The following is a 113631-nucleotide window of genomic DNA, read 5'->3' on the forward strand; positions in this document are numbered from 1 at the left end:
GCATTCCCGAACACGAGATCCCGAAGATCTTCAACCGCTACTTCCGCGCTTCCACCTCCAGCGGCATACCCGGCACCGGCATCGGACTGCACATGACGGATATGATCGTCTCGGAACATCGCGGAAAGCTGCATGTGGTCAGCGAGGTCGGACGCGGCACGGCGGTCGAGATCCGCCTGCCCCACACGGCCGCCCCCGCCGCCCCCCCGACCGCCAACGAGGCAACCCTATGACCCACAAGGCGACGATCCTGTGCATCGAGGACGAGAAGCTGCTGCTGGAGGACCTCAAGGAGGAGCTTCAGGATGCCGGCTACCAGGTTTTGACGGCCTGCAACGGGCAGGAAGGTTTCGATTGCCTCGGACAGCATGTGCCCGATCTCATCATCTGCGACATGATGATGCCGGTGATGAGCGGGCCGGAGCTGCTGGCCCGCATCCGCAGCGAACTGCCGCGGCTGACCCGCGTGCCCTTCATCTTCCTCACCGCGCTCGCCACGCGCGACGACATCATCCAGGGCAAGAAGCTGGGCGCCGACGACTATCTCACCAAGCCGCTCGACTTCGACATGCTGCTGGCCACCGTCGAGGCGCGGCTGAATGAAGTCCGGCGCATCGACGGCGCCCACCGGGCGCAGCTGCTGCAGATCGAGAAGGCGATCCGCCAGTCGCGGCAGGCACGCGGTCCCTTGCGCATCTCTCTCGTCAGCGGTCTGCCCAAGGTCGTCGAGCCGATCCGCGCCGCGCTGGAGGAACTGGGCTGCGAGATCACCCTCGTTCCGGAGGAAAAGCTGAAGCACAAGAGCTACACGTTCGATCGTCAGGACATCGTCCTGCTCGTCTACAGCAAGTTCGTGCATTATTTCCTGCAATACATGACCCGCGAGGGAATTCGCCCGCCGCAGGGAAAGATGATGCTGCTGGCCCCGCCGAACATGAGCGACGCCGCGCGCGCCGGCCTTCTCGAGACCGGCATCGACGGCTTCCTCGACTATCCCTACCGGCCGGTCGAGGTCTTCAAGTTGCTGATGGACCGCCTGCAGCCGGCCTGAGCGGATAGCGCACCCGCGCTCACGCCCACTCCCGGCGCTCCCGGCCGCAAAAACGAAAAAGGCGCGAGCCTTGCGGCCCGCGCCCTTCCGTTCCTCGATGCCCCCCGTATGCACGGGCGAGCGAGCGGTCCGCGGTGCCCCCCCGACAGCGCGGCCCGCCCCGCCTCAGTGCAGGATCTGGCTGAGGAACAGCTTGGTCCGCTCGTGCTGCGGATTCGTGAAGAAGGGTTCCGGCTCGTTCTGCTCGACGATCTGGCCGGCATCCATGAAGATCACGCGGTTCGCCACCTGGCGCGCGAAGCCCATCTCGTGGGTGACGCAGAGCATGGTCATGCCCTCTTCGGCCAGGCTCACCATCACGTCGAGCACTTCCTTGATCATCTCCGGGTCGAGCGCCGAGGTCGGCTCGTCGAACAGCATGATCTTCGGGCTCATGCACAGCGAGCGGGCGATCGCCACGCGCTGCTGCTGGCCGCCCGACAGCTGGCCCGGATACTTCTTCGCCTGCTCGGGGATCTTGACCCGCTCCAGGTAGTGCATGGCGATTTCCTCGGCCTTGGCCTTGGGCATCTTGCGCACCCAGATCGGCGCCAGCGTGCAATTCTCCAGGATCGTCAGATGCGGGAACAGGTTGAAGTGCTGGAAGCACATGCCGACCTCCCGGCGGATCTCGTCGATCTTCTTCAGATCGTCGGTCAGCTCGATCCCGTCGACGACGATGGAGCCCTTCTGGTGCTCCTCCAGGCGGTTGATGCAGCGGATCATGGTCGACTTGCCGGACCCGGACGGGCCGCAGATGACGATCCGCTCGCCGCGCATCACCTTCAGGTTGATGTCGCGCAGCACGTGGAAGTCGCCGTACCACTTGTTCATGTTGGTGATCTCGATGGCGACGTCGGTCTCCGACACCGTCATCCGGCTGCGGATGGGGGTGATGTCCGCGGCATCGACAGCGTTTTCAGTCATGGCTCAGCTCCAAACGTTGTGTCGGCTTCGAAGGGCGCGCGTCAGCGCGCGTGCCCCCGGTGCAGGCGGCGCTCCATGTAGATGGAGTAGCGCGACATGCCGAAGCAGAAGATCCAGAAGACGAAGGCGGCAAAGACGAAGCCCGTCGCCGGCGTGTTGGGCGAAGCCCAGTTCGCGTCGGAGAAGTTCAGCGAGACGATGCCGAGCAGGTCGAACAGGCCGATGATCAGCACCAGGCTCGTGTCCTTGAACAGGCCGATGAAGGTGTTGACGATGCCCGGAATGACCAGCTTCAGCGCCTGCGGCATGATGATCAGGCCGATGCCCTGCCAGAACGACAGGCCCATGGCGTCGGCCGCCTCGTACTGGCCCTTGGGGATCGCCTGCAACCCGCCGCGCACCACCTCGGCCATATAGGCGGAGGCGAACAGGGCGACGCCGATCAGCGCCCGCAGCAGCTTGTCGAAGTTGACGCCGTCGGGCAGGAACAGCGGCAGCATCACCGAGGACATGAACAGCACGGTGATCAGCGGCACGCCGCGCCAGAACTCGATGAAGATCACCGAGACCAGCTTGACCGCCGGCAGCTTCGACCGCCGTCCCAGCGCCAGCAGGATGCCGAGCGGGAACGAGGCGACGATGCCGACGATGGCGACCACCAGCGTCACCAGCAATCCGCCCCACAGCTGCGTCTCCACCGGCCTCAGGCCGAAGTCGTAGGAGACGACGGCGAAGACCAGCGCCAGCGCCGCGTACATCGCCGCCACGACCTTGAGCGGGGAGAGCGGCTCGATGCCCGCATTCCGGCAGATCAGCGCGGTGATGGCGAGCGAGAGCACGGCCAGGATCGCAAGGCCGATCCAGAAGCTCCCCGACAGGTCCACATCGCCGCCGGTCAGCAGGATGAAGCCGGCGATCGGGAAGACGACGAGCAGGTAGAGCACCGTCTCGCGCTTGAACGGCACCTGCGGGATCGCCGCCGGCACCAGGCCGGCGATCAGCAGCAGGCCGGTGAGGTCCACCCGCCAGCGTTCGGGGTCCGGATAGCGGCCATACATGAACTGGCCGAACTTGGCGTAGACGAAGGCCCAGCAGGCCCCGGCCCCTTCCACGACGCAGGCATCGCGGCTGGTGCCGGTCCACACCGCATCGATGAACAGCCAGTTGATGGTCGGCGGCAGGATCAGGGCCAGCATGGCGATGCCGACCACGGTCATGATGGCATTGCCGACACTGTCGAACAGGTTCTGGCGGATCCAGCCGATCGCGCCGGTCTCGGAGACGGGCGGCGCCATGCGCGGCGCCTCGTCGGTTCGCACATAGGCGATTTTCGACACGGTCATCGCCCTACCTCTCCACCAGCGCCATGCGCGAATTGTACCAGTTCATGAAGCCCGAGGTGAGCAGCGACAGGGTCAGGTAGACCAGCATGGTGATGATGATCACCTCCACCGCCTGGCCGGTCTGGTTCAGCACCGTGCCGGCGAACACCGCGACGAGGTCCGGATAGCCGATGGCGACCGCCAGCGAGGAGTTCTTGGTCAGGTTGAGGAACTGGCTGGTCAGCGGCGGGATGATCACCCGCATCGCCTGCGGGATGATCACCAGCTGCAGCGTCCGCCGGGGCCGCAGACCCAGCGAATAGGCCGCCTCCGTCTGGCCGTGCGAGACGGCGAGGATGCCCGCGCGCACGATCTCGGCGATGAACGCCGCCGTGTAGAGCGCAAGTCCCAGCAGCAGGGCCATGAATTCCGGGATGACGACGACGCCGCCGCGGAAGTTGAACCCGGCAAGCTCCGCATAGGCCAGCTCGACCGGCATGCCGGTAACGAGATAGGCAAGGAGCGGCAGGCCGACGATCAGCCCGAGCCCGGCGATCACGCTGGGGAACTGGCGTCCGGTCTCCTGCTGGCGCTTGCGCGCCCAGCGCGAGATGCCGATCGAGGCGGCAATGGCGGCGAGCAGCGCCCACAGGATCGCGGACGACCCCGGCTGGCCGATCACCTCGGGAAGGATCAGGCCGCGATTGTTGAGAAAGACGCCGGGCACCGGCTCCAGCGACTGGCGCGGCGACGGCAGCACGGACAGCACCGCCTTGTACCAGAACAGCAGTTGCAGCAGCAGCGGGATGTTGCGCAGCAACTCCACATACCAGGTGGCGATCTGGCGGATCAGGAAGTTCTTCGACAGCCGCGCGATGCCGACGATGAAGCCGAGCACCGTGGCGATGACGATGCCGATCGATGCCACCAGCAAGGTGTTCAGCAGGCCCACGATGAAGGCGCGGGAATAGCTGCTGTCGTTGGTGTAGGAAACAAGGGACTGGGAGACGTCGAAGCCGGCGCGCTCGGACAGGAATCCGAGGCCGGAGGCGATTCCCGCCCGTTCCAGGTTGATCTTCGCGTTGTAGGCGAAGAAGGCAAGCATCCCCAGGAGGAAGGCGACGACCAGCACCTGGAAGACAACGCCGCGCACGCGCGGATTGTAGAACCAGGATGTGCCGGATCCGCCGCCCGCTTGCTCGCGCTCGGCAGAGCTTGCAGGTGTCATGTCAGACAGGTTCCCCTCGCCGGTTCGCTGTTTTCAGCGTTACCCGATATCCGCTGCGTTCAGCGTAACCCGTAAGTGACTGGCCCGTTCGGGGCCCGTCCGGTCCGGTTTTCCGGACTCGGTCGTTTGTCGTTTCTGCGTCACTTCGAAAAGACCCGGCGCGGATGCCGCGCCGGGTCCGGTGATGCCGTCTTAGCGGATCGGCGGGGCGTACTGCAGGCCGCCCTTCGACCACAGCGCGTTCACGCCGCGGGCGATGCCCAGCGGGGTGTCCGGACCGACCGTCTTGTCGAAGACTTCGCCGTAGTTGCCGACATGCTTGATGATGCGGGCGGCCCAGTCGTTGCTGAGGCCGATGGACTCGCCGAACGTGCCCTCGACGCCGAGAAGGCGACGGATGTTCGGGTTGTCGGAGCCCTTCATCTCCTCGACATTGGCCGAGGTCACGCCCAGCTCTTCAGCGTTGAGCATGGCGTAGTGGACCCACTTGACCAGGTTGAACCACTGGTCGTCGCCCTGGCGCACTGCGGGGCCGAGCGGCTCCTTGGAGATGATCTCCGGCAGCACGATGTGCTCGGCCGGGTCGGTCAGCTGCAGGCGGATCGAGTACAGGCCCGAGGCGTCGGTCGTGTAGACGTCGCAACGGTTGGCGTCGTAGGCGGCGTTCACCTCCTCGAGCTTCTCGAACACGACCGGCTTGTACTCCATGCCGTTGGCCTTGAAGTAGTCGGTCAGGTTCAGCTCGGTGGTGGTGCCGGTCTGCACGCAGACGGAGGCGCCGGACAGCTCGAGAGCCGAAGAGACGCCGAGCGACTTGCGGACCATGAAGCCCTGGCCGTCATAGTAGTTGACGCCGGTGAAGTTCAGGCCGAGCGTCGTGTCGCGGCTCATCGTCCAGGTGGTGTTGCGCACCAGCACGTCGACTTCGCCGGTCTGCAGCGCGGTGAAGCGCTCCTTGGCGGTCAGCGGGGTGAACTTGACGGCATTGGCATCGTCGAAGATCGCCGCGGCGATGGCGCGGCAGGTGGAGACGTCGAGGCCGGTCCACTCGCCCTTGTCGTCCGGAGCCGCAAAACCGGCCAGGCCGGTGTTGGAGCCGCACTGCAGGAAGCCCTTCGCCTTGACGTCGTCGAGCGTCGCGGCGGAAGCGGCGGTGGCCGTCAGGCCGAGCGCCGCGCCGAGCACGATCGGAAGCAGTTTATGCGTCATGGATATGCAGCCTTCTCTTTTGCCCTGTCTAATCTGGGTTTTTTCGAGATCACGCGTGCGGGAATCAGGATGCGGCCATGATGCGTCTGCGAAAAGCAGTGTCGGCACAGGATAACCCCCTCCCGGCATGTCCGCGGCCCTTCTTGTTTTCTGGCCGTCGGAGATGCCACCGTCATCTCATGGATGCATTCGATGGCATTTATCGCTAAGGGTCAAGTACCCGACGCACCGTAAGGTACGATTTGCGAAAAATTTTTCGCTAACTGAAAATCCAGTCAACACACCGCGAAAGGTCCTTTATGTCCGCCTCCCAGTCGAACCGCGCCCGGGGTCTTGCAACGAGGCTCACCCATGCCGGACGCAAGCCCGAGGACTTCCACGGATTCGTGAACCCGCCCGTGGTTCACGCTTCCACGGTGCTGTTTCCGGACTGCGCGACCATGCTCTCCGGCGGCCAGACCTATCACTACGCCCGCCGCGGCAATCCGACGACCGATGCGCTGGAGGAGGCGCTGGCCGAGCTGGAGGGCGCGGCCGGCGTGCGCCTTGCCGCCTCTGGCCTCAATGCCGTCTCGGTGGCGCTGCTGTCGTGCCTTTCCTCCGGCGACCATGTCCTGATCACCGACAGCGCCTATGGCCCGACGCGCCATTTCGCCGAGACCACCTTGAAGCGGCTCGGCATCGCGGTCGACTATTACGACCCGGCGGTCGGCGCCGGCATCGAGGCGCTGTTCCGGCCCAACACCCGCGCGGTGATGACCGAGGCGCCGGGCTCCCTCACCTTCGAGATGCAGGACATCCCGGCGATCGCCGAGGTCGCCCATGCGCGCGATGCGCTGGTCGTGATGGACAACACCTGGGCGACGCCCTGCTTCTTCGACGCCATCGGCCACGGCGTCGACCTGTCGGTGCAGGCCGGCACCAAGTATCTGATCGGCCATTCCGACGCGATGCTGGGCACGGTGGCGGCCAGCGAGCGGGCCTGGCCGGGCCTGAAGGAGACCCACGGCGCGCTCGGCATGCATGTGGGGCCGGACGACGTCTATCTGGCCTTGCGGGGCCTGCGCACGCTGGAGGTGCGCCTGCGCCGCCACATGGAGAACGCGCTGGAGATCGCCCGCTGGCTGGAGGAGCGGCCCGAGGTCGCCCGCGTGCGCCATCCGGGGCTGGAGAGCGACCCGGGCCACGCCATCTGGAAGCGCGATTTCGCCGGCGCCTGCGGCCTCTTCGCCTTCGACTTCGTCGACAGCGTCAGCGAGGCGCAGAGCCACGCCTTCCTCGATGCGCTGGAACTGTTCGGCCTCGGCTATTCCTGGGGCGGCTTCGAAAGCCTCGCCATTCCCGTCCGGCTCAAGGGCGCGCGCACGGCAACGCCGATGCCGACCGGCGGCCCCAGCGTGCGACTGCATATCGGCCTGGAGGACACGGCCGACATCCGCGCCGACCTTGAAGCCGGCTTCGCCGCGCTGAAGGGCTGAGGAAAACGTGCGTCCGGCGCAGCGTTACTGCGCTGTGCCGGATGCAGCAGGCTCCGAAACGCCAGTCTCCGAACTATCAGTCTCCGAACTATCGGTCTCCGGAACACCAGTCTCCGGAACATCTGGCTGGGACACGACAGGCTCGGCGGCAACCGCCGCCGGAGCCGACGCCGGCGCCAGCGACGCCGCGACTGATGGAAGGGTGAAGGCCCACACGGCGGCGGCCAGCAGGATGCCCGCGCCGAGGGCCGGCATCAGGGCGGCAGCGGCCTCGCCGCGCGCCAGCCGCCGCAGCGCCGAGACCCCCGGCACCAGCGCAAGCAGCGCGATCACCGCGCCCGGCGGCGAGGGCCAGGATCCCGTCAGCGGGCCGGCGACAAGGTTTGCCGCCACCAGCGCGACGAGCGGCACGGCGAAAAGGCCGGCGGCCGCATAGCGCAGGATCCGCCCCGGGCGATGCGGCGCGGCGCCCTCGTCCCCCCGCGACAGCAGCAGCGCGGCCAACCCGGCCAGCGCCGGCACCAAGAGCAGGGCCTGCTGCGGCGCCTTGGCCGGCAGCAGCTCGATCAGCAGCCAGAGCGGCACCAGGCAGCACAGGAAGAACACCACCTGCGGCGAGCGCGTGCTGCGCAAGAGCATCGGCAGGCCGAGCAGCAGGAAGGCCGGCAGCGGCCACATGGCCACCAGCGAAAACAGCAGATGCGCGAGCGGCGGGGCGCCGAAGCCTCGCGCGCCGAGCGAGGACCCGATCCCTGCCCCACTGAGTATCCCGGCAAAGAGCTCCATGCTCCCGCCCGACAGGATCCCGCCCTCGCCGCGCAGCGCGCTCGCGAGCGTCCAGGGCAGCACGATCAGCGCAAGGATCGCCAGGCCGGGCAGCGGCAGCAAGCGGGCGAGCCAGCGCACATTGCGCGCGGCAAGGCACAGCGCCAGCACACTCAGCCCGGCGACCACCGGCCCGCTCAAGCCGGCCATCAGCACCGACGACCCGAGCCCCACCCAGAAGATCGCCGCCAGCCCCCTGGCCGCAAGAGAACCGGGAGAGGACGCGCCGGGCGTTCGGGAGAGCCAGATCCGGGCGAGCGCGCCCTGCATGGCAAGGATCGCGGCCAGCAACAGCGCGTCCGGTTCCCCGAGCCGCGCGGCAGCTCCCAGAGGCAGCGCGGCCGCCGTCAGCGCCCCGGCAAGCAGGGCCGGCGGCGGCGCGACGAAGGCTCTGGCGCACCAGTAGCCCAGCAGCACGGCAAGCACGGCCCCGGCCAGCGAAGGCAGGCGGAAGATCCATAGCGGGGCCTCAGCGCCCTGCCCGCTCGCCGCCGCGCTCAGGGCCTGCAGCAGGGGCAGGCCCGGCGGCACGATGCGCTCGCTGCCGTCGCGCAGCCGCGTGTCGACGAGATCGCCGCTCGTCAGCATGTGCCGCGCGGTCTCGACGATCTGCGTCTCGCCAATCTGAGGTTCGCCAATCTGCGTCTCGCCAATGCCCAGCGGCGGCGCCGACACAAGCCCCGGCAGATAGAGCGCCAGGGCGAGCAGCAGCAGCGCCAGCGGCGCCAGGCCCCGATGTCCCAGCAATCGCAGCCAGCGCGCGCCGGGTCCGGAAAACCGCACCTCGAAGCTGCCTGTGGATTGCCGCGCCTGTGTATCCGTCATGTCACGCTCGCCTGCTACTGCGCTCGCCTTGCCCGTTCCTGCGTTTCCTACAGGAGCGCGGGACAAAGGGGAACCGGAGGCCGCAGCAAAGCCCCTCCTTCCCCTCTCGCGCGAAGCCGGGACATCCGCTAAATCGAACGGATGCGCTTGCCGCAGCCGACCTTTCCAGGGAGACCTTGATGACACTGATCGCCCAGATCACAGACCTGCATGTACGCCCCAGCGGGACGGCCTGCTACCGGGTCAGCGAGACCAACATGCTCGCCCGCCGCGCCGTCGAGGCCCTCAATGCCCTCGACCCGCAGCCCGATGCGGTGATCATCACCGGCGATCTCGCCGACACGCCGGACCCGCGCGAATACGGCGGCGTGCAGCGCCTCGTCTCCCTGATCAAGGCGCCGGTCTATGTGCTTCCGGGCAATCACGATTCGGCGGCGATGATGCGCGAGACGCTGATCGGCGTCGGCCCGATCAACGAGGGCGAGAACGGCAAGATGCACTATGCCGTCGACATCGGCGACGTGCGCCTGATCGCGCTCGACAGCTCGGTGCCCGGCGCGCCCCACGGCACTCTCGGCGAGGCACAGCTCGCCTGGCTGGACGCGACGCTCGCCGCCAGCGCCCGGCCGACGCTGATCGCCCTGCACCATCCCCCGGCGCTGACCGGCATTGCCCACATGGACACGATCGGGCTTGCCGATTCCGCCGCCTTTTCCGCGGTCGTCTCGCGCCATTCCCATGTGCGGCGCGTCATGTGCGGCCATGTCCACCGGGCGATCGTCGCCTCGGTCGGCCACACGGTCATGACCCTGTGCCCCAGCACCGCCCACCAGGTGCATCTCGACTTCGTCGACCGCGGCAGCGGCCATTTCATCATGGAGCCGCCGGCCTTCTTCCTGCACCACTATGCGCCGGAAAGCGACGTGGTCAGCCACCTTGCCTATGTCGAGCGGTTCCCCGGGCCGTTCCCCTTCTTCGCCGACGAAGGCATCAGCTGGTAGGCGAAAGGCCGCCTCAGACCCGGGCGAGATGGCGCACGATCCGCCACTGATGGTGGGCGACGCGTGCAAGCCATCTCTGCCCGTCGAGGCGGGCCAGCGCGGTCTCCGCGTCGATCTCGCGCGCCGCGGCGGCATCGATCGCCCCGGCGCGCAGGCGGTCCCCCTGCTTGCGCAATTCGTGCTGGAAGCGGGCGAGCCGCGCTTCCGGCGGGCGCCGCCCGGCCTCCGCGCCCGTCCCGGCCAGCTGCCCGGCCGCCTGCCGCGACAGGCCCGCCAGCAGATGCACCCGCCGCCCCAGTCTCGCATCGTCGTGCAGGCCGGCAATGCGCGCATCCTGCGCCGCCCGGGCCGACAGCCGCGACAGGTGGTCGAGCGCATGGCGCAGGGACAGGTTGCGGGAGTGCGCCGCCCGGTCGCCGCGGTCGGTGCGCAGCCCGTCGACATAAAGCCGCAAGGAGGAGATCCCGGCCGCGACCTCGTCGAGCCGCCCGTTGCCGGCGCCGGGCTCGTCCTCCTCCAGCTTGTCCGCCACCACCAGGAACAGACGCGCGGCCAGCTCGCGCGCCGTGACCCCGGCCGCATCGAGCGCCGCCGCCGGCTCGGCCAGCAGCGCGGGGTCCAACCGCCCGGCCCCGGCCGGCTGGCGGTCCGGAACCAGCCGCTCGATCAGCCGGGTGAAGCTTCCGGTGAACGGCAGGATCGCCAGCACCCCCAGGACGTTGAAGCCCGTGTGGAAGGCGACAAGCGCAAGCTGCGCATTGCCGGCCCCGCCGCCGACCCGCTCCGCCAGCATCGCGAACGGCGTCAGCAACAGGAAGGCGATCACGGCCGTCATCAGGTTGTAGACCACATGGGCGATGCCCGTGCGCCGCATCGCCACCGATCCGCCGAGAGAGGCGAGCAGCGCCGTTGCCGTCGTGCCGATGTCCATGCCGATCACCAGCGCCGCCGCCTGCGGCAGCGTGATCGACCCGGCGGCCAGCGCCGCCAGCGCCATCACCACGCCGGCGCTGGACGACTGGGTCACCAGCGTCACCGCGATGCCGATGCCGATGAGCTGCAGCCGGCCGAGCAGGCCGTCGCCAGGAAAGCTGTCGGGCGTCACGATGCCCTCGAAGGCGGCCAGCCCGTCTTTCAGCGCATCGACGCCGAGGAACAGCAGGCTGAAGCCGGTCAGCGCCCAGCCGGCCTGCGCCACCCGCCCGCGCGCCAACAGGCGCAGCAGGACACCGGCCAGCAGCAGCGGCAGGGCGACCATGCCGAGATCCAGCTTGAAGCCGACCAGCGCCACGATCCAGCCCTTGGCCGTGGTGCCGATATTGGCCCCGAGCACGATGCCGAGCGCCTGGGGAAAGCTCATCAGGCCGGCCCCGACGAAGCCGACCGCGGTCACGGTGGTGGCGCTCGACGACTGCAGGACGGCGGTGCAGGCCGCCCCTGCCATCACGCCGCTTGCCGGGCTGCCCGTCAGGCGGGCGAGGGTCCGCCGCAGCGAGCCGCCGGCCAGCGTCCGCAGCCCGTCGGTCAGAACCACCATTCCCGTCAGGAAGAGCCCGACCCCGCCGAGCGCCAGAAGTCCGTTCGCGATCATCCGCCGATCATGCGCCGACCCTCGACCCGCGGCAATCGGGACCAGTCCCGAGGCGGAGCCTGCCCCCTGCTTTTGTCCCGTCCCGCAACGGCTATTGCAGTCCGAAACAGGCCGGCGAGCGTAACGCGCCTGTAAACCAAGACTCGAGCCAATGTTGGACGACGGCAGAAATATCAATTTTCATTATACGGAAATTGGACTTACACTCGTAGAACGCGAAAAGGGCGGCCGACGTCCGCAAGGGGCGACGGCCTCCCGGCATTTAGCCGGCAGTCCCGGCACGTGCCAGCAGCAGCCGGAAGAGACCTGTGGCAAGCACATCGGCGAAACCGGAACTGGACGACAGGCGACGTGCCGCGCGAGCGCGAGCGCTCGACACCCCTGCGGCACGACTGATCCTTGCCAATCCCCTTCCCTTCGCCGTCATGCGCGTGTCGCGCGGCGCACACGACAGCCGCTACCGGATCGACTACATCAGCGACACCTGCCAGGCCGTATGGGGCCTCTCGCGCGCTGAAATCGGCGACAATCCCCGCCTGCTGTGGAGCCGGATCGATCCCGACGACCTGACCCATTTCGGCGACCGGCTGCGCGCCGCAGAGCGGGGCCGCCACGAATGGACTGCGACCTTCCGCATCCGCGGCGGCGACAGCGGCCGCGAGAAATGGGCGGTCGCCCGCGGCCTGCCCCGTTCGGACCTGCCGGGCGATGCCTGGAACATCACCGTCACCGACATCACCGCGCAGATACAGGCCTATGCCGACCTGCAGGCCAGCGAGGCGCGGTTCCGCGCCCTGGCGGAGAACATTCCCGGCGCCGTCTTCCGCTACCGCCTGCGCGTCGACGGCACCCACCAGATCTTCGACATGACGCCGGGCAGCGTCGCCATCTGGGAGCTGCCGGCGGAGGAGATCAACAACGACCCCGCCCCCATCTGGCAGATGATCCATCCCGAGGATGTGCCGCCGATGCTGGAATCGGTGCTGGAGTCCGCCCGCACCCTGCAGCCCTGGCATTACATCTGGCGCCTGACGACGCCCTCGGGCCGGTTCAAGTGGTTGGAAGGACGCGGCCTGCCGCGCCGCGAGGAGAACGGCGACACCGTCTGGCACAGCGTCATCATCGACGTCACCGAGCAGCGGAAGAAGGACGAGGATATCCGCCGCCTTGCCGAGCGGGACGAGCTGACCGGCCTTGCCAACCGCAGCCTGTTGCGCCGCCGCCTCGACGAGGCCCTGCGCCAGCGTCTTGCCGATGGCGGCCGCGGCGCGCTGATCCTGCTCGATCTCGACCACTTCAAGGACATCAACGACACGCTCGGCCACGATGCCGGCGACATCTTCCTGCGCGCCACCGCCGAGCGGCTGACCGAGAGCGTCTGCCATCAGGACATCGTCGCGCGGGTCGGCGGCGACGAGTTCGTCGCCGTGCTGCCGCAGATCGCCAGCGAGGACGCGGTGCTGGCCACCATCGGTCGCATCGCCGCGCGCCTCGCCGACGACGTGCATATCGAGGGGCACGTTCTGTCGAGCAGCGTCTCCATGGGCATCGCCTTCTTTCCCCGCGACGGGCAGACCCCGAACACGCTGCTCAAGCATGCGGACATCGCCCTGTTCGAGGCCAAGGCCGCCGGCCGCCAGACCCATGTCTTCTTCTCGCCCGCCCTGCGCGAGACGCGCGAGCGCCGCCGCACCCTTGCCGAGGCGCTGCGCACCGCCATCGCCGCCGATGCGCTGTCCATCGCCTTCCAGCCCATCGTCGAGGCCGGCAGCAGCAACCACAGGGGCTTCGAGGCGCTGGCCCGCTGGACGCTGGACGGCCAGTCGATCTCGCCGGCCGAGTTCATTCCGCTTGCCGAGGAAACGGGCCTTGCCGTACCGCTCGGCAAGGTGCTGCTGGCCCGCGCCCTGCGCCTTGCCGTGAAGCTCGCCGAGACCGGCATCGATCCCGGCACGATCTCGGTGAACGTCTCGGCCGCCCAGCTGCGCGAGCCCGATTTCGCCGCGACCGTCGCCGCCATGCTCGCCGAGCACGGCTTGCCGCCCGAGCGACTGGAGATCGAGGTGACGGAGACGGTGATCTTCGGCCGCTTCGCCGAGCAGATCGCGTTGACCCTGCGCGAGTTTCGCAGGCTCGGGATCCGCATCGCGCTCGACGATTTCGGCACCGGCTATGCCTCGCTCGCCCATCTCAAGCGCATCCAGGTCGACCGACTGAAGATCGACCAGTCCTTCGTGCGCGATATCGAGGCCGATGGCGACGATGCGGTGATCGTGCGCACCGTGATCGGCCTTGCCAAGGCGCTCGGCATGGATGTGGTGGCCGAAGGCATCGAGACGCACGAGCAGCTGGATTTCCTGCGTCGCCACGGCTGCGACCTGGCCCAGGGCTATCTCTTCGGCCGGCCGACCACCAGCGAGGAAGATCTGGTCAGCTACCTGAACGCCGCCGACCGCGAGTGACGCACGGGCTGCAATCGGCGGACCGGCGCAACGCACCGGCCCCTCCGTTCGCCCCCCTGGCGCGCCAGCGCGTTTAGCGGGCGAGAACCGTCGCCGCCTCGCGGGTGCGCTTGAAGGCGCTGTCGATCTGGGTCACGGCCGCACCGATATCGGTGATCGAGCTGGAAATGTCGCCGACCGCACCGGCGACCTCGTGCATGCTCTGCGACATGCCGCAGGTTACGACGCTCTGCTCTTCCACCGCAGAGGCGGCCGCCGCGACCTGCGCGAACAGCGTGTCCACCGCCCCGCGGATATTCTCCAGCGTGCCGGCCACACTGCCCGTGATCGCCTGCACGCCGTCGATCTCGCGCGAGATCTGGTCCGTCGCCTTGGCCGCCTCGCCGGCAAGGTTCTTCACCTCGCTCGCCACCACGGCAAAGCCCCGTCCTGCTTCGCCGGCCCGGGCCGACTCGATGGTCGCGTTCAGCGCCAGCAGGTTGATCTGCCCGGCAATGTCCTGGATCAGGCTGACGATGCCGCCCATCGCGGTCGCCGCGCCGACCAGCTTGCTCGTCGCCGCCTCCGCGTCCCTGGCGTGGGTGGCGGCGCTTTCCGTCGCAATGCGCGAGCGCGACATGTTCTGCGAGATCTCGGCGATGGACGAGGCCAGTTCCTCCGCGCTGGAGGCCAGCATCTGGACGTTCTCGGACGTCTTGCCGACCGCTCCGGCCACGGTCTCGGCCCGCTGGTCGGACTTCGACAGCGCGGTCTCCACCTCGACGAAATTCTCGTCGATCATCTTGCGCAGGTTGGCCAGCAGCTGCATCTGCGCGGTGATGTCGGTGGCGAACTTGACCACCTTGTAGGGTACCCCGTCCGGCGTCAGGATCGGATTGTAGGAGGCCTCGATCCACACTTCCCTGCCGCCCTTGCCGAAGCGGCGGAACTGGCCGGCCTGGAACTCGCCGCGCCGCAGCCGCGCCCAGAACTCGCGATAGTCCGAGCTCTCGGCATAGGCGGGATCGACGAACATGCGGTGATGTTGCCCGCGGATCTCGTCGAGGCCGTAGCCGACCGTCGACAGGAAGTTCTCGTTCGCGTCCAGGATGTTGCCGTCGAGATCGAAGGCGATGACCGCGCTGACCTTGCCGATGGCCTCGACCTGGCCCGTCATCTCCGCATGCTCGCGGGTGCGCTCCGTCACGTCGGAGGCGAACTTGACGATCTTGTAGACCCGGCCCTTGCCGTCGAGGACCGGATTGTACGAAGCCTCGATCCACACTTCGCTGCCGTCCTTAGCGTAGCGCTTGAACCGGCCCGCCTGGAACTCGCCGCGCCGCAGCCGCTCCCAGAAGGCCTTGTAGTCGGGACTGTCCGCCACCGCCTTGCCCACGAACATCGAGTGATGGCGCCCGCGGATCTCCTCGATCGTATAGCCGAGCGCATTGAGGAAGTTGCGGTTGGCATCCTGCACCGTGCCGTCCGGCTTGAACTCGATGCGGGCCTGCGACCTGTCCAGCGCGCTGGCAATGGCGTCGCAATCTGACTGCCGGCGGCGACCTGAAAGAAACATGCATCCTCCTTCCACCTCGAAAGGCGGCCGTGAAATACCTGAATCCCTCCCCATTTTTCGGCCGCGATTTTCTCCAGCCAAGTACAACCCTAAAGAGAAAAATATAAATGCAGAGTTAACCTGAATTTTCCTTCAAGATCAGGGCTTTACTACCTCAATCAGCGCTATTTCGGCAAAGGTCGTGTACGTCTTTCGCCGGATACCCATCTCTTCCCCTTCGGAAAGCCAAAAAAGAAGGGCGCGGGATCTCTCCCGCGCCCTGTCGTTCGCCGTCATTCGCTCATCAGCCGTTGCGGCCGATCAACCGTTGCGGCCGATCAACCGTTACGGCCAATCAACCGTTACGGAACGTGTAGCCGTAGCCGTTCAGCGCCGGCGCACCGCCCAGATGCGCGTAGAGCACCTTCGAGCCTTCCGGGAAGTAGCCCTTCTTGACCAGGTCGATCATGCCCTGCATCGACTTGCCCTCGTAGACCGGGTCGGTGATCATGCCCTCGAGGCGCGCACACAGGCGGATCGCCTCCTTGGTCTCCTCGGACGGCACGCCGTAGATCGGATAGGCGTAGTCTTCCACCAGCACCACGTCGTCCTTCTCGATGGGCCGGCCGAGCTCGACCAGCTCCGCCGTGCGCGAGGCGATCTCGTGCACCTGGTCGCGTGTCTGCTCCGGCGTTGCCGAGGCGTCGATGCCGATGACGTTGCGCGCGCGCCCGTCCTTGGCAAAGCCCACCAGCATGCCGGCATGGGTGGAGCCGGTCACCGTGCACACGACGATGTAGTCGAACTTGTAGCCGAGCGCCTCTTCCTGCGCCCGCACTTCCTCGGCAAAGCCGACATAGCCGAGGCCGCCATACTTGTGCACCGAGGCGCCGGCGGGGATCGGATAGGGCTTGCCGCCGGAGGCCTCGACCTCGGAGATGGCATCTTCCCAGCTGCGGCGGATGCCGATGTCGAAGCCCTCGTCCACCAGGCGCACATCAGCGCCCATGATGCGGCTCAGCATGATGTTGCCGACCCGGTCGTAGACCGCGTCCTCGTGCGGCACCCAGCTTTCCTGCACCAGGCGGCACTTGAAGCCGATCTTCGCTGCGACGGCGGCGATCATGCGCGTGTGGTTGGACTGCACGCCGCCGATGGAGACGAGCGTGTCGGCGCCGCTGGCGATGGCGTCCGGCACGATATATTCCAGCTTGCGCAGCTTGTTGCCGCCGAAGGCGAGACCGGAGTTGCAGTCCTCGCGCTTGGCGTGGATCTCGACCTTGCCGCCCAGATGCTGGCTCAGCCGCTCCAGCTTCTCGATGGGGGTGGGACCGAAGGTCAGCGGATAGCGTTCGAATTTCCCAAGCATGCCTGTCCTCGCCGATGGGGCCCTTGCGAGCCTTGTGGAACCGGCGAAAAAGCTAGCAATCGACGAATGAAATGTGCTCTCTAATTTCGGGCACGAAACTCCTGGATCTGATCATGAGAAACATATCTGTCCTGGATTGCTTCCGATAGTGAGATCAAAAATGAAAGATTCTTCCAGAGAGAGCACGCTCGACCGCATCGACCTCAAGATCCTCAAGCTGCTGCAGGAAGACGGCCGGCTGACCAATGCGGAACTGGCGCAGCGCACCAACACCTCGCCCGCCACCTGCCACCGGCGCACCCAGCGGCTTTTCGCGGAAGGTTATGTCAGCGGCGTGCGGGCGATGGTGGCGCCGGACAAGGTCGGGCGCGGCTCGCTGGTGATGGTCGGCGTGGTGCTGGACCGCTCGACGCCGGAGAGCTTCAGCGAGTTCGAGGCGGCGGTGCGCAAGCTCGCCTTCGTCCTCGACTGCCATCTGGTCGCCGGCGACTTCGACTACATGCTGAAGATCCGCGTGCGCGACATGGCCGACTTCAACCGCCTGCACGGCGACAAGCTGATCGCCCTGCCCGGCACCCGCCAGACCCGCACCTTCTTCGTCATGAAGGAAGTGATCGACAACGCCCTGCTGGAGTTCTGAGCCGCAACGGGCGCGCTGTCAGAGCCGGCCGAGCAGCATCAGGATGACCACGATCAGCAGGATCGTGCCGAGCACCCCCACGCCGGCATGGCCGAAGCCGTAGCCGTACCCTCCGAAGCGCCCGCTGAAACCGCCGAGCAGGAAGATGACGAGTATGATGATGAGGATTGTGCTGAGAGGCATGACATTGTCTCCGGTTCAGTTGCCGTCGATGGTCAGGCCGCGCCTGTCGATGCTGATGTCGACGCCGCTCCGGCGCTCCTCCAGGACGAGATAGGTGGCACCGGCGGCGACCACCCCGATCACCAGAAGGAGGCCTCGCCGGGTCATCGGACGCTCGCCCATGAGGTTTCGGAACGGGCGCATCGGCCGCGACCCCTAAGCGTCACGAAGCGTATCCTTGATGCTGCCGAGGGTGTTCTGGATGCTGCCCTCGACCTTGTCGGCCTCCCCTTCCGAGCGCAGCTTGGCATCGCCGAAGGCCTTCCCGGCGACGACCTTGAGCTTGCCCTTGACGACCTTTGCCGAGCCGATCACGCGATCCTTGTCCATGGTCCTGTTCCCTTCGACCGAAAACGCCCCGAACATCGTTCGGGCAACACCCGTCAGCTAGCCGGTTTTCTGTCCTCTGCGCACTGACGCAGGTTAGTGCGCGCCCCCGCGCGCCGCTCGAAAGCCGAGGGCCGGCAGGCACCTGCGCGCTCCGGCCGCCCCGGCGGAGGCGGCCTGCTCATGGCCGCCGGACGGAGTTGCCGCCGGCAATGATCCGGTTGATCAGTTCGGCGACGGCCAGGTGCGCTTCCCGCTCCGCGTCCGGGGCAACGGCATTCTCGTGCGCCGCAGCGGCATCGCGCAAAATGCCGAGGATCTCCGGCTCCGGGAGGAGGTGGTGATCGTTGAGGGCGAGCAGAAGCGCCTCGCAGATCGACAGGGCGGCCATCCCCGAGTAGTCTGGATGATCAGGCATCGGCAGGCTCCTTTCCGGTGGCGAGTGATCGGTCACGACAGAATTTCGCCGCCACACACGACTCTACCCCCCGGCGCGGATCGCCGGACTGATCGAAAGCAGCTGTCGTTCCGGCTTTCCGTCGATCCTCCAAGGGATCACCGAAGTTCATGAACACGAGGTACGCATCCCCGCTCGCCCGAAAGCTCTCGGCCTTCGTCGCCCTTTCGCAGGCCGAGTTCGAGATGCTGGAACGTCTGCACGAGCGTCGCCGGACCTTCGCCGCGGGGCGCGATCTCGTGCACCAGGGGCAGTCCGGTCAAGCGGCCTACATCCTCTCCTCGGGCTGGGTCTGTTCGTACAAGGTCCAGGCGGACGGAACGCGTCAGATCGTCGATTTCCAGATACCGGGGGATTTCCTGGGGCTGCGCAGCGTCCTGCTGCGCACCTCGGATCACAGCTTCGAGCCGATCGTGGAGATCCAGGCCGCCGAAGTGCTGGTGAGCGACCTTCTGGAGGCCTTCGCCCACACGCCGCGCCTGGCAACGGCCATTCTCTGGGCCGTCTCGCGGGACGAGGCGATGGTGGTCGAGCATCTCGTCGGCGTCGGGCGCCGCGATGCGGAGGCCCGGCTGGCGCATTTCCTGCTCGAACTGCATGCGCGGCTGGCCCTGGTCGGGATGGGCAGCAGGGACGGCTACCCCTGTCCGCTCACCCAGTCTCACCTTGCCGATGCCCTGGGCCTGAGCACGGTCCACGTGAACCGCGTCCTGCGCAAGCTGCGCGACGGCGGGCTCGTCACCTTCCGCAACGGTCATGTCACGTTCGACGATTACGGCGCTCTGGTGGACTTCGCGGAGTTCGACCCGGTGTACATGGACCAGAGCGGCCCGCTGCTGAAATAGACAAGGCCGCCCACCGTCGAACGGCGGGCGACCCGGCAATCACGTCAGCTCAGACAGCACGTGTCACGCAAGGGCGCGGGTCGTCGCGTCGAGTTCCTTCATCGCATCGGCGTGGTTGTTCGCCGTTTGCGCGGTCTCGGCAGCCTTGTAGTGCTTGAAAGCCGCATCCTTCTTCGGGCCTGCCGGGGCCTTGTCCCAGGCAGCCTTGACGGAGGTCATCTTCTCGGTGACGTTGTTGCGGTCGGGTGTCATGGAGTGTCCCTTTCTGGACCATCCGGGAAGCTGAAAGCGCCAGGGCAGCGCGGCCCCTTCGAGGAGCCTCGCCGCAAGTGCTTTCGCGTTTTCCGGAAGTGCGTGCCACCGGTCATCCGGCGGGCACGTCCACACTCAATCGCAATATCGGCTCCCGCGCACTGACGCAGGTTAGCCCGGCCCCGTTTTGCGCGCAGCCATCGACCGGACCCGGATGCGCATGGCATCCCACGCCCCGCATGCGCGGGGAAGGGACAGGCCCGTCGTACAAAGGAAAATGGCGACCAAAGGAAAAATGGCGACCCCGGCAGGACTCGAACCTGCGACCATCGGCTTAGAAGGCCGGTGCTCTATCCAACTGAGCTACGGGGCCGTTCCGGCGCGCGCGGCGCGAGGATCGCAGGTCAATGCGTCCAGGGCATGAAGCGATCGTAGCGGAAATTGTCCGAATAGGCGATCTTCGGCACGCGCCGCTCGCGCGGCTGCTCCACCCGATAGGCGATGCCGTTCTTGCGGGCGTAGGCTTCCGCCTCTTCCTGCGTCTCGAAGCGCAGGCGCAGCTGCTGCTTCATGTCGGCGGAGGACGTGTAGCCCATCAGCGGCTCGATCGTGCGCGCCTGCTCCGGCTCGAATTCCAGCACCCAGTCATGGGTCTTGCCGCGCCCCGACTGCGTTGCCGTCTTCGCCGGGGAATAGATGCGTGCGACCATCGTGCAGTGCCCCTCTTGCGGTTGCCTTGCGTCCTGTTGCGACACTCGGATCGACGCACCTGCAGCCTGGCCGCCGCGCGTTCGCTCCGTGTGCCTTATCCCGTCGGTTATTCATTGGTTCGGCGCGCGAAGTCAACTCGGCAAAATGCCTGCCCGCTCGCCTTTTCCCGCCGTCATCGCCGCCGGGCGGCGCGGCACGGGCATCCGTGCTTCAGCCTTGACGCCCCACCGCAAGCCCGATACACCGCAGAAATTCTCCAAGTCGGGGTATAGCGCAGCCTGGTAGCGCATCTGCTTTGGGAGCAGAGGGTCGCAGGTTCGAATCCTGCTGCCCCGACCATTCTTTCCTTTTCGAGATTCGGATTTCCGCAAGCAATCAGCCCCTTGCGGATCTCTCCTCAAGTCCTGCGCGAACTGAAGGAGCAAGGCGTAGCCTGCCGGCCCGGAACGGCGCAGCGACTCGTTACGCCCGGCGGCTCTCGCGCTTCATGCCGTACATGCCGGCCTCGGCATTGCGCAGCACGCTTTCGAACGACATGTCCGTCTCCTGCACGGTGAACACGCCGATCGAGGCGGATGTCGCCAGCAGGCAGCTGTGGTCCCCTTCCGGCGGGTTCCAGTGCATCGGCTGGCGGATGCGGTCGGAAATCTCGCTCATCCGGTCGGAGATATCGGCAGCCTGCGCATCGGCGAAGCCGATCATGAACTCGTCGCCGCCCATCCGCCCGACGATGTCGCCGCCCCGCACCGCGCGCTTCAGGATACGGGCGATGGCGCGGATGACCATGTCGCCGGCCAGATGGCCGAAGCGGTCGTTGACCTGCTTGAAATTGTCGAGATCGAGATAGGCGAAGGTGACGCAGGACAGGCCGACGCCGATCTCCGCGATCATCCGCCCCGCCTGCAGACGGAATTCCACCGGATTGAGCAGCCCGGTCATGCGGTCCGTGACCGAGAGCTGGCGCAGGCGCTGCGCCTCCTCGTGCAGCCGGCGCTGCTGCTGCAGGCTGTCGGCCAGCCGCTCGCGGTGGTCAGCCGCCTCCTGCGACACGGCCAGAAACCGCGCCGCCAGCGACTTGGTCTGGTCGTATTGCAGCATCGCCAGCGCTTCCCCCTTGGCGCCGGGCACGCCGAGCCGCCATCCGGAAAACGTCAGATGGGTGCCGTCCGCTCCCTGCAGGCCGATAAAGGCCGGCGTGGTCGAGCGGAACGCGCGCCCCACCCGCTCCATCACCTCGTCGCGGGGAAGGTCTGTGAGGGCCGAGATACCGTCCGCCTCCAGCCGCTCGAACTGGCGCAGCGCCTGCCGATTGGCCAGCCGCACCCGGCCGCTTTCGTCGAGCACCAGCGTTGCGCGCGGCATGTTGTCCAGCGCGACGCGAATGCCCTCCATCAGCAGGGCGCTGTCAGGCAAAGAATTCATGACCGTCATTGCCGCCCTCCCCTGGTCTCAAGGCCACCCGCACCCGGCAGCTCCCGTGCCCGGTGGCGATCGATTCCTCGACGCGGACCCGCGCATACCCCTTGGCCTGCGACACGATCCGCCCGAACACGGTCGCGGTCATCATGCAGAGCGACGGCCGGCCGACCACCTTCTCGGCGAAGGGGCAGTCGCCGTTCACCAGCACGATCTCGTCTTCGCTGAGGCTGGAAATCTCGAAACTGGCGCCGATCCGCGTCTTCAGGTCGACAAGGACCGCCGCGACCGCCTCCAACTCGCTCGCCTGGCTGCCGAGCGCGGCCCGGTATTGCCGGGCCAGGTCGTCGCCGATCCGCGTTCCCACCACGCTGACGAAGGCGGAGGCATCCTCGCGGCCGATCACCTCTTCCATGGTGCCGGCCAGCGCGCCGATGACATTGCGGAAAAAGCCGGCCTGATCCAGGTCGACTTCGCAGTTCCCGACAGTGGCCGACACACAGCTCCCAGCCATTCCCCTGCCCCTCGACGCCGCGCCCGTTGCGCACTGGCACGAGCGCCCGCGCGGCGGGGTCATGCCGAAACGAATCATATGTTGATTCGATCAAGGTGATTCGCACCATAAGCGCAAAAAACGAGGAATGCGGCCCCCCGGCCGGGCCGGATTGGCGGAAATCACGCTGCAATAACGGGCAGATGACGCAAGCGCGCCGGACTTGACAGGTCGATTGGCCCCGTCAGGGCGCCGCGGCGCGGATCGTCGGGCTGTCGACGCGGTCGCCCGGCGCGATGCCGAGCGCCGCGCTGGTTCCCGCCGGCACTTCCAGCACGAAGCGCACCACCGCGTTGGACGGCACCAGCGCCTCGGACAGCGGCTCGGTGTTCTCGGCGATGCTGGCGATGCGCCCGTTGCGGGCGATGAAGATCATGTCCAGCGGGATCAGCGTGTTCTTCATCCAGAACACCACCTCCCGGTCGGCGTGATAGTCGAACAGCATGCCGGCGTCAGCGGCCAGGTTCTCGTAGAACATCAGCCCGCGCGCCCGCGAGTCCGCCGTATCGGCGATCTCCACCGTGAAATCGTGGACCTTGCCCGCAGCCGTGGTGATGCTCAGCGCCTCGCTCCTGAGCCCGGTCTGCGGCGCGCCGCGCTCCTGCGCTGCCGCCGGAAAGGCCAGCAGCAGGACCGCCGCCAGCGACAGGCACAGCACGGAAAAGACCGCAAGCGCGTAGAGGGAGCCGGAGCGGGAGGAAGACCGGGAAGGACCTGGGGAGAGCATCATGGAGGGCATCGGTCGGTCCTGCGCGAGCGACGGGTCGGAAAGGCGGTGTCAGGCTAGGTCGTGACGCTTTCGGCCGGGACAGTCTCAAGTCGGGGCGGCGTCGCCCCGCGGGCCAGCCGGAGAACGGGATCCCGCCGAAGCAACACATCCTGCCGGCAAACGTGTCGGGAGAATGTCCGTCCTGTCCGTTGGGTGGAAGGTCCGCTCGGAATGCCTGTTAGTGGGACGACGGAATGTGGACGCCTTCGCCGTCGGGCCGGATCTCGGCCGCCATGCGCCCTTTCGGGCCCTGGCCGAAGCGCACCATCACGGTCTGGCCGGGGCGCAGCTCGGTGATGCCGAAGCGGCGCAGCGTCTCCATATGGACGAAGATGTCTTCCGTGCCCTCGCCCTGGGTCAGGAAGCCGAAGCCCTTGACCCGGTTGAACCACTTGACGACCGCCGGCTCGTAGCCGCCTTCCGGCGTCACCTGCACATGGGTGCGCGAAGGCGGCAGCTGGGACGGGTGAACGGCGGTGGATTCGTCCATCGACAACACGCGGAAGGCCTGCAGCCCCCTTGCGCCCGGCGTCACCTCGCAGACGATGCGCGCGCCCTCATAGGCGGTGCGGAAACCGTCGCGCCTCAGGCAGGTCACATGCAGGAGAATGTCGGGCTGCCCGTCGTCGGGCACGATGAACCCGTAGCCCTTGGCCACGTCGAACCATTTGATCGCTCCCGCGACGACCGTCAGGTCGACCCCGGAATCCTCCGATCCCGCGTCGCGCGAGGCCACAACCGGCTTTGCCCCCAAGTCCTTCATAGTCCCGCCTCTGATACGCCGTAAGCTGGATCCGTGAGTGCACAACCGGAAAACCACCGATTCCGCAGGGCCAAGGATAGCATCCCGCGTCCCCGGAACCAGTGCATTTTGCGAAAAAGTGCCATGGTTACCCTTGAGCAACAGTTTCCCCGGCTCACCGCGATTCGCAAGCCCGGACGAAAGGTGCTTGCAAAAGGCGTTTGCGAAAGATTGCAGACTTCCGTTGAAGTCGCCGCGCCAGGCCATATTCTCTTGCGCGGAACCCGGCGCCGCGCGCGTCGTTTCTTTCTTTTCGCGGGCACGTTCCGGCCGCTGCGCCACGCTGGGGCCGGCCGCCGCGAAGCACCGCACAGCACGAAGGGGTATTCATGCGCTACCTGCACACCATGGTCCGCATCCGCGACATCGACGCATCGCTCGATTTCTACTGCAACAAGATGGGCATGCAGGAGGTGCGCCGCATCGAGAGCGAGGCCGGCCGCTTCACGCTGATCTTCCTCGCCGCCTCCGAGGACGTGGAGGCCGTGAAGAACGGCCAGGCGCCGGCGCTGGAGCTCACCTACAACTGGGACCCGGAGGACTATCAGGGCGGCCGCAATTTCGGCCATCTCGCCTATGAGGTCGACGACATCTACGAGACCTGCGCCAGGCTGCAGGCCGCCGGCGTCACCATCAACCGCCCGCCGCGCGACGGCCGCATGGCCTTCGTCCGCTCGCCCGACAACATCTCCATCGAGCTGCTGCAAAAGGGCGGCGCGCAGGAGCCGCAGGAGCCCTGGGCCTCCATGGGCAACACCGGCAGCTGGTAAGCCCCGCCTTCCGGGAGGGGCGCAACGCGCCTCTCCCTTTCCTCGCAAGCCCCCTTCACGAGCCTGTGGACGATGCGTCACCTACCCCCTTGCCCGGCGCGAGAAAGCTGCTTATAACCCGCGCACATCGACGGACCGGGCGCCCATCGTCTAGCGGTCTAGGACGCCGCCCTTTCACGGCGGAAACACGGGTTCGAGTCCCGTTGGGCGTACCACTCCGTCGTTGAACCCTCCCAAACATCGTTGCTGTACGTGATCGCCGCCTGCGGCGACACTGCGCCCCGGCAAGCCGGCGGCATCACGCCGTCACGCGCCCGCAACACCGCGCGGCTATACGGCGCCGTTCGCGACCACGAGGCAGGAGAGGACGACGTGACGAGGAGTTCCCCCGCCCCGCAGCCGGCCGGCCCCCGCCCCGCGCAACACGCGCGCGGCAGCGCCAGCGAAGTCTTCCGCGCCTTCCTCAAGCTCGGCCTCACCTCCTTCGGCGGCCCGATCGCCCATCTCGGCTATTTCCGCGAGGAGCTGGTGCTGCGCCGCAAGTGGCTGGACGAGGCCGCCTATGCCGATCTCGTCGCCCTGTGCCAGTTCCTGCCCGGTCCCGCCTCCAGCCAGGTCGGCTTCGCGCTCGGGCTGAGGCGCGCCGGCCCGCTCGGCGCGCTTGCCGCCTGGACCGCCTTCACCCTTCCCTCGGCGCTGCTGCTCGTCGCCTTCGCGCTCGGTGCGCCGCTGTTTTCCGGCCCCCTCGGCCAGGGCCTCGTTGCCGGGCTGAAGCTTGTGGCCGTCGCCATCGTCGCCCATGCGGTGCTCGGCATGGCCCGCGCCCTGTGCCCCGACCGGGAGCGCGCGACGCTGGCGCTTGCCGCCGCCGCGCTGGTGCTGCTGGTCGGCGGCCCGATGGCCCAGGTCGGCGCCATCGCCCTTGCCGCCCTCATCGGCCTCATTCTCAAGCTTCCCGGCGCCAGCCCCGCCCCCGGCCATCCGCAGGCCGCCCTCTCCCGCGCGCCCGTGTCCCGCCGCATCGGCTTTGCCTGCCTTGCGCTCTTCGTGCTGCTGCTGGTCGGCCTGCCGCTCGCCCAGCATCTGGCGCCCTCGCAGGCGCTGGCCGTGGTCGATGCCTTCTACCGCGCCGGCGCGCTGGTCTTCGGCGGCGGCCATGTGGTGCTGCCGCTGCTGGAGGCCGAGGTCGTGCGCGGCGGCTGGGTGAGCGCCGAGAGCTTCCTTGCCGGCTATGGCGCGGCACAGGCCGTGCCCGGCCCGCTCTTCACCTTCGCCGCCTATCTCGGCACGGTGATCGCCCTGCCGCCGAACGGCATCGCCGGGGCGGGGCTGGCGCTGGTCGCCGTCTTCCTGCCCGGTCTGCTGCTGCTCGTCGGCGTGCTGCCGTTCTGGGAGGCGTTCCGCGCCCGCACGGGCGCGCGCGCCGCGATGGCCGGGGCCAATGCCGCCGTCGTCGGCATTCTGGGCGCGGCGCTCTACGACCCGGTCTTCACCAGCGCGGTCACAACGCCGGCACAGTTCACCCTGGCGCTTGCCTGTTTCGTGCTGCTGACCGCGTGGAAGGCGCCGCCCTTTGTCGCGGTGCTGGTCGCCGGGCTCGGCGGCATGGCAATCGCGGCCGCGTGATGGTCGAGGCCTCATGATGGTAGAGATCGGGGTCTATGGCGGGCTGTTTCTTTCGGCCCTCGGCGCGGCGACGCTGCTGCCGATGCAGTCGGAGGCGGTGCTGGCCGGCCTGCTGCTCAGCGGCCGGCCGGTCTTGCTGCTGATCGCCGTCGCCAGTCTCGGCAACACGCTCGGCGGGCTCGTCAACTGGGCGCTGGGGCGGGGCATCGAGCGCTTCCGCCACCGCCGCTGGTTCCCGGTCGGCGAGGCGGCGCTTACCCGCGCGCAAGGCTGGTACGCCCGCTGGGGCAAGTGGTCGCTGCTTCTGTCCTGGATGCCGATCATCGGCGATCCGCTGACGCTTGCCGCCGGCGTGATGCGCGAGCGATTCGCGACCGTGCTGGTGCTGGTCGCCATCGCCAAGACCGGCCGCTATGCGGTGTTGGCCGCCGTCACGCTCGGCTTTTTCGGCTGAGCCGCTTCAGGCAAGAGCCACCACGGAGGAAATCGTCCTGGACGCATCGGTAATCGCCGGCACCAGCTCGCGCAGCACCCGCTCCTCGCTCCATTCGGGGATGTAGACCGGCATGCTGATCGCCGCGACCGCCTGGCGGTTGGCGCCGATCACCGGCGCGGCGATGACGATCTCCTGCAGCATGATCTGCTGGTTGGTGATGACATAGCCGTCGCGCTGCGCCTGGGCGACGCGCGCCCGTACCACTTGCGGATCCTGGCAGGTGAAGGGCGTCACCGGCTCCGGCAGGCCCGGCTCCATCATCCGCTCCAGCACCTCTGGCGGCGAGAAGGCCGCGATCACCTGCCCCACCGCCGTCACCGCCGCCGGCTGGCGCACGCCGATCAGCGTCGTGTCGTAGGCAAGGCTGGTGTGTGGGATCCGCGCCTTGTAGACGACCTCGTGCCCGTCCAGCACGCCGAGATTGACGGTGGTGCGCAGCGTCCGGCTGACCTCGATCATCCGCGGCAGCGCGCGCTCCAGCAGCCGGTCGTGGATCAGGAACGCATAGGCGAGGTCGAGCATCCTCAGGCCCGGGCGATAGCGGCGGGTCTTGTCGTCGCGGTCGAGATAGCCGAGCGCGTGCAGCGTGTAGGTCAGCCGCTGCGCCGCGCTCTTCTCCAGCCCGGCGGCCTCGGCGATCTCGGTCAGGCTCAGCGCCACATGGTGGTCGCGAAACAGCGCCAGCACCCGCATGCCCCGCTCCAGCGTGCTTGCCAGCACCGGCGGCCTGGTCTGTTCGGTCATCTTGCAACCATCTCCCGCAGGCGCTCCTTGTCGCTTTCCCGCAATCCGGGCGCGGGAAAAATCCACCGCCCGTTTCGCCGGCAAAAACCGGAGCACCATGAATGCCTTGGTCTGTCCCGCGCGCCCGTAACCCTGGGTCGGGACGACATTTCCCTAAGCCGCACGACAGGGCGCCGCTTGACAAGCAATAAGTTGTCACATTTAAATATCAATGTCGATAATCACTATTCGATAGCGACTACAAAATATCGATCACAAAAAGTGTCGATCAAAGGGCGATCCAGCGCCCAGGAGGTCCCCATGTCCCTTAGTATGTCCCTGAAGTCTCTCAAGCTCGGCACCGCGCTCGCCGCTGCCCTGGTGCTGTCGGCACCGTTCGGCACCGCGCTTGCAGGTCCGGACGACAACAGCCTGATCTGGTCCGCCCAGAAGGAGCTGACCGCCGCCGACACCTATTTCGACACCTCCCGCGAGGCGGTCGTCGTCGCCCAGCACGTCTATGACGGTCTCGTCTTCTGGGATCAGGACGCGCAGGAGTTCAAACCGCTGCTGGCGACCGAATGGCGCCAGATCGACCCGCTGACGCTGGAATTCGACCTGCGCGAGGGCGTCACCTTCCACGACGGCAGCAGCTTCGGCCCGAAGGATGTGGTCTACACGCTGAACTTCGTCATCGACGAGAAGAACGGCGTTCTCAACTACGGCGACATCAAGTGGATCAAGTCGGCCGAGGCCGTCGGCGAGCGCACCGTGCGCATCCAGCTGAACGAGCCCTTCCCGGCCGCCCTCTCCTACCTGGCGCTGGTCCTGCCGATCGTGCCGGACGGCCATTTCGACAAGGCCGAGACCGGCAGCGACGGCACCAAGCGCTTCGCCGCCGTGCCCCCGGTCGGCACCGGTCCCTACAAGGTGACGAGCTTCGGCAATGGCGACACGGTCGTCATGGAGGCGAACGAGGCCTATTTCGACGGTCCCAAGGGCAAGCCGCAGATCGCCAAGCTGACCTACCGCACCATCACCGACGCGGCGACACAGATCGCCGAGCTGATGACCGGCGGCATCGACTGGGTCTGGGGCATCAGCAACGACCAGGCCGAGAACCTTGCCCAGGCGCCGCACCTGACCTCGGTCAACGCGCCGACCATGCGCATCAGCTACCTGACCTTCGACCTGAAGGGCACCAGCGGCACCGATGTCTTCACGAACGTCAAGGTCCGCCAGGCCGTCGGCCATGCGATCGACCGCGCCCGCATCGCCAAGTACCTGATGGGCGAGAACAGCCAGGTGGTGAACGCCGCCTGCCATCCGAGCCAGTTCGGCTGCACCGACGACGTCGCGGCCTATGACTACGACCCGGAAAAGGCCAAGGCCCTGCTCGCGGAGGCCGGCAAGGCGGACGGCTTCTCCTTCGACCTCTACGGCTATCGCGACCGCGAAGTCACCGAGGCGATCATGGGCGATCTCGCCAAGGTCGGCATCAAGGCCAACCTGCGCTGGCTGCAGTATTCCGCCGCCCGCGACATGATCCGCGAAGGCAAGGCGCCGGTCGCCAACATGACCTGGGGTTCGTCCTCGATCCCGGACGTGTCGGCCATCACCAGCTACTTCTTCGGCGGCGGCCCGGACGATCCGGCCAAGGACCCGGCCCTGCAGGAGGCCATCCGCCGCGCCGACCTGTCCAGCGACCGCGACGTGCGCCTCGCCAGCTATGCCGAGGCCCTGCAGCTGATCGCCGACGAGGCCTACTGGCTGCCGCTGTTCAGCTACACCAAGAACTACAGCTACAACGCTCAGCTCGACTTCACCCCGTCGGCTGACGAATTGCCCCGCTTCTACGCGACCAGCTGGAAGTAACGGCAAGGACCGGTGCCGCGCCCGGATGCGGCACCGGTTCGCTTCGCTTTTCTGTCTGCCAGAGTATCCTGACCCGTATCCTGACCGCCAGCCCGGCGCGCCCTTGCGCGTTGCCGGAACGGTCTTCGCTTGGCGCATGATACCTGCGCGGCAACGGCGCTGCCTGCGGTTCGCCGCAGCCGCCGCCCCTACCGGCCCCAATCGAAGGCCTCTCGTCGAAGGTCCAGACCAGTCAAAGGCCCGGCATGATCCGCTTCACCCTCAAACGCCTGGCGATCGCAGCGCTCGTTGCCCTCGTCGTCTCCGGCATCAGCTTCGGCCTGATGTTCGTGTCCGGCGATCCCGCCATCGCCATCGCCGGCGAGGGCGCGACGGAAGACGACATCGCCGTCATCCGCGCCCGCTACGGCTTCGACCGTCCGATCCCGGTGCAATATGCCGAATGGATCGGCCGCGCCGTCCAGGGCAATTTCGGCGACAGCATCTATTTCAGCAAGCCGGTGGTCGACCTTCTGGCCGAGCGCTTCCCGGCCACCGCGACGCTCGGCGTGCTGGCCATCGGCGTCGCCATCCTGCTGGCGATCCCGCTCGGCATCATCGCCGCCATCCGCCAGAACCGCCTGCCCGACCGCGCCGCACTCACCTTCGGCACCATCGGCCAGGCGACGCCCAGCTTCTGGCTCGGCCTGATGCTGATCTGGCTCTTCGCGGTCAAGCTGCGGGTGCTGCCGGTCTCGGGCTCGCAGACGCTCGCCCATTTCGTGCTGCCCGCCCTGGTGCTCGGCTACTACGCCGCGCCCTCCATGCTGCGCCTGTGCCGCGCCGGCATGATCGACGCGCTCTCCTCCGACTATGTGCGCACCGCCCGCGCCAAGGGCCTGCTGCCCCGTCAGGTGATCTTCGGCCACGCGATCCGCAACGCCATCCTGCCGGTGATCAGCGTCGCGGCGGTCGAGTTCGGCTTCATCCTCGGCGGCTCGGTCGTGGTGGAGAGCGTCTTCGGCATCCGCGGCATCGGCCTGCTGGCCTGGGAAAGCATCGCCCGCAACGACTTCCCCACCATTCAGGCGATCATTCTCGTCTACGCCATGATCTATGTCTGGCTGACCTTCCTCGCGGATGTGATCAATGCCTGGCTCGATCCCCGCATCCGCGTGAGCTGATCCCATGAGCACAAACACATCCTCGATCCCGGCGGCACCGGCCCGCCTGCCCCATCCCTCGCCGCGTCGCATCCTGCTCAAGCGTGCGAGGGAACACCGCGGCCTCGTGATCGGCGGCGCCATCGTGCTGGCGGTCGTGCTGATCGCCCTCTTCGCACCGCTGATCGCCCCGCACGATCCATACGCCCAGGACCTGTCGAAGCGGCTGCTGCCGCCGGTCTGGTCCGAAAAGGGCAGCTGGGAGCACATCTTCGGCACCGATGCCCTGGGGCGCGACTATCTCTCGCGCATCCTGTTCGGCGCCCGGGTCTCGCTGCTGATCGGCATTTCCGCCGCCATCGGCTCCGGGCTGATCGGCACGACGCTCGGCCTGCTCGCCGGCTATTTCGGCGGCCGCGTCGACAGCGTCGTCACCTTCATCGTCTCGGTGCGCCTGGCGCTGCCGGTGGTGCTGGTGGCGCTGGCCGTCGTCTCCCTGTTCGGCGGCGATCTGTGGATCGTCGTCACGGTGCTCAGCCTGCTGCTGTGGGACCGCTTCGCCGTCGTCGTGCGCTCCGCCACCCAGCAGCTGCGCAACCAGGAATTCGTCACCGCCGCCCGCGCCATGGGCGCCTCCACCCCGCGCATTCTGATCGTCGAGCTGCTGCCCAACCTCATCGGCCCGCTCGTCGTCATCGGCTCGCTGGAGGTCGCCCACGCCATCCTGCTGGAATCGGCGCTCTCCTTCCTCGGCCTCGGTGTCCAGCCGCCCACCCCGTCCTGGGGCCTGATGGTCTCGGAAGGCAAGGGCCTCGTCTTCTTCGACGCCCGCCTCATCGCCCTGCCCGGCGCCGCCATCGCCATCCTGGTGCTCGGCATCAACCTGATCGGCGACGGCCTTCGCGACGTGCTCACCCCGGAGGGCCGGTCATGAGCGTTCTTTCCGTCCGCAACCTGAAGGTCTCCATCCCCACGCACGGCGAGCCGCTCGAGGCGGTGCGCGGCGTCGATATCGAGGTCGGTGCCGGCGAGACGCTCGGCATCGTCGGCGAGAGCGGCTGCGGCAAGTCGGTCACCTCCATGGCGATCATGCGCCTGCTGCCCGGCCGCATCTCCGTCACCGCCGACGAAATGCGCCTCGGCGACACCGACCTTGCCGCCATGAGCGAGCGGCAGATGGCCGACATCCGCGGCGACCGCATGGCGATGATCTTCCAGGAGCCGATGACCGCGCTGAACCCGGTGCTGACCATCGGCCGGCAGATGAGCGAGACCTGGATGCGCCACCGCCGCGGCAGCAAGCGCGAGGCGCTGGCGGCTGCCGTCGACCTGCTCGACCGGGTCGGCATCCCGCATCCGCGCGAGCGGCTCGGCGTCTACCCGCACCAGCTCTCCGGCGGCCTGCGCCAGCGCGTGATGATCGCCATGGCGCTGCTGTGCGATCCGCAGCTGATCATCGCCGACGAGCCGACCACCGCGCTCGACGTCACCGTGCAGGCGCAGATCCTCGACCTGCTCGCGTCCCTGCAGCAGGAGCGCGGCCTCGCCATGATCTTCATCAGCCACGACATCGGCGTCGTCGCCCGCATCGCCGGGCGCGTGCAGGTCATGTATGGCGGGCGCACCGTCGACGGCGGCCCGGTCGGCGATCTGCTCGGCCACCCCAAACACCCCTACACCAGGGCGCTGCTCTCCTCCGTGCCCCGCCGGGGCATGCGCTGGGGCCGCGACACGCTCGGCGCCGTGCGCTGGAGCGAAGACGCGCCGGAGGCCTCCTCATGAGCGAGAAAGTCATGAGCGACATCGTCATGGAACTGCGCGACGTGCGCCGCACCTATAGCCTCAGCGGCGGCATGTTCGGCAAGCCGCGCGATCTGCATGCGCTCGACGGCGTCAGCCTTCAGCTGCATCGCGGCGAGGTTCTGGCGCTGGTCGGCGAATCCGGTTCCGGCAAGAGCACCCTGTCGCGCATTCTGCTCGGGCTCGAGGCCCCCACCTCCGGCGAGGTCTTCCTCGACGGCGCGCCGGTCGCCTCGATCCGCCGCCGCGCCTTCGCCGCCCGCGTCCAGCCGGTGTTCCAGGATCCCTATTCCTCGCTCAACCCGCGCAAGACCGTGCGCCAGATCATCGAGGCGCCGCTGGTCATCGCCGGCGGGGTCGCGGCGTCCGAGCGGCTGCGCCGGGTGCGCGAGCTGCTCGACATCCTGCGCATGCCGGAGCGCATGCTGGAGGCCTATCCGAGCCAGATGTCCGGCGGCCAGCGCCAGCGCGTCGCGATCGCCCGCGCGCTGATCTCGCGGCCCGAGATCGTCGTGTGCGACGAGCCGACCTCCGCGCTCGACGTCTCCGTGCAGGCGGAGGTTCTCAACCTCCTGATGGAGCTGCGGGCCGAGTTCGGCCTCACCTATCTCTTCATCAGCCACGATCTTGCGGTGGTCGAATACATCGCCGACCGGGTCGCGGTCATGCAGTCGGGCCGCCTCGTCGAGGTGGCGGGCGCCGAAGCCCTCTTCGCCGCCCCGCAGCACGACTACACCCGCCGCCTGCTCGCCTCCGCGCTCACCGTGCCGGCTGCCAGCCCGAACACCTGAATCTTCTGCGTTTCCCGAAGCCGCCCCCCCTTGTCCGGCCGGCTTCCCGCTACCCAAAAGGTCACTGAAATGACACGCCCCATCGCCGCCCGGCAATTGCCCCTCACCATCGACAGCGCCGAACTGCACATCGTCCGCCTGCCGCTGATCTCGCCCTTCACCACCTCCACCGGCACCATGCACGAGAAGGTGTTTCCGCTGCTGGTGCTGAAGTCCGGCGAGCTGGAAGGCTATGCCGAGGGCGTGATGGACCCGCTGCCCGACTATCTCGACGACACCATCTCCGCCACCACCTACTTCCTGCGCGAGGCGATCCTGCCCAACGTCGTCGGCAAAAGCTTCGAGAACCCGCAGGAGCTGGAAAAGGTGCTCGCCCCCTGGCGCGGCCACTGGATGGCCAAGGCCACCGTCGAGATGGCGTTCTGGGACCTGTGGGCCAAGGCGCTCGGCCTGCCGCTCAAGACCCTGCTCGGCGGCACCGGCGACAAGGTCGCCGTCGGCGTCTCGCTCGGCCTGCAGGACATCGAGGCGACCGTCGAGGCGGCCAAGCGCCACCACGCGCAAGGCTACAAGCGCATCAAGCTGAAGATCGAGCCGGGCCACGATGTCGAGCTCGTCGCCAGGGTCCGCGCCGCCCTGCCGGACGCGCGCATGAGCGTCGATGCCAACACCGCCTATTCGCTCGCGGATCTGCGCGTGCTGAAGGCGCTCGACGCCTACGACCTGGAATATATCGAGCAGCCGCTCGCCTATGACGACATCCACGACCACGCCGTGCTGCAGTCGCGCATCGCCACGGCCGTCTGCCTCGACGAGAGCATCCGCTCGGCTGCCGACGCGCGCAAGGCGCTGGCGAGCGATGCCGCCCGCGTCGTCAACATCAAGGTCGGGCGCGTCGGCGGCCATCTCGAAGCCCGGCGCATCCATGACATCGCCGAGGCCTGGAGCGTCCCGGTTTGGTGCGGCGGCATGCTGGAATCGGGCATCGGCCGTGCCCACAACATCCACATGTCGACCCTGCCGAACTTCCGCAAGCCCGGCGACACGTCGAGCGCGCGGCGCTATTTCCGCAAGGACCTGACGGTGGAATGGCTGGAGACCGAGGACGGCATGATGCCGGTTCCGGAAGGCCCCGGCATCGGCGTGCGCCTCGACCGGGAGTTCCTGGAGAGCATCTCCAGCGAGCGCGAGACCTTCGGCGCGGCGGCGTAAGCGCCCGCCCCTACCCGCCCTTGCGGCGGCCGACGAGGAACGGCATCGCGGCGAACAGCGCCAGGATGCGGAAGACGTGATGCGTTGCGACGTAGACCGGGTCGTAGCCGAGCGCCAGCGCCATCGACGACATCGCCTCCACGCCGCCCGGCGCGAAGGCGACCCACACCTGCCCGAACGGCAGCCCGGTCATCGCGGCGGTGAGCCAGCTCGCCGCCGCGGAGATCGCCAGCGCCACGCTGGCAGCGGCAAGGCCGGCAACGCCGAGCCGCCGCAATTCCTTGCCCGTCAACCCGCTGAACCTTGCGCCGATCACCGCGCCCGTCACCGTGAAGCCGAGGAAGGTCAGCGGCAGCGGCAGCCGTCCCTCGACGAGGCCGGCCGCATGGGTCGCAGCGCTCAATATCAGGCCGGCCAGCAGATAGGCCGCCGGCACGCCGATCCGGTCGCCGGCAAGCCCGGCCGCGAACCCGGCGATCAGGATCACCACCGCCGCGCCGTAGCCGATCTCGCCCATCGTCGTCAGCACCGCCCCGCTAGGGGCGCTGTCGAGCAGCGCGATCACCGGCGGCAGCAGCACCGTGATCACCAGCAGCCGCAGGCTCTGCAGCACCATGACGGCGCGCAGGTCGCCGACGCCGGAGGCGGCCAGCGACAGGCAGTAGCTCAGCGCGCCGGGCGAGGTGGCGAGCCGCGCGGTCGCCGCATCGAGCCCGTAGCCGCGCTGCAGGATCGTGCCCGACACCACCATCACCGCGGCGATGGTCGCCGCCAGCATGGCAAGGCTCACCGGCCACTTGGCGATGTCGGAGAGAAAATGCGGCGTGACCCCGGCCCCCAGGGTCACGCCGATCACCAGGAAGGCGCAGTTGCGCAGCAGGCCCGGCACGGCGGGCGCAAGGCCCGAGAGTGCGGCGAGCGTCACCGCAACGGTGCTGCCGATCAGCGCGGCGGCGGGCAGTCCTGCCAGCGTCGCCGCTCCCGCTCCGGCAAGCCCGGCCGAAAGGGCGACGGCAAGGCTGCGCCACCGCGCGCCCGTCATGCCTCGACGACCTTCTTCTTGCGACGGCCGAGCCAGATCGGCACGACCACCACGACGGCCGCCAGCACGTAGAGCATGATGGCATTGCCGGAGTTGACGAGGATCGACCAGTCGCCGCCCGAGATCGACAGGGCACGGCGCAGGTTGTCCTCGAAAAGCCCGCCCAGCACGAAGCCGAGGATCACCGGGGCCAGCGAGAAGTCGAGCTTGCGCAGGATCCAGCCGAACACGCCGAGCAGCGTGATCATGTAGAGATCGTGCGGGTTGCTGACGACCGAGTAGACGCCGATGAAGGCCAGCACCGCGATCAGCGGCGTCAGGTACTGCTGCGGGATGGTCAGCAGGCGGGCGAACAGCCCGACCAGCGGCAGGTTGATGACCAGCAGCGCGACGTTGCCGATATACATCGACGCGATCAGGCCCCAGGCGATTTCCGGCCGCTGTTCGAACATCAGCGGACCCGGCGTCACGTTGAACAGCAGCAGCGCGCCCAGCAGGATCGCCGTCGTGCCCGAGCCGGGGATGCCGAGGGTGAGCATCGGCACCATGGCGCCGCCCGCGGCCGCGTTGTTGGCCGATTCCGGCGCTGCGAGACCGCGAAGGTCGCCCTTGCCGAAGTTCTCCGAATTCGGCGCCACGCGCTTTTCCGTGCCATAGGCGACGGCGGAGGCGACCGAGGCGCCGGTGCCCGGCAGGATGCCGATGAAGAAGCCGATCACCGAGCCGCGCAGGATCGTCCACTTGGTGAAGGCAAGGTCCTTCATCGAGACGAAGCTCTTGTCCAGCGCCAGCGGCTTCAGCTTGCCCGTGACCTGCTGTTCCACGAGGTGCAACAGCTCGGCCATGCCGAACAGGCCGATGACGACGACCAGGAAGTCGATGCCGGCGAGAATGTCGGGAATGCCGAACGTGTAGCGGGCAACGCCCGTGTTGGCGTCGATGCCGATCGAGGCGAGCATCAGGCCCATCACGGCGGCGAGCAGCGTCTTGACCGAGTTGCTGCCGACCAGCGAGGCAAGGCTCGCGAAGGCGAAGACCATCAGCGCCACGTAGTCGGACGGCGAGAAGGTCACCGCATAGGAGGCCAGCGCCGGGCCGCTCAGGGACATCAGCACCACCGCGAAGGTGCCGCCGAAGAACGAGGCGACCGCCGACAGCGACAGCGCCCGTCCCGCTTCGCCGCGCTTGGCCAGCGGATTGCCGTCCAGCGTCGTCATCACCGCGCCGGCATCGCCCGGCACGTTGAGCAGGATCGAGGAAATGCGCCCGCCGTATTCGGCGCCGTAATAGATGCCGGCGAGCAGGATCAGCGCAGACTCCGGCGGCAGGCCGAGGCCGTAGGCGATGGGCAGCAGGATCGCCACGCCGTTGATCGGGCCGATGCCCGGCAGCGCGCCGATCAGGGTGCCGGCGAAGCAGCCGATGAGAACGAGCGAAAGATTGAAGGGCTGCAAGGCTACGGCAAAGCCCGCAGACAGCCCGGAAATTACAGCGTCCATGGGAGCCTCACAGAATGTGGTTGAGCAGGCCGGCGGGCAGGTTCAGCTCCAGCAGGCGGGTGCAGGCGAAATAGCCGACCGTGCCGGTGACCGCGCCGAAGGCGAAGGCCTTGAGCGGGGCTGCGCCGAGCATGATGCCGAATGCGGTGCAGAAGACCCAGGTCGACACCAGGAAGCCGAGCGGCTCGAACAGGCGTCCGTAGGCCAGCAGCATGACGACGACCAGCGCCAGACGGCCCAGCGTGCCGAGATCGGCCTTGAGCCTTTCGACATCCGGCCGCGCAATCAGGTAGATCGCGCAAAGGCTGGCGACGATGCCGAGCAGCTTGGGCCAGCTTTCCGGGCCCAGCGGGTCGTACTGGAACGGCGCCTTGATGACTGTGAAGGCGATGTAGGTATAGAGCAGCGCGATCACGAGAATCGCGCCCGCAAAGACGCGGTCTGCCATGACGTCCTCCCTTTCCGGGCCCAAGCCCGGTGGCATTGTCCCGGTTGCTACTGTCCCTTTCGGGATGGGGCCGGCGGCACGCCTCGTGCCGTCGGCCCCTGCTTCCGGTTTGCCTGGCCTTGCGGCCTTGTCGCGTTACTGGATCAGGCCGGCTTCGCGGGCGATCTCGCGCAGGCGCGCGATGCGCTGCTTGATCGACTCGTCGAGTTCCGCGCCGGCGAGGTTCAGCGGCATCAGGCCCTTTTCCTTCTGCAGCTTGGCGAACTCCTCGGTGGCGAAAGCCGCCTGGAACTTCTCGACCCAGGCGTTGTACGCCTCGTCCGAGACGTTCTTGCCCATGTAGTAGCCGCGCAGGATGGTCCACTCGGCGTCGTAGCCCAGCTCCTTGACGGTCGGGATGTCGGCGAAGGGCGCGTCGAGGCGCTTGTCGGACATCACGGCCAGGATGCGCAGCTTGCCGGTGCCCATATGGGAGACCATCTCGCCGACGTCGCCCATGTAGACCTGGATGCTGCCGCCGAGCAGCGCCGCGATGGACTCGCCGCCGCCGTCGAAGGCGACGTAGCGCATCTTCTTCGGATCCTGCTCGATGGCGCGCAGCAGCAGCGCGCCCTTCATCCAGTCCTGCGAACCGACCGAGCCGCCGGCGCCGAAGACGACGGACGAGACGTCGGCCTTCACCGCGTCCATCAGGTCGGACAGCTTCTCGTACGGGCTGTCGGCGCGCACCACGACCGCGCCGAAGTCGGCGCCAGCGGTGGCCAGGAAGCGCACGTCGTTCTCGGTCCACTGGCCGTACTTGCCGGTGGCGATGTTGAGCAGCGAGCCGGACGAGAAGGCGACGATGGCGTTCGGGTCGTCGGTGCGGGTGGTGTTGAACAGGTTGATCGCCACGGCGCCGATGCCGCCCGGCATGAAGCTGACCTGCATCGGCGTGTCGAACTGGCCCTGCAGACCGGTCTGGGCGACGCGGCAGGTCAGGTCGAAGCCGCCGCCCGGCTGCGCCGGCGCGATGCACTCGGGCTTGGTGATGTCGGCGGCGAATACAGGGGTGGCGAGGCCGGCGGCGATCAGCGCCGCGGCCGCGGTCTTGAAGAGTTTCATGTAGTCCTCCCGGTTGTCGCACGGATCGGGCCGCAGCGGCGGCACCGTCCATGGATCGCACGACACTAGGCCGCGTGGCTGACCGGAGCTTGACCCGTCGCTGACGCGACGCTGACAGGGAACCCTGCGGCAGCGGTTTTTCTTCCCGCCGCTCACGGCTTGCACTAATCAAGTGACATGCGGATCGTGCTTGTGGAGGACAATGACGAACTTGCAGAGGCGATCATCGATCGCTTCCGCGGGGAAGGTCATGCCATCGACCGGGAGGCCGACGGCGAGCAGGCGAGCGAGCTGCTGCGCTACAAGACCTTCGACCTCATCCTGCTGGACGTGAACCTGCCGGGCCGCAACGGCTTCGAGATCCTCCGCCAGCTCCGCCTCAGCGGCAACCACACGCCCGTCATGCTGCTCACCGCCCGCTCCGAGATCGACGACCGCGTCGTCGGGCTGGATGCCGGGGCCGACGACTACATCGTCAAGCCGTTCGACCTGCGCGAGCTGGCCGCCCGCTGCCGGGCGCTGGCCCGCCGCCGCGCCGGCGAATCCAGCAACCTGTTCATCGCCGGCAACTTCACCTTCGACCGCGCCGCCAAGCGCGCCACCGTCGACGGCCAGGACGTCGACCTGCGCCAGCGCGAGGTGCAGCTGTTGGAGGTGATGATCGGCAATATCGGCCGCGTCCTGTCCAAGGAGGAGGTCGCCGACAAGCTCTACACCTTCGAGGAAGTGCCGACGCTGAACGCCGTCGAGCAGATCATGACGCGGCTGCGGCGCAAGCTGGAGGGCGCGGCCTTCTCCATCCGCACCATCCGCGGCCTTGGCTATATCGCGAGCGTCCGCGACGAATGACGCTGCCGCCGCCCCTGCCCGAGGCACGCGCCGTGCCCTACTCGCTGCGCCGCCGGCTCACGGTCGGCATGGTGGCGGGCTTCCTGGCGCTCCTCGTCGTCTTGTCCATCGGCCTGTGGACCTATGCGCGCAACGCCGCCAACCAGACCTACGACCTGCTGCTCGCCGGCTCGGCCATCGCCATCCTGGAGCGCATCTCGCCGACGCCCGACGGGCTGATCGTCGACATTCCCTCCTCCGCGCTGGAGATCGTCGGCCTTGCCAAGGAAGACCGCGTCTTCTACCGCGTCTTCCGCCTCAGCGGCCGCACCCTGACCGGCGACCCGGACCTGCCGCTGCCCCCCGGCGGCGTGCGCGCCGGCGACCAGCCCCGCTTCTTCGATGCGCCCTACAGCCGCGAGACCTCCCGCTTCGTGCTGCAGGGCAAGCTGATCATCGAGCCGACCGGCCCGGACTGGATCATGCTGCAGCTCGGCCACACGCGGCTTGCCCGCGACGCCATGCAGATGGACCTCTTTTCCAAGGGGCTTGCCGGCCTCGTCGCCATCGCCGTGCTCGGCCTCGTCTTCATGCGCCTCGGCATCAACCGGGCGATGGCCCCGCTCGCCGGCATCGAGGCCGACATCCGCGGCCGCGAGCCCTCCGACATGACCCCGCTCGACGCCAAGCCGCCGCGCGAGGTGGAGGGGCTGATCGGCGCCATCAACGATTTCATGGGCCGCCTCGTCACCAGCAAGGAGCACGCCCAGTCCTTCATCGCCGATGTCGCCCACCAGATGCGCACCTCGCTCGCCGCGCTGCAGGGGCAGCTGCAGCTGGCGGCCGAGCAGGACGAGCCCGAGCGCATGCGCCAGCGGCTGGAGCGGGCCTCGGAGCAGGCGACGCGCACCATCCGCCTCACCAACCAGCTGCTGTCGCATGCCATGGTCACCCATCGCGGCATCGACGAGCCGGTCGAGAAGATCGACCTGATGCCGCTGATCCGTACCTCGGTCGAGGAGTTCCTGCGCCATCCGGAGACCGAGGGCATCGACATCGCCGTGCTGCACGACGACCTGCCGGTCGGCTCCGCCCTGCTCGTCGCCGATCCGGTGGCGCTGCGCGAGGCCCTGCGCAACCTGCTCGACAATGCCGCGCGGCACGGGCCGAAGGACATCCGCATCGATATCGGCCTGTCGCGCACGCGCATCGACGAGCGCGAAGCCCTGTGCATCTCGCTCGACGACAGCGGCCCCGGCATTCCGGCGGCCGAGCGCGAGAAGGTGCTGGAGCGTTTCTATTCGCTGAACCGGGCGGGCGGCGGATCCGGCATCGGTCTCAGCATCGTCAACGCGGTCGCGCGCAGCCATGGCGGCCGCCTCGCCCTCGGCGACAGCCGGCTCGGCGGGCTGCGCGTCGAACTGGACCTGCCGGTCGACGGACCGGCCTGAACGATCGAAGAGGGCGACCGGCGCGACCAAATCAGCGCCGGCACCCATGGGGAACAGAAACGAAATCGGGAGGACGACGGGCATGACGCTTGCGACCCTTGCCATGAGACGCCCTGGCGCCCTGCGCCGGCCCCTTGCCGCCGTGCTCGGCGCGGCAGCGCTGGTCCTGCCGCTGGCTCTGACCGGCATCGGCCCCGCCCGGGCCGAGACGCGACTCACCATCTACAGCGCCACCGACACCTCGGCCATGACGGCGGTGATCGCCCGCTTCGAGGCGACCCACCCGGCGGTCAAGGTCGAGTATGTCGAATACAACACCTCCGAGCTCTACGAGGCCATCGCCTCGCACAGCCATCTGGTCGACGTGGTCATCAGCTCCTCGATGGACCTGCAGGCGAAGCTGGTGAACAGCGGCGATGCCTACGCCTTCCGCCCGCCCAATGCCGATGCCCTGCCCGAATGGGCGCGCTGGCGCGGCGAGCTCTACGGCTTCACCTGGGAGCCGGTGGTGATGGTCTACAACAAGGCGGCCTTCGCCGACCGGCCGCTGCCGCAGACGCGGTCCGAGCTCGCCGGCATGATCCGCGACGATCCCGATTTCTTCCGCGGCCGGGTCGGCACCTACGACATTCACCTGTCCGGCGTCGGCTACCTCTTCGCCACCCAGGACGCCCAGCGCGGCTACCAGTTCTCGCGCGTCGCCGAATCCTTCGGCCGCGCCCGCGCCCGTACCTTCTGCTGCACCCGCGAAGTGCTCGACCGGGTCGCCAGCGGCGAGCTGGTCTACGGCTACAACATGATCGGCTCCTACACGCTCGGCGTGGTCCGCCAGGACGAACGCATCGGCTACTACCTGCTCGACGACTACACGCTGGTGATGAGCCGCACCGCCTTTATCCCCGAAACCGCGCCGAACAAGCGGGCCGCCGTTTCCTTCGTCAATTTTCTGCTGTCGCCGGAGGGCCAGGCGGCCATTGCCACCTCGCCGGAACTTATCCCCCTCCTGCCCGAGGCGACCATCGCCTCCGGTCACAGCGGCGTTCCGGGCACCGAAGGGCGCTCGCTGCTGCCCATCCGGCTCGGCACCGGCCTGCTCACCTATCTCGACCGGTTGAAGAAGGAGGCCTTCCTCGCCGACTGGTCGGCGGCGATGCAGGTGGAGACCGCCTCGCAGTAGGATGCGGGGATAAACGGAAAAAGGCCGGCCCGGAGGAGCCTCCGGCCGGCCTTTTGGTGATTTTGGGCATCTTGCGACGCCCGACTCCAAAAAAACGCGATTTCGAGACGGAATTTTGCAAAATCCGTCTCAATCTCGATATCGCCTGCAAGCCCTTGTCATACCAAGAGAAAACGCTCAGAGAGCCTCGATCCGGGCGCCATTTTCGCCGTCGAAGTAATGCAGGTCCGCAAGCGCGTAATCGAGACTTATCCTCTCGTTCGGACGCAGCGCCACGGTCGGCGCCAGCCGGGCCGTCAGTTCCTGGCCGCCGAGCCGGCAGATCGCCATCGTGTCGGAGCCGAGAGGCTCGAAAACCTCCACCACCGGCGCGATGGCGCCGCCCTTGTCCCCGGCAAAGGCCAGGTGTTCGGGGCGGATGCCGACATCGATCCGCGCCCCGTCGGCGGCCGCCACCTCGCCCAGCCGCAGGGCCGCATCGCCCACCCGCAGCACCGGCGAACCGCCTGATCTGTCTATGTTTCCGCTGAACACGTTCATCTGCGGCGAGCCGATGAACTCGCCGACGAAGCGGCAGTTCGGCCGGCTGTAGAGCTCGATCGGGTGGCCCTGCTGGACGATTTTACCCCCGCGCAGCACCACCACCCGGTCGGCCAGCGTCATCGCTTCCGTCTGGTCATGGGTGACATAGACCGTCGTGGTCTTCAGCATCGCGTGCAAGCGCTTGATTTGCGTACGCATTTCGACGCGGAGCTTGGCGTCGAGGTTCGACAGCGGCTCGTCGAACAGGAACACCGCCGGCTTCCTCACGATGGCCCTGCCCATGGCCACGCGCTGGCGCTGACCGCCCGAAAGCTGGCCCGGCTTGCGGTCGAGATAGGCCTCGATCTGGAGGATACGTGCCGCCTCGCGCACCTTCGGTTCGATCTCGGAAGCCTTCAAGCCCCTCATTTTCAAGCCGAATCCGATATTCTCGGCAACGCTCATATGCGGGTATAGCGCGTAGTCCTGGAACACCATGGCCACGTCCCGATCGCGCGGCTCCACGTCGTTGACGACCCGCTCGCCGATCTTCAGGACGCCGCCCGAAATCTCCTCCAGCCCAGCGATCATCCGCAGCATCGTCGACTTGCCGCATCCCGACGGCCCGACGAACGCGACGAATTCCCCGTCCTGGATGTTCAGGCTGACGCCATGGATCGCCCGCACCGAGCCGTAATCCTTGACGATCCCCTCCAACCGGATATCCGCCATGGCCCTCTCCCTTGATCGCCCGTTTTCGCAGGGCTTGCGTTATCGATAATTTGGATGTTATCGATATCGATAATGAAGCGCAACCCCGACCGGACAGGCTGGCGGGGCCGGCGCGAAAGGGGCCGCCGACGGCGTTCGGCGACGAGCAGGGAGCAGGTGTCCGATGGCCGTTGAGAGCTTCTCGACCGCATCCGTGATGGATCTTGTCCCCCGGCAGTCGAGCCGGCGCAGCCATGCCGTCTTCGTTGCCCTGCAGAAGGAAATCGTCCTCGGCGAGCTGCCGCCGGACTCCTCCCTGACCGAGATGGAACTGGCCCAGCGCTTCCAGTGCAGCCAGAGCACGGTGCGCGAGGCCTTGATGCAGCTGTCGGAGGAAGGGCTGGTCAAGCGCCTGCCCCATCGCGGCACGCTGGTCGCCCCCTGCCGGACCGCCGACGCCCGCGCGCTTATCAACATCCGCCGCGAGGTGGAATGCACCTATCTCGAGCAGGTGCTGCGCAACGCCGGCCGCGGTCTCGTCGGCCAGCTCCACGACGAGCTGAACGCCATGCGCAATGCCGCCCGCGACGGCGACGAGTACCGGCTTTCGGTGCACGACCGCGCCTTCCACACCACCTTGTTCGCAGCCGCCGACCTGCCCTTGGTGGTGCCGATCCTGACCCGCTGCCTCATCCACAATCACCGCTACAAGATCATGAATTCCCAGCCGAACCGGGCACTTGAAGAGACAGCCGAGCGGCATGTCCCCATCATCGACGCACTCAAGAACGACGATCTGGAGCGCCTGCGCACCGTGCTCGGCCACCACATCTCCACCATCGTCGACTTCGGCCCCGATCTCACCGAGGACGCCGGAGTATGACCCCGCGCCGCCAGCCCAGCCCCGCCATGCGCGCCGTGCTCGACCGTCTCGCGCAGGAAGATCGCGGCCTTGCCGACCCCACGATGCTGGAGCCGCAGGCCGGACGGGCGCTTGCCGCGCTCACCAATATCCGCTGGAACGAGGACCTGCCGCCGGTCGCCGAAAGCCGCACCCTGATGCATGCCGGACTGCCGGCGCGCCTCGTCGTGCCGGAGGGCGATACGGGACGCGACGCGATCCTGCATGTCCATGGCGGCGGCTGGGCCTTTTGTTCCGCCGCGACCCACGAGGGCGCCGCCCGGCGCATCGCCAATGCGACCGGCGCGCGCGTGCTCACGGTCGAGTACCGCCTCGCCCCCGAGCATCCTTATCCCCATGGGCTGGAAGACGTGCTGGCGGCCTGGGCTGCGCGCGACACGGACCTTCGCTGGTCGATGGCCGGCGACAGCGCGGGCGCCAACCTGGCTCTGGCGGCGATGCTGCGACTGATCGACGAGGGCGGCGCCCTGCCCGCCCAGGCGCTGCTCTTCTACGGCGTCTATGGCGCCGACTTCTCGACCCCGTCCTATGAGTTATACGCGGACGGACCGGGCCTCACCCGGGCGAAGATGCAGCGCTACTGGAACTGGTATGCGGCCCGCGAACTGCGCGAAAGACCGGCCGTATCCCCGTTGGCGGCCAGCGATGCGGCGCTCGCCGCCCTGCCCCCGCTCTATCTCAACGCCGCCGGGCTCGACCCGCTGTGCAGCGACACCGAACTTTTGGCCGCCCGCCTTCGCGCGCTCGGCCGAAACGACCCTTTCGACCTGTTCGAGGGCGTCGTCCACGGCTTCATGCAGATGGGACTGGCCCTGCCGGAGGCGCGCGACGCCTTCCAAAGGGCCGGCGCCGTCTTCAGGAAACGGGCCGACTGAGGAGCGGCCTGATAATCCAGGGAGGAACCAAGGCAATGAAAATGTTCAGGAAATTCACTGTAGCCGCCAGCGCGCTGACGCTGATGGCCAGCCTTGCCCATGCCGACAGCACGGTGCGCTTCTGGTACCATTTCGACAATGCCGACAATCCGATGGACGAGCTCGTCGCCGAGTTCGAGAAGCAGAATCCGGGCATCACGGTCGAAGCCGAGAACATTCCCTGGAACAGCTACTACGACAATCTCTACACCGCGATCATCGGCGGCAACGCCCCGGACGCGGCGATGGTCAAGATGTTCGCCCAGCCGCGCCTCGTCGAGATGGGCGCGCTGGAGCCGATCGGCGCGCGCATCGATGCCTGGGACGGCAAGGCGGGGCTTGAGGACAACCTGCTGAACCTCACCAAGGCGGCCGACGGCGAGACCTACTATCTCCCCGTCCAGTATGTCGTGCTCTACCTCTACTATCGCCAGGACATGCTGGACGAGCTCGGCCTCAAGGTGCCGGCGACCTGCGACGAATTCCGAAATGTCGCCAAGGCCTTGACCCGCGACACCAATGGCGACGGCTCGCCGGACGTCTACGGCTTCGGCTTCCGGGGCGGCAAGGGCGGCCACGACCACTGGGCGAGCTTTACCCTCTCCCACGAGGGCGTCAGCCTCGAGGAGGGCCTGACCTCCGAGGCGGGGATTGCCGGCACCCAGTATGTGGTCGACCTCTTCCGCCAGGACGGCGTCTTCCCGCCTTCCGCGCCCAATGACGGCTTTCAGGAAATCCTCGGTGCCTTCAAGGCCGGCAAGACGGCGATGACGATCCACCACATCGGCTCGGCCAACGGCATCGTCGAGGTTCTGGGCGACAAGGTCTCTGCCGCGCCGGTGCCCGAATGCGGCGGCGGCCGCTGGACCTCCTTCGGCGACGAGAGCACCGCGGTCCTCTCCTCGGCCTCCGACAAGGATGCGGCCTGGAAGTGGATCTCCTTCCTCTCCTCGCCGGTCAACAACGCCAGGTTCAACGAAGCGACCGGCCAGCTGCCGGTGGTCAAGTCGGATGCCGCAAGCTGGTCGCTGCATCCGCAGCGCTTCGTCAAGGCGACGGTGGACTCCCTTCCCTATGCCCACCTGCTGCCGAACGTCTCGCAGACCTCCGACTTCGTGAACACCGCCTGGCCGGTCAACATGCAGCGCGCGCTCACCGGCGAGATCACGGCCAAGGAAATGAACGAGAAGATCGCCGAGCTCTACGCGCAGTAAAGGCGACTATCCCCTGACAGCGACGGGCGGGGCGCAGGCCGCCGCCGTCCGTCGCGCCTGGAGCCGCCGGCGCCCGAACGGGTGCGGGCACCGGCTCCGGCATTCTGGAACCGATCAGTTTTTCAGGGCATTCGGCCGGGTTCGGCCGCTCCCGCTGATCCAGCCGACGGCCAGACCATGACCGATACAACCGTTCCCGATGCCGGGCCGATCGGGCGCCCGCTCGGCCGGCGCGTGCTCCCTTACGCCATGTTGTCCCCGGCGGTGCTGGTGACGCTGGCCATCGTCTTCTTTCCGATGGTGCAGACCGCCTGGATGAGCCTGCACGACTACGTGCTGTTCCGGCCGAACCATTTCGAGTTCGTCGGGCTCGACAATTTCCGCAAGGCGCTGGCCGACGAGGTGTTCTGGATATCCCTGCAGCACACCGCGATCTGGATCGGCATCACGATCCCGGCGCAGGTCCTGCTCGGCCTCGCCACCGCCCTGCTGCTGAACCAGGACTTTCCCTGGCGTCCGCTCGCCCGCGCGCTGATCATCATCCCCTGGGCCCTGCCGTCGGTCGTCATCGCCCTGATGTGGGTGTGGATCTACGACAGCAACTACGGCTTGATGAACGACTTCCTGCTGCGCCTCGGGCTGATCGAGCAGGCCGTGCCCTGGCTCGCCCGGCCCGACACTGCGCTGGGTGCCATCATCCTGACGCTGACCTGGCAGGGCTTTCCGTTCTTCGCGGTCATGATCCTGGCCGGCCTGCAGTCGATCCCCCGCAGTTATTACGAGGCGGCAGCTATCGACGGGGCCAGCGCCTTTCGTCAGTTCTGGCATATCACGCTGCCCGGCATCTCCGGCGTGCTGGTGACGGCAATCCTCCTGCGGATGATCTGGGTCGCCAATTCCTTCGACGTCATCTTCGTCATGACCGGCGGCGGCCCGGGCTACAGCACCTACACCCTGCCGCTCTACGCCTTCGTCAAGTCTCGCACCAATCTCGACTTCGGCTACGGCTCCGCGCTGGCCGTCCTGTTCACCCTGCTGCTGATGGTGGTCGTGCTCGTCTACCTGCGCCGCACCGGAAAGGCGGTGAGCCGATGAGACTGCGCAAGCTCCCCCTGTGGCGGCGGATCCTGACCGTCGACCTGCCGATGCTGGCGATCCTCGCCTTCACGCTCGGACCTTATGCCTGGATGTTCCTGACCTCGGTGACGCCGGAGGCCAGGCTTTTCACGGAAGGTCCGTCGATCCTCGGCGCCACGTTCGAAAACTATGCCCGCCTGTTCCGCACCGTCGGTTTCGGCCGCAACCTGCTCGACAGCCTGATCGTGGCGGGCGGCACGGTGGTCGTCGGCCTCTCCCTGTCGATCACCGCCGCCTACTCGTTCTCGCGCTTCGAGTTCCGGGCCAAGCGCCTGTTGATGATGCAGTTCCTGCTCATCAACATGTTCCCGCTCGTGCTGCTGATCCTGCCGCTCTTCGTGCTGATGCGCGTGCTCGGCCTGCTCGACACCCACGCAGCGCTGATCATCGCCAACTCGACCATCGCCATCCCCTTCTCGGTCTGGATGATGGTGAGCTACATGAACGGCATTCCGCGCTCGCTCGACGAGGCGGCGATGACCGACGGCTGCACGCGGCTCGGCGCCCTGCGCCGGGTGATCCTGCCGCTCTGCGCGCCGGGCATCGTCGCGACCGGCATTTATATCTTCATCACCGCCTGGAACGAGTACCTCTACGCGCTGACCCTCGGCGGCCGCAACGTGCGCACCATCACCGTGGCAGTGCAGACCCTGATCGGCGAATACGAGGTCCAGTGGGGCCTGCTCACCGCCGGCGGCATCATCGGCGCCATGCCCGCGACCGTTCTCTTCCTGCTCGTCCAGAAACGCCTCATCTCCGGCCTCACCCAGGGCGCGGTGAAGGGCTGAGCCTCGAAAGGACCCTCCCCTTGAAGAACCCGATTGGCATCATTTCCATGCAGTTCGCCCGCCCCTTCACGGGCGCCGACCTGCATCATTTCGCAAGGGCGGCGAAGCTCGGCTTCGACTTCGTCGAGCTGCTGGTGCCCGAGCCCGAGGACGGGCTCGACCTTGCCGAGACGCGCCGCGCCGCCGAGGACGCCGGCCTCTTCCTGGTGCTGGCGGCACGCGTCTCGCCGACCCGTTCCATCGCCTCGGACGATCCCGCCAACCGCCAGGGCGGGCTCGACTACCTCAAGCGCTGCGTCGAGGTCGCGGACGGGCTCGGCGCCCGGATGATCGGCGGCCCGCTCTACGGCGAGCCGATGGTCTTTGCCGGCCGCCCGCCCGTGCCGCGCAGCGATGCCGACATCGCGGCCCGCGCCGAGCGCACCGTCGACGGGCTGAAGCAGGCAGCGGCCGTTGCCCGCTCCGCCGGCAAGGTGCTGGCGCTGGAGGCGCTGAACCGGTTCGAGACCGACGTGATCTCGACGACACGGCAGGCGATCGAGGTGGTGGATGCGGTCGGCGATGCCGGCCTCGGCCTGATGCTCGACACGTTCCACATGAACATGGAGGACCGTTCGATCCCCGACGCGATCCGCGCCGCCGGCAATCGCATCGTCCATTTCCAAGCCAACGAGAACCATCGCGGCCACCCCGGCACCGGCCATATCGACTGGCCGGCAGCGATGCGCGCCCTGCACCAGGTCGGCTACGCGGGGCCGATCTCGCTGGAGCCCTTCCGCCGCGCCGACGACCGGGTCGCCCTGCCCATCGCCCATTGGCGCGCCCCGCGCGAGGACGAGAGCGAGAAGCTGATGGCGGGCCTCGGCGTCATCCGCAACGCGCTGGCGCTGGCGGAGGTCGACCAATGATCAATATCGGCTGGATCGGCTGCGGCCGCCACGCACGGCAGATGCTGCTGCCGCAGTTGGGCCGCAACGGCTTTCGCATCGCCGCCCTGTGCGACCGCGATGCGGCCGCCCTCGGCGAGGCGGCGGCGAACTACGGCGTCGCCGCGCTGCACAGCGACTACCGCGACCTGATCGCAGAGCCCGGGCTGGACGCCATCGGCATGGCCGTCGGGCCGGAGCTGCACCGGCTCGCCTCCATCGCGGCGCTGGAGAAAGGCCTGCCGGTCTTCATGGAAAAACCGCCGGCAGCCGATGCGGCCGGGGCGCGCGAGGTGGCGGCGGCCTCGCAACGGGCCGGCAAGCCGGTCATCGTCGGCTTCATGAAGCGCTATTCGACCGGCAACAGGATCGCCCGCAACGTGCTGGACGGGGGCAGCTTCGGCACGGTGCTCGGCATCACCGGCAGCTACATGACCGCACCGACCTATTTCGCCGGCGAGCCGGACTATACGGGCTTCTTCCTGCATCACTGCGTCCACTACATGGACCTCATCCCCTGGTTCGCCGGCGAGGATTTCGGCGACATGCTGGTGCGATCAGTCAGCCCGGCTCCGGGCAAGCTGCTGCTGCATGTCAACTTCACCACCAGGGGCGGCACGATCGGCAATGTGGTGATGGGCACAGTGCAGTCGCGCGGCACGCCCATGGAAGAAATTCGCATCATGGGCGACCATGCGCGGCTGGAGATCGACAACATCATCAATGTGCGGCTCTACCGCGACCCGCCGTTCAAGGCGGACGACCCGGCCGCAACCCTCGATCCGGCCTGCGACACGCTTTCCTGGACGCCCAACTTCACCGCCGCCGCCAACGAGGACCACAAGGGCTATGCTGCCCTTCTGGCCGACACGGCACGGGCGCTGCGCGGCGAGCCGGCGAACGCGCCGGGCATCGAGGCCGGGGTCCTCGCCATGGAGCGGCTGGAACGGATGATCGCGCAGATTTCCTGAAAAAGCCGCGCGTGAAGCAAAGGCTCCACGCGCGGTTCCACGCTCTGTCACGCGACGGGTGCCACTCCGTAGATCTCGCGGGCGGCCTGCGGCGAGACGAAGCCGTTGCGGACATCCGCCAGAACGGCGTCCCGCTTGCGCTGCTTCGGATCGCCGAAGCCGCCGCCGCCCGCCTCGTGGATGGTCAGCGTATCGCCCTGCGCCAGCACGTAGCGCCCCTTGGGGTGCACCACCGTCCCGTTGATCGAGATCTCTCGCAGCTTGCCCGGCGCCCCGCCCAGCATGCCGAGCGGAGGAAACTCGGTCCGCCCGGACAGACAGGAGACGGTGAGCGGATGGGGCGAACCGTTGCGCAGCACGATCTCCTGGCCGAGGCCGCCACGGAACTCGCCCGGCCCGCCGCTGTCCGCCAACAGCCGCTTTGCAACGAAGGTCATGCTGGTCAGCCGCTCCCAGACCTCGATGGGAATCGAGGTCATGTTGGAGGGCGACGGCGTCGTCGGCGCGCCGTCGATGCCCTTCAGCGCGCCGAAGCCGCCACAGGCGAAGAAGATGCTGGACACCTCCCTGCCCTCGCGGTTGCGCCCCTGCACGTTGATCAGGTTGAGCATGCCGCTATCCGCCTGGACCCGGTCCGGCATGACGCTGGCCAGCGCACCGAAGATCAGCGGGGCGACATAGTGGCCGATGACATGGCGACCGCCGGTCGGGCTGGGATGGAGCGGATTGAGGATCGAGCCCTCGCGCGCCGTCACCTCGACCGGCGTCACCGAGCCGAGATTGTTGGGAATGCCGGGCGTGGTCAGGCATTTGATGGCGTAGCAGGCCATGGCGTGGGTGTAGCAGACCGGCACGTTGATCGCCGAAGGCACCGCATCGCAGGAGCCCGAAAAGTCGATCCGCGCGCGCCCGTCGGCGATGTGCACCGCGCAGGCGAGCCGGACGGTCTCCTCCACGCCCTCGACCAGGATCGCATTCTCGTAGCATCCGTCCGGGATCTTGCGCAGCTCCTCCCGGATCGCGGTCTCGGACTGCGAGATGATCACGTCGGCAATGTCCGAGATGTCGTCGATGCCGTATTCGTCCATGAATTCCAGCAGCATGCGCCCACCGACCGAGGTGGCCGAGGCATTGGCCATCAGATCGCCGATGGTCTCTTCCGGTGCCCGCACATTGCAGCGGAACAGCTCGAGGATCAGCTCCGAGACCTGCCCCTTCTCCATCAGCTTCAGCACCGGCAGGCGCAGGCCTTCCTCGTAGACCTCGCGGGCGACCGCCGAGAACCCGCGCCCGCCGATATCCGGCAGGTGGCTGATGCTCATGCAGTAGCCGACGATCCGCCCCTCGCGGAAGACCGGCTGCATGACGTTGATGTCGAACATGTGCCCGGTGCCGAGCCAGGGGTCGTTGGTGATGACGACGTCGCCGGGCGACAAGGTCTCCGGCGGAAACCGCTTCAGCATGTGCTGCAGGGTCGCCGGCGCCGTCCCGGTAAAGGACGGCACGCTGTAGCTGCCCTGCGCCAGCATCCGGCCGCGGCCGTCGAACAGCAGGCAGGACAGGTCGTAGCTTTCACGCACATTGGTGGAAAAGGACGTCCGCACGAGGGTGTTGACGATCTCGTCGGTGATGGAGATCAGCCTGTCCCAGTAGATACCGACGGCGATGGGGTCGATCTTGCTCATGTCTTACCTGATTTCGATTACGAGGTTCATGAAAGGGTCGACGGTCAGATGGTCGCCGAGACCCAGGACGCAGGTCGATTCCCGCTCCTCGATGAGCGCAGGGCCCGTGACCTGATCACCGCTCGCCAGCGCGTAGCGGTCGTAGACCGGGCAGTCGACGAAGCCGCCCGCTTCCGGGAAATAGGCCTTGCGGCTGCCTTTCAGCGCCGTCGCGCTCTCCGGCTCCTGCAGCACCCGGTAGGTCTGGTGCAGGGCCGCCAGCGGGCCATAGGCCTCGATCTTCCAGTTGAGGATCTCGATCGGCCGCCCCGGCAGGGTCATGCCGAAGATCGCCGCATAGGCCTCATCGAAGAGCTGCGGCAGGGCGGCGTGGAGGCTCTGCGGATCGCTGTCGTCCGGCAGCGCCACCTCCACCTCGTAGCCCTGGCCGCTGTAGCGCATGTCGAGACGGCGGCGGAAACGGATCGCCTCCGGCGCGACACCGCCGGTTGCCAGGACTTCGGCGGCCTCGGCCTCCAGCTCGGCGCAGATGCCGGCGAGATCGGACGGGTCGAGCCGGTCGATGCCGATCTGGCGCGACCGCACCACCTCGAAGGCCGGCGGACTGCTCAAGAGGCCGAAGGCGGACATGACGCCGGCGCCGGCCGGGCAGATGACCTTGGGGATCTTCAGCTTGCGGGCGACACGCACGCCGTGCAGCGGGCCCGATCCGCCGAAAACCACCATGCTGGAGCGGCGATAGTCGATACCCCGTTCGGACGCATGGACGCGGAAGGCCCGCGCGACATCCTCGTTGATGACCTCATGCATGCCCCAGGCGGCCGCCACCAGGTCGACATTCAGCTTTTCGGCGACATGACCGGCAATTGCCTTGCGTGCTGCAGCTTCGTCCAGCGCCATCTTGCCGCCGAGGAACGAGCCCGCCCCGAGATAGCCGAGCAGGAGATTGGCGTCCGACAGGGTCGCCCGCTCCCCGCCCCGGCCGTAGCAGGCCGGCCCCGGAACCGCGCCGGCACTGCGCGGCCCCATCGCCAGCGTGCCGCGCTCGTCGGTTCCGGCAAGGCTGCCGCCGCCGGAGCCGATCTCGATCATGTCGATGACCGGGATCTTGGCCGGCAACCCGCTGCCGCCCTTGAACTCGTGGACCCGCGCCACTTCCATCTCGTAGCGCTTGATCGGCGTGCCGCCGCGGATGATGCAGCCCTTGGCGGTCGTGCCTCCCATGTCGAAAGCAAGCACGTTGCGCTCGTCGAGCACCTTGCCGACATGGGCCGACATCAGGGCCCCGGCGGCCGGGCCCGACTCCAGCAGGCGGATCGGGAACTCCCGGGCGATGGAACTCGCCAGCGTGCCGCCGCTGGAACTCATCACCAGGAACTTGCCGGTAAAGCCGAGCTCCCCGAGCCCGGCCTCGAGCCGGGCCAGATACCCGTCGACGATCGGCTGGACGTAGGCGTTCATGCAGGTCGTCGTCCAGCGCTCGTATTCGCGCGGATAGGGAAAGACGGTCGAGGACAGGCTGACATAGAGATCGGGGAAACGCTCCCGGATCCAGCCGGCGACGAGGCGCTCATGCGCGGGATTGGCGTAGGAGTTCAGAAAACACACGGCCACCGCCTGGATGCCCTGCTCTTCCACCAGGCGGGCAAGCCCGGCCTCCACTTCCGCACGATCCGGAGCGGTGACGACGCTGCCGTCGTCGCGGACGCGCTCGCGCACCTCCAGGCGCTGGTTTCGCGCCACCATGGGCTGCGGGAAGGCGATGCGCATGTCGAACAGGTCGTAGCGGCGCTCCAGCGCGATATCGAGCACGTCCGAAAAGCCTTCGGTGGTGACCAGCGCCGTCGGCACGCCCCGCCGCTCGATCACCGCATTGGTGACGAGCGTCGTTCCGTGGGCGATGGCGGAGACCTCGCTCATGGCGATCCCCGCGCTCTCGGCAATGGCAACGACACCTGCCAGGACCGAGCGGGATGGTTCGTCCGGCGAGGTCAGCAGCTTGTGGGTGATGGCGGTGCCGGCTGCATCGTCGAAGAGTGCCAGGTCGGTGAAGGTGCCGCCGATATCTACTCCGATACGGTAAGTCATTCGTCGTCTTGCCTTTCATGCGTGTTGGCGAGATGCGCCAGCGCCTGCAGCGCCTGGTCGACCGCCGAACGGGTGATGTCGCGATAGGTGACGAAGCGGACGAGATCCGCCCCGAAGGGGATGGCGAGGACGCCCTCCCCCGAAAGCCGCCGGCAGAACGCCTCCGGACCGCCCCAACAGGGCGCCAGGCGCAGCAGGACGATGTTGGTGGGAACCGGCGGATCGACCGGCGCAAGGCCGGGAAGATCGCGGCAGCCTTCGCGGAGCCGCGCGGCCGTCTCGTGATCGGCCACCACCTCGCCCCAGTTTTCCAGCGCGACGAGACCCGCCGCCGCGATCATCGAAACGGGCCGCATGCCGCCGCCGAGCCGCTGACGGATCCGCAAGGCCTCACTGATGAAGTCGCGCGGACCGGCTAGCATTGCGCCAGACGGCGCCCGCAAGCCCTTGTTGAGACTGACGGAAACGGACGAAGCTCCTGCAGCCACTCGGGCCGGCATTTCGCCGAGCGCGACGGCCGCGTTGAAAAGGCGGGAGCCGTCGAGATGCAGGTGGGCGCCGGCCGCCCGCGCGACCTCTGCGACCGCCGCCACATGGGCGCCGCCGATGGCATTGCCGCCACCCCGGTTGTGGGTGGTCTCCAGTGCAAAGAGACGCACCGAAGCGCGCTGTGCGTCGGCGGGCGGTGCGCTGGCCGCCTGCCACTCGGCAAGCGGCGACATGCCGAACGTTCCGGCGAGCCCGCGATACTCGATCCCGGCGACCGCCGCGTGCCCTCCCGCCTCGGATGTCGCCAGATGGTTGGTCGCATCGCCCAGCACGGTGTCGCCCGGCCGGGTCCAGGCGATCATCGCCGCAAGGTTCGCCATGGTGCAGGTCGGGAACAGGAGGGCATCCTCCTTGCCCAGAAGCTCCGCGGTGCGGGCCTCCAGCCGCTGCTGCCACGGATCGTTCCGCAGTCCGAAGGCACCGGGCGAGAGCGCCGCCTTGGCCATGGTTTCGGCCATGCGCGCGCAAGGGCGCGACAGGAAGTCACTCCTGAAGTCCAGATACGTCATTGTACTTGCCTTTGTTGCGTATCAGCCGGCCGTGTGCGGCAGCCAGAGGACGATCTCCGGCACTGCGTAGATCAACAGGCAGAACGCCACGATGATCAGCGCATAGGGCAACGAGGAGTAGGCGATCTTCTCCAGGGAGACCTTGCCCGCTATCGACTGGATCGCGAACAGGTTCAGCCCCATCGGCGGCGTCAACTGCCCCAGTTCCATGAACAGCACCATGGCGATGCCGAACCACACCAGGTCGAAACCTGCGCCCAGGATCGCCGGCAGCAGGACCGGCACCGTCAACAGCATCATCGAGATGCCATCGATGAACATGCCGAGCACCGTGAACAGCGCCATCAGGCAGAGGAAGAAGACGAAGGGCGACAGGTCCAGCACGGCAATGCCTTCGGCCAGCGCCCGCCCCACCCCCGACAGGGTCAGCGCATAGCTGAGAACCTGCGAGTTCATCATGATGAAGAGGACCACGGTCGTCGTCATCACGGTGCTTTTCAGCGCCTCGCTGAGCACCGCGATGCTGAGCGTCCGGCTCTGGAGGGACAGAAGCACCGCCAGAAGCGCACCGAGCCCGCCCGCCTCCGTCGGCGTGACGATGCCGAAATACATTCCCCCGATCACCGCCAGCACGAGGAGGATGACCGGACCGCAGTCGCCCAGAGCACGGGCAACGTCCCGACCGCTGCGCGGCTCGCTGTCCGGGCGCGGTGCCAGCGCCGGGTTGAGCCAGGTTCGGACCCAGATGTAGCCCATGAAAACGGCGGCAAGCAGCAGCCCGGGCACGACACCGGCCATGAAGAGGTCGATCAGCGGCGCCTGCACGGAGGACGCGTAGATGACCAGCGGAATGCTGGGCGGGATGAGGATGCCGAGGCACCCGCCCCCGGTCAGGCTGCCGAGGTTGAGCGTGTCGCTGTAGCCGCGCTTGCGCATTTCCGGCAGCGCGATGACGCCGATGGTCATGGCGGTTGCGGTCGACGATCCGGAGATCGCCGCAAAGATCGCGCAGCCCGCGATGTTCGACTGGGCAAGGCCTCCCCGCACCCGGCCGATCAGCGTCGTCAGGCCGGAGTAGAGCCGCGCCGAAACCCCGGACCGGGCGATGATCTCGCCCATGAAGACGAAGAGCGGTACCGCGGCGAGCGTGAAGGAGTCCAGCGTGTTCCAAACGATATCGCCCAGCGTCGGCCAGAAGCGGCTGCCGCCGACCAGCGTCACGCCGACGATGCCGACGAAGCCCATTACCGAGCCGATGGCGACGCCGAAGAAAAGCAGCGCGAACAGCAGGGCGCCGTAGATGGCGAAGGCGACTTCCCAGCTCATGGCTCGCCCCCCTCACCGCGCCGCAGACCCGCGATCGCGTGGACCAACAGCTGCAGGTAGACGACGCAGAGCAGCCCGAAGCCGAACGGGAGGACCGCCTGGGGGATCCACAAGGGCGTGGCGGAGGGCTGGATCGACACCGTGCCGAAGCGATGGTTCATCGCCACCAGCCGATACGTCGCGTAGGTGAGCAGCACTGTGGCTGCCAGCCCGACCAGCGCCCCCAGAACAGCGGCCAAACGCTGCCCGACGGGAGAAAAACGCCGCGAAAACGCATCGACGGAGATGAACTGCCCGGATCGGAGCGCCTGGCCGAAGCCGAGCAGGCAGATCCAGACCAGGGCATAGCCGCCGTATTCGTCGGCGACCAGGGTGGAGGTATTGAAGACGTAACGCGATATCACCTCGACATTGATGAGGATGACGAGCGCGACAACCAGCAGGCAGGCGGTGAACATCATTGCGCGGGACAGCCCGTCAATGGCTTTGTCGATCGGGTGCAACATGGGGAACGACCGGCTCCGTCGGAAGGATCGGGAGCCGGCGGGCCGCGGGTGAGGCACGGCCCGCCGGAGCGGACATCCGGCCTCAGGCCGGGCCGCAGACCTTCATCGCCGCGTCCAGCAGCGTCCGGCCGGTCTTGCCGTTCTGCTCGGCCCACGTCTGCCAGAGCGGCTGCAGCGCCGCGCCGGCCTTGTCCATATCGTCCTTGCTCGGGGTCACGAGGTTGACGCCGTTGTCGCCGAGGTTCTTGCGGGCAAGCTGCTCGTTCTCCTGCGACATCGCGTTGTATTTCGGGCCCCACTCGGCGAACTTCCCGCGCAGGATGGTCTGGATGTCCTCCGGCAGCTTGCCGAACTCCTCGCCGTTCACCAGCATCATCTGGTGGCCCATCGTCATGTTGACCATGTAGCCGGTCTTGACGATGTCATAGGCGCGCCAGTCGTTGGCCGACAGGGCGGAGGTGATCGCACCGTCGATGGTGCGGCGCTCCAGGGCAGGAATGACCTCCGCGGAGGTAATGGAAACCGGGCTGCCGCCGAGCAGCTTGATCATCTCCACCTGTTCCGGATTCCAGGTGCGCACCTTCAGCCCCGAGATCTCGTCCAGCGATGCGATCTCGCGGTTCAGCCACAGGTTCTGCGGCGGCATCGTCCACTGCACACCGGCAACGATGTCGAACTTCTCCTGCATCACCGCAGCGACCGTCGGGGCGATCTCGCTGGCGGCCGCCTCGAACTCCTCGAACGAGGTGCACAGGAACGGCATGGACAGGACGTTCAGTTCCGGCACGTCGCCAGAGGCGAAGCCCACCGCCACATCGCCCATCTGCACCTGGTTGGTGGCAACGCTGCGCACCACGTCGGCCGCCTTGTAGGGCAACTCGCCGGCGGTGAAGATCGTGATCTTCAGCCGGCCGTCGGTGGCGGCCTCGACATCTTGAGCAAAAGCCCTGGTCAGCTGCGTCGGCTTGTCGTTGGCAGGGAAATAGGTGAAATATCTCCACTCGAACTCTTGCGCGGCGGCAGTTGACGCCAGAATTCCCACAGCAACGCCGAACGAAAGAACGCCTGAAAGGCCGGAACGGAATTTCCTCATCGCACAGTTCCCCTTCTGAAGACCCGAGTATATCGGGATTTTTACTGTTTTTTGTCAGATAAAAACCGCATCCACCAAGAAGGAGACCACCGTTACCTAGGCATGTCAAAGCAGTAAATTGCCGGCGAAACGAGGGCGTTTCACGCAAAACGGCACCGGTTGTCGCTGGCAAAGCCATGCGTTTCGGGGACCTGGAACAGCACCCGGACGCCTGCGAAAAACAGGGAAAGGGGACGGACGGCCGCAGCGCGCGGACCCTGTTCAGCGCTTGGTGCGCACGGGAGGCGGAATCACGCTGGGGGCCGCGGCCGTTGCCGAGCGGCCCGACTGGTCATACATCGCCGTCATGGTCTTCAGGAAAAGCGTGACCTGCTGCATCTCGGTCGAGGAGCGCCCCTCGATGAACCACTGGATGTTCGGCACGAGGAACTCGTCCCGCACCCGGCGATACTCGTCGCAGGTCCGGTCGCCCAGTTCCGTGGTCTCGTAGTGGCTTTCCCTGCCCCGGCGATGCACCCGGGCAAGATCCGCGGCCAGCAGCTTCTTCAGCGAATAGGAGACCAGATGCGTGTCGTCGATGTTCAGCACCATGCAGATCTCCGCAAGCCTCCGCCCCCGCGCCCGCAGATTGATCCCGTGCAGCACGAGGATGTCCATCGGGCTCAGTCCGCGCGTGCCGCTGGCGGACATGCAGATCTCGACCCACTTGTGAAACCCGAAGGAGAGATTGACGATCGCGAATTCCAGGTCACTGAGGATCCGGCTGAATTCCTGTACGGATTGCGTCTTCCTGTCGTCGTCCATGTCCCGGCAGCCCATCCACTTGCAAAGGCGCCCGTCCGTCGGTCAGAGGACCGCACGGCAGGCCAGTATCCCGATATGAAACACCGGGAAGCGAGACCTGGCAGGACCGGCGGTCGGCCGGCAGCCAAGGTCGATCGGAGCGGAGCGGTTACCGGCACGCCGGCAGCAAAGGTGACAACAGGGCCGGCCATCAAGTCAAGCATTCGCCGGTTGCCATGACCGGCCGGCACCCGGCAAACAGCATCGGGACGGGCCGCGCGTCATCCTTTCCGACGGTGAAAGCGCACGGACGGACACAAAGGAATTTAGATCGGGAAAACGTGGTGGGCGGTGAGAGACTCGAACTCCCGACATCCTCGGTGTAAACGAGGCGCTCTACCAACTGAGCTAACCGCCCGTCCGGCGCGGCTCGGAACGATCCGGGGCCACCGCGGAAGGAGCCTTGCGGGCAGGCCGAAGGCTGGTGCCTTTTAAGCCGAGCCGCCGGCGAATTCAACCAGTGTGATAACGGCCGGACGACAGCGCATCCCGGCTCTCGCGCGCCGCCCAAGAGCCGCGGACGCAACGAGGACGCCCGGCAAGCCCGTCGCAGACGCAAAACGGCCCCGGCGGGCATCCCGCAGGGGCCGTCAGCGGAAGGGTTCGAACGGTCGCGCCAATCAGGCGTTGACGGCGTCCTTGAGGCCCTTGCCGGCCTTGAACTTCGGGGTCTTCGACGCCGGGATCTGGATCGTCTCGCCGGTGCGCGGGTTGCGGCCTTCAGAGGCAGCGCGCTCGGAGACGGAGAAGTTGCCGAAGCCGATGATGCGGACTTCACCGCCGCTCTTCAGCGTACCGGTGATCGCGTCGAGCGCTGCGTCGACAGCCTCGCCGGCCTGCGCCTTGGTGAGGCCCGTCTTCTCTGCGACAGCGGCGATCAGGTCGTTTTTGTTCATGGCAGTCCCTTTCCTGGAAACAGCAAGCCCGACGATTCGTGACAGGCTTCGGGGAGGGACAGTCTTGCGAAATCCCGCCCGTGGCAAGCCGAAAAGCGCAGAAATCCGCGATTTTTTCGGCTTTTTACATGTCAAAGGGGCGCCCGCTGACGCCGGCGCCCCTTTTCCTGTGAATAAGCAGTGGATCAATGGGCGACGAGCTTGGCCGCGTCATCCTCCTGCACCACCGCCTTGGCTGCCGCATCGGCCGCCGCCTCGTCCCACTCGATGGGCTCGGGCGTGCGAACCAGCGCGGTTTTCAGCACATCTTCCATCCGCGAGACCGGGATGATCTCCAGCCCGTTCTTGACGTTGTCCGGGATGTCCGCGAGGTCCTTGGCGTTGTCCTCGGGGATCATCACCGTGGTGATGCCGCCCCGCAGCGCAGCCAGCAGCTTCTCCTTCAGACCGCCGATCGGCAGGATCCGCCCACGCAGGGTGATCTCGCCCGTCATCGCCACATGGCGGCGCACCGGAATGCCCGTCATCACCGAGATGACGGCAGTGGCCATGGCGATGCCGGCCGACGGACCATCCTTCGGCGTCGCACCTTCCGGCACGTGCACGTGGATGTCGCGCTTGTCGAACAGCGGCGGCTCGATGCCGAAGTCCACGGCCCGCGAGCGGACATAGGACGCAGCAGCCGAGATGGACTCCTTCATCACGTCGCGCAGGTTGCCCGTGACTGTCATCTTGCCCTTGCCGGGCATCATGACGCCCTCGATGGTGAGCAGCTCGCCCCCCACCTCGGTCCAGGCAAGACCGGTGACGACACCGACCTGGTCCTCAAGCTCCGCTTCGCCGTAGCGATAGCGCGGCACGCCCAGAAACTCCTCGACGACCGCCTCGTCGACCTTGATGGCCGGCTTGTCGGACATCAGGATCTCCTTGACCGCCTTACGGGCCAGCGTCGCCAGCTCGCGTTCGAGGTTACGCACGCCCGCCTCGCGGGTGTAGCGCCGGATCACCTTGCGAAGAGCCTCGTCCGACACCTCGAACTCGCCCTTGCGCAGCCCGTGGTCCTTCTCGGCCTTGGGCAGCAGGTGACGACGGGCGATCTGCACCTTCTCGTCCTCGGTGTAGCCGGCGATGCGGATGATCTCCATCCGGTCCATCAGCGGCGCCGGGATGTTGAGGGTGTTGGCCGTGGTCACGAACATCACGTCCGAGAGGTCGTACTCGATCTCCAGGTAGTGATCCATGAAGGACGAGTTCTGCTCCGGATCCAGCACCTCCAGCAGGGCCGAGGACGGGTCGCCGCGGAAGTCCATGCCCATCTTGTCGATCTCGTCGAGCAGGAAGAGCGGGTTGGCCTTCTTCGCCTTCTTCATCGACTGGATGACCTTGCCGGGCATCGAGCCGATATAGGTGCGCCGGTGACCGCGGATTTCCGCCTCGTCACGCACGCCGCCGAGCGACATGCGCACGAACTCGCGGCCCGTGGACTTGGCGATCGACTTGCCGAGCGAGGTCTTGCCGACGCCCGGAGGGCCGACAAGGCACAGGATCGGGCCCTTCAGCTTGTTGGCGCGCTTCTGCACGGCGAGATACTCGACGATGCGGTCCTTGACCTTCTCCAGGCCGTAGTGGTCCGCGTCCAGCACCTCCTGGGCATGCTTGAGGTCGTGCTTGACCTTGCCCTTCTTGCCCCACGGAATGCCCAGCAGCCAGTCGAGATAGTTGCGCACGACCGTGGCTTCCGCCGACATCGGGCTCATCTGCTTGAGCTTGCGCAGCTCCGCATTGGCCTTCTCGCGCGCTTCCTTCGACAGCTTGGTCTTGGCGATGCGCTCTTCCAGCTCGGCCACCTCGTCGCGGCCTTCCTCGCCGTCGCCGAGTTCCTTCTGGATCGCCTTCATCTGCTCGTTCAGATAGTACTCGCGCTGGGTCTTCTCCATCTGGCGCTTGACGCGCGAGCGGATGCGCTTTTCCACCTGCAGGACGGAGATCTCGCTCTCCATCAGGCCGAGCACGCGCTCAAGACGTCCGGCGACGGAGGTGATCGCGAGGATCTCCTGCTTCTCCGGGATCTTCACCGCCAGGTGCGAGGCGATCGTGTCGGCGAGCTTGGAATTGTCGTCGATCTGGCCGATCGCGCCGAGGACTTCGGGCGAGACCTTCTTGTTGAGCTTCACGTAATTGTCGAACTCGGCAACGACCGAACGCGACAGCGCCTCCACCTCGACCGTGTCGGTGTCGGTGTCGGGCAGCGCCGTGGCATGCGCCTCGAACAGGTCGCTGCGGTCGGTGAAGGACGAGATGCGGGCGCGCGACACGCCCTCGACCAGCACCTTCACCGTGTTGTCCGGCAGCTTGAGCAGCTGCAGCACGGTGGCGAGCGTGCCGACCTCGTAGATGTCGGAGGGCGACGGCTCGTCGTCGGAGGCGTTGATCTGCGTCGCAAGCAGGATCTGCTTGTCGGCGCTCATCACCTCCTCAAGGGCACGGATCGACTTCTCGCGGCCGACGAACAGCGGCACGATCATGTGCGGGAACACGACGATATCGCGCAAGGGGAGGACGGCATGGAGGGTGGTATCGCCCTCGGTCCGCGCATCGAAATCAGTCATGGATCTTCCTTTCCTTGCGAACCCGCCGCCCCGGGGAGTGGCAGACACGACGGGCGCATTACGGAAGCGGTGCCAGGATCATCTCGCCCCCTGCCCGGCCGATGGCCGATGGGAGCTGGCGTCCAGACCGGCCGACCACCCTCGCCCCGTTTGCCGGGCACGGCGGCGGTCGCCCCGCTTGCCTGTTATGCCAATAGGTGGCGAGCCCCCCGCAACGTGTCAAGGCACGCTGACCGCGCGGGCGCCCCGCGTTGACCTTGAGTCTAAGCCCAAACCGGCTTGATTCGCCGAAAATCTGCGCTTCCCCGCGGGGAAAAAGGCAGAAAACCGGGGAAATCCGTTAAAACTCTGCCGCTGCGGAAACCTGACAATTCGTCCGACCGGGATCCTGAGACGGCAAAGGCCCCGGACCGTTGCGGGACCGGGGCCTTCCAGGATCGATGAAACGCGGAAAAGCTGCCTCAGGCGGAGGTGGCCGAATTTTCCGCGCGGTCCTCGTAGATGTAGAGCGGACGCGCCTCGCCGGTGACGACCTCGGCCGAGATCACCACTTCCTTGACGCCCTTCAGGCCCGGCAGCTCGTACATGGTGTCGAGCAGGATCGACTCCAGGATGGAACGCAGGCCGCGAGCACCGGTCTTGCGCTCGATCGCCTTGCGGGCCACCGCCTTCATCGCCTCGTCGTGGAACGCCAGCTCGACATTCTCCATCTCGAACAGGCGCTGGTACTGCTTGACCAGAGCGTTCTTCGGCTCGGTCAGGATCTCGACCAGGGCTTCCTCGTCTAGGTCGCCAAGGGTCGCGATCACCGGCAGACGGCCGACGAACTCGGGGATCAGGCCGAACTTCAGCAGATCCTCGGGCTCCAGCTCCTGGAACAGCTCGCCGGTGCGCCGGTCCTCAGGCGCCTCGACATTGGCCTTGAAGCCGATCGAGGTCTTGCGTCCGCGCTCGGAGATGATCTTCTCCAGGCCCGCGAAGGCGCCGCCGCAGATGAACAGGATGTTGGTCGTGTCCACCTGCAGGAACTCCTGCTGCGGATGCTTGCGCCCGCCCTGCGGCGGCACGGAAGCCACGGTGCCTTCCATGATCTTCAGCAGGGCCTGCTGCACGCCCTCGCCCGACACGTCGCGGGTGATCGAGGGGTTGTCGGCCTTGCGGCTGATCTTGTCGACCTCGTCGATATAGACGATGCCGCGCTGCGCGCGCTCGACATTGTAGTCGGCCGACTGCAGCAGCTTCAGGATGATGTTTTCCACGTCCTCGCCGACATAGCCGGCCTCGGTAAGCGTGGTCGCATCCGCCATGGTGAAGGGCACGTCGAGAATGCGCGCGAGCGTCTGGGCCAGCAACGTCTTGCCGCAGCCGGTCGGGCCGACGAGCAGGATGTTGGACTTGGCCAGCTCGACGTCGTTGTTCTTCGACGCATGGTTCAGGCGCTTGTAGTGATTGTGCACCGCGACCGACAGCACCTTCTTCGCCGGACCCTGGCCGATCACATAATCGTCAAGGACCCCGCGAATCTCCTGCGGCGTCGGAATGCCGTCACGGGACTTGACCAGCGAAGACTTGTTCTCCTCGCGGATGATGTCCATGCACAGCTCGACGCATTCGTCGCAGATAAATACGGTCGGGCCGGCGATCAACTTGCGCACTTCGTGCTGGCTCTTCCCGCAGAAAGAGCAGTAGAGCGTGTTTTTCGAGTCGCCGCCGCTGGCCTTAGTCATCAGGTAAACCCCGCGTGCTTCGGAAGGACTTGTCCTTCCGCTGTATCTGGCGAGAAGAACGAAGCCGTTCTCCTCTTTTCCGGAACCGGACTAGAGACCCGCCCGCACTCGTCCCGTAAATGTCATCATGCTTCCACCTCAAAAATCAATATACGTTTAAGGCGAAGCCATGGCGCCGGTCTTCTTGGACCGAACGGGACGCCGCACGCCACCCGAGGGCGGGTCCGACCCTGGCACCGTTACGTCACTTAGACTTGTCGTCGCCGCCGGCAAGACCGGCCCGACTGGTGATGACGCCGTCGATCAGGCCGAACTCCTTGGCCATCTCCGGTGTCAGGAACTTGTCGCGCTCCAGCGCCTCCTCGACGGCGTCGAGAGACTGGCCGGTGTGCTTCACGTAGATCTCGTTGAGCCGCTTCTTGAGGCTCAGGATCTCCTGCGCATGCAGCATGATGTCCGCCGCCGTGCCGCGGAACCCGCCGGACGGCTGGTGCACCATGACCCGCGAGTTCGGCAGCGAGAAGCGGCTGCCCTTGGCACCCGCCGCCAGCAGCAGCGAGCCCATGGAGGCGGCCTGGCCGATGCACAGCGTGGACACTTCCGGACGAACGAACTGCATCGTGTCGTAGATCGCCAGGCCCGACGTCACGTAGCCGCCGGGCGAGTTGATGTAGATGGCGATCTCCTTGGTCGGGTTCTCGGCCTCGAGATAGAGCAGCTGCGCACAGACGAGCGTCGCAAGGTGATCCTCGATCGGTCCGGTCAGGAAGATGATGCGCTCCTTGAGGAGTCGCGAATAGATATCGAACGCGCGCTCGCCCCGGTTCGTCTGCTCGACGACCATCGGCACGAGTGAGTTCACGGCGAAATCGACTGGATCCTTCATGCCTCGTCCATGCTTTGGAGGAACGTTCCCGGGCTGCACCGCTCGCGCGCAGCCGCCTCTTCAATCGGTTTGCCGCTCATCAGCGGCCGGGAACGGTCTCGGTCTCGGTCTTGAGTCGAAAAAAGCGACACCCATTCATAAGGGATGTCGCCTCGTATCGGAAGATAGGTGCTGACGGGTCGTGGACAAGGGTTAAAAAACGCAAGGATCAAGGCTGCCTTCCTCGCGAATCCGGCCCCGGAGGTCATCCGGGGCCGGTCCGTCAAACCGTCATGTCGGGAACGAGGATCAGCCCTCGTCCTCGTCTTCCGCCATCAGCTCGTCCTTGGTGACCGACTTGTCGGTGACCTTGGCCAGCTCGAGGATGTAGTCGACGACCTTCTCCTCGTAGATCGGCGCCTGCAGGCTGGCGAGCGCCGTCGGGTTGCTGCGGTAGAAGTCGAAGACCTGCTTCTCCTGGCCCGGGAACTGGCGAACCTTGTCGTAGAGGGCGCGCTGCACCTCTTCGTCGGTCACCTTGACCTGGTTCTGCTCGCCGACCTCGGAAAGCACCAGGCCGAGACGCACCCGGCGCTCGGCGATCTTGCGATACTCGCCGCGAGCCTCTTCCTCGGTCGTCTCTTCGTCCTCGAAGGACTTGCCGGAGCGCTGCATGTCCTGCTCGACCTGGCGCCACACGCCGTCGAACTCGGACTGCACCAGACGCTCGGGCAGATCGAACGTGTAGACCTCGTCCAGCTTGTCGAGAAGCTGACGCTTCACCTTCTGGCGGGTCATCGCGCCGTACTGGCTCTCGATCTGGCCGCGGATGATCTCCTTCAGCTTGTCGAGACCCTCGAGGCCCAGGCCCTTGGCGAAGTCGTCATCGATCTTCACCTCGCCCGGAGCCTGCACTTCCTTGACGACGATGTCGAAGGTGACGGCCTTGCCGGCCAGGTGCTTGGCCGGATAGTCCTCGGGGAAGGACACCTCGATGACCTTCTCGTCACCGGCCTTCAGACCGGCGAGCTGCTCCTCGAAGCCCGGGATGAACTGCTTGGAGCCGAGCACCAGCTGGCCGTTCTCGTCGGCACCGCCGTCGAACGGCGTGCCGTCCAGCTTGCCGAGATAGCTCATGAGGACGCGGTCGCCCTCTTCGGCCGCGCCGTCCTTGGTCTCGAACGGCTTGTTGCTGTCGGCGATCTGGGCGATCTGCTCGTCGATCTCGGCATCGGAGATCTCGACGACCGGACGCTCGATCTCGACCGTCTTGAAGTCGATCAGCTCGAACTCCGGCAGGATGTCGTAGCTCATCTTGAACGAGATGTCGGCAGATCCCGACAGGATCGCCTCGGCATCGCCGTCCGGCAGATCGATCTCGGGCTGCAGCGCCGGCTTCTCGTTGCGCTCCTCGACCGCCTTGCGGGTGGTCTCGTTCAGGAGCTCATTGAGGATCTCGGCGGTCGCCTGGCGCCCATAGAGGCGCTTCAGGTGCGCAGCCGGCACCTTGCCCGGCCGGAAGCCCTTGATCTTCACCTTGTCCTTGAGGTCGTCAAGGTACGTATCGAGGCGGCTAGCAAGCTCAGACGCCGGAATGACGACTTTCAGTTCGCGTTTCAGCCCCTCGGCCAGCGTTTCGGTTACCTGCATGGTCGTGTGCTTCGTCCTAGATCGAGAACGTCTTTCCGACTGCTCTTGTGATTGTGTGGCCCGGTTGGGCTTGCTTGACCGGATTCGCTGCCAAAACAGGAGTTCATCGCCCAAGGCCTGAGGTGGTGCGGGCGGAGGGACTTGAACCCCCACGGCTTGCGCCACCAGAACCTAAATCTGGCGTGTCTACCAGTTCCACCACGCCCGCGACGTGCCTTAAAGCGCCCGAAGTCAAGGCGCGGCCTCTATAGCACCCCGCCCGGCAGGGTCAAAGAAAAAACGGGCCTCCTGCTCAGGCTGTACAGCGCAATCTGGGATGCGCGCCCAGCCCCGCTCACGCCGTCCCGGAAAAGAACTCCGCCAGCGCCTGGCGCAGAGCCGGCTCAAGATCCTCCGCCGTCAGCGCCGGCCCTGCCAGCACGCCCGCGCGCCCGTGCAGCCACACGCCCGCACAGGCCGCATGGAAGCCGTCCAGCCCCTGCGCCAGCAGGCCGGCGACGATGCCCGACAGCACGTCGCCGGAGCCGGCCGTGGCAAGCCAGGCCGGCGCATTGTCGTTGATCGCCGCGCGCCCGTCCGGCGCTGCGACGACCGTATCCGCCCCCTTCAGAACCACGACAGCCCCGCTGGCCCTTGCTCCGGCTCGCGCCCGGGCAAGCCGCGAGCCCTCGCCGGCACTCTCCCCAAAGAGACGCGCGAACTCCCCGTCATGCGGCGTCAGCACGACATCGCCGGCCCTTGCTCCCGAACGACCCGAGATGGCACCGGCCAGTTCATCGGCCTGTCCGGAAAAGGATGTGATCACGTCGGCATCGAGCAGCACCGCCCGCTCGCCGGAAAGACAGGTCAGCGCAAGCGCCCGCGTCTCGTCCCCGACACCGGCACCCGGCCCCAGCGCAATCGCATTGAGGCGTCGGTCGGCCAACATCTCGGCAAGCCCCTCGCTCCCGCGGAAGGAGCGCACCATCACCGCCGTCAGATGGCTGGCATTGACCAGTGCGGCGGAAGGCGGCGTCGCCACGGTCACGAGCCCGGCTCCGGCCCTGAGCGCAGCACCGGCGGCCAGCCGCGCCGCGCCGGTGGACAGGGCCGGTCCCGACACCACCACCGCATGCCCACGCGCATATTTGTGCCCGTCGAGCCGCGGCGGGTGCAGCCCCGCCCCCCACAGCGCCGGATCGTTGCGCCAGGTCTTCCCCTGCTCGCCGCCGTGCACCTCGCCCAGGACAGAAGCCGGAATACCGATATCGGCGAGCTCCACCCGGCCGGCAAGCAGACGCCCCGGCAACAGCAGGTGGCCCGGTTTCAGGCGGAAGAATGTCACCGTCCGGCTGGCGCGGATTGCCGGCCCCATCGCCTCGCCGCTCGCCCCGTTCACGCCGGAGGGCAGGTCGACGGCCAGCACCGGCAGGCCAGATGCGTTCACCCGCTCGATGGCCTCGCCCGCAATACCCTCGATGGGGCGCGCGAGCCCTGCCCCGAACAGCGCGTCGATCACCACCGACGCCTGACCCGGCACACGGCCCAGTGTGTCCCGCGAAAGGATGCCGGCAGTCAGGCCAGCCGCCTGCATCTCGGAAAAGGCGAGCGCCGCATCACCCGACAACCGGTCGGGATCGCCGAGCAGCAGCAGCTCGACGCGGTAGCCGCGCTGGCGCAGCACCCTCGCGGCAACGAATCCGTCGCCGCCGTTGTTGCCGGGACCGGCCAGCACCAGGACCTGGCCGGAGTGGCCAGCCATGCGGCTGCAGGCATCGGCGACCGCCACCCCTGCGCGCCGCATCAGGTCGATTCCGGGCACCCCGCCGGCGATGGCGAGCGCATCCGCCCGCCCCATCTCGGTCGGCGTCAGGAGTTCGATCAAGCACCACCTCCGGCGATCACAACCGCCTGCGGCTCGGACAGCTCGATCAGGTTGCCGTCGGGATCGCGTATATAAACGGAGCGCAGCGGCGACTGGGCACCGGTGCGCGAAACGGGCCCCTCTTCGATCGTCACGCCCGTCTCCCTGAGCCGCGCAATCGCGGCCTCGAGCGAGGACACGAGAAAGCAGAGGTCGCCCGACCCGGCCGTCGGCTTGCGCGCGGCCGGAGAAAACTCGGCTCCCGCCTTGTGCAGGTTGATCTTCTGCGCGCCGAAATGCAGCGCCCGCCGGCCGCCGCCGAACACCACCTCCTCCATGCCCAGCACGCCGCAATAGAAGCCGACGGTCTCGTCGATATCCGCAACCGTCAGGACCAGGTGGTCGAGCGCCTCGATCCGCATCCGTATCTCCCTGTCGTTCCCAGTCTCGAAATGCGCGGCACGCTCCCGCACGGAACCGCCCGCCCGGGATCGAGTTTCGCCGATTGCCGCAGGCACGCAAGCCGGTTTCGGACGCTCAGGTGCCCGGGACTGCCTGCAGATTGGGCGAAAACGTCAGGATCTAGGCACCGTCGGGCGACCCCCTCACCCCATCAAGGTGGATTTCGCGCCCCCAGATTCGCCTATTTATTGTTCAAGCCGCACAGTATTTAATCACCTCTTCGACGCCGGACCCCGGACAGCCCGGAAAACCCTGCTGGAATTGCCCGATTTGCAGGCTCTTTTTTCGGCAAGCAAACTTGGCATGGGGCATGCTAGTCAGGGGATGGCACAGGCCCGGAACGGCCGGCATTTCGAAACCGAATGACGCGAAGTGGCGGAGGCGATGAAAAAAATCGAGGCAATTATCAAGCCGTTCAAGCTCGATGAGGTCAAGGAGGCTCTCCAGGAGGTTGGCCTTCAGGGCATCACCGTGACCGAGGCCAAGGGCTTCGGCCGCCAGAAGGGCCATACCGAGCTCTATCGCGGCGCCGAATACGTGGTCGACTTCCTTCCCAAGGTGAAGGTCGAGATCGTGCTGACCGACGACCTCGTCGACAAGGCGGTCGAGGCGATCCGCAATGCCGCCCAGACCGGGCGCATCGGCGACGGCAAGATCTTCGTCTCCACCATCGAGGAGGCCGTTCGCATCCGGACCGGCGAGACCGGCACCGACGCGATCTGAGGCTCTGGCCGGATTTCCGGCCGAAATTTCCGGGCAGCCCGGCAGGTCCCGAAGCGGACTGTCCAGGGAGGCCCATGAGCAAGAACCCTAACGGGACCTACCCCAAGGAAAACAGGGAAAATCTTAAATGACGAGCGCCAGCGACATTCTCAAGCAGATCAAGGACAAGGACATCAAGTTCGTCGACCTGCGGTTCTCCGATCCGCGCGGCAAGCTGCAGCACGTGACCATGGACGCAGGTCTGGTCGATGAGGACATGTTCGCTGAAGGCGTCGCCTTCGACGGCTCCTCCATCGCCGGCTGGAAGGCGATCAACGAGTCCGACATGACGCTCGTGCTCGACCCGGACACCGTCCATGTCGATCCGTTCTTCGCCCAGTCGACCATCTCGATCATCTGCGACATCATCGACCCGGTCTCCGGCGAGGCTTACAACCGCGACCCGCGCACGACGGCCAAGAAGGCCGAAGCCTATGTCAGCTCGCTCGGCATCGGCGACACCGTGTATGTCGGCCCGGAAGCCGAGTTCTTCATCTTCGACGACGTGCGTTTCTCGGCCGACCCGTACAACACGGGCTTCAGGATCGACAGCATGGAGCTGCCGTCGAACATGGGCTCCGAGTACGAGACGGGCAACCTCGGCCACCGTCCGCGCACCAAGGGCGGCTACTTCCCGGTTCCCCCGATCGACAGCTGCCAGGACATCCGTTCCGAGATGCTGACGGTCCTGACCGAGATGGGCGTCACCGTCGAGAAGCACCACCACGAGGTGGCGGCTGCCCAGCATGAGCTCGGCATCAAGTTCGACACGCTGACCCGCAATGCCGACAAGATGCAGATCTACAAGTACGTCGTGCACCAGGTCGCCCACGCCTACGGCAAGACCGCGACCTTCATGCCGAAGCCGGTCTTCGGCGACAACGGCACCGGCATGCACGTGCACCAGTCGATCTGGAAGGACGGCAAGCCCGTCTTCGCCGGCAACCAGTATGCGGACCTGTCGGAGAGCTGCCTGTACTACATCGGCGGCATCCTGAAGCACGCCAAGGCCCTGAACGCCTTCACCAACCCGTCGACCAACTCCTACAAGCGTCTGGTCCCGGGCTACGAGGCTCCGGTGCTGCTGGCCTACTCGTCGCGCAACCGCTCGGCCTCCTGCCGCATTCCCTTCACCTCTTCCCCGAAGGCGAAGCGCGTCGAGGTCCGCTTCCCGGATCCGGCAGCCAACCCGTATCTCGCTTTCGCGTCGATGCTGATGGCCGGCCTGGACGGCATCAAGAACAAGATCCACCCGGGCGACGCGATGGACAAGAACCTCTACGACCTGCCGCCGGAGGAACTGAAGGAAATCCCGACCGTCTGCGGTTCGCTCCGCGAGGCTCTGGAGTCGCTCGACGCCGACCGCGAGTTCCTGAAGGCCGGTGGCGTCATGGACGACGACCAGATCGACGCCTACATCGAGCTGAAGATGGAAGAGAACATGCGGTACGAGATGACCCCGCATCCGGTCGAGTACGACATGTACTACTCGGTCTGATCCGCAAGGCTCCGGCCAAGCGATCTTCCGCAAAGACAGGAAACCCCCGGCGTCATCCGCCGGGGGTTTTTCGTTTCTCGCGTAGCACGAAGGCCGATCAGACCAGCGCGAACACCCGGCTCGGGCCACCCGTCGCGCCCTTGATCTTCGGCGCACCGACGACCAGTGTCGCCCCCGTTGCCGGCACCTCGTCGAGGCCGGCAAGGCATTCCAGCCCCCAGCGACCGGACGGCAGCCAGGTGTAGTGCGTGTCGAAGGTCCTGGAGGCGCCGTGGTCGAGAGACAGCGTGTCGACGGCGATGCCGACCACCCCCTTCTCCATCAGGTAGAGGCAGGCCTCCTTGGAAAAGCCGGGGAAGTGCATGGCGCCCTCGGCATCGGCATTGCGATACCGCTCGCTCGCCACATGCTGCGCCCAGCCGGAATTCATCGCGACGCAGCCTCCCGCCGGCACATCGCCATGCGTCGCCTCGAACGCCTTGAGATCGTCGACCGAGAGCTGGTGATCGGGATCGGCCGCCGCCTTCTCGCGAATGTCGACGACCGCCAGCGGGACGATCAGCTGGTCCATGGGGATCTCGTCCGCCCCGACCCCGTCTGCTGAAAAGTGCAGAGGTGCATCGAGATGCGTGCCGGTGTGCTCGTCGAGATGCCACTGGTACATGTTGAAGCCGTCCTTGGAGAACTCCGCGGTCCGCTCCATCCGCAGCTGCGGCTTGCCGAAGAAGGTGGGGAAATCCTCGCCCAGCGCATGGGTCAGATCGACGGCGCGGGTGAACGAGACATCGGCCGCATGGGCCGCGCGCGGCGGCGGAAAGGCGGCGAAGACGGCGGCTCCCGCCGTCGTCCCCACAAGTCCCTTGAGCAAGCCGCGGCGGCTCAGCCGGCGGGCAACGACTTCCTGGCATCCTGGAACGCACATGACTGTTTCCCCTCTTCTGGAACAGATCGCATTCCATCCTAGGCTGCGTGCGCGCCGGCCCGCAATCGGCCTTTCGCCGGGCTTGCCTGGCGACTGCCCACCCTCTTGCGCCGCCTCGCATTTCCGGCCATTGATCCGCCCATGCTGCAGATCACAGACCTCACCTACAGGATTGCCGGACGCACGCTTCTCGAGCGGGCGAGCGTCATGCTGCCCTCGGGCGCCAAGACCGGCTTCATCGGCCGCAACGGCGCCGGCAAGTCCACACTCTTCCGCCTGATCACCGGCGATAGCGCGCCCGAAAGCGGCGAGATCCGCGTGCCCAAGGGCCTGCGCATCGGCCAGGTGGCGCAGGAGGCGCCGGGCACCGAGCAGACGCTGGTGGAGGTGGTGCTGGCCGCCGATACCGAGCGCGCCAGCCTGCTGGAGGAGGCGGAGACAGCGACGGACCCGCTGCGCATCGCCGAGATCCACACCCGCCTTGCCGATATCGACGCCCACACGGCGGAAGCGCGGGCGGCCCGCATCCTTGCCGGTCTCGGCTTCGATGCCGAGGCGCAGGCCCGCCCCTGCTCGTCCTTTTCCGGCGGCTGGCGCATGCGCGTCGCGCTGGCGGCCGTGCTGTTCTCCGAGCCGGACCTGCTGCTGCTCGACGAGCCGACCAACTATCTCGACCTGGAAGGCACGCTCTGGCTGGAAAGCTACATTGCCCGCTACCCGCACCAGGTGCTGCTGATCAGCCACGACCGCGACCTGCTCAATAAGGCGGTCGATTCCATCGTCCATCTCGACCAGCTCAAGCTGACCTTCTATCGCGGCGGTTACGACAGTTTCGACCGCCAGCGCCGCGAGTCGCTGCTGCTGCAGGAGAAGAACCGCGAGAAGCAGGAAGCCCAGCGCAAGCACATGCAGGCTTTCGTCGACCGCTTCCGCGCCAAGGCGACCAAGGCACGCCAGGCACAGTCGCGGCTGAAGATGCTGGAGAAGATGGAGCCCATCGCCGCGGTGGTGGAAACCGACGCGCTGCCGATCTCCTTTCCCGATCCGGACGGGCGCCTCGCCCCGCCGATCATCCGGCTGGAAAACGTCGCCGTCGGCTATGGCGACACGACCATCCTGTCGCGGCTGTCGCTCAACATCGACAATGACGACCGCATTGCCCTGCTCGGCTCCAACGGCAACGGCAAGTCGACCTTCGCCAAGCTGATCGCCGGGCGGCTGGAGCGCCAGTCCGGCGAGATCACCAAGGCCGCCAAGCTGAAGGTCGCCTTCTTCGCCCAGCACCAGCTCGACGAGCTGATGCCGGCGGAAAGCCCGGTCGCGCATGTGCGCCGGCTGATGCCGGATGCGCCGGAGGCCAAGGTGCGCGCCCGCGTCGCCCGTTTCGGCCTGCCGACGAGCCGGATGGAGACCCCGGCGCGTGACCTGTCGGGCGGCGAGAAGGCGCGCCTGCTGCTCGGCCTTGCCACCTTCGAGGGGCCGCACCTGTTGATCCTCGACGAGCCGACGAACCATCTCGACATCGAGAGCCGCGAAGCGCTGATCCACGCGGTCAACGAGTTCGACGGCGCAGTGATCCTGATCTCGCACGACCGCCATCTGGTCGAGGCCTGCGCCGACCGGCTCTGGCTTGTCGCGGATGGCGGCGTGCGCAGTTTCGACGGCGACATGGAGGACTATCGCCGCCTGGTCCTGCAGAAGGACAAGGGCGAGCGGAACAACGGCCGGGAAGCGGCGAAGAACGCTGCAGCGACCGAGACCGAGGACGATCGCACGGCCCAGGAAAAGCGCCGCGAGGCCGCCGACCGGCGTGCCCGGCAGGCACCGCTGCGCAAGGAAATCCAGGTGGCGGAAAAGGAGATCGCGCGCCTTCAGGAGAAGATCGGCAAGCTCGACGTGGCTCTCGCCGATCCGGACTTCTTCCGCAAGGATGCGGAGCGGGCGACGAAGTTCGCCAAGGAGCGCGCGTACCTGGAAAAGAAGCTGGTGCGTACCGAAGAGCAGTGGCTGGAGCTCTCGGCGGAACTGGAAGGCGGCTGAAGCCCGCACGAGGAGGCACAATGGCGACGCTGACGACCATCGGCTTCGATGCCGACGACACGCTCTGGCACAACGAGCGCAATTTCCGCCTGACGGAAGAGCGCTTCACCGACCTGCTCGCCGACTACAGCGACAGGGACAACCTGACGGAGCGCCTGCTGGCGGCGGAGCGGCGCAACCTGCGCCTCTACGGCTATGGGGTGAAGGGCTTCACCCTGTCGATGATCGAGACGGCCATCGAGGTCACGGAAGGAAAGGCCCCCGCCTCGGTGATCGGCGAGATCCTGGACGCCGGCCGCAACATGCTTTCCCATCCCGTGGAGCCGCTTCCCCACGTGGAAGAGACGCTGCAGGCCTTGAAAGGCAATTTCCGTCTTGTGCTGATCACCAAGGGCGACCTGTTCGACCAGGAGCGCAAGGTGGCCGAATCCGGGCTCGGCGACCATTTCGATGCGGTCGAGATCGTGCCGGAAAAGACCGCCGAGACCTACCGCACGCTGTTCTCGCGCCATGGCGACGGCGCGGCCCGGGCGATGATGGTCGGCAACTCGCTGAAGTCGGACGTCGTGCCGGCGCTCGATGCCGGCAGCCATGGCGTCCATGTACCCTACGAGATCACCTGGGCGCTGGAACACGCCGACATGCCGGCTGGCCGCGACCGCTTTCACCAGGTGGCGCATCTGGGAGAGTTGCAGACGCTGCTTTCGCGATTGAGGTGATCGGACGAGACCGGCACACCGCAGCTAGCTGCCCTGCCCGTCCCCGGCCGGCTCCATCTGCGGATGATATTCCAGCGCCCGGAACTTGCCCTCGGCCTTGGCCCGGTACATCGCCACATCCGCCCGCCGCATCAGCTCTGCCGGATCGATCGGCTCGCGGGTCGAGGCATGCCCGATACTTGCCGTAACCTGCAATTGGTAGCGCCCGACGGTAAAGGGAAGCGAAAAGGCCTCGATGACCTGCTGCGCCAGCACGTCCGGTGGCGTGTCATGGATCTGTGCCAACGCGAACTCGTCGCCGCCGAGCCGGCCGGCCGCGACGAAGTGATTGCCGAAGCCCGCGAGCCGCACCGCCACAGCGGCGATCAGCAGATCGCCGACGGCATGCCCCCATGTGTCGTTGACCTGCTTGAAGCCGTCGAGGTCCAGCATGTGCAGAGCCAGCGGACGTGAGGGAGAGGCCTCCGCCGCCAGCTTTTCGAGCACCTCGAGAAAGCCGCTGCGGTTGAGCGTGCCCGTCAGCGTGTCGCGCTTGGCCTCGTATTCGGCGGCAGCCGCGATTCGGCGCAAGCGCAGCGATTCGATAAAGCCGGCCGCCAGCACCATGAGGAAGAACACGACCAGCGTCGCACCGGCCAGGACCAGCAGCGAGCGATGGCTTTCGAACGCCTGGTCGCCCGGCCTCCGGCTCGGCCAGGTGAGATAGCCGAGGACCCGGCCGGAGGGGTCCTCCAACGCGAGATTGAGCTTGTCGCCCGCTCTTGTGGGAGCAAGCGCGAGTCCTGCGATCTGGTAGTCGCTGGCGATGGCCGAGATGGTCTCCTCGTCGATCGCCTTGAACAGGAACAGGATGGGCGCGTCGGCGACAGGCCCCGCGAAAGGCTGGATCGTCATGGCAGCCGTGGAAACGATCTCCCCGCCCATCGACATGAAGGCCGTGACCGGCACGTGGATGGCCTGCGCACGCCTCGCCTGCTCGGCAATCAACCGACCCACTTCGCCAGAGGGAGAGAAAGGCGCCCCCTTTTCATAGGCGGCGATCACCGTCAGATCGGGGCGGAACACGACCAGGCCGTCGTAGAGCGGATAGTTCGCGGTCGGGTCGCCCCAGGTCTGGCGGATCCAGTCCACGCCCTTTCTGGAGCGTACCGCTGCATACCCCTCGTCCCACAAGGAGTTGTCGCGCACCACCATAGACAGGCCGCGCTCGAGCGTCGCGACCGCAGCCGCTGCAGCGGAAACCGCGCGCTGGTCGTCGATCTCGTTCGCCGTATGCCGCATGGAGAGAACCACATGCGACACGATGAGCACCAGCCCCAGGGCAACGGCAAGGAAGAGGCCGGTCGCTGCCGAAATCGACCAGATCTGGCCGCGGGTAACCAGTGGACGGGTGTCCGACTGCGGCAACGCACCGCCTCGAGCCTTGTCCTGTCCCATTATGCTCAATCCACCTCCCGCGATCTACGCCGTCCACCGAAATCATTTCACGCCCCTCCGGGCGCCCACTGCCAACCGAACGCCCGAGCGAACCCGATGGTTCGCTCGTCCAAGCCTTTCTCCTTAACTTGATTCATACGCTCAGGCACTTGATCCTTGGTGCTGTCGCAAAAGCGCCGGCTTGCTCGCATCCTTGAAGGACGAGGCAATGGGCGCGGCAAACGGTCGGCATGCCCGGCTCAACGCCTGGCAAGAGCCTTCCCTGGACACAATCCCTGGATGTATCTACCGTTGCCCGATCGAAAAAAGCGGGCGGATAGCTCATGGGGGACCGGGAAAGGCCGTCGTTCGAGTTCGGCACAACCAACAATCTGCTTTGGCTTTCGGGATCTTCCGGCGAGCGGGACGTCCCGCCGGACCCGCCCAAGGACCGAGATCTTGCCCGCTCGCTGCTCGACGCGTGTCTTGTCGCGGTTCCGCTGGCGCTCGGATATTTCGCCGGGATTGCCTATCTCGATGCCTATCTGAGCGCCTTTTCGATCTCCATTCACGAGGTCGACGCGCCGCTCGCCACGATCGTCGCCCACTCCTACACCGTCTTCACGCATGCGGGCTTTCTCTGGAAGCTGGCGGTTGTCCTGTTGGTGCTTATGGGCGGTGCCGTTGTCTTGTGGCAAGTCAGGCAGAGGCAGCTCGTTTCAAGCGGCTTCCCGATGCACTTCCTGGTCGCAGGAGCCGTGCTCGTTGCCAGCCTGACCGTGTTCATCGCGATCAAGACAAGCGCCGAAGAAACGGCAAGAATAGCCGCCCAACGCGTGTGGCACGAGGCCAACGCGATCGTCATTCCTCGAAGTTCATTGGCGTTGCTGGAGAACAGGCTGAGCGTGCAGCAGCGGCTGCGCCTTTCCCGGTGTCTGGATCAGGCCACCATCAAACATGTGCTTGCAACGCCCGAGCGGTCCTTCGCCCTTTGCGTCATCGCGAAAGAGGGCTTCCTGCTGTCCCATGTCGTAGCCTCGGACCGCTATCTCCCCATAAGACGCCTCAATCCCTGTGCGGATGACGCGTGGCACGACATGCCGTTCTGCAACCGCGAACCCGGAGGTTAGCCGTGAAAGCCGCCACAGTCGCAGCCGCTATCGCCGTCCTGTCCGCCTTGTCGATTGCCGGTGCCCAGGACATGGACACGGCGACCCACCTTTCCTGGCAAGAATTGAAGGTCGCGATGGTGAAGTCCGCAGCGGCCGACGACGCCATCGTCTTCGCCACCGCCACCCCCTTCGGTCACGGAGTGCGAAAGGACGGCGACAATCCGCTTGGCGAGGTCACGCCTATCCAGGGCACCCTCGATGTCTCGTTCCGGCCCTGCGGAGCGAAGGATGCGGAGGTCATCCCGGCAAACAGCATCCTGCCGACGGCCGAAGTCTGCGCCTCGTTACCCGGCACCTCGCAGCCCAGCCTCCAGGCGCGGCACTGGGTCTACAGCCCCGATCTCGAAGGTTTCAGGATCGCCGACCCGGACGATGCACAGCAACCGGGCGCAACGGCTTTCGTGAAATGTCACGATCTGCCCAGCGCGTTGCTGGTTGTCGCAGGCAAGACGCAAAACGGCGAGGAAGCCATTGCCGGCCCCTCCGAGGCTTTGGCAAGTCTGGACGTGCAAGCCGACAAGCAGGCCGCGATCCCGGACGAGACCCTATCGACCCTTTCTCAATGCGATGCAGCCTCGGAATTCTGGACCTTCGATGCGTCCGCCAGGCAGCTCGCGAGCGATAACATGATCCAGATCCTGGGTGTCTCGCGGGATCGCCCGCGCGTCATGTAATAGCCGGGGTTCGCTTCACCCCACCCGCAGCCAGACGTCGCGGACATGCGCAATGACGCGCTCCCCCTTGCGGATATCGTAGGGGTGGTGCTCGATGCGCTGCAGTCCGAGCGATGAAAAGCGGCCCAGTTCGGACGGTGCAAGCGGCCAGGGCGGCCCGTCGGGCGTGCTGCCTTCGGGTGCTGTGCGTGTCAGCACCAGGAGCCTGCCGCCCGGCGCAACGAGGGAGGCGACGGCGGCAAAGGCCCGCTCGCGCAGATCGCCGGAGAGTGCCTGCAGCGTGTAGCACTCGTGCACGAGATCGAAACGGCCGAGCCAGTCCGCCGGCAGGTCGAACAGGTCGGCGGCACGGTAGTCGACAGCACTTTGCGGGAAGCGCTGCCGCGCCCACGCCACCGCCTTTGGCGACAGGTCGAAACCGGTGGTGCGATAGCCGGCCTGCGCCAGCGCCTCGGCATTGTCGCCGAGCCCGCAGCCGACATCGACGGCCAGCTGCCCATCGCCCGGATGCGCCGCCAGCCAGTCGACCAGCTCCGCCTTGGGAGCCAGGTCCGCCCAGGGCACGGCCGCCGCATCATCCCCGGCCGTCTCGTAGACCGCATCGAACCAGGCCGAGCGGTCCTCACGCTTGCCGCCCTTGGCGCCGAACAGCCCGTCGAGCCGCTCGCGCGCCGCATCCCGCCGGTCCATGAAACCCGCCTTGTCGGGCTTGTCCCCGCTCATGCCTTCTTCTCCCATCGGCCCGCTTCGTTCTGCTGCCAATAGGTGATGTCGTGCCCTGCCTCCTTCATCGCCTTCCAGTGCCGCCGGGCGTCGGCGACCGCGTCCGGATCCTGTCCGTCGAACAGGAAGACCCCGCGCTGATAGGGAGTGAGGTCCGGCGGAGCAGCCCGGTCGACGAGAAAGCGCACCACCGCGCCGTTCGGGTTCTCCTCGCCATCGGTCAGGTAGACCGGCTGCGCCTCGCCATGCCCGTCGGCGGCCGTACCGTGCGGCAGGAAGGCGTCGTCGCGATAGGTCCAAAGCCACGAATCGAGCGCCTCGCAGCGCTCGCGCGAGCCGGCCTGCACGACGCAGCGCCAGCCCCTGCCAAGACAGGTTTCCAGCAGCCCGGGCAGCGCCTGCTCCAGCGGCTGGCGGGTCAGATGGTAGAAAAGAACCTCGCTCATTCCGCCCCCCGCTTGTGCAGTGCGGCAGTCCTGCAACAGCCTCGATGCGAAGTGCCGTCGGGTGAGAAACGGGCTTTGATTTGCCAATGATTCACGATTAACGGTTTCCCAACTTCGGCCCGGCAGAGTGACGACCGGGCTGGACCCGGCCGATTCGGCAAATGCTTCGCGCCACGCGCTGATCCTTCAAACGTCCTGTGGTTGCCGTCACAACGGCCTCGGCAGGATCAGGATAGCTTGAGCCAGGCGCAAGCGACTGCCGGACGGTAGAGCCGTCACCGCGCCGGGGCAACGGGAGACATTCGATGGCTGTGCGGATTGCTTTGTTTTTCGGTCTCGTGCTCGGTCTCGCCGGTGTGACCACGGCAATGGGAACCGTGGTGGTGGAGCCGACCGGCGGCGCCTGCGAATCCTACAAGACCTGCTGAAGACACTCCGCCCCTGCGGCACCGCAAACGGTGCCGCCTGACGGACGGAACGAAATAACCCGCCACCAGGCGGGTTTTTTGTTGTTCGCGGACCTGGATACGACGGCGAGGCTACGGATCCCTCCGCAGCCTCGGCCGGTATGCATCAGCCCTCGTAGTGGTCGCGCACGAGGCGGTCGAGCAGCCGCACGCCGAAGCCGGAAGCCCAGCCCTTGCTGAGATCGGTCTTCGGGCTGCCCATGGCGGTGCCGGCAACGTCGATATGCACCCACGGCACATCGTTGACGAAGCGCTGGAGGAATTGGGCGGCCGTGATCGAACCCGCCGAGCGGCCGCCGGTGTTCTTCATGTCGGCGTTCGGCGTGTCGATCAGCTTGTCGTAGTCCTTCGACAGCGGCAGGCGCCAGACCTTCTCGTCCGTGGCAAGGCCGGCCTCGGCAAGACGCGCGGCCAGTTCGTCGTCGTTGGAGAAGATGCCGGCATGATGGCTGCCGAGCGCGATGATGATCGCACCGGTCAGCGTTGCCAGGTTGATCATGAAGGCCGGCTTGAACCGGTCCTGCGTGTACCAGAGCGCATCCGCCAGAACGAGACGGCCTTCCGCATCGGTGTTGATGATCTCGATGGTCGCGCCCGACATGGCCGTGACGATATCGCCCGGCCGCTGCGCCTTGCCGTCCGGCATGTTCTCCACGAGGCCGATGACGCCGATGACGTTGACCTTGGCCTTGCGGGCCGCCAGCGCGTGCATCAGGCCGGTGACGGCCGCCGCCCCGCCCATGTCGCCCTTCATGTCCTCCATCGAGGCCGCCGGCTTGATCGAGATGCCGCCGGTGTCGAAGACCACGCCCTTGCCGATGAAGGCGAGCGGGGCCGCGTCCTTCTTGCCGCCGTTCCAGCGCATGATCACCAGGCGCGGCGGGCTCTCCGAGCCCTGTGCCACGCCGAGCAGCGCGTTCATCTTGAGCTTCTTCATCGCCTTCTCGTCGAGGATCTCGATCTCGACGCCGAGCTTGGAGAGCTCGCTGGCGCGGTTGGCGAATTCAACGGTGGTCAGCACGTTGGCCGGTTCGTTGACGAGGTCCCGGGCGAGCAGCGTGCCGTCGCTCACCGCATCGGCGTCGGCCCAGGCCTTCTTCGCCGCCTTGGCATCTTCGAGCAGCAGCGACACCTTGACCGAACCGGTCGCCTCCTCGTCGTCGCCCTTGCGGCTCTTGTAGCGGTCGAAGACATAGGCGCGCAGCTTCATGCCCATCGCGAAGGCCGCTGCGTGGCCGGCATCCACCGCGCCTGCCGGCGTCTCCAGCAGCACATCGGCCGACTTGGCCTTCCCGAGCTTGCCCATCACGGTGCCGCCGAGCGCCGCCCAGTCGTTGTCGCCGAGCCCGGCAACCTCATCGGCCTTGCCGAGGCCGACAACCAGCAGCCGGTCGACGCCAAGGCCCGCCGGCGCGAGAAGATCGAGCACCGTCTTCGACTTGCCGGAAAAGCCGGCGGTCTCTGCCGCGCGACGGATCAGGTCCAGCGCCCCTTCGCCAAGGCCGGCCGCGGTAGCGCCGGTTGCCAGCTTGTCGTCGACGAGGATGACGGCGACGCCCTTGTGCGGAGCGTCGGGTTTTGCGAAGGAGATCTTGGGGAGCAAGGGGAACCTCATCTCTGGCAGGATTGGAGGAGATCCAGGGCGGTTTGCCAGACTTGCGACAGCCGCAGATTCGCTGCGCGCCGTGTCAGCCAGACGGGCGTACCCGCCCGGAATATCCTGATCCGTCTAGAATGGTGCCTGTTTTCCCGCTCGGCAAGCGCCCTTGCCGCCTTGCCGGTCCAGTTAATCTCCGGTTAACCCTTTTTCTTCTCGGAGTATTTACCTAAACTGCGGCCTAATCGGATGCGACCGGCGCCCGGCCGGCCGACGACGACGCGGGCCGGACCTGCCGCCCCGCCCCCGAAGGCTCTCTGGCAGCCGACGATTTTCTGGCGCAAGCCCGGTGGGCTGACCGAACACGGACCTGATGACGACCTTCGAGCGGTATGTTTTCCGGCGCCTTGCCGCCGTCTTCCTGGTGACGCTCACGGCACTGGCCGGCGTCGTCTGGGCGACGCAGGCCCTGCGTCAGCTCGACCTGGTCACCGCCAAGGGCCAGACCATCGTCCAGTTCATCGGCATGACCATGCTGGCCATGCCGTTTCTGGCGCTCGCCATCGCCCCCTTCGCGCTGCTGATCGCCATGCTGGTGGTGCTCAACACCCTGTCGAACGACAGCGAGCTCATCGTCATCAATGCGTCCGGCGCCTCGCGCTCCGTGCTGCTGCGGCCGATTCTCGTCTTCGCCGCCGTCATCAGCCTGTTCTGCGCCTCGCTGTCGCTGCTCTTCGCTCCCGCCGGTCTTGCCTCGCTGCGCGACGAGATCACCCAGGTGCGTGTCGATCTGGTCGCCAACATCGTCCGCCCAGGCCGCTTCATCGGCATCGAGGACGGGCTGACCTTCCACATCCGCAACCGCGGCGGCGACGGCCAGCTCGAAGGCCTGTTGATGCACGACGAGCGCGCCGAGGACATCGTCTTCACCTATGAGGCGGCGCGCGGGCAGATCGTCGAGGCCGCCGACCGCACCCTGCTGGTGATGCAGGACGGCACGATCCAGCGCCGTACCCGCGCCACGGGCAGCCTCTCAATCGTCCGCTTCCAATCCTATGCCTTCGACCTGTCGAGCATGGTTCCGACCGACACCGTCGCCACCTACAAGGCCAGCGAACGCTCCACACTGGCCCTGCTCGCCCCCGACCCGGACGACGTCTACGCGACCGAGAACCGCAACCGCCTGACCGCAGAGCTGCATGACCGGCTGAGCCAGCCGCTCTACCCCATAGCCTTCGCGCTCATCGTCTTCCTGTTCGCCGGCGAGCCCAAGACCACCCGCCAGAACCGCCATGCGGCGACCCTGACCGCCCTCGTCCTTGCCATCCTGCTGCGCACGGCGGGCTTCGGCATCCTGACGCTGGTGCCGGGCCTGCCCGTCGCGCGCTTTGCGCTCTACCTGCTGCCGCTGGCCACCATCGTGCTGGTCGGCTGGATGGTCGCCATCGGCCGCAAGCCGCGCTGGATCAACGCTCTTGCCGCCCTCAGCGAGCGGATCGGCGAGCGGATCGAGGGCATTGTCGCCCGGCTGCAGGGCCACCAGCAGGGCGGGCCCGCCTGATGCTCGCCTCGCTCCGCTCCGGCCATACGCTCGCCGTCTATTTCGCGCTGCGCTTCGTGGCCTCGATTCTCGGCCTCTTCCTGCTGGCCGCCGTGCTGATCTTCATCTTCGACGCGCTCGAGCTTCTGCGCCGGGCGAGCGATCAGGACGGGGCAAGCCTTGCCCGCATCGGCGCGATCTCGCTGCTGCGCGTGCCGCAGCTGATGGAACAGGTCCTGCCCTTCGCCGTGCTCTTCGGCGCGATTGCCGCGTTTCTCGGCCTCAGCCGCAAGCTGGAGCTCGTCGTGGCGCGCGCGGCCGGTGTGTCGGTCTGGCAGTTCACCGCCCCCGCGCTCATCGTCGGCATTGCCATCGGCATCGGCGCGGTGCTGCTCTACAATCCCCTCGCCGTCACCCTTCGCACGCAGTCGGACGAACTCGCCTCCGGTCTCTTCGGCCGCGAGCAGAACTTCCTGCTGCAGACCACGGGCGACATCTGGCTGCGCCAGGACGGCCAGGACGGGGAATCGGTCCTGCACGCCAAGCAGATCCTCAACTCCGGAGAACGGCTGCTCGGGGTGACTATGTTCACCTTCGACCGCAAAGGCAGTTTCGTGGAGCGGATCGAGGCGAGCGAGGCGACGCTCGGCGAGAAGACCTGGCGCCTGTCGGAGGCCACGGTCTACTCGACCCAGGGCGATCCGCAGACCCATGAGAGCTATAACGTCTCCACATACCTCACCCCGACGGAGGTGCGCGAGAGCATCGCGGCACCCGAATCCATCGGATTCTGGGACCTTCCGCGTGTGATCGAATTGTCACAGAGAGCCGGTTTGCCCGCGTATCGTTATTCGCTTCAATATCAGACACTTCTGGCAAGACCCGCACTTTTGGCCGCGATGGTGCTGATTGCCGCCTGTGTTTCCCTGAGGGTTTCGAGGATGGGGGGTATCGGCCGCCTGATTCTGGGTGGAATCCTCGCCGGGTTCGTGCTTTACGTTCTGTCGGAGCTCGGCAAGGACCTGGGCGGTGCGGGAATCGTGCCTCCTTTCATCGCCGCGTGGGCACCTGGAGTGTTTGGAGTCTTGATGGGGATCACGATCCTCCTGCACCTGGAGGACGGCTGATGGTTTCGGCCGTTTCATCAGGCATGGCCGATCGGCAGAACCGCCCGTCCCGCGCTGATCGGGTGGGCGCATCCCCGCGTGCGCGCGCGATTCGTGCGTCCTTGCTCGCCGGCACGCTGCTGTCCGGTGCCGCGCTCGCACTGCTGAGCGCCGCAGCGCTCGCTCCCCGTCCCGCCCTTGCCCAGGACAACGCCCTCGATTCGCTGGGATCGCAAGTCGACCCGGCCGAGCCGCTCCTGCTCGAGGCGACGGAACTGCGCTATGATTTCGACCGGGACATCATCTCGGCCATCGGAAATGTGCAGATCTATTATGGCGGCAACACGGTGGAAGCGGACCGCGTCGATTTCGACCGTCGCAACAACCGTCTGCGCGCTAACGGCAATGTTCGCCTGACCGAGCCGAACGGCAATGTCCTGCGCGCGGCCTCGATGGAACTGTCTGACGATCTGCGCGACGGCTTCGCCACGGCGCTGCAGCTCGACACGCCGCAGCGCACCCGCTTCATCGCCGACGGAGCGCGCCGCGAAAACGGCAACCGCACGAGCTTCGACAACGGCCTCTACACGGTCTACACCAGCGCGAAGAACCCGCCGGACAAGCCGCCGCTCTGGCGCATCCGCGCGCAGACCATCGTCCATGACCAGCAGGAAAAGACGATCGAGTTCGAGAAGGCCTCCTTCGAGTTCTTCGGCCGCTCGCTCGTCTACCTGCCGTATCTGTCGATGCCGGACCCGAGCGTCAAGCGGAAGTCGGGCCTGCTGATTCCCAATTTCGTCTATGGCGACCGGGTGGGTGCGGGCATGCGCATCCCCTACTATTTCGCCATCGACCCGTCGCGCGACCTGCTGATTTCCGCAACGCCGCTGAGCAAGCAGGGCGTGCTCGGACAGTTCGACTGGCGCCAGCGGCTGATGGACGGTGCCTATTCGATCCACGCTGCCGGCATCTTCCAGGCGCGTCCGGACGAGTACACCACCTCGAGCGGCAACCGCGACTTTCGCGGCGTGATCGCCTCGGAGGGCGAGTTCGACATCAATCAGCGCTGGAAGTGGGGCTGGGACCTGTCCTGGCGCACCGACCGCTCGTTCCTGCGCGACTACAAGTTCGCCCCGCTCGGCAATGCCAGCGACGTGTCGAAGATCTACCTGACGGGACAGAGCGAGCGGAACAGGTTCGACCTGCGCGCCTACGCCTTCCGCATCTCGCAGGAAGACTATACCGCTCTGGCCACGCTCGATGCCCCCGGCTTCATTCCTGTCGGCAGCCGCCTGCAGGACAAGCAGCCCTTCGTCCATCCGGTGCTCGACTGGAACTACATTTTCGAGAACCCGATTGCCGGCGGCGAGCTGGCCTTGACGGGCAATCTCACCAGCCTGACCCGCGACCAGACCGATGCGATCCAGATCGGCGGCCTCACCCGCTTCCGCGGTGTCGAAGGCACGTTCACCCGCGCCAGCCTGGAGGCCGAGTGGCGCTCCACGCTGATCGATTCCTTCGGCCAGGTGTTCACGCCCTTCGCCTATGTGAAGGGCGATCTGTACTTCCTCGCCTCGCAGGACAGGAACGTCGCCTCGATGACCGACGAGAGCTTCGTCGGCCGCATCATGCCGGCCGTCGGCCTCGACTACCGCTTCCCGTTCATCGGCACATTCCAGGGCGGCCACCAGATCATCGAGCCGGTGGCCCAGGTCATCGTCCGTCCGAACGAGACGCGCATCGGCGAGCTGCCGAACGAGGACGCGCAGAGCATCGTCTTCGATTCCACAACGCTGTTCGAATACGACAAGTTCTCCGGCTTCGACCGCAGCGAGGGTGGCACCCGAACCAATGTCGGCCTGAAATACAGCCTGAACTTCGATCAGGGCTATCATGTCAGCGCCCTGTTCGGTCGGTCGTTCCATCTCGGCGGCACCAACTCGTTCAAGCAGGCCGACATCCTCGGCGCCACCACCAGCTCGGGTCTTGCCACCAACTACAGCGACTATGTCGGCAGCCTCTATTTCGACAGCCGGCAAGGCTTCCGGATGGGCGCGCAGGCCCGCTTCGATCACAAGAACTTCTCCGTCCGCCGCGCACAGGTCGAGGCAACAGGCATCTACGGTCCGGTCACTGGCAACCTTGCCTATGCCTATCTGTCGCCGCAGCCCAACCTCGGCATCGCCACGCCGCGCGAGGAGCTCATCGGCTCGGCCAGCCTGCGGCTGCAGGAGAACTGGCGGATGTTCGGCTCCGTACGCTTCGACCTCGAGCGCCGCAACATGGTTCGCGACAGCTTCGGCGTCGGCTATGACGACGAGGGTTTCTCGGTATCCTTCGCCTATTCCGAAGACCGCAGCCGCAACAATGGCCAGACGACAGACCGGCTGTTCTTCTTCCGGTTCGGCCTGCGCACGCTCGGCGACACGCAGTTCTCGACCACCGGAAACAACTAGGGACCAGATGTCCGCGCCGGGCATGCCGCACGGAGCGGATCGCACGCGATGACAGGCCCGTTTCGCTGGCGATCTCGCAAGACCCTCGGCGAGACAGCTGCTTCCGACGGATTTTGGCCGTTTTCTGGTGTCACAGCAGTTCGCAGGATAGCATCGCCGGGAAAATTGGCTGAAGGCAGGTGCACGCGCCTTCAGAGAAGACCGTTCTGCGACCGGGCCTTGGCCGTCCGGAACCGGCGAAACGAGTAGCGGCGACACTGGACGCGACGAAAGTGGACGCGACGACAGGGGGAATGAATGACTGCAAAGCGCTGGATGCTCGCGGGCTTGGCGATTCTGATCGCCGCCACCGTTTCCGGCGGACCGCTCGCCGCGCAGACCGCCATCAAGGTGATCGTGAACAACAAGCCGATCACCACCTATGACATCAATCAGAGATCCAGCCTCCTGCGCCTGACCGGCAGCCGTGGCGGCGCCAAGCAGGCGACGGAAGAGCTGATCGAAGAAGTTCTGAAGATGCAGGAAGCCGAACGAGCCGGCATACGCATCACCAAGGCGGATGTCGACGAGGCCTACGCGACGCTCGCCAGCCGCGTGAAGCTGACGCCGGCACGCCTCACCCAGGCGCTCGCCCAGTCGGGCGTGAAGGCAGAGACCATGCGCCAGCGCATCCAGGCCGAGATCGCCTGGAGCCAGCTGCTGCGCGCGCGCTTCCAGTCCGAGGTGCGCATTTCCGAATCCGACGTGATCGCCGCCCTGCGCAAGCAGGAGGACAAGAGCAGCGACACCAGCATGGAATATCGGATCCAGCCGATCATCTTCGTCGTGCCGGCAAAGACCGGTGCCAGCGGCAAGAACCAGCGCCGCCGCGATGTCGAGAACTTCCGCTCGCGCTTCTCGTCCTGCAACGAGGCCCAGACGCTCGCCAGCGAGTTCCGCGAAGTGGTGGTGATGCCGATGGTCACCCGTCTTGAAACCGAGGTGCCGGCCCCGCTCAAGGAAGCGCTGGACAAGACGGCTGTCGGCAAGGTGACCACCGCCCAGGACAGCTCCAAGGGCCTGGAAGTCTACGCGGTCTGCGACAAGCGCGAGATCGCCAGCAACGCCGCCGCGCGGATGGAGGTCGAGGACGAGCTGCGCAACAAGGAAGGCGAGCAGATGAGCCGCCGCTACATGCGCGAGCTGCGCAGCCGCGCCATCATCGACTACCGCTGAGCCGACCGGTCCGCATGCGCGCCAGTTTCAAGCCTCTCGCCGTCACCATGGGTGACCCCGGCGGTATCGGTCCCGATGTCGCCCTTCTTGCGTGGAACGAACGGATAAGGCGTGAGCTGCCGCCGTTCTACCTGCTGGCCGATCCGGCCTTTCTCGCCTCCCGCGCGGCCCTGCTCGGGCTTGACGTGGCGATTGCCGAGGTTGCCCCGGGCGAAGCGCTGGAGGCCTGGAACGAGCACCTGCCCGTCGTGCCGCTCGGCATGAGCGTGCCTGATCGTCCCGGCATTGCCGATCCGGCGACGGCAGCAGCCGTCATCGCCTCGATCGACCGCGCCGTTGCCGACACGCAGGCAGGCCTCGCTGCCGGTCTCGTCACCAACCCCATCCAGAAGAAGGCGCTCTACGACGCCGGCTTCACCCATCCCGGCCATACCGAGTATCTCGGCGAGTTGGCGCGGCGCGCGGGTGCGCAGGACGCGACCCCGGTGATGCTGCTGGCCGGCCCCGACCTGCTCGTCGTGCCGGTCACGGTCCACATCCCGCTGCACAATGTGCCGAAGATGCTGACCACCGGCCTGATCGTCGATGTCGGGCGGATCGTGCATCAGGAACTGGTGCGCCGGTTCCGCATCAAGGCGCCGCGCATCGCCGTCGCCGGCCTCAACCCGCATGCGGGCGAAGGCGGGGCGCTCGGTTACGAGGACGACGAGATCATCGCCCCGGCCGTGGCGGAGCTGCGCTCCATGGGCATCGATGTCCAGGGCCCCCTGCCCGCCGACACGATGTTCCATGCCGAAGCCCGCGCCGGCTATGACTGCGCCCTGGCCATGTATCACGACCAGGCGCTGATCCCGGCCAAGACGCTGGCTTTCCACGACGCGGTCAACGCAACGCTCGGGCTGCCCTTCGTGCGCACCTCGCCGGACCACGGCACGGCCCTCGGCATTGCCGGCACCGGCAGCGCCCGCCCGGACAGCTTCGCCGCCGCCATCAGGCTCGCCGCCGTACTGGCGGACCCGGGCCTCATCGAATGAGCCAGATCGACGACCTGCCGCCGCTGCGCGATGTCATCCGCACCCATGAGCTGCTGGCCCGCAAGTCGCTGGGACAGAACTTTCTGCTCGACCTGAACCTGACGCTCAAGGTCGCCCGCACCGCCGGGGACCTGAGCGAGTGCACGGTGCTCGAGGTCGGGCCAGGTCCCGGCGGCCTCACCCGCGCTCTGCTGGTCGCGGGCGCAAGACGTGTGGTGGCAGTCGAGAAGGATGCCCGGTGCCTGCCGGCGCTTGCCGAGATCGCCGCCCGCTATCCCGGACGGCTGGAGGTGCTGGAGGCAGACGCGCTGACCATCGATCTGGAGCGGATCGCCGATGGCGGCTCACTGAAGATCGTCGCCAACCTGCCCTATAATGTCGGAACCCAGTTGCTGGTCGACTGGATCACCAGTGCGAGCTGGCCGCCGCTCTGGCAGTCGCTGACGCTGATGTTCCAGAAGGAAGTGGCCGAGCGCATCGTCGCCGAGCCCGGCAGCAAGGCCTATGGCCGCCTCGGCGTGCTGGCCGGCTGGCGCTGCCACGCAACGCTCGCCTTCGAGGTCGGGCCGAAAGCCTTCACGCCGCCACCGAAAGTCACCTCGGCCATCGTCCACCTGACACCGCGCAAGGCGCCTCTCGACTGCGACCTGAAGGCGCTGGAGCGCCTCACCGCCGCAGCCTTCGGCCAGCGCCGCAAGATGCTGCGCGCCAGCCTCAAGCCGCTTGCCGCAGACGCGGAGGCACGCATCGCTGCCGTCGGCATCGAGCCGACCATGCGTGCCGAGCAGCTCGACATCGCCGAGTTCGTCAAGCTGGCCAACGCCTTCGCCGCCGGCTGACACTCTCCCCTTTAGCACTGCGGATATGAAAAAAGGCGCCCCAATGGGGCGCCTTTGCTCCATGCGGCTCGTGCCGGCGCCGGCCCTCAGGCCTCGCCGGTCTCGCGCCTCAGGTCCTCGACCATGCCTTCGATGAACGGGCCGATGGCCGGGCTGCGCTCGCGGCGTAGCCGCTCGGCGCGCAGGATCGACAGCGCACCGCCGAATGCGGTCTGCAGGTCGTCGTTGACGATCACATAGTCATAGTCCTGCCAGTGCTTCATCTCGCCGACCGCCGTCTTCAGGCGGCGCTGGATGACGTCCTCCTCATCCTCTGCCCGGCGGTGCAGGCGGGACTTCATCTCGGCGATGGACGGCGGCAGGATGAACACCGACACCACGTCGCCGCGCATCTTCTCGTAGAGCTGGAACGTGCCCTGGATATCGATGTCGAACAGGACGTCGCGGCCGCCAGCCAGCGCCTCCTCCACCGGATCGCGCGGCGTGCCATAATAATTGCCGTGCACCTCGGCCCATTCCAGCAGCTCGCCGCGATCGCGCATCTGCTCGAAGCGCTCGCGCGAGATGAAGTGGTAGTGCACGCCGTCGATCTCGCTCGACCGGCGCGGCCGCGTGGTGACGGATACGGAAAGCTCCAGGCTGTGCTTTTCCCGGTCGAGAAGCTGCCGTGCGATGGTCGACTTGCCCGCGCCCGACGGCGAGGACAGCACCAGCATCAGTCCGCGCCGACGCGCTGCCGCCTCGCTCGATGTCACAACCGTTCCGCCGGTCGCTGTCGTCATGCCCCTGCCCCGTTGGTTCTGTTATTCAAGGTTCTGGATCTGCTCGCGCATCTGGTCGATGACCGTCTTGAGCTCCAGCCCGATGGCGGTCAGCTCCGTGCCGTTCGACTTGGAGCAGAGCGTGTTGGCCTCGCGGTTGAACTCCTGCGCGAGAAAATCGAGACGCCGGCCGACCGGGCCGCCCGCATCCAGCAGCTCGCGGGCCGCATGCACATGGGCCACCAGCCGGTCCAGCTCCTCGCGAATGTCCGCCTTGGTGGCGAGCAGCGCCGCCTCCTGGTGCAGCCGCACCGGATCGAGCGCCGCGCTGCTGCCGAGGAGCGCCTCGACCTGCGCTGCGAGCCGTGCCCGGATCGCCTCGGGTGCCCGGCAGGGCGCCGCTTCCGCCTGGCCCGTCAACTCGGCGATCGTCGCCAGTTGGCCGCGCAGGACCGTGGCAATGGCCGCGCCTTCATTGCGGCGCATGCGGGCAAGTTCCCCCAAGGCGCCTTCCAGCGACGCCTTCAGCGCCTCGACCAGCGCTTCGCGCTCCGCCGGATCTTCCTCCGGCTCCTTCCATTCGATGACGCCGCGCTGCGACAGAATGCCGTCGAGGGCAACGGGCGCCGCATCCGGCAGACGCTGGCGCACGGCATCCAATGCCGACAGCAACGCATCGAGCGCCGCCTCGTTGATCTGCGGCACCGCCTCGCCCTGGCTGCGCTGAAAGCTGAGCCCGATGGTGACGTTGCCGCGGGTGAGATGGCGCCCGGCCGCTTCGCGGCAGAAGACTTCCAGCGCTTCCAGCCCGCCAGGCAGGCGCATGCGCAGGTCCAGCCCCTTGCCATTGACCGAGCGCAGCTCCCACGTCCACCGCGCAGCCCCGAGGGAACCGTCGGCACGGCCAAAGCCGGTCATGCTGCAAAGCGAAAGTGTCATCTGCGAAACTGCCCCCACAGGTCTGGAATCACGCAACAATCAGAGCGCGCGACTTAGCCGCCGCTGCCCCCGTTGGCGGCTCCGCCCTGCGTACCCTGTTCCTCGCGCTCACGACGCTCGCGCTCCACCTGACGCCAGCGCGCGACATTGCGCTGATGCTGCTCGTAGGTCTCGGCGAAGACGTGTCCGCCGGTACCGTCGGCCACGAAATAGAAGTCCTTCGTGCGCGAGGGATTGGCGACGGACTCCATGGCCGCGCGCCCCGGATTGCCGATCGGGCCCGGCGGCAGCCGGTCGATCTGGTAGGTATTGTAGGGGTTGCGGGCATCGAGCTGCGAGCGGGTGATCGCCGAACGGTCCTGCAGCCAGGCCTCGCCGCCGTAAAGCCCGTAGAGGATCGTCGGATCCGACTGAAGGCGCATGCCCTGGCGCAGGCGGTTGACGAAGACGCCAGCCACGCGCGGCCGCTCGTCGGCCCGCGCGGTCTCCTTCTCGACGATGGAGGCCAGCACCACCAGTTCCTCCGGCGTTTCCACCGGCAGCCCTTCGGTACGTCGGTTCCAGATGTCGGCAAGCGCCTTGGTCTGCGCATCCTTCATCTGCTGGATGATCTGCGCCCGGGTGGTGCCGCGCGTGAACGTATAGGTCTCGGGCAGCAGCGACCCTTCCGGCGGGATCTCGTCCAACTCGCCGGTCAGCACCGGATGCTCGCGTACCCGGGCGACGATCTGCGCGCTCGTCCACCCCTCCGGCACGGTCACCGTGTGATAGACAGCCTTGCCGCTGACGAGGTCGTCCATCACCTGGCGCATCGAGACGCCGGGGGCGAACGCATATTCGCCCGCCTTCAGCCGGGCGGCATTCTTGTAGGCCTGCACGCCGGCCCAGAACACGTTGGAATCCTCGATGACACCCTGGTTCTCCAGCGTGTCGGCAATCATCCGCAGCCCGGAGCCCGAGGGAATGACCACCGTCTTTTCCGCCGCGAGCGGGCCCGGCGCATCGAACTCGGCCTTGCCCCAGTAGAGCATCGCGCCGGTGCCGATCACCACGAGCACCGCCAGCGATAGCAGCGCATTGACGACGATGACGAGAGGATTGCGGACATGGCGCGAGCGCAGCGGCGGCGGCGGGGCCTGCTCCGGCTGGATCGCTTCGCGCGGGCTCTTGGGATGGGGGCGGAACGGAGCGCCCTCGTCCTTGGGAGCACTCTCGGAGGAAGCACTATCGGTCTCTCGGCCTGGCGTCTCGGTCATCTGTCCTGTCCGGTCCTTTTGATCGAGGCAATGGACATGCCACTTGGCCCGAAATTATGGCCAAACCGGGAAGGATAGATCCGCCCGGCGCAACTGGGGATCGGCTTCGCCGGCCGCGAGGGGAAAACCCGCTCGCCACCGGCGCAGGAAGTCCTGTCAGGCCGCGACCTTGCGGAAAACGAGCGAGGCATTGGTGCCGCCGAAACCGAAGGAATTCGACAGCGCCGTATCCACGTTCATGCGCTTTGCCGCCTTCGGAACCAGATCGATCTCGGTCTCGACGGACGGATTTTCGAGATTGATCGTCGGCGGCACGATGCTGTCGCGGATCGCCAGCAGCGAGAAGATCGCCTCGATGGCACCGGCGGCTCCGAGCAGGTGACCGGTCGACGACTTGGTCGAGGACATGGTCAGCTGCGCGGCACTGTCGCCGGCAAGACGCTGGATCGCGCCAAGCTCGATCTCGTCGCCGAGCGGCGTCGAGGTGCCATGTGCGTTGATATAGTCGATGTCGGCCGGGACAAGGCCGGCGCGCTTCAGCGCCGCCTGCATGCAGCGATAGGCACCGTCACCATCGGCCGCCGGAGCGGTGATGTGATAGGCATCGCCCGACAGGCCGTAGCCGACGACTTCGCCGTAGATCTTCGCGCCGCGGGCCTTGGCGTGCTCGTATTCCTCGAGCACGACGACACCTGCGCCCTCGCCCATGACGAAACCGTCGCGGTCCTTGTCATAGGGGCGCGAGGCTGCCTCGGCACGGTCGTTGAAGCCGGTCGACAGGGCGCGCGCGGCGGCAAAGCCGGCGAGCGACAGACGGCAGACCGGCGATTCGGCACCGCCCGCCACCATCATGTCGGCGTCGTCGAGCGCGATCAGCCGCGCCGCGTCGCCGATGGCATGGGCGCCGGTAGAACAGGCCGTGACGACCGCATGGTTCGGCCCCTTGAGACCGTGGCGGATCGACACGTAGCCGCTGGCCAGGTTGATCAGCCGGCCGGGAATGAAGAAGGGAGAAATGCGCCGGGGACCCTTTTCGCGCATGACATGGGCCGTGGCCTCTATTCCCTGCAGGCCACCGATACCGGAGCCGATCAGGACGCCTGCGCGATTCTGGTCTTCCGCCGACTTCGCGGACCAGCCGCTGTCACGGATCGCCTGCTCGGCGGCAGCCATGCCGAAAATGATGAACTCGTCGACCTTGCGCTGTTCCTTGGGATCCATCCAGTCGTCCGGATTGAATGTTCCGTTCGACCCGTCTCCGCGGGGAATCTGGCAAGCGATCTGACAGGCGAGATCGTCGACCTCAAAATGGCTGATGCGGGAGGCTCCGCTCCTGCCCTCGAGAATTCTGGACCAGCTCTCCTCGACACCGCACGCCAGGGGCGTGACCATGCCAAGGCCGGTAACGACTACTCGCCTCATCATGAACCTGTATCTGGCGCGTCGGGCGGACACGAAGCCCGCCCGATGCGGAAAACTGAATCAGCCGGCGTTCTTTTCCAGGAACTTCACGGCGTCGCCGACGGTCAGGATCGTCTCGGCGGCATCGTCCGGGATTTCCACGCCGAACTCTTCCTCGAAAGCCATGACCAGCTCAACGGTGTCGAGGCTGTCGGCGCCCAGATCGTCGATGAAGCTCGCCTCCATGGTGACCTTTTCGGCATCGACGCCGAGGTGCTCGATAACGATCTTCTTTACCCGATCCGCGATGTCGCTCATTTCAGAATTCCTCAGTTGCTTCCAACGGTTTTCGCTAGTTCAGCGCTCAGCGCCGCACCTCGTACCCGATCTCCGGAGCTCGGCACCGGAACGAGGCGAATGGGATCCAGCCCGCACCATGTCCGATCCGGCGACCATGGCCGGCCGGACTGGCCGCGCCCGAGCGCCGATCATTCGTGAACGGGTTCGCTGGCCGGCGGGTTCCTAACACACTTTATAGGGCTTGACCAGCCGCCGCACGGCCCTGCGGAACGCCTGTTCCACGGGGCCGGAAGCGGCCGGGTTTGCCAAGTCAAATCATGGCCATACCGCCATTGACGTGCAGCGTCTCGCCGGTCACGTAGGCGGCTTCCTCGCTGGCGAGGTAGAGCGCCGCCGCAGCGATTTCGTCGGCCTTCCCAAGGCGACCCGCCGGCACGGTGGTGAGGATCGATTCCTTCTGCTTGTCGTTGAGCGCGTCGGTCATCGGGGTTTCGATGAAGCCGGGCGCGATCGTGTTCACCGTAATGTTGCGCGAGGCGACCTCGCGCGCAAGCGACTTGGCCATGCCGATGAGGCCGGCCTTGGCCGCTGCATAGTTGCCCTGGCCCGGATTTCCGGTGACCCCGACCACCGAAGCGATGTTGATGATGCGGCCGTAGCGGCGGCGCATCATGCCCTTGACGGCAGCGCGGCACAGCCGGAAGCCCGCCGTCAGGTTGACCTCGATGACGTCGTCCCACTCCTCGTCCTTCATGCGCATGAAGAGGTTGTCGCGGGTGATGCCGGCATTGTTGACCAGAATGTCGAGCTGGCCCATCGCCGCCTCGGCGGCCGGCACGAGCGCATCGACCGCCGCCCGGTCGGACAGGTTGGCCGGCAGCACATGCACGCGCTCGCCGAGATCGGCGGCCAGCGCCTCCAGCTTCTCGGCGCGGGTGCCGGACAGCGCGACGGTGGCGCCGCGGGCGTGCAGCGCGCGGGCGATCGCCTCGCCGATGCCGCCGGTTGCGCCCGTCACGAGCGCGGTCTTGGAAGTCAGGTCGAACATGGGTCTTTGATCCTTGTCTTGCGATGCGCGCCTTGGGTTCAGGCCAGCCGCTCCAGCAGGGCCGCGATGTCGTCGGGCGAATTGACCGCGACGCCGGTCATGTCCTTGGCAATGCGCTTTACCATGCCGGTCAGCACCTTGCCGGTGCCGATCTCGAAGGCGGTGTCGACGCCGGCCGAGGCCATCCACTCGATGGATTCGCGCCAGCGCACCGTACCGGTCACCTGCTCCACCAGCCGGCGGCGAATCTCGTCCGGGTCGCTGGTCGGGCCGGCGAGCACATTGGCGACCAGCGGCACGGCCGGGGCATTGAACGTCACGGTCTCGAACGCGGCGGCCATGGCCTCGGCGGCAGGCTGCATCAGCGCACAGTGGAACGGCGCGCTCACCGGCAGCAGCACCGCGCGGCGGGCGCCCCGACCCTTGGCGATCTCGATGGCCCGCTCGACGGCAGCCTTGTGGCCGGAGACCACCACCTGGCCCGGCGCATTGTCGTTGGCGGCCTGGCAGACCTCGCCCTGGGCGGCTTCCGCAGCGACCGCGGCGGCCTCGGCGAAGTCGAGGCCGAGAAGGGCGGCCATCGCCCCCTCGCCCACCGGCACCGCCTGCTGCATCGCCGTGCCGCGAATCCGCAGCAGCCGCGCCGCATCGCCGATCGACAGCGTGCCGGCGGCGGCCAGCGCCGAATATTCGCCCAGCGAATGACCGGCCACATAGGCAACGCTGGAGGCAAGGTCGAGGCCCCGCGCTTCGGCCGCGCGCATGGCCGCGAGGCTCACCGCCATCAGCGCCGGCTGGGCATTGGCCGTCAGCGTCAGCTCCTCGGGCGTGCCGTTCCACATGATGTCGCTGAGCTTCTGCCCCAGCGCCTCGTCCACTTCATCGAACACCGCCCGGGCCTCGGCGAAAGCGTCGGCCAGGTCCTTGCCCATGCCGACAGCCTGGCTGCCCTGTCCCGGAAACGTGAATGCGATACTCATTGGCGCTGGCTCCAACATCCCTTGCGCGGCCGGATTCGCGTCTGCCCGTCCGTCTTGTCTCGAAATGTGCCGCAAAGAGACGTCCCAGGCACATACTGTCAAGGTGGAGCATGGAAAAAACACGCGCAATCCCTCCGCTCCGCCTTGCGAAGCCGCGCAACTGGTGTATAAGCCACGCTTCGTTCGGAACTCTGGCCGGGGGCTGAACGGAAGGCCCGCTGCGTGCCGGCTTCTCTTCGAATGGAGAGAGGCAGGCAACAGGCGGGCAGGTCGGCAAAGTGTCGTCCGTCTTCCCGTGTCTCCGCCTTCGAAGTTGCTTCGATCCGCCTTTCTTGAAGGCTCGAAGAGGCTTAGCGCCGGGTTCCGGGAACTGAAACGGAAAGAAAGGCACCCTCATGCCGCTTTACGAGCATGTGTTCCTGGCTCGCCAGGACGTCTCGGCCCAGCAGGTCGAGCAGATGGTCGAGCAGTACAAGGCCCTGATCTCCACCAACGGCGGCAACGTCGGCAAGGTCGAGAGCTGGGGTCTGCGCACGCTGGCCTACCGCATCAACAAGAACCGCAAGGCTCATTACACGCTGATGAACCTGGACGCCTCCCCGGCCGCCGTGGCCGAGATGGAGCGCCAGATGCGCATCAACGAGGACATCCTCCGCTTCATGACGCTGCGCGTCGAGGAGCACGAGGAAGAGCAGTCCGCGATGATGCAGAAGCGTGACCGCGACGACCGTCGTGGTGGTCGTGGTGATCGCGGCGACCGTGGTGATCGTGGTGGCCGTGACCGCGGCGATCGTGGTGACCGTGGCGATCGCGGTGATCGTGGCGACCGCGGCGGACGCCGCTTCGACGAAGAATAAGGAGCTAACGCAATGGTCGATATCGCACAGCTGCCGACGCGCCGCCCCTTCTTCCGCCGTCGGAAGACCTGCCCGTTCTCCGGCGCCAACGCGCCGAAGATCGACTACAAGGACATCCGCCTCCTGCAGCGCTACATCTCCGAGCGTGGCAAGATCGTGCCGAGCCGCATCACCGCGGTGTCCGCCAAGAAGCAGCGCGAGCTCGCGCGTGCCATCAAGCGCGCCCGTTTCCTCGGCCTGCTGCCCTTCGTGATCAAATAAGATCACGGCTTTCCAATCGGCTGGGACAGGCCGGCTCGCCGGCCGTCCCTAACCGCGCAAGACGCGGGACAGACGAAAAGGATCACGACAATGCAGATCATTCTTCTCGAGCGCGTCGCCAAGCTCGGCCAGATGGGCGAAGTGGTGCGCGTGCGCGATGGCTTCGCGCGCAACTACCTGCTGCCGCAGGGCAAGGCGCTGCGTGCCACCAAGTCCAACCTGCAGCGCTTCGAAAGCGAGCGCGCGCAGCTTGAGGCTCGCAACCTGGAGCGCAAGTCGGAGGCCGAGTCGGTCGCCAAGACGCTCGACGGCCAGACCTTCACGGTCATCCGCCAGGCTGGCGAGACCGGCCAGCTCTACGGTTCCGTGTCGACGCGCGACATCGCCGACGTGATGACCGAAGGCGGTTTCTCCTCGGCTCGTTCGCAGGTTCGCCTCGACCGTCCGATCAAGACCATCGGCCTGCACGAGGTTGCCGTCGTCCTTCACCCGGAAGTCGAGGTGTCGGTGACGCTCAACGTCGCCCGCTCCGCCGACGAGGCCGAGCGCCAGGCGCGCGGTGAGGACCTCACCGGCCGCGAGCAGGACACGTTCGAGTTCGAAGAGGACGAGGACGAGGATGCCGAGGGCGAAGGCGAAGGCGACGACGCCGTTGAGGCCGACGCCGAGGCTGACGAGGAAGAGGCTCTCTGAGCCGCTTTCCACGCGCACCGAATTGAAAAGGCCCCGCTTGCGGGGCCTTTTTGCTTTGGGAGGCCCGCCCCCTTGTCACTGCCGCGTCATCCGCACCTGCTACCAGAGTCGTGATGTCGGCGCGACCCAACCCTCGCCCGGCCTCGACCCGCAAAACTTCACAGCGGCCGGCTTGTCCGGCCGTTTTTTTGTTCGCGGTTGCGCGATCCCGCGCGCTTGCGCTTTTTGCATGGCAGCTGCCGGCGACCTGATTTCTCCGTGATCTCGGCAACGAGTTCGGCTAAGAAATGCGGGCCCTTTCAGGGCGCGTTTCATGTCACCACAAGATGCAGATTGGCAAGATGACCGGATTCAAGTCGGATTTCCTGAGGACCCTTAGCGAGCGTGGCTTCATCCACCAGATGTCGGATGAGACCGGGCTCGACGATCTCCTGCGGACTCAGACGGTCACCGCCTATATCGGCTATGATCCGACGGCATCCAGCCTGCATGTCGGTCATCTGATGCAGATCATGATGCTGCACTGGTTCCAGGCGACCGGCCACCGGCCGATCTCGCTGATGGGCGGCGGCACCGGCATGGTCGGCGACCCTTCCTTCAAGGAGGAGGCCCGCAAGCTGATGACCGTGGAAATGATCGAGGACAATATCGCCTCGATCAAGCGCGCTTTCTCCAACTACATCGACTACGACAAGGGCCCGCTCGGCGGCGGCCTGATGATCAACAACGCGGACTGGCTGCGCCCGCTCAACTACCTCGAGTTCCTGCGCGACGTCGGCCGCCACTTCTCGGTCAACCGGATGCTGTCCTTCGACAGCGTGAAAACCCGACTCGACCGCGAGCAGTCGCTGTCCTTCCTCGAATTCAACTACATGATCCTGCAGGCCTACGACTTCGTCGAACTGGCCCGGCGCTACGACTGCCGGCTGCAGATGGGCGGCTCCGACCAGTGGGGCAACATCGTCAACGGCATCGATCTCGGCCACCGCATGGGCACCCAGCAGCTCTATGCGCTGACCTCGCCGCTGCTGACCACCTCGTCGGGCGCCAAGATGGGCAAGACGGCCTCTGGCGCGGTCTGGCTCGATGCCGACCTGCTGTCGGTCTATGACTTCTGGCAGTACTGGCGCAACACCGAGGACGGCGACGTCGAGCGCTTCCTGAAGCTGTTCACGGTGCTGCCGCTGGACGAGATCGCCCGCCTTGCCGCCCTTGGCGGCTCGGAGATCAACGAGGCGAAGAAGGTACTCGCGACCGAGGTCACCGCCATCCTTCACGGCCGCAAGGCTGCCGAGGAGGCAGCGGAAACCGCCCGCCGGGCCTTCGAGGAAGGCGCGCTGGCCGAGGGCCTGCCGACGGTGGAGATCGCCCGCGGCGAGCTCGACGCCGGTCTCGGCCTGCTGGCCGCCTTCGTCGCGGCGGGCCTGTGCGCCTCCAACGGCGAGGCGCGCCGACAGGTCAAGGGCGGCGGCCTTCGCGTCAACGACGTGGTCGCCCAGGACGAGAAGCGCGTGCTCGGCGCGTCCGACCTGGTCGACGAGGGCGTCATCAAGCTCTCGCTCGGCAAGAAGAAGCATGTGCTGCTGAAGGCCGTCTGAGCTTCACGCCGGCCTTCGACACGACCGATACGACTGCAAAACCCCGGGCGCTCGCGCCCGGGGTTTTGTCTTTCTGGGAGGCCCGTCGGCCCCTCAGCGGTATTCGAAGATCTTCCGGAAAATGCCCGGCGCCATGGCGGAGGCCGGGTTCACGGTCAGCACCGGTTCGGCGAGCGAGCCGGTCAGCCGGTAGGTGACGCCGATCAGGCCCTCGTCGGAGCCGCCGCCGAGCGCAAAGCCCAGAATCGGGATCTTGGCGAACAGGTTGTTGAGCGCGAAGACCGGCACGAACGTGCCGGTCATGTCGAGAGACCGCGCCGCCAGATTGACATTACCCGACACCGTGCCGCCGATGGTCGGGCCGGCCAGCGTGCCGTCGGTGATCGTCAGCAGATCGCCATTGCGGCGGAACTCCAGGTCCAGCGCGCTGAACGTCGCTTCGCCGCCCCGTTCGGCCGCCGCCATCAGCTGCTGCCGGCGCGGATCGCGCGCTTCCAGCACGCCGGGGCTGCGCGCAAGCTCGCGGATCGCCGGGTCCTCGGTGATCGCCAGCCGCTTGATCTTGAAGCGGCCCGTCCAGTCGGTCGCCGTCGGCATGGCGATCGACAGCAGACCGACACCGCCGCGCATGCGGTCATAGAGATTGGCAAAGCGCAGGATCGCCCCGGTATCCTGGAAGGTGCCGGCCAGTTCACGCCCCGCGCCCTCTCCCGTCAGCTTCGCGAAGAAAACCGACTTGCCGCCGGACGAGCCGGACACGTCTAGGGCGCGCAACTCGCCGCCGGACTTCGACATGGCAAGCGACACGCCGGACAAGGTCACGCCGTTGAAGCCGATCAGCTGGCCGACCTCGGCGGTGATCTTGAGCGCGGTCTTGTCCGCCGCCCCGCCCTTGCTGGTCGCGCTCATGCTGGCGATCAGACCGCGCGCGTCGAGCCGCGTTGCCTGCAGGTCGACGGTGATCTGCCGGCCACGCTTGGACAGGCGCAGACTGGCATCGTCGCTCGCCCGCAAGGCGAACCGCGAAAACTCGGCCCGCTCCAGATCGCCGGACGAGGTCAGCGTGATGCCGCCCTCGATTTCCACCCCTTCGGAGGTGAGGCGGAAGCCACGGATCTCGCGGCGGCCGTCCGCCTCCTTCATGCGGAACACGGCGCGTGCGGCAACGCCGGGGCTCTTGCTCCAGCCCACCTCGGCCAGCTCGATGGAAGCCCGCGTCAGGTCCACCTCGTAGGACTGACCGGCATCCGTCTCCTCGGTCGACAGTTTCAGCGGGCCGTTGACGAAGCCGCGAATGTCGATGCCGCGGTCGGCGAGCTGCTCCGCCGTGACCTCGATCACCACGCCCTGCCGGGCGACGACGGCCTCGCCATTGGCATTGTCGAACGGCACGACCAGATCGAGATTGGCCGGCAGCCCGTCGAGACGGCCGCGCCCCTTCAGCGACAGGCTTCCCTCGTCCACCGCAAAGGTGAGGTCGGCGCTGCTCAGCTTGTGGCCGCGGATCGGACGGGCATTGGAAAAGCCCTTGAGCGATCCGGCGAGATCCCAGTCGACATTGTCGACCCGCACGTCCTTCACCAGCGCGAAGGTAGCGTTGAGCGTCATCTCGCCGGAGCCCGCCACATCGTCGGGCGCGAGGTCGTTGCGCGTCAGCACCGTGAAGGGCTCCGCATCCAGAAGCGTCGCCAACGACTTGGCGGGACCCTTGGCGGTCAGTTTCAGGACGCCGGTCTTGTCGCCGCTCTCGCGAATGTCCGGCACCTGGAACACGGTGTCGCTGATGGCGATCTGCTCGCCCGGCCGCGACACCATGACGCCGCCCGGCGAGGTGATCGTCAGCACCTCGTCGGCAACCTGGATACGGCCGGACAGGTCCTGCGCCACCGGCACGGTGCCGACCGTGCTGAGGCTGATATCGGAGAATGCGATGTCGACCTGCACGTCGTCGCCGGACCAGCCCGGTGCCTCGTCCTCCACGTCGAAGGCCGGCGGGCGCAGCGACACGGTTGCCCGCCCGCCCTCGATCCGCCCGTCGACGACATGCTCGATCACCCAGGCACGCGCCGGCGGGATCATCGTGATGGGCCAAAGCCGCTTCAGCGTGGCGACCGACATCGCGGCGCTCTCGACCGCCAGCGCCATGTAGGGGCCGTCCTCGCCGATGCGCAGCGAGCCGGCCCCGTCCATGTCCGCCGTGCCGGAACGCAGCACCAGCTTGTCGAAATGGATTTCCTGGGTGTCCAGGTTGGCGCGCCCCTCCGCCAGGAAGGTCTCCATGGCGAAAGGCGGCCCTGGAACGTCGGAGGGACTGATACGGGCATCGCGCGACAGGACACGGAAGGACCACGCCTCCTGCCATTCGCGCGGCGGCTCGACGATGCCTTCGAAGGGAAGGAAGGTGTTGCCCCTCTGGTATTTGGACGGAACGATGCGAAAGCCCGGCGTTCCCGCCTCCCAGTAGAGCTGGACGTCGATCGTGTCGAAGCCGATCACGGTGCGGCCGCTGTTGATCCAGCCCGGCGAGACGATGACGCCGGCCCGCGTGGTGCCGAAATTGCCCTCAGCGTCCACCGTCACGTCGAGGCGCCCGCGCACCGGAATGCCGAGCCCCTTGCCCGCGCCCACGGAGGCGTCGATGGGCACGAACTCGCCCAGGGAGACGTCATAGACATCGACGCGCATCAGGCTTTCGCCGGTCTCCGCGTCGGTGGAGCGGCTCGCCTTGGCCTTCCACTGGCCCAGCCGGCCGGCAATCTCCGCATCGACCTGCAGCGTTCCGTCGGCCGCCCTCGTCAGCTCCGCGTCGATGCCGCGCATGCGGTAGGTCTTCTCGCCCTCCAGCACGATCTCCGCCGAAACCAGCTCGATGCGGGCGATGCCGCGCCGCGCCAGTTGCGCCACCGCGAGCCGGGCGGTGCGGTCGGCCGCCTCGGCGACCACGGCCATGTCGGGGATCTCGCTGGACGATGCCGAACGCGCGGCGCGCGCGATTCTGAGCCTGGCGTGTTCCAGGCGGATTTCGGCAGGATGCAGGTCGCCGGTCACCAGCGCACCGGCATCGAGCGGGGCGGAGACACGGGGCACATGCAGCGACAGGTCGCTGTCGGCATCGACCTCGATCGCAAGGTCGTGCAGCTCCACCCTGGGCGGCAGGCCTTCGGACAGGTCCACCGTCACCGCCCCGACTTGCAGCTTCGTTCCGGGGATCGAGGCACGCTCGGCGATCATCCGCGCCAGATAGGGCACGGAAACCGGCCCGCCGCCGAAGGTAACGACCAGGCCGCCGACCATCGCCAGCAACAGGACGCCGAGAACCGCCAACACATAGGTGCGCAGCCGCCGCCTGGGCTTGCGATGCAGCACGTCTCGCAACGGCCTGTCACGATGTATGAGGCGTTTCAGCAGTGTCCCGGTCCTCTGGGCATGGCAGTGTGATCATTCGCGATTCGCGACGATCATAGTATGGCGCAAGGGGGATCCGCGCCTGCATGCGATGCGTATCGGTTACAGTCGCGGAAGACCGCACCTTTTACTCTCCAGATGACCAAAGGAAGGCAGAATGTCGGAAATCTCAGCCGGAAGCACCGCCCCCGATTTCGAGCTCGAGCGGGACGGCGGCGACACGCTGCGCCTGTCCGATCTGCGCGGGCGCAAGGTGGTGCTCTACTTCTATCCCAAGGACGACACGCCGGGCTGCACCAAGGAGGCGATCGCCTTCACCGCGCTGGCCTCGGAGTTCGAGGCGGCGGGCGCCGTCATCGTCGGCATCTCGCCGGACACGGCGGCCAAGCACGACAAGTTCAAGGCCAAGCACGATCTGTCGGTGATCCTTGCCGCCGACCCGGATTCGGCCGTGGCTACCGCCTGGGGCGTGTGGGTCGAGAAATCCATGTACGGCAAGAAGTACATGGGCGTGGAGCGCTCGACCTTCCTCATTGACGAGGCCGGCAAGATCGTCGAGACGTGGCACAAGGTCAAGGTGCCTGGCCACGCGGAAGCCGTGCTGGAGGCCGTCCGCGCCGCCGGCAAGTAAGCCGGGTCAGCGCCGCAGGCGCCGGGCCGGCCCGGCGCCGCTCCCGGCGCCTGCGGAGATCAGATGCAAGTTCCCCCAGACAACGTTCCCCCGGACAACGTTTCCCCAGACAATGGCTCGCCGGACAGCGGCACGCCGACCCGCAGCTCCTCCCTGCCCCGCGTCTCGCCGAGCAAGGCCGAGGCGGCCGAGTACACCCCCGCCTCGCTCGCCTGCGGCGCCCGGCGCGTCGTCGCCTCCCGCTCGCTCGATGAAAAGACCAACGTGGCCCACGCCACCGCCCGCGCCTGGTTCGGCCGCACGCTTTCGCTGCGCCGGCGCACGGGCAGCGAGCGCATGCCCGACCAGCCCGGCCGGCCGGACGCTCCCGTCCTGCTGCCGCCGCGCGACATGCCCAAGCGCGCCGTCGGCGGCACCTCGGGCCGCATCGCCCTGCTGCACTCCCTCGCCCATATCGAGCTGAACGCCGTCGACCTGACCTGGGACATGGTCGGTCGCTTCGCCGACCGCCCGCTGCCCCGCTCCTTCTTCGACGATTGGGTGCGCGTCGGGCTGGAGGAGGCCAAGCATTTCTCGCTGCTGCGCCGGCGGCTGGAAGAGCTCGATTCGCATTACGGCGCCCTGCCCGCCCATCACGGGCTGTGGGAGGCGGCCGAAAGCACGGGTGACGACCTCGCCGGCCGCCTTGCCGTCATCCCATTGGTGCTCGAGGCGCGCGGCCTCGACATCACCCCGCCGATGATCGAGAAGGCGCGCCAGCGCGGCGATCCGGAGACCGCGGCGATCCTGGAGATCATCTACCGCGACGAAAAACGCCACGTCGCCTTTGGCGCCAAGTGGTTCCGCTATCTGTGCGACAAGGAGCGCTGCGATCCCGAACGCCGGTTCCAGGATCTCGTGCGGCGCCACTTCAAGGGCGGGCTGAAACCGCCGTTCAACGACAGGGCGCGCTCCGAGGCGGGACTCACTCCGGGTTTTTATCGACCCCTCTCCCGCCTCATCGGCTGATCGGATTCTCGAATTCAGACAGTTCCTTAGCTTTTGTTAACCTTAACGCAGCATGATCGGATCCGAAGAAGGTGCCGCGTATGTGTCTGGCACCGCCGGAACGGGTCCACAGACGAATGACAGGACACGCAGGAAACGGCCGCAGGGATTTCGGCAAGCGGAAGGAGCCGCACCGGGTGATCATCGCCCGCGGCGACAATGTCCGCAGCTTCACCATCTCCCCGCTCATGGCCGGAATGGCGACTGCGGTCGGCACCATGCTCGCGGTCGGCTACATCGGCGCGACCGCCTATCTGGTCCTGCGCGACGACATCATCCAGTCTTCCGCCGAGCGCCAGGCGCAGATGCAGCTGTCCTACGAGGACCGCATCGCCTCGCTGCGCTCGCGCATCGACCAGCTGACCAGCCGCCGCGTGCTCGAGCGTCGCAGCATCGAGGAGCAGCTCGCCGACGTGGTCGAGCGCCAGCGCGACCTCGACACCCGCCAGGCGCGGGTCTCCGGCCTGCTGGCCAAGGCAGCCGAGAACGGCATCCGCGTTGCGGTCGGCGGCCCCGTGCCGGCGGCCAAGCCCGCCGCACCGGTCGTCGCGCTCGGCTCGCTCGATGCCCCGACCGGCATCGGCGGCACGCCCGAGCCGATCGATATCTCGCCCGTCCTCAGCCTGCGCGGCACCAAGGCCGACTACAACGCCGCCGCCGAAGCCGCCGCCCGCCAGGGGGCTGCCGCTCCCGGCAAGCCGCTGCGCGACCTTGCACCGGACGCACCGGCGGCCGCAGCTCCTGCAGCGGAGGACACGGCCACCGGCGCTGCCCCCGACCAGCGCGTCGAGCTGATCGACAACGTCACCGCCGCGCTCGCCCGCATGGACAGCGAAGCCCATGCCGCGCTCGATGTCATCGCCGTCACCGCCGAGCGCGATGCGGCGGCCATCGCCGATACCGCAGACGAACTCGGCCTGCAGCTGGCCGGCGCCGACACTCGGCTCGCCCTCGGTCAGGGCGGCCCGTTCATCCCGCTCGCCGGCACGGATTTCGACAAGCGCATCGAGCGCGCCGAGAAGGCGCTCATCGCCCTCTCCGAGATCAAGGACGCCGCGCGCGGCATCCCGCTCGCCTCGCCGGTTCCCGGCGCCGAGCTGTCTTCCTCCTTCGGCCCGCGCGTCGACCCGTTCCTCGGCCGCATGGCCATGCATACGGGCCTCGACTTCCGCGCCACCACCGGCGTCACCATCCGCGCGCCCGCTCCCGGCAAGGTGATCTTCTCGGGGCGCAACGGCGGCTACGGCAAGTCGGTCGAGATCCGCCATCCCAGCGGCGTCGTCACGCGCTTTGCCCATATGAGCCGCGTCTCGGTGAGTGAAGGCGACGAGGTTGCCGCCGGCGATCCTCTCGGCGCAGTCGGCTCCACCGGCCGTTCCACCGGTCCGCACCTGCACTACGAGATCCGCGTCGCCGACCGGCCGCTCAACCCGGCCCGCTTCCTGCGCGCCGGCGAGAAGATCGCAACGCTGCTGGACGATTGAACCGATCGGCATCATCGCAAAACGACAAACGGCGCCCCGAAGGGCGCCGTTTTCGTTTTTGCATGCGGGATGCGCGGAAGACGTTAGTCCACGTCCTCGACGGCGTCCGGAGCCCCGCCGAAGGCGCGCTGCGCCAGCGTCGCTTCCATGAAGTCGTCGAGATCGCCGCCCAGCACGCCGGTCGGATTGGTGCTCTCGACGCCCGTACGCAGGTCCTTCACCAGCTGGTAGGGCTGCAGCACGTAGGAGCGGATCTGGTGGCCCCAGCCGATCGAGGTCTTCGACGCCGCCTCGGCATTGGCCTTCTCCTCGCGCTTCTGCAGCTCCAGTTCGTAGAGCCGCGCCTTCAGCATCGACCAGGCGGTCGCCCGGTTCTTGTGCTGCGAGCGCTCCGACTGGCACTGCACCACGATGCCGGTCGGCTGGTGGGTGATGCGCACCGCCGAGTCGGTCGTGTTGACGTGCTGTCCGCCCGCGCCCGAGGCGCGATAGGTGTCGATGCGGCAGTCGCTCTCGTTCACCTCGATCTCGATCGAGTCGTCGATGACCGGATAGACCCACACGGAGGCGAAGCTGGTGTGCCGGCGCGCCTGGCTGTCATAGGGCGAGATGCGCACCAGCCGGTGCACGCCCGATTCCGTCTTCAGCCAGCCATAGGCGTTCTCGCCCTTGATCTTGAGGGTCACCGACTTGATGCCGGCCTCCTCGCCATCATGGAGCTCGAGCGTCTCGACCTTGTTGCCGTGCTGCTCCGCCCATCGGGTGTACATGCGCAGCAGCATGCTCGCCCAGTCCTGGCTCTCGGTGCCGCCGGCGCCGGAGTTGATCTCGACATAGCAGTCGTTGCCGTCGGCCTCGCCCGACAGGAGCGAGGCGATCTGGCGCTTGTTGACCTCGGTGCGCAGCGCCTTCAGCGCCGCCTCGGCCTCGCCCACCACGTCCTTGTCGCCTTCCATCTCGCCGAGCTCGATCAGCTCGAGATTGTCGGCAAGGTCGGCTTCCAGCTTGCGCACGCCCGTCAGCCCGTCGTCGAGCTGCTGGCGTTCGCGCATCAGTTTCTGCGCCTTCGCGGGATCGTCCCACAGGGTCGGATCCTCGGAAGCGGCGTTCAGTTCATCCAGACGGACAATCGCGTTGTCCCAGTCAAAGATGCCTCCTCAGCAGGCTTATGGCCTGCTTGATTTCGTCGACCACGGCCTCGGTTTCAGCGCGCATCGCTGTCCTTTCTCGCCAGTTGGGGGTTGCAGTTCGAACAGATGGACGCCGCCAGGGCCAAAGGCCCGGCGGCACGCCCGTTTCGGTCGCGGACCATAGTTGATCGGCCCGCCAATCGCAAACGCCGCAGCCGGGTCTCCCCTGCCGCGGCGCCGAAGTTTTCAGGTCCGCACGCCCGGCAGTGCCGAAGCGCACGTCGTCAGGTCAGTACAGGCCGCCTGTGCCGCTCATCACGGCCTGGCCCGCCTCCGGCGAGACCGTGCGCGGAATGCCGATCTCGTCCTGGAAGCCGATGATCGAATACTCGTCCGGCGGCGCGGTGCCCGGCTTGAAGCCCTCCAGGATCGTACCCGGCGTACCGGCGCCTGCGCGCAGACCCGTCTGACGGTTGATCGGGATCAGCTGCAGCCCCTTGGGCACGCGGAACTCGACCGGCGGCGCATCCTTCAGCGCGGCCTGCATGAAATCGATGAAGATCGGCGCCGCCACCTGGCCGCCCGTCGCACCGCGGCCCATCGGCTTCGGCGTGTCGTAGCCGACGAACACGCCCACCGTCAGGTCCGGCGTGAAGCCGACGAACCAGGCGTCCTTCTCTTCGTTGGTCGTACCGGTCTTGCCGGCGACCGGACGGCCGAGCACCTTGACGCTGGTGGCGGTGCCCCGCTGGACCACGCCTTCCATCATCGAGGTGATCTGGTAGGCGGTCATCGGGTCGAGAACCTGTTCGCGATTGTCGACGAGTTCGGGCTCGCTCTGGTCGGCCCAGTGATCGGTCGCGCAGGTCTCGCAGATCCGCTCCTCGTGCCGGTAGACGGTCTTGCCGTAGCGGTCCTGGATGCGGTCGATCAGCGTCGGGTGCACCTGGCGCCCGCCATTGGCGATCATCGCATAGGCGGTGACCATGCGCATGACCGTGGTCTCGCCCGCGCCCAGCGACATGGAGAGAACCGGCGTCATCGCATCGTAGATGCCGAAGCGCTTGGCATATTCGGCGACCAGCGGCATGCCCATGTCCTGGGCAAGGCGCACGGTCATCACGTTACGCGACAGCTCGATGCCGACACGCAAGGTCGAGGGACCGTAATACTTGCCGCCATAGTTCTGCGGCCGCCACATCGGCAGGCCCGGTCCCTGGGCGATCTCGAACGGCGCGTCCATGATCACGCTCGACGGCGTGTAGCCATTGTCGAGCGCGGCGGCATAGAGGAACGGCTTGAAGGCCGAGCCCGGTTGGCGATAGGCCTGCGTCGCGCGGTTGAACTCGCTCTGGGAGAAGGAGAAGCCGCCGACCATCGCCAGCACGCGGCCCGTATAGGGGTCCATCGCCACCAGCGCGCCGGAGACGCTCGGGAACTGGCGCAGCTCGTAGGTCTCGCCCTCGCCCTTCTCGACGTAGACGACGTCGCCCGGCGACAGCACGTCGCCGGCATCGGTCGGCGAGCGGCCGCTGACCCGGGCCCACTTCATGCCGGACAGCGGCAGGGTCACGCGCTCGCGCTCCGTCGACAGCTGGCCATTGGTCTCGCGCGTCGGCTGCAGGCCGATCTCGGCCCCGTCCGCGGCGACCGAGAGCACCACCGCCAGACGCCATTCGGGAACGTCCGGCATGCCCTCGATCTTGGCAAGCTCGACGCCCCAGTCGGCCGCACCCGGCTCGATCTTCTGCACCGGACCGCGCCAGCCGCCGCGGCGCTGGTCGAAGGAGATCAGCCCGTCCATCAGCGCCTTGCGCGCCATCGCCTGCAGCTTGGGGTCGAGGGTCGAGCGAACCGACAGGCCGCCCTCGTAAAGGCGCGTCTCGCCATACATGGCGGCGATCTCGCGCCGGACTTCCTCGGAGAAATATTCGGAGGCGAACAGGTGCGTGCCGCGCGAGCGCAGCTTGACCGACAGCGGCTTGGCCTTGGCTTCCTCGCCCGCCAGGCTGTCGACATAGCCGTTCTCGATCATGCGATCGATCACCCAGTTGCGGCGCTCGATGGCCGCATCGCGCTCGCGGAACGGATGGTAGTTGTTCGGCCCCTTGGGCAGCGCGGCGAGATAGGCCACCTCTTCCAGGGTCAGCTCGTGCACCGACTTGTCGAAATACAGCAGCGAGGCCGCGGCAACGCCATAGGCGCCGACGCCGAGATAGATCTCGTTGAGATAGAGCTCGAGGATCTCGTCCTTGGTGTAGGCCTGCTCGATGCGCAGGGCCAGGATCGCCTCCTTGACCTTGCGCTCCATCGACACCTCGTTGGTCAGCAGGAAGTTCTTCGCCACCTGCTGGGTGATCGTCGAGGCGCCCTGCGGACGGCGGCCGGACCCGTAATTGCGCACATAGGCGACCGCGGCACGGGCGATGCCCTCCGGATCGATGCCCAGATGCGAGTAGAAGTTCTTGTCCTCGGCCGAAATATAGGCCTGCTTCAGCAGGTCCGGGATCGCCTGGATCGGCAGGAACAGCCGCCGCTCCTTGGCGTACTCAGCCATCAGCTGGCCGTCGGCCGCGTGCACGCGGGTCATCACCGGCGGCTCGTAGTTCTTGAGCGCGGTGTAATCCGGCAGGTCCTCGGACATGTCCTGGAGGAACAGCCAGACGCCCGCGGCCACGAGCAGTCCCAGCACGGCGCCGATGCCGAACAGGTAGCCGAAGAGTTTGATCAGGAACTTCATATATCCGGCTCGTCTATCCCGGTAATCTCGATCTTGCGTCGCAGGTCAGGCCGGCACGCATCGCTTCGACGCGCGTCCGGAGCAGTCTGCCGTCCGGTCCGGCAAGATGCCTGGTGCGGGAGGCTGCCCCGCCGTCATGCCCCTGTTTGCGTCCCCTCGCAATAGCGGATTCGGGGCTTTACGTCCCCTCGTTCCGCATTGCGGCGAACCGCCCGGGATCATGCCCCGCAACACCACCTCCATCCTTGACCAATATGGCGATGCTGAGGCGGGACCGCTTGACTACTCGACCTGCTCCTCCGGCTCGGCCGCCGCCTGGCCCGCCGTGGTGCGCGACATCTGCATCGCGCCGTCGCCGAAGCGCCGGCCGAAATAGCCGTCGATGGCCGAAACGAGGGCCTGCGACATGCGCCCGCGCCATTCGTCGGTGGTCATCAGCTTTTCGTCGAGACGGTTCGACAGATAGCCGAGCTCGACCAGGGCGGACGGCACGTCATGCGCCGTCAGCACGCGAAATCCGGCGGATCTCTGCGGATTCTTGACCAGCTGTGCCGTTCCGCGCAGCTCGTTCACCAGCGTGCGGGCGAACAGGAAGGAGAATTTCTTGGTCTCCTGCCGCGCCAGGTCGATCAGGATATCGGTGACGTCGTCGGGCTCGTTGGCAAGGTCGATGCCGGCAATCACGTCCGAGCGGTTCTCGCGCTCGGCAAGGGCTGCGGCAATTTCGTCGCTGGCCGTCTCGGACAAGGTGTAGACGCCGGCACCGCGCACCTGCTCGCGGCCGATTCGCACCGAGTCGGCATGGACCGACAGCAGCAGGTCGGCCTCCATCTCGCGGGCGATGTGCACCCGCTCGCGCAGCGGGATGAAGACGTCGTCGTCCCGCGTCATGTGCACCTCGTAGCGCCCACTCGCCACCAGCTTGTCGCGCAGCAGCCGGGCGAAATCGAGCACCACCGCCTTTTCCAGCGTGCCGGACGTGCCCCGCGCGCCCGTGTCGATGCCGCCGTGGCCGGGGTCGAGCACGATCAGCGGCTTGTCGCGGCGGCGCACCGCGGTGAGCTTGTCGCCCTTGCGCGAGGCCAGCGGCGCCGGCGCCTGCGCGGTCTCGAGGAAGGTCTCGCGGCTGGTGCCGACAAGGTCCAGCACCAGGCGCGCCGGCTGGTCGGAGACCGGCGGCAGCACGAAGGACTTGTCGACCGCGACCGGACCGGACGCGTCGAGCACGATGCGGGACTTGCCGGCCGCGAACATGCCGAAGCGCCAGGCGGTGATCAGCCCGCGCCCGTCCTGCCCCGCCGTCGGCGGCAGCTCGAAGCTCACCTGCGGCAGGTCGATGACGACGCGATAGGGATCGGACAGGGTCGAGACGGCGAATTCGACCGGCGCCGACAGGTCCATGATGAAGCGGGTGCGCGTTTCGTCGCCGGCAACACGCGCTTCGCGCGCCACGGCCGGCGCGCCGGCGCTCGGCGTCACGGCAGCCTGCGCGGATGCGGCCTGCGAGGTGGCCGTCTCGGCCGCGACAGGCCCCGCCGGCAGCGCCAGGCCGGCGGCAAGCGCCAGCAGCCATGTCTTGCGTGCGAAGATCGTCACTCGATATGCCTCTCGCCGGTCCCTGCCCGCCCCGCCGGTTTACTGCAGCAAGATGTAGCGCGTCGCAAGTTAACCTTTCATTGACGATACGACGCGGCACCCGCAAATGCGAGGCGCAGCGGCACGGATGCACGCAAAGGTCGACACCTGCCTGCAAGCGTACTTGCCATATGCCTTTCGCGACCGTAAAAGAAATGCGACGGGTCCGGGATTTGAATCTGATTCAACCTGGGTCTCTCTGGTGCCATCTGGCGGCGTCCGGTCAAGCCAACTGTGCTTTCGTAGACAGCGAACATCACTTGGCAGCGGCGCCCGGCAGGGTGGCCATCGAATTCGTGCGTTCCCGGTCTGCGTGGCGAAAGCCGAACACCGGGACCCGGTCGATGGTGCCGCACGTCATCGATGCCTCGAGCCCGCAATGGCACGTCGCGCATCGACGACGCCCCGCACCCCGGACGCTTGCGTCCCGACCGGCGCTCCGTAGCGCCCCCCGGCCGCCCCTTCGGCGCCGCGGGAAGCTCGCCGCGGATCGAGGCGCATGAAGCGTCCGGCTGCGTTCAGCGCATCCGGCGTACGATGGCGGCAAGGCTGGCCGGAGCCCCCCCGTCTCGACTTGCCACCGAGGCCGCCTCAGCGCCCGGAACGCAAGTCGGCAGGACTGACACATCCGGCCCGCCGCGAGGCAGTGGCCGCCGCAACATGGCTTACTGGGCGCTGCAATGAACCAATGCGCGAAGACGATCCACAACGGACACGAGGCCGCCGTCACCGGCGTCGCCGGGTCCGGACGGATCGCCGCGCGGTGCAGCACCCCTTCGTCTTTCATCACACCGCAGAACAGAACGACCGCCTTCGCGCGGATCCGGACGAGCGTGACAAGCCGCCCGGGCGCGACGGTCGTGGAGACACCCATCAATGGCAAACAAGATGCTTATCGATGCCGCGCACCCGGAGGAGACCCGGGTCGTCGTGGTGCGCGGAAACAGGGTCGAGGAATTTGATTTCGAGGCCGCGAACCGCAAGCAGCTTCGCGGCAACATCTATCTGGCCAAGGTAACGCGCGTCGAGCCGTCGCTGCAGGCCGCCTTCGTCGACTACGGCGGCAATCGTCACGGCTTCCTGGCCTTCGGCGAGATCCATCCCGACTACTACCAGATCCCGATGGCCGACCGTCAGGCGCTCATCGAAGAGGAGGAAGCGGAGGCCGCCCGCGCCGACGAGGACGAGCGTCCCTCGCGCCGCAAGAGCAGGACCGCCAAGCCCGCCGAGCAGGAGAACGGCGACGCCGTCTCGTCCGACGATCACGAGAACGGCGAAGACGACGTCGAGTCGGTCGGCGCGGAAGACGCGCTGGAGGAGCTGCCCCAGCGCGCCCGCAAGCACCGCAAGCAGTACAAGATCCAGGAAGTGATCAAGCGCCGGCAAGTGCTCCTGGTGCAGGTCGTCAAGGAAGAGCGCGGCAACAAGGGCGCTGCTCTGACCACCTACCTGTCGCTGGCCGGCCGCTATTCGGTGCTGATGCCGAACACCGCCCGTGGCGGCGGCATCTCGCGCAAGATCACCACCCCGACCGACCGCAAGCGTCTGAAGAAGATCGCTTCCGAGCTGGAAGTGCCGCAGGGCATGGGCGTGATCCTGCGCACCGCCGGCGCCAGCCGCACCAAGGCCGAGATCAAGCGCGATTTCGAGTACCTGATGCGGCTCTGGGAGAACGTGCGCGACCTGACGCTGCAATCGTCGGCGCCCTACCTCGTCTATGAGGAGGGCTCGCTGATCAAGCGCTCGATCCGCGACCTCTACAACAAGGACATCGACCAGGTCCTGGTGGCCGGCGACGAAGGCTATCGCGAAGCCAAGGACTTCATGCGCATGCTCATGCCGAGCCATGCCAAGAACGTCCAGCCCTACAAGGACGCGACGCCGGTTTTCTCGCGCTTCATGGTCGAGAGCCAGCTCGACGCCATGTTCTCGCCGCAGGTGACGCTGAAGTCGGGCGGCTACATCGTCATCAACCAGACCGAGGCGCTGGTTGCCATCGACGTCAACTCCGGAAAGTCGACGCGCGAACACAATATCGAGGACACCGCCGTCCAGACGAACCTGGAAGCGGCGGAGGAAGTGGCGCGCCAGCTGAGGCTGCGCGACCTTGCCGGCCTGATCGTGATCGACTTCATCGACATGGAGGAGAACAAGAACAATCGGGCCGTCGAGCGCAAGCTGAAGGACTGCCTGAAGAACGACCGGGCCCGCATCCAGGTCGGCCGCATCTCGCATTTCGGCCTT

Annotated in this window: 101 protein-coding genes and 5 tRNA genes (2 of these 106 only partly in view); 49 read left to right on the top strand and 57 right to left on the bottom strand. The window is 66.9% G+C overall.

Going from position 1 to position 113631, the window contains the following annotated elements; genetic code table 11:
* A protein-coding gene (locus GH266_RS02590) for a sensor histidine kinase (RefSeq protein ID WP_280524836.1) crosses the window boundary here: on the top strand, positions 1 to 233 show its 3' end. Its footprint begins 1318 nt before the window's first position; only the last 233 of its 1551 coding nucleotides appear in the window; its start codon lies beyond the left edge, outside the window; the stop codon is at positions 231 to 233.
* Complete coding sequence (locus tag GH266_RS02595; RefSeq protein WP_158192504.1) at positions 230 to 1051, top strand: response regulator; 822 nt, start codon at positions 230 to 232, stop codon at positions 1049 to 1051. Before GH266_RS02590 ends, GH266_RS02595 begins: the two co-directional genes overlap by 4 nt.
* Before the next feature lie 165 nt (positions 1052 to 1216).
* Here GH266_RS02595 and GH266_RS02600 read toward each other — a convergent pair whose 3' ends face one another.
* The 4 genes from GH266_RS02600 to GH266_RS02615 form a co-directional block, all read right to left on the bottom strand.
* Entirely contained in the window at positions 1217 to 2017 is an 801-nt protein-coding gene (locus GH266_RS02600) for an amino acid ABC transporter ATP-binding protein (RefSeq protein ID WP_158192505.1), read from the bottom strand.
* Between the two features lie 41 nt (positions 2018 to 2058).
* Positions 2059 to 3360, bottom strand: a complete 1302-nt coding sequence (locus GH266_RS02605) for an amino acid ABC transporter permease (protein ID WP_158192506.1) — start codon at positions 3358 to 3360, stop codon at positions 2059 to 2061.
* Positions 3361 to 3364: 4 nt separating this feature from the next.
* Positions 3365 to 4567 carry an amino acid ABC transporter permease gene (locus tag GH266_RS02610; RefSeq protein WP_158192507.1) on the bottom strand — a complete coding sequence of 401 codons (1203 nt, stop codon included), beginning with the start codon at positions 4565 to 4567 and terminating at the stop codon, positions 3365 to 3367.
* Positions 4568 to 4759: 192 nt separating this feature from the next.
* Positions 4760 to 5776, bottom strand: a complete 1017-nt coding sequence (locus GH266_RS02615; RefSeq protein ID WP_158192508.1) for an amino acid ABC transporter substrate-binding protein — start codon at positions 5774 to 5776, stop codon at positions 4760 to 4762.
* Between the two features lie 299 nt (positions 5777 to 6075).
* Between GH266_RS02615 and metC the strand changes: the two genes are divergently transcribed.
* The gene (gene metC / locus GH266_RS02620; RefSeq protein WP_158192509.1) at positions 6076 to 7254 is read left to right on the top strand and encodes a cystathionine beta-lyase; all 1179 of its coding nucleotides are present in this window, start codon (positions 6076 to 6078) and stop codon (positions 7252 to 7254) included.
* A gap of 24 nt (positions 7255 to 7278) precedes the next feature.
* On the opposite strand, the gene GH266_RS02625 is transcribed toward metC, so the two are convergent.
* Positions 7279 to 8904 (bottom strand): ArnT family glycosyltransferase, encoded by a 1626-nt coding sequence (locus GH266_RS02625; RefSeq protein WP_158192510.1) that lies wholly within the window; start codon positions 8902 to 8904, stop codon positions 7279 to 7281.
* A gap of 179 nt (positions 8905 to 9083) precedes the next feature.
* On the opposite strand from GH266_RS02625, the gene GH266_RS02630 reads away from it, so the two are divergent.
* Positions 9084 to 9905, top strand: a complete 822-nt coding sequence (locus GH266_RS02630) for a phosphodiesterase (RefSeq protein ID WP_158192511.1) — start codon at positions 9084 to 9086, stop codon at positions 9903 to 9905.
* 13 nt (positions 9906 to 9918) lie between these two features.
* Here the strand turns inward: GH266_RS02630 and GH266_RS02635 are convergent, their stop codons facing one another.
* Positions 9919 to 11496 (bottom strand): Na/Pi cotransporter family protein, encoded by a 1578-nt coding sequence (locus tag GH266_RS02635; protein ID WP_158192512.1) that lies wholly within the window; start codon positions 11494 to 11496, stop codon positions 9919 to 9921.
* Between the two features lie 308 nt (positions 11497 to 11804).
* Here GH266_RS02635 and GH266_RS02640 point away from each other — a divergent pair, with 308 nt between their 5' ends.
* Positions 11805 to 13958, top strand: coding sequence for a putative bifunctional diguanylate cyclase/phosphodiesterase (locus GH266_RS02640; protein ID WP_158192513.1), 2154 nt, complete (start codon positions 11805 to 11807; stop codon positions 13956 to 13958).
* Between the two features lie 73 nt (positions 13959 to 14031).
* Here the strand turns inward: GH266_RS02640 and GH266_RS02645 are convergent, their stop codons facing one another.
* Together GH266_RS02645 and GH266_RS02650 are read right to left on the bottom strand one after the other, a co-directional pair.
* Complete coding sequence (locus GH266_RS02645) at positions 14032 to 15513, bottom strand: methyl-accepting chemotaxis protein (RefSeq protein ID WP_158192514.1); 1482 nt, start codon at positions 15511 to 15513, stop codon at positions 14032 to 14034.
* A gap of 334 nt (positions 15514 to 15847) precedes the next feature.
* Positions 15848 to 16861, bottom strand: coding sequence for a 1-aminocyclopropane-1-carboxylate deaminase (locus GH266_RS02650; protein WP_158192515.1), 1014 nt, complete (start codon positions 16859 to 16861; stop codon positions 15848 to 15850).
* 160 nt (positions 16862 to 17021) lie between these two features.
* On the opposite strand from GH266_RS02650, the gene GH266_RS02655 reads away from it, so the two are divergent.
* Positions 17022 to 17501, top strand: coding sequence for an Lrp/AsnC family transcriptional regulator (locus GH266_RS02655; RefSeq protein ID WP_158192516.1), 480 nt, complete (start codon positions 17022 to 17024; stop codon positions 17499 to 17501).
* 18 nt (positions 17502 to 17519) lie between these two features.
* Here the strand turns inward: GH266_RS02655 and GH266_RS02660 are convergent, their stop codons facing one another.
* The 4 genes from GH266_RS02660 to GH266_RS02675 all read right to left on the bottom strand — a co-directional run bounded on the left by GH266_RS02660 (position 17520) and on the right by GH266_RS02675 (position 18468).
* Positions 17520 to 17684 carry a DUF3309 family protein gene (locus GH266_RS02660; protein ID WP_158192517.1) on the bottom strand — a complete coding sequence of 55 codons (165 nt, stop codon included), beginning with the start codon at positions 17682 to 17684 and terminating at the stop codon, positions 17520 to 17522.
* Between the two features lie 15 nt (positions 17685 to 17699).
* Entirely contained in the window at positions 17700 to 17867 is a 168-nt protein-coding gene (locus GH266_RS02665; protein WP_158192518.1) for a hypothetical protein, read from the bottom strand.
* Positions 17868 to 17879: 12 nt separating this feature from the next.
* Positions 17880 to 18053 carry a CsbD family protein gene (locus tag GH266_RS02670; RefSeq protein WP_120268339.1) on the bottom strand — a complete coding sequence of 58 codons (174 nt, stop codon included), beginning with the start codon at positions 18051 to 18053 and terminating at the stop codon, positions 17880 to 17882.
* A 178-nt stretch (positions 18054 to 18231) separates the two neighbouring features.
* Complete coding sequence (locus tag GH266_RS02675) at positions 18232 to 18468, bottom strand: hypothetical protein (RefSeq protein WP_158192519.1); 237 nt, start codon at positions 18466 to 18468, stop codon at positions 18232 to 18234.
* 149 nt (positions 18469 to 18617) lie between these two features.
* Between GH266_RS02675 and GH266_RS02680 the strand changes: the two genes are divergently transcribed.
* Complete coding sequence (locus GH266_RS02680) at positions 18618 to 19352, top strand: Crp/Fnr family transcriptional regulator (RefSeq protein ID WP_158192520.1); 735 nt, start codon at positions 18618 to 18620, stop codon at positions 19350 to 19352.
* A 63-nt stretch (positions 19353 to 19415) separates the two neighbouring features.
* On the opposite strand, the gene GH266_RS02685 is transcribed toward GH266_RS02680, so the two are convergent.
* From GH266_RS02685 to GH266_RS02695, 3 genes are all read right to left on the bottom strand, one after another.
* Positions 19416 to 19604: a hypothetical protein gene (locus GH266_RS02685; RefSeq protein ID WP_158192521.1), complete on the bottom strand. Its 189-nt coding sequence runs from the start codon at positions 19602 to 19604 to the stop codon at positions 19416 to 19418.
* Positions 19605 to 19900: 296 nt separating this feature from the next.
* Positions 19901 to 19977, bottom strand: a tRNA-Arg gene (locus tag GH266_RS02690).
* Between the two features lie 31 nt (positions 19978 to 20008).
* Complete coding sequence (locus GH266_RS02695) at positions 20009 to 20314, bottom strand: ETC complex I subunit (RefSeq protein ID WP_158192522.1); 306 nt, start codon at positions 20312 to 20314, stop codon at positions 20009 to 20011.
* A 263-nt stretch (positions 20315 to 20577) separates the two neighbouring features.
* On the opposite strand from GH266_RS02695, the gene GH266_RS02700 reads away from it, so the two are divergent.
* Positions 20578 to 20654 (top strand) — tRNA-Pro (locus GH266_RS02700).
* Between the two features lie 123 nt (positions 20655 to 20777).
* Here GH266_RS02700 and GH266_RS02705 read toward each other — a convergent pair.
* The 4 genes from GH266_RS02705 to GH266_RS02720 all read right to left on the bottom strand — a co-directional run bounded on the left by GH266_RS02705 (position 20778) and on the right by GH266_RS02720 (position 23816).
* Positions 20778 to 21737, bottom strand: coding sequence for a GGDEF domain-containing protein (locus GH266_RS02705; RefSeq protein WP_158192523.1), 960 nt, complete (start codon positions 21735 to 21737; stop codon positions 20778 to 20780).
* Positions 21721 to 22245, bottom strand: a complete 525-nt coding sequence (locus GH266_RS02710) for a methanogen output domain 1-containing protein (RefSeq protein WP_158192524.1) — start codon at positions 22243 to 22245, stop codon at positions 21721 to 21723. Before GH266_RS02710 ends, GH266_RS02705 begins: the two co-directional genes overlap by 17 nt.
* A gap of 223 nt (positions 22246 to 22468) precedes the next feature.
* Positions 22469 to 23023 carry a DUF192 domain-containing protein gene (locus tag GH266_RS02715; RefSeq protein WP_244953764.1) on the bottom strand — a complete coding sequence of 185 codons (555 nt, stop codon included), beginning with the start codon at positions 23021 to 23023 and terminating at the stop codon, positions 22469 to 22471.
* A gap of 208 nt (positions 23024 to 23231) precedes the next feature.
* A complete protein-coding gene (locus tag GH266_RS02720) occupies positions 23232 to 23816 on the bottom strand; it encodes a cold-shock protein (protein WP_158192525.1) in 585 nt (194 codons plus the stop codon).
* 368 nt (positions 23817 to 24184) lie between these two features.
* On the opposite strand from GH266_RS02720, the gene gloA reads away from it, so the two are divergent.
* The 4 genes from gloA (at position 24185) to GH266_RS02740 (ending at position 26705) form a co-directional block, all read left to right on the top strand.
* Positions 24185 to 24625 (top strand): lactoylglutathione lyase, encoded by a 441-nt coding sequence (gloA, locus tag GH266_RS02725; RefSeq protein ID WP_158192526.1) that lies wholly within the window; start codon positions 24185 to 24187, stop codon positions 24623 to 24625.
* Positions 24626 to 24764: 139 nt separating this feature from the next.
* Positions 24765 to 24840, top strand: a tRNA-Glu gene (locus GH266_RS02730).
* A 157-nt stretch (positions 24841 to 24997) separates the two neighbouring features.
* Positions 24998 to 26251, top strand: a complete 1254-nt coding sequence (gene chrA, locus GH266_RS02735; RefSeq protein ID WP_158192527.1) for a chromate efflux transporter — start codon at positions 24998 to 25000, stop codon at positions 26249 to 26251.
* Between the two features lie 16 nt (positions 26252 to 26267).
* Entirely contained in the window at positions 26268 to 26705 is a 438-nt protein-coding gene (locus GH266_RS02740; RefSeq protein ID WP_158192528.1) for a YqaA family protein, read from the top strand.
* Positions 26706 to 26711: 6 nt separating this feature from the next.
* Here the strand turns inward: GH266_RS02740 and GH266_RS02745 are convergent, their stop codons facing one another.
* Positions 26712 to 27491 carry an IclR family transcriptional regulator gene (locus GH266_RS02745; protein ID WP_158192529.1) on the bottom strand — a complete coding sequence of 260 codons (780 nt, stop codon included), beginning with the start codon at positions 27489 to 27491 and terminating at the stop codon, positions 26712 to 26714.
* A gap of 300 nt (positions 27492 to 27791) precedes the next feature.
* On the opposite strand from GH266_RS02745, the gene GH266_RS02750 reads away from it, so the two are divergent.
* The 6 genes from GH266_RS02750 (at position 27792) to menC (ending at position 34290) form a co-directional block, all read left to right on the top strand.
* Entirely contained in the window at positions 27792 to 29345 is a 1554-nt protein-coding gene (locus GH266_RS02750) for an ABC transporter substrate-binding protein (RefSeq protein ID WP_199270429.1), read from the top strand.
* A gap of 245 nt (positions 29346 to 29590) precedes the next feature.
* On the top strand, positions 29591 to 30508 hold the full coding sequence (locus tag GH266_RS02755) for an ABC transporter permease (protein ID WP_067333861.1): 918 nt from the start codon (positions 29591 to 29593) through the stop codon (positions 30506 to 30508).
* A 4-nt stretch (positions 30509 to 30512) separates the two neighbouring features.
* Positions 30513 to 31421 (top strand): ABC transporter permease, encoded by a 909-nt coding sequence (locus GH266_RS02760; protein ID WP_158192530.1) that lies wholly within the window; start codon positions 30513 to 30515, stop codon positions 31419 to 31421.
* On the top strand, positions 31418 to 32269 hold the full coding sequence (locus tag GH266_RS02765) for an ABC transporter ATP-binding protein (protein ID WP_158192531.1): 852 nt from the start codon (positions 31418 to 31420) through the stop codon (positions 32267 to 32269). Before GH266_RS02760 ends, GH266_RS02765 begins: the two co-directional genes overlap by 4 nt.
* A complete protein-coding gene (locus GH266_RS02770) occupies positions 32266 to 33078 on the top strand; it encodes an ATP-binding cassette domain-containing protein (RefSeq protein ID WP_244953765.1) in 813 nt (270 codons plus the stop codon). The genes GH266_RS02765 and GH266_RS02770 overlap by 4 nt, the downstream gene beginning before the upstream one ends.
* A 69-nt stretch (positions 33079 to 33147) precedes the next feature.
* The gene (gene menC, locus GH266_RS02775) at positions 33148 to 34290 is read left to right on the top strand and encodes an o-succinylbenzoate synthase (protein ID WP_158192532.1); all 1143 of its coding nucleotides are present in this window, start codon (positions 33148 to 33150) and stop codon (positions 34288 to 34290) included.
* Between the two features lie 10 nt (positions 34291 to 34300).
* On the opposite strand, the gene GH266_RS02780 is transcribed toward menC, so the two are convergent.
* The 4 genes from GH266_RS02780 to GH266_RS02795 all read right to left on the bottom strand — a co-directional run bounded on the left by GH266_RS02780 (position 34301) and on the right by GH266_RS02795 (position 38383).
* A complete protein-coding gene (locus GH266_RS02780; RefSeq protein WP_158192533.1) occupies positions 34301 to 35332 on the bottom strand; it encodes an AbrB family transcriptional regulator in 1032 nt (343 codons plus the stop codon).
* Positions 35329 to 36831 carry a tripartite tricarboxylate transporter permease gene (locus GH266_RS02785; protein ID WP_158192534.1) on the bottom strand — a complete coding sequence of 501 codons (1503 nt, stop codon included), beginning with the start codon at positions 36829 to 36831 and terminating at the stop codon, positions 35329 to 35331. Before GH266_RS02785 ends, GH266_RS02780 begins: the two co-directional genes overlap by 4 nt.
* Before the next feature lie 7 nt (positions 36832 to 36838).
* Complete coding sequence (locus tag GH266_RS02790) at positions 36839 to 37279, bottom strand: tripartite tricarboxylate transporter TctB family protein (protein WP_158192535.1); 441 nt, start codon at positions 37277 to 37279, stop codon at positions 36839 to 36841.
* A 135-nt stretch (positions 37280 to 37414) separates the two neighbouring features.
* Entirely contained in the window at positions 37415 to 38383 is a 969-nt protein-coding gene (locus tag GH266_RS02795) for a tripartite tricarboxylate transporter substrate binding protein (RefSeq protein ID WP_158192536.1), read from the bottom strand.
* Between the two features lie 177 nt (positions 38384 to 38560).
* On the opposite strand from GH266_RS02795, the gene GH266_RS02800 reads away from it, so the two are divergent.
* The 3 genes from GH266_RS02800 to GH266_RS02810 all read left to right on the top strand — a co-directional run bounded on the left by GH266_RS02800 (position 38561) and on the right by GH266_RS02810 (position 41839).
* Positions 38561 to 39232 (top strand): response regulator transcription factor, encoded by a 672-nt coding sequence (locus GH266_RS02800; RefSeq protein ID WP_158192537.1) that lies wholly within the window; start codon positions 38561 to 38563, stop codon positions 39230 to 39232.
* Positions 39229 to 40662, top strand: coding sequence for a sensor histidine kinase (locus GH266_RS02805; protein ID WP_158192538.1), 1434 nt, complete (start codon positions 39229 to 39231; stop codon positions 40660 to 40662). Before GH266_RS02800 ends, GH266_RS02805 begins: the two co-directional genes overlap by 4 nt.
* Before the next feature lie 82 nt (positions 40663 to 40744).
* Entirely contained in the window at positions 40745 to 41839 is a 1095-nt protein-coding gene (locus GH266_RS02810) for an ABC transporter substrate-binding protein (RefSeq protein ID WP_158192539.1), read from the top strand.
* A 177-nt stretch (positions 41840 to 42016) separates the two neighbouring features.
* Here the strand turns inward: GH266_RS02810 and GH266_RS02815 are convergent, their stop codons facing one another.
* Positions 42017 to 43093, bottom strand: a complete 1077-nt coding sequence (locus tag GH266_RS02815; RefSeq protein WP_158192540.1) for an ABC transporter ATP-binding protein — start codon at positions 43091 to 43093, stop codon at positions 42017 to 42019.
* Between the two features lie 163 nt (positions 43094 to 43256).
* Between GH266_RS02815 and GH266_RS02820 the strand changes: the two genes are divergently transcribed.
* The 7 genes from GH266_RS02820 (at position 43257) to GH266_RS02850 (ending at position 49944) form a co-directional block, all read left to right on the top strand.
* Positions 43257 to 43955 (top strand): GntR family transcriptional regulator, encoded by a 699-nt coding sequence (locus GH266_RS02820; protein WP_158192541.1) that lies wholly within the window; start codon positions 43257 to 43259, stop codon positions 43953 to 43955.
* Positions 43952 to 44869 (top strand): alpha/beta hydrolase, encoded by a 918-nt coding sequence (locus tag GH266_RS02825; RefSeq protein WP_158192542.1) that lies wholly within the window; start codon positions 43952 to 43954, stop codon positions 44867 to 44869. The genes GH266_RS02820 and GH266_RS02825 overlap by 4 nt, the downstream gene beginning before the upstream one ends.
* 35 nt (positions 44870 to 44904) lie before the next feature.
* Positions 44905 to 46122, top strand: a complete 1218-nt coding sequence (locus GH266_RS02830) for an ABC transporter substrate-binding protein (protein WP_158192543.1) — start codon at positions 44905 to 44907, stop codon at positions 46120 to 46122.
* A gap of 177 nt (positions 46123 to 46299) precedes the next feature.
* Complete coding sequence (locus GH266_RS02835; protein ID WP_158192544.1) at positions 46300 to 47217, top strand: carbohydrate ABC transporter permease; 918 nt, start codon at positions 46300 to 46302, stop codon at positions 47215 to 47217.
* Complete coding sequence (locus tag GH266_RS02840; RefSeq protein ID WP_158192545.1) at positions 47214 to 48047, top strand: carbohydrate ABC transporter permease; 834 nt, start codon at positions 47214 to 47216, stop codon at positions 48045 to 48047. The genes GH266_RS02835 and GH266_RS02840 overlap by 4 nt, the downstream gene beginning before the upstream one ends.
* Before the next feature lie 20 nt (positions 48048 to 48067).
* A complete protein-coding gene (locus GH266_RS02845) occupies positions 48068 to 48955 on the top strand; it encodes a sugar phosphate isomerase/epimerase family protein (RefSeq protein ID WP_158192546.1) in 888 nt (295 codons plus the stop codon).
* Positions 48952 to 49944 carry a Gfo/Idh/MocA family protein gene (locus GH266_RS02850; RefSeq protein ID WP_158192547.1) on the top strand — a complete coding sequence of 331 codons (993 nt, stop codon included), beginning with the start codon at positions 48952 to 48954 and terminating at the stop codon, positions 49942 to 49944. The genes GH266_RS02845 and GH266_RS02850 overlap by 4 nt, the downstream gene beginning before the upstream one ends.
* Before the next feature lie 47 nt (positions 49945 to 49991).
* Here GH266_RS02850 and GH266_RS02855 read toward each other — a convergent pair whose 3' ends face one another.
* The 16 genes from GH266_RS02855 to GH266_RS02930 all read right to left on the bottom strand — a co-directional run bounded on the left by GH266_RS02855 (position 49992) and on the right by GH266_RS02930 (position 68555).
* Positions 49992 to 51629, bottom strand: a complete 1638-nt coding sequence (locus tag GH266_RS02855) for a hydantoinase B/oxoprolinase family protein (RefSeq protein WP_158192548.1) — start codon at positions 51627 to 51629, stop codon at positions 49992 to 49994.
* Between the two features lie 3 nt (positions 51630 to 51632).
* Entirely contained in the window at positions 51633 to 53717 is a 2085-nt protein-coding gene (locus GH266_RS02860; RefSeq protein ID WP_158192549.1) for a hydantoinase/oxoprolinase family protein, read from the bottom strand.
* Positions 53714 to 54775, bottom strand: coding sequence for a threonine aldolase family protein (locus GH266_RS02865; RefSeq protein WP_158192550.1), 1062 nt, complete (start codon positions 54773 to 54775; stop codon positions 53714 to 53716). The genes GH266_RS02860 and GH266_RS02865 overlap by 4 nt, the downstream gene beginning before the upstream one ends.
* Before the next feature lie 21 nt (positions 54776 to 54796).
* Positions 54797 to 56101: a TRAP transporter large permease gene (locus tag GH266_RS02870; protein ID WP_158192551.1), complete on the bottom strand. Its 1305-nt coding sequence runs from the start codon at positions 56099 to 56101 to the stop codon at positions 54797 to 54799.
* Positions 56098 to 56607 carry a TRAP transporter small permease subunit gene (locus GH266_RS02875; protein ID WP_158192552.1) on the bottom strand — a complete coding sequence of 170 codons (510 nt, stop codon included), beginning with the start codon at positions 56605 to 56607 and terminating at the stop codon, positions 56098 to 56100. The genes GH266_RS02870 and GH266_RS02875 overlap by 4 nt, the downstream gene beginning before the upstream one ends.
* 82 nt (positions 56608 to 56689) lie before the next feature.
* A complete protein-coding gene (locus GH266_RS02880; RefSeq protein ID WP_158192553.1) occupies positions 56690 to 57700 on the bottom strand; it encodes a TRAP transporter substrate-binding protein in 1011 nt (336 codons plus the stop codon).
* 261 nt (positions 57701 to 57961) lie between these two features.
* Positions 57962 to 58504 carry a winged helix DNA-binding protein gene (locus GH266_RS02885; RefSeq protein ID WP_158192554.1) on the bottom strand — a complete coding sequence of 181 codons (543 nt, stop codon included), beginning with the start codon at positions 58502 to 58504 and terminating at the stop codon, positions 57962 to 57964.
* A gap of 321 nt (positions 58505 to 58825) precedes the next feature.
* Positions 58826 to 58901 (bottom strand) — tRNA-Val (locus tag GH266_RS02890).
* Positions 58902 to 59163: 262 nt separating this feature from the next.
* Positions 59164 to 59439 carry an HU family DNA-binding protein gene (locus GH266_RS02895; RefSeq protein WP_067215746.1) on the bottom strand — a complete coding sequence of 92 codons (276 nt, stop codon included), beginning with the start codon at positions 59437 to 59439 and terminating at the stop codon, positions 59164 to 59166.
* 185 nt (positions 59440 to 59624) lie between these two features.
* Positions 59625 to 62048 carry an endopeptidase La gene (gene lon / locus GH266_RS02900; RefSeq protein ID WP_158192555.1) on the bottom strand — a complete coding sequence of 808 codons (2424 nt, stop codon included), beginning with the start codon at positions 62046 to 62048 and terminating at the stop codon, positions 59625 to 59627.
* A gap of 461 nt (positions 62049 to 62509) precedes the next feature.
* Positions 62510 to 63775, bottom strand: a complete 1266-nt coding sequence (gene clpX / locus GH266_RS02905) for an ATP-dependent Clp protease ATP-binding subunit ClpX (RefSeq protein WP_158192556.1) — start codon at positions 63773 to 63775, stop codon at positions 62510 to 62512.
* 244 nt (positions 63776 to 64019) lie between these two features.
* A complete protein-coding gene (locus GH266_RS02910) occupies positions 64020 to 64661 on the bottom strand; it encodes an ATP-dependent Clp protease proteolytic subunit (protein WP_158192557.1) in 642 nt (213 codons plus the stop codon).
* Between the two features lie 288 nt (positions 64662 to 64949).
* The gene (gene tig / locus GH266_RS02915; protein ID WP_158192558.1) at positions 64950 to 66290 is read right to left on the bottom strand and encodes a trigger factor; all 1341 of its coding nucleotides are present in this window, start codon (positions 66288 to 66290) and stop codon (positions 64950 to 64952) included.
* Between the two features lie 123 nt (positions 66291 to 66413).
* A tRNA-Leu gene (locus GH266_RS02920) sits at positions 66414 to 66498 on the bottom strand.
* A 126-nt stretch (positions 66499 to 66624) separates the two neighbouring features.
* Positions 66625 to 68151, bottom strand: a complete 1527-nt coding sequence (locus tag GH266_RS02925) for an NAD(P)H-hydrate dehydratase (protein ID WP_158196018.1) — start codon at positions 68149 to 68151, stop codon at positions 66625 to 66627.
* A complete protein-coding gene (locus GH266_RS02930) occupies positions 68151 to 68555 on the bottom strand; it encodes a VOC family protein (RefSeq protein WP_158192559.1) in 405 nt (134 codons plus the stop codon). The genes GH266_RS02925 and GH266_RS02930 overlap by 1 nt, the downstream gene beginning before the upstream one ends.
* A gap of 424 nt (positions 68556 to 68979) precedes the next feature.
* On the opposite strand from GH266_RS02930, the gene GH266_RS02935 reads away from it, so the two are divergent.
* Together GH266_RS02935 and glnA are read left to right on the top strand one after the other, a co-directional pair.
* Positions 68980 to 69318, top strand: coding sequence for a P-II family nitrogen regulator (locus GH266_RS02935; protein WP_067218098.1), 339 nt, complete (start codon positions 68980 to 68982; stop codon positions 69316 to 69318).
* Positions 69319 to 69445: 127 nt separating this feature from the next.
* On the top strand, positions 69446 to 70855 hold the full coding sequence (glnA, locus tag GH266_RS02940; RefSeq protein ID WP_120267688.1) for a type I glutamate--ammonia ligase: 1410 nt from the start codon (positions 69446 to 69448) through the stop codon (positions 70853 to 70855).
* Positions 70856 to 70952: 97 nt separating this feature from the next.
* On the opposite strand, the gene GH266_RS02945 is transcribed toward glnA, so the two are convergent.
* Positions 70953 to 71777, bottom strand: coding sequence for a cyclase family protein (locus tag GH266_RS02945; protein WP_158192560.1), 825 nt, complete (start codon positions 71775 to 71777; stop codon positions 70953 to 70955).
* 141 nt (positions 71778 to 71918) lie between these two features.
* Here GH266_RS02945 and GH266_RS02950 point away from each other — a divergent pair, with 141 nt between their 5' ends.
* Together GH266_RS02950 and GH266_RS02955 are read left to right on the top strand one after the other, a co-directional pair.
* A complete protein-coding gene (locus GH266_RS02950; RefSeq protein WP_158192561.1) occupies positions 71919 to 73817 on the top strand; it encodes an ABC-F family ATP-binding cassette domain-containing protein in 1899 nt (632 codons plus the stop codon).
* A 20-nt stretch (positions 73818 to 73837) separates the two neighbouring features.
* Positions 73838 to 74536 (top strand): HAD family hydrolase, encoded by a 699-nt coding sequence (locus tag GH266_RS02955; RefSeq protein ID WP_158192562.1) that lies wholly within the window; start codon positions 73838 to 73840, stop codon positions 74534 to 74536.
* A gap of 24 nt (positions 74537 to 74560) precedes the next feature.
* Here the strand turns inward: GH266_RS02955 and GH266_RS02960 are convergent, their stop codons facing one another.
* Positions 74561 to 75973, bottom strand: coding sequence for a GGDEF domain-containing protein (locus GH266_RS02960; RefSeq protein ID WP_244953868.1), 1413 nt, complete (start codon positions 75971 to 75973; stop codon positions 74561 to 74563).
* Positions 75974 to 76296: 323 nt separating this feature from the next.
* Here GH266_RS02960 and GH266_RS02965 point away from each other — a divergent pair, with 323 nt between their 5' ends.
* Both GH266_RS02965 and GH266_RS02970 read left to right on the top strand, forming a co-directional pair.
* Positions 76297 to 77082: a hypothetical protein gene (locus GH266_RS02965; RefSeq protein WP_158192564.1), complete on the top strand. Its 786-nt coding sequence runs from the start codon at positions 76297 to 76299 to the stop codon at positions 77080 to 77082.
* Positions 77083 to 77084: 2 nt separating this feature from the next.
* Positions 77085 to 77798, top strand: a complete 714-nt coding sequence (locus GH266_RS02970; RefSeq protein ID WP_158192565.1) for a hypothetical protein — start codon at positions 77085 to 77087, stop codon at positions 77796 to 77798.
* Between the two features lie 15 nt (positions 77799 to 77813).
* On the opposite strand, the gene GH266_RS02975 is transcribed toward GH266_RS02970, so the two are convergent.
* Both GH266_RS02975 and GH266_RS02980 read right to left on the bottom strand, forming a co-directional pair.
* The gene (locus GH266_RS02975; protein ID WP_158192566.1) at positions 77814 to 78521 is read right to left on the bottom strand and encodes a class I SAM-dependent methyltransferase; all 708 of its coding nucleotides are present in this window, start codon (positions 78519 to 78521) and stop codon (positions 77814 to 77816) included.
* Positions 78518 to 78967, bottom strand: coding sequence for a DNA polymerase III subunit chi (locus tag GH266_RS02980; RefSeq protein ID WP_158192567.1), 450 nt, complete (start codon positions 78965 to 78967; stop codon positions 78518 to 78520). Before GH266_RS02980 ends, GH266_RS02975 begins: the two co-directional genes overlap by 4 nt.
* Positions 78968 to 79272: 305 nt before the next feature.
* On the opposite strand from GH266_RS02980, the gene GH266_RS23590 reads away from it, so the two are divergent.
* Positions 79273 to 79395, top strand: coding sequence for a hypothetical protein (locus GH266_RS23590; RefSeq protein ID WP_266102542.1), 123 nt, complete (start codon positions 79273 to 79275; stop codon positions 79393 to 79395).
* Between the two features lie 145 nt (positions 79396 to 79540).
* On the opposite strand, the gene GH266_RS02985 is transcribed toward GH266_RS23590, so the two are convergent.
* Positions 79541 to 81049 carry a leucyl aminopeptidase gene (locus GH266_RS02985; protein WP_158192568.1) on the bottom strand — a complete coding sequence of 503 codons (1509 nt, stop codon included), beginning with the start codon at positions 81047 to 81049 and terminating at the stop codon, positions 79541 to 79543.
* Between the two features lie 355 nt (positions 81050 to 81404).
* On the opposite strand from GH266_RS02985, the gene lptF reads away from it, so the two are divergent.
* The 6 genes from lptF to rsmA all read left to right on the top strand — a co-directional run bounded on the left by lptF (position 81405) and on the right by rsmA (position 89221).
* Positions 81405 to 82592 carry an LPS export ABC transporter permease LptF gene (gene lptF, locus GH266_RS02990; RefSeq protein ID WP_158192569.1) on the top strand — a complete coding sequence of 396 codons (1188 nt, stop codon included), beginning with the start codon at positions 81405 to 81407 and terminating at the stop codon, positions 82590 to 82592.
* A complete protein-coding gene (gene lptG / locus GH266_RS02995) occupies positions 82592 to 83698 on the top strand; it encodes an LPS export ABC transporter permease LptG (RefSeq protein WP_158192570.1) in 1107 nt (368 codons plus the stop codon). Before lptF ends, lptG begins: the two co-directional genes overlap by 1 nt.
* Positions 83699 to 83799: 101 nt before the next feature.
* The gene (locus GH266_RS03000) at positions 83800 to 86133 is read left to right on the top strand and encodes an LPS-assembly protein LptD (protein WP_209001529.1); all 2334 of its coding nucleotides are present in this window, start codon (positions 83800 to 83802) and stop codon (positions 86131 to 86133) included.
* A gap of 327 nt (positions 86134 to 86460) precedes the next feature.
* Positions 86461 to 87348: a SurA N-terminal domain-containing protein gene (locus tag GH266_RS03005; protein WP_209001530.1), complete on the top strand. Its 888-nt coding sequence runs from the start codon at positions 86461 to 86463 to the stop codon at positions 87346 to 87348.
* Positions 87349 to 87362: 14 nt separating this feature from the next.
* On the top strand, positions 87363 to 88382 hold the full coding sequence (gene pdxA / locus GH266_RS03010) for a 4-hydroxythreonine-4-phosphate dehydrogenase PdxA (protein WP_158192571.1): 1020 nt from the start codon (positions 87363 to 87365) through the stop codon (positions 88380 to 88382).
* Entirely contained in the window at positions 88379 to 89221 is an 843-nt protein-coding gene (gene rsmA / locus GH266_RS03015) for a 16S rRNA (adenine(1518)-N(6)/adenine(1519)-N(6))-dimethyltransferase RsmA (RefSeq protein ID WP_158192572.1), read from the top strand. Before pdxA ends, rsmA begins: the two co-directional genes overlap by 4 nt.
* A gap of 86 nt (positions 89222 to 89307) precedes the next feature.
* Here rsmA and gmk read toward each other — a convergent pair whose 3' ends face one another.
* From gmk to fabD, 7 genes are all read right to left on the bottom strand, one after another.
* Complete coding sequence (gmk, locus tag GH266_RS03020; RefSeq protein ID WP_158192573.1) at positions 89308 to 90003, bottom strand: guanylate kinase; 696 nt, start codon at positions 90001 to 90003, stop codon at positions 89308 to 89310.
* A gap of 21 nt (positions 90004 to 90024) precedes the next feature.
* The gene (locus GH266_RS03025; RefSeq protein ID WP_209001531.1) at positions 90025 to 90921 is read right to left on the bottom strand and encodes a YicC/YloC family endoribonuclease; all 897 of its coding nucleotides are present in this window, start codon (positions 90919 to 90921) and stop codon (positions 90025 to 90027) included.
* A gap of 53 nt (positions 90922 to 90974) precedes the next feature.
* Positions 90975 to 92177, bottom strand: coding sequence for an endolytic transglycosylase MltG (gene mltG / locus GH266_RS03030; protein ID WP_158192574.1), 1203 nt, complete (start codon positions 92175 to 92177; stop codon positions 90975 to 90977).
* Between the two features lie 156 nt (positions 92178 to 92333).
* Positions 92334 to 93599 (bottom strand): beta-ketoacyl-ACP synthase II, encoded by a 1266-nt coding sequence (fabF, locus tag GH266_RS03035; RefSeq protein WP_158196022.1) that lies wholly within the window; start codon positions 93597 to 93599, stop codon positions 92334 to 92336.
* Between the two features lie 60 nt (positions 93600 to 93659).
* Complete coding sequence (locus GH266_RS03040) at positions 93660 to 93896, bottom strand: acyl carrier protein (RefSeq protein ID WP_120267673.1); 237 nt, start codon at positions 93894 to 93896, stop codon at positions 93660 to 93662.
* 292 nt (positions 93897 to 94188) lie between these two features.
* On the bottom strand, positions 94189 to 94926 hold the full coding sequence (gene fabG / locus GH266_RS03045) for a 3-oxoacyl-[acyl-carrier-protein] reductase (RefSeq protein ID WP_067215795.1): 738 nt from the start codon (positions 94924 to 94926) through the stop codon (positions 94189 to 94191).
* A gap of 38 nt (positions 94927 to 94964) precedes the next feature.
* Positions 94965 to 95906, bottom strand: coding sequence for an ACP S-malonyltransferase (gene fabD / locus GH266_RS03050; protein ID WP_158192575.1), 942 nt, complete (start codon positions 95904 to 95906; stop codon positions 94965 to 94967).
* Positions 95907 to 96301: 395 nt separating this feature from the next.
* Here fabD and rpsF point away from each other — a divergent pair, with 395 nt between their 5' ends.
* The 4 genes from rpsF to tyrS all read left to right on the top strand — a co-directional run bounded on the left by rpsF (position 96302) and on the right by tyrS (position 99315).
* Positions 96302 to 96763, top strand: a complete 462-nt coding sequence (gene rpsF, locus GH266_RS03055) for a 30S ribosomal protein S6 (RefSeq protein ID WP_158192576.1) — start codon at positions 96302 to 96304, stop codon at positions 96761 to 96763.
* A 12-nt stretch (positions 96764 to 96775) separates the two neighbouring features.
* On the top strand, positions 96776 to 97024 hold the full coding sequence (rpsR, locus tag GH266_RS03060; RefSeq protein ID WP_029057383.1) for a 30S ribosomal protein S18: 249 nt from the start codon (positions 96776 to 96778) through the stop codon (positions 97022 to 97024).
* A 90-nt stretch (positions 97025 to 97114) separates the two neighbouring features.
* Entirely contained in the window at positions 97115 to 97717 is a 603-nt protein-coding gene (gene rplI / locus GH266_RS03065; protein ID WP_158192577.1) for a 50S ribosomal protein L9, read from the top strand.
* Positions 97718 to 98058: 341 nt separating this feature from the next.
* A complete protein-coding gene (gene tyrS / locus GH266_RS03070; RefSeq protein ID WP_158192578.1) occupies positions 98059 to 99315 on the top strand; it encodes a tyrosine--tRNA ligase in 1257 nt (418 codons plus the stop codon).
* Positions 99316 to 99408: 93 nt separating this feature from the next.
* On the opposite strand, the gene GH266_RS03075 is transcribed toward tyrS, so the two are convergent.
* The gene (locus GH266_RS03075) at positions 99409 to 102681 is read right to left on the bottom strand and encodes an AsmA-like C-terminal domain-containing protein (RefSeq protein ID WP_158192579.1); all 3273 of its coding nucleotides are present in this window, start codon (positions 102679 to 102681) and stop codon (positions 99409 to 99411) included.
* Between the two features lie 196 nt (positions 102682 to 102877).
* Between GH266_RS03075 and GH266_RS03080 the strand changes: the two genes are divergently transcribed.
* The 3 genes from GH266_RS03080 (at position 102878) to GH266_RS03090 (ending at position 105882) form a co-directional block, all read left to right on the top strand.
* Positions 102878 to 103351, top strand: coding sequence for a peroxiredoxin (locus GH266_RS03080; protein ID WP_158192580.1), 474 nt, complete (start codon positions 102878 to 102880; stop codon positions 103349 to 103351).
* Positions 103352 to 103414: 63 nt separating this feature from the next.
* The gene (locus GH266_RS03085; protein WP_158192581.1) at positions 103415 to 104359 is read left to right on the top strand and encodes a ferritin-like domain-containing protein; all 945 of its coding nucleotides are present in this window, start codon (positions 103415 to 103417) and stop codon (positions 104357 to 104359) included.
* Positions 104360 to 104475: 116 nt separating this feature from the next.
* Positions 104476 to 105882, top strand: a complete 1407-nt coding sequence (locus GH266_RS03090; RefSeq protein ID WP_158192582.1) for a peptidoglycan DD-metalloendopeptidase family protein — start codon at positions 104476 to 104478, stop codon at positions 105880 to 105882.
* A gap of 83 nt (positions 105883 to 105965) precedes the next feature.
* Here GH266_RS03090 and prfB read toward each other — a convergent pair.
* From prfB to GH266_RS03105, 3 genes are all read right to left on the bottom strand, one after another.
* Positions 105966 to 107097 (bottom strand): peptide chain release factor 2 gene (prfB, locus tag GH266_RS03095; protein WP_158192583.1). Its coding sequence is split into 2 segments (ribosomal slippage): positions 105966 to 107027 and positions 107029 to 107097, totalling 1131 coding nucleotides; the frame shifts between segments, so codons are not numbered across the junction.
* Between the two features lie 204 nt (positions 107098 to 107301).
* Entirely contained in the window at positions 107302 to 109743 is a 2442-nt protein-coding gene (locus tag GH266_RS03100) for a penicillin-binding protein 1A (protein WP_209001611.1), read from the bottom strand.
* Between the two features lie 291 nt (positions 109744 to 110034).
* Positions 110035 to 111348, bottom strand: coding sequence for an N-acetylmuramoyl-L-alanine amidase (locus GH266_RS03105; RefSeq protein WP_244953767.1), 1314 nt, complete (start codon positions 111346 to 111348; stop codon positions 110035 to 110037).
* A gap of 915 nt (positions 111349 to 112263) precedes the next feature.
* Between GH266_RS03105 and GH266_RS03110 the strand changes: the two genes are divergently transcribed.
* Positions 112264 to 113631, top strand: the 5' portion of a protein-coding gene (locus tag GH266_RS03110; protein ID WP_158192585.1) for an Rne/Rng family ribonuclease. Its footprint extends 1293 nt past the window's final position; the window shows 1368 of its 2661 coding nt (coding positions 1–1368); its start codon is at positions 112264 to 112266; its stop codon lies beyond the right edge, outside the window.

Source organism: Stappia indica, assembly GCF_009789575.1.
Taxonomy (GTDB): domain Bacteria; phylum Pseudomonadota; class Alphaproteobacteria; order Rhizobiales; family Stappiaceae; genus Stappia; species Stappia indica_A.

Bases quoted from the DNA above. Each gene is read 5' to 3' on its own strand.
- GH266_RS02935 (WP_067218098.1), top strand. From the start codon at position 68,980: ATGAAAAAAATCGAGGCAATTATCAAGCCGTTCAAGCTCGATGAGGTC.
- rsmA (WP_158192572.1), top strand. From the start codon at position 88,379: ATGAGCCAGATCGACGACCTGCCGCCGCTGCGCGATGTCATCCGCACC.
- GH266_RS02945 (WP_158192560.1), bottom strand. From the start codon at position 71,777: ATGTGCGTTCCAGGATGCCAGGAAGTCGTTGCCCGCCGGCTGAGCCGC.
- GH266_RS02600 (WP_158192505.1), bottom strand. From the start codon at position 2,017: ATGACTGAAAACGCTGTCGATGCCGCGGACATCACCCCCATCCGCAGC.
- GH266_RS02805 (WP_158192538.1), top strand. From the start codon at position 39,229: ATGACGCTGCCGCCGCCCCTGCCCGAGGCACGCGCCGTGCCCTACTCG.
- GH266_RS02780 (WP_158192533.1), bottom strand. From the start codon at position 35,332: ATGACGGGCGCGCGGTGGCGCAGCCTTGCCGTCGCCCTTTCGGCCGGG.
- GH266_RS02785 (WP_158192534.1), bottom strand. From the start codon at position 36,831: ATGGACGCTGTAATTTCCGGGCTGTCTGCGGGCTTTGCCGTAGCCTTG.
- fabF (WP_158196022.1), bottom strand. From the start codon at position 93,599: ATGAGGCGAGTAGTCGTTACCGGCCTTGGCATGGTCACGCCCCTGGCG.
- GH266_RS02610 (WP_158192507.1), bottom strand. From the start codon at position 4,567: ATGACACCTGCAAGCTCTGCCGAGCGCGAGCAAGCGGGCGGCGGATCC.
- GH266_RS02875 (WP_158192552.1), bottom strand. From the start codon at position 56,607: ATGTTGCACCCGATCGACAAAGCCATTGACGGGCTGTCCCGCGCAATG.
- tyrS (WP_158192578.1), top strand. From the start codon at position 98,059: ATGACCGGATTCAAGTCGGATTTCCTGAGGACCCTTAGCGAGCGTGGC.
- GH266_RS02615 (WP_158192508.1), bottom strand. From the start codon at position 5,776: ATGACGCATAAACTGCTTCCGATCGTGCTCGGCGCGGCGCTCGGCCTG.
- mltG (WP_158192574.1), bottom strand. From the start codon at position 92,177: ATGACCGAGACGCCAGGCCGAGAGACCGATAGTGCTTCCTCCGAGAGT.
- gloA (WP_158192526.1), top strand. From the start codon at position 24,185: ATGCGCTACCTGCACACCATGGTCCGCATCCGCGACATCGACGCATCG.
- GH266_RS02740 (WP_158192528.1), top strand. From the start codon at position 26,268: ATGGTAGAGATCGGGGTCTATGGCGGGCTGTTTCTTTCGGCCCTCGGC.
- GH266_RS02760 (WP_158192530.1), top strand. From the start codon at position 30,513: ATGAGCACAAACACATCCTCGATCCCGGCGGCACCGGCCCGCCTGCCC.
- GH266_RS02950 (WP_158192561.1), top strand. From the start codon at position 71,919: ATGCTGCAGATCACAGACCTCACCTACAGGATTGCCGGACGCACGCTT.
- metC (WP_158192509.1), top strand. From the start codon at position 6,076: ATGTCCGCCTCCCAGTCGAACCGCGCCCGGGGTCTTGCAACGAGGCTC.
- gmk (WP_158192573.1), bottom strand. From the start codon at position 90,003: ATGACGACAGCGACCGGCGGAACGGTTGTGACATCGAGCGAGGCGGCA.
- GH266_RS02750 (WP_199270429.1), top strand. From the start codon at position 27,792: ATGTCCCTTAGTATGTCCCTGAAGTCTCTCAAGCTCGGCACCGCGCTC.
- rplI (WP_158192577.1), top strand. From the start codon at position 97,115: ATGCAGATCATTCTTCTCGAGCGCGTCGCCAAGCTCGGCCAGATGGGC.
- GH266_RS02660 (WP_158192517.1), bottom strand. From the start codon at position 17,684: ATGCCTCTCAGCACAATCCTCATCATCATACTCGTCATCTTCCTGCTC.
- GH266_RS02650 (WP_158192515.1), bottom strand. From the start codon at position 16,861: ATGCTTGGGAAATTCGAACGCTATCCGCTGACCTTCGGTCCCACCCCC.
- GH266_RS02670 (WP_120268339.1), bottom strand. From the start codon at position 18,053: ATGGACAAGGATCGCGTGATCGGCTCGGCAAAGGTCGTCAAGGGCAAG.
- GH266_RS02665 (WP_158192518.1), bottom strand. From the start codon at position 17,867: ATGCGCCCGTTCCGAAACCTCATGGGCGAGCGTCCGATGACCCGGCGA.
- GH266_RS02705 (WP_158192523.1), bottom strand. From the start codon at position 21,737: ATGAATTCTTTGCCTGACAGCGCCCTGCTGATGGAGGGCATTCGCGTC.
- GH266_RS02800 (WP_158192537.1), top strand. From the start codon at position 38,561: ATGCGGATCGTGCTTGTGGAGGACAATGACGAACTTGCAGAGGCGATC.
- GH266_RS02930 (WP_158192559.1), bottom strand. From the start codon at position 68,555: ATGCGGATCGAGGCGCTCGACCACCTGGTCCTGACGGTTGCGGATATC.
- GH266_RS02810 (WP_158192539.1), top strand. From the start codon at position 40,745: ATGACGCTTGCGACCCTTGCCATGAGACGCCCTGGCGCCCTGCGCCGG.
- GH266_RS02850 (WP_158192547.1), top strand. From the start codon at position 48,952: ATGATCAATATCGGCTGGATCGGCTGCGGCCGCCACGCACGGCAGATG.
- GH266_RS02685 (WP_158192521.1), bottom strand. From the start codon at position 19,604: ATGACACCCGACCGCAACAACGTCACCGAGAAGATGACCTCCGTCAAG.
- GH266_RS02675 (WP_158192519.1), bottom strand. From the start codon at position 18,468: ATGCCTGATCATCCAGACTACTCGGGGATGGCCGCCCTGTCGATCTGC.
- pdxA (WP_158192571.1), top strand. From the start codon at position 87,363: ATGCGCGCCAGTTTCAAGCCTCTCGCCGTCACCATGGGTGACCCCGGC.
- GH266_RS02985 (WP_158192568.1), bottom strand. From the start codon at position 81,049: ATGAGGTTCCCCTTGCTCCCCAAGATCTCCTTCGCAAAACCCGACGCT.
- GH266_RS02635 (WP_158192512.1), bottom strand. From the start codon at position 11,496: ATGATCGCGAACGGACTTCTGGCGCTCGGCGGGGTCGGGCTCTTCCTG.
- GH266_RS02710 (WP_158192524.1), bottom strand. From the start codon at position 22,245: ATGGCTGGGAGCTGTGTGTCGGCCACTGTCGGGAACTGCGAAGTCGAC.
- GH266_RS03090 (WP_158192582.1), top strand. From the start codon at position 104,476: ATGACAGGACACGCAGGAAACGGCCGCAGGGATTTCGGCAAGCGGAAG.
- GH266_RS02870 (WP_158192551.1), bottom strand. From the start codon at position 56,101: ATGAGCTGGGAAGTCGCCTTCGCCATCTACGGCGCCCTGCTGTTCGCG.
- fabD (WP_158192575.1), bottom strand. From the start codon at position 95,906: ATGAGTATCGCATTCACGTTTCCGGGACAGGGCAGCCAGGCTGTCGGC.
- GH266_RS02860 (WP_158192549.1), bottom strand. From the start codon at position 53,717: ATGACTTACCGTATCGGAGTAGATATCGGCGGCACCTTCACCGACCTG.
- GH266_RS02885 (WP_158192554.1), bottom strand. From the start codon at position 58,504: ATGGACGACGACAGGAAGACGCAATCCGTACAGGAATTCAGCCGGATC.
- GH266_RS02965 (WP_158192564.1), top strand. From the start codon at position 76,297: ATGGGGGACCGGGAAAGGCCGTCGTTCGAGTTCGGCACAACCAACAAT.
- GH266_RS02765 (WP_158192531.1), top strand. From the start codon at position 31,418: ATGAGCGTTCTTTCCGTCCGCAACCTGAAGGTCTCCATCCCCACGCAC.
- clpX (WP_158192556.1), bottom strand. From the start codon at position 63,775: ATGACTAAGGCCAGCGGCGGCGACTCGAAAAACACGCTCTACTGCTCT.
- GH266_RS02630 (WP_158192511.1), top strand. From the start codon at position 9,084: ATGACACTGATCGCCCAGATCACAGACCTGCATGTACGCCCCAGCGGG.
- GH266_RS02645 (WP_158192514.1), bottom strand. From the start codon at position 15,513: ATGTTTCTTTCAGGTCGCCGCCGGCAGTCAGATTGCGACGCCATTGCC.
- tig (WP_158192558.1), bottom strand. From the start codon at position 66,290: ATGCAGGTAACCGAAACGCTGGCCGAGGGGCTGAAACGCGAACTGAAA.
- GH266_RS03085 (WP_158192581.1), top strand. From the start codon at position 103,415: ATGCAAGTTCCCCCAGACAACGTTCCCCCGGACAACGTTTCCCCAGAC.
- rpsR (WP_029057383.1), top strand. From the start codon at position 96,776: ATGGTCGATATCGCACAGCTGCCGACGCGCCGCCCCTTCTTCCGCCGT.
- GH266_RS02770 (WP_244953765.1), top strand. From the start codon at position 32,266: ATGAGCGAGAAAGTCATGAGCGACATCGTCATGGAACTGCGCGACGTG.
- GH266_RS02625 (WP_158192510.1), bottom strand. From the start codon at position 8,904: ATGACGGATACACAGGCGCGGCAATCCACAGGCAGCTTCGAGGTGCGG.
- lptG (WP_158192570.1), top strand. From the start codon at position 82,592: ATGCTCGCCTCGCTCCGCTCCGGCCATACGCTCGCCGTCTATTTCGCG.
- lptF (WP_158192569.1), top strand. From the start codon at position 81,405: ATGACGACCTTCGAGCGGTATGTTTTCCGGCGCCTTGCCGCCGTCTTC.
- GH266_RS02840 (WP_158192545.1), top strand. From the start codon at position 47,214: ATGAGACTGCGCAAGCTCCCCCTGTGGCGGCGGATCCTGACCGTCGAC.
- GH266_RS02795 (WP_158192536.1), bottom strand. From the start codon at position 38,383: ATGAAACTCTTCAAGACCGCGGCCGCGGCGCTGATCGCCGCCGGCCTC.
- GH266_RS03040 (WP_120267673.1), bottom strand. From the start codon at position 93,896: ATGAGCGACATCGCGGATCGGGTAAAGAAGATCGTTATCGAGCACCTC.
- GH266_RS02865 (WP_158192550.1), bottom strand. From the start codon at position 54,775: ATGACGTATCTGGACTTCAGGAGTGACTTCCTGTCGCGCCCTTGCGCG.
- GH266_RS02815 (WP_158192540.1), bottom strand. From the start codon at position 43,093: ATGGCGGATATCCGGTTGGAGGGGATCGTCAAGGATTACGGCTCGGTG.
- GH266_RS02820 (WP_158192541.1), top strand. From the start codon at position 43,257: ATGGCCGTTGAGAGCTTCTCGACCGCATCCGTGATGGATCTTGTCCCC.
- GH266_RS02910 (WP_158192557.1), bottom strand. From the start codon at position 64,661: ATGAAGGATCCAGTCGATTTCGCCGTGAACTCACTCGTGCCGATGGTC.
- GH266_RS02895 (WP_067215746.1), bottom strand. From the start codon at position 59,439: ATGAACAAAAACGACCTGATCGCCGCTGTCGCAGAGAAGACGGGCCTC.
- GH266_RS02720 (WP_158192525.1), bottom strand. From the start codon at position 23,816: ATGAAGGACTTGGGGGCAAAGCCGGTTGTGGCCTCGCGCGACGCGGGA.
- GH266_RS02695 (WP_158192522.1), bottom strand. From the start codon at position 20,314: ATGGTCGCACGCATCTATTCCCCGGCGAAGACGGCAACGCAGTCGGGG.
- GH266_RS02955 (WP_158192562.1), top strand. From the start codon at position 73,838: ATGGCGACGCTGACGACCATCGGCTTCGATGCCGACGACACGCTCTGG.
- GH266_RS02830 (WP_158192543.1), top strand. From the start codon at position 44,905: ATGAAAATGTTCAGGAAATTCACTGTAGCCGCCAGCGCGCTGACGCTG.
- GH266_RS02980 (WP_158192567.1), bottom strand. From the start codon at position 78,967: ATGAGCGAGGTTCTTTTCTACCATCTGACCCGCCAGCCGCTGGAGCAG.
- GH266_RS02880 (WP_158192553.1), bottom strand. From the start codon at position 57,700: ATGAGGAAATTCCGTTCCGGCCTTTCAGGCGTTCTTTCGTTCGGCGTT.
- GH266_RS02835 (WP_158192544.1), top strand. From the start codon at position 46,300: ATGACCGATACAACCGTTCCCGATGCCGGGCCGATCGGGCGCCCGCTC.
- lon (WP_158192555.1), bottom strand. From the start codon at position 62,048: ATGACTGATTTCGATGCGCGGACCGAGGGCGATACCACCCTCCATGCC.
- glnA (WP_120267688.1), top strand. From the start codon at position 69,446: ATGACGAGCGCCAGCGACATTCTCAAGCAGATCAAGGACAAGGACATC.
- GH266_RS23590 (WP_266102542.1), top strand. From the start codon at position 79,273: ATGGCTGTGCGGATTGCTTTGTTTTTCGGTCTCGTGCTCGGTCTCGCC.
- GH266_RS02755 (WP_067333861.1), top strand. From the start codon at position 29,591: ATGATCCGCTTCACCCTCAAACGCCTGGCGATCGCAGCGCTCGTTGCC.
- GH266_RS03025 (WP_209001531.1), bottom strand. From the start codon at position 90,921: ATGACACTTTCGCTTTGCAGCATGACCGGCTTTGGCCGTGCCGACGGT.
- menC (WP_158192532.1), top strand. From the start codon at position 33,148: ATGACACGCCCCATCGCCGCCCGGCAATTGCCCCTCACCATCGACAGC.
- GH266_RS02680 (WP_158192520.1), top strand. From the start codon at position 18,618: ATGAACACGAGGTACGCATCCCCGCTCGCCCGAAAGCTCTCGGCCTTC.
- GH266_RS02745 (WP_158192529.1), bottom strand. From the start codon at position 27,491: ATGACCGAACAGACCAGGCCGCCGGTGCTGGCAAGCACGCTGGAGCGG.
- GH266_RS02595 (WP_158192504.1), top strand. From the start codon at position 230: ATGACCCACAAGGCGACGATCCTGTGCATCGAGGACGAGAAGCTGCTG.
- GH266_RS02715 (WP_244953764.1), bottom strand. From the start codon at position 23,023: ATGCCCTCCATGATGCTCTCCCCAGGTCCTTCCCGGTCTTCCTCCCGC.
- GH266_RS02855 (WP_158192548.1), bottom strand. From the start codon at position 51,629: ATGAGCAAGATCGACCCCATCGCCGTCGGTATCTACTGGGACAGGCTG.
- fabG (WP_067215795.1), bottom strand. From the start codon at position 94,926: ATGTTCGACCTGACTTCCAAGACCGCGCTCGTGACGGGCGCAACCGGC.
- GH266_RS02975 (WP_158192566.1), bottom strand. From the start codon at position 78,521: ATGAGCGGGGACAAGCCCGACAAGGCGGGTTTCATGGACCGGCGGGAT.
- rpsF (WP_158192576.1), top strand. From the start codon at position 96,302: ATGCCGCTTTACGAGCATGTGTTCCTGGCTCGCCAGGACGTCTCGGCC.
- GH266_RS02655 (WP_158192516.1), top strand. From the start codon at position 17,022: ATGAAAGATTCTTCCAGAGAGAGCACGCTCGACCGCATCGACCTCAAG.
- GH266_RS03080 (WP_158192580.1), top strand. From the start codon at position 102,878: ATGTCGGAAATCTCAGCCGGAAGCACCGCCCCCGATTTCGAGCTCGAG.
- GH266_RS02790 (WP_158192535.1), bottom strand. From the start codon at position 37,279: ATGGCAGACCGCGTCTTTGCGGGCGCGATTCTCGTGATCGCGCTGCTC.
- GH266_RS02825 (WP_158192542.1), top strand. From the start codon at position 43,952: ATGACCCCGCGCCGCCAGCCCAGCCCCGCCATGCGCGCCGTGCTCGAC.
- GH266_RS02605 (WP_158192506.1), bottom strand. From the start codon at position 3,360: ATGACCGTGTCGAAAATCGCCTATGTGCGAACCGACGAGGCGCCGCGC.
- GH266_RS02960 (WP_244953868.1), bottom strand. From the start codon at position 75,973: ATGGGACAGGACAAGGCTCGAGGCGGTGCGTTGCCGCAGTCGGACACC.